The organism is Methylophilus flavus (genome assembly GCF_042678905.1).
In the GTDB taxonomy this organism is placed as follows: domain Bacteria; phylum Pseudomonadota; class Gammaproteobacteria; order Burkholderiales; family Methylophilaceae; genus Methylophilus; species Methylophilus flavus.
The window spans coordinates 1,037,760-1,146,641 of the sequence record NZ_JBHTLN010000001.1 but is presented as its reverse complement, the minus strand read 5'-3'; the positions used below and the strand labels follow the sequence as shown (position 1 = coordinate 1,146,641).

General features: G+C 50.1%; 125 protein-coding genes and 2 tRNA genes (1 of these 127 cut by a window edge). 71 read left to right on the top strand and 56 right to left on the bottom strand.

The annotated features are described in order from the left end of the window. Positions 1-133: 133 nt before the first annotated feature. From ACFQ2T_RS05575 to ACFQ2T_RS05560, 4 genes are all read left to right on the top strand, one after another. Entirely contained in the window at positions 134-3,568 is a 3,435-nt protein-coding gene (locus ACFQ2T_RS05575; RefSeq protein ID WP_379031637.1) for an ATP-binding protein, read from the top strand. Then, positions 3,565-4,497 (top strand): response regulator, encoded by a 933-nt coding sequence (locus ACFQ2T_RS05570; protein WP_379031634.1) that lies wholly within the window; start codon positions 3,565-3,567, stop codon positions 4,495-4,497. The genes ACFQ2T_RS05575 and ACFQ2T_RS05570 overlap by 4 nt, the downstream gene beginning before the upstream one ends. Positions 4,498-4,658: 161 nt before the next feature. Further along, on the top strand, positions 4,659-5,450 hold the full coding sequence (locus tag ACFQ2T_RS05565) for an SDR family NAD(P)-dependent oxidoreductase (RefSeq protein WP_379031631.1): 792 nt from the start codon (positions 4,659-4,661) through the stop codon (positions 5,448-5,450). A gap of 204 nt (positions 5,451-5,654) precedes the next feature. Beyond that, on the top strand, positions 5,655-7,073 hold the full coding sequence (locus tag ACFQ2T_RS05560) for an MFS transporter (RefSeq protein WP_379031628.1): 1,419 nt from the start codon (positions 5,655-5,657) through the stop codon (positions 7,071-7,073). Positions 7,074-7,098: 25 nt separating this feature from the next. On the opposite strand, the gene ACFQ2T_RS05555 is transcribed toward ACFQ2T_RS05560, so the two are convergent. The 4 genes from ACFQ2T_RS05555 to ACFQ2T_RS05540 form a co-directional block, all read right to left on the bottom strand. Beyond that, positions 7,099-7,566 carry a GNAT family N-acetyltransferase gene (locus ACFQ2T_RS05555; protein ID WP_379031625.1) on the bottom strand — a complete coding sequence of 156 codons (468 nt, stop codon included), beginning with the start codon at positions 7,564-7,566 and terminating at the stop codon, positions 7,099-7,101. 51 nt (positions 7,567-7,617) lie between these two features. Then, entirely contained in the window at positions 7,618-8,400 is a 783-nt protein-coding gene (locus ACFQ2T_RS05550; RefSeq protein WP_379031623.1) for a ferredoxin--NADP reductase, read from the bottom strand. Between the two features lie 63 nt (positions 8,401-8,463). After that, positions 8,464-9,393, bottom strand: a complete 930-nt coding sequence (locus tag ACFQ2T_RS05545) for an FAD-binding protein (protein ID WP_379031619.1) — start codon at positions 9,391-9,393, stop codon at positions 8,464-8,466. Next, positions 9,390-10,142: an electron transfer flavoprotein subunit beta/FixA family protein gene (locus ACFQ2T_RS05540; RefSeq protein WP_379031616.1), complete on the bottom strand. Its 753-nt coding sequence runs from the start codon at positions 10,140-10,142 to the stop codon at positions 9,390-9,392. The genes ACFQ2T_RS05545 and ACFQ2T_RS05540 overlap by 4 nt, the downstream gene beginning before the upstream one ends. A gap of 170 nt (positions 10,143-10,312) precedes the next feature. On the opposite strand from ACFQ2T_RS05540, the gene ACFQ2T_RS05535 reads away from it, so the two are divergent. Both ACFQ2T_RS05535 and ACFQ2T_RS05530 read left to right on the top strand, forming a co-directional pair. Continuing rightward, positions 10,313-11,251, top strand: a complete 939-nt coding sequence (locus tag ACFQ2T_RS05535) for a LysR family transcriptional regulator (RefSeq protein WP_379031614.1) — start codon at positions 10,313-10,315, stop codon at positions 11,249-11,251. 28 nt (positions 11,252-11,279) lie between these two features. Continuing rightward, a complete protein-coding gene (locus ACFQ2T_RS05530; RefSeq protein WP_379031611.1) occupies positions 11,280-12,926 on the top strand; it encodes an electron transfer flavoprotein-ubiquinone oxidoreductase in 1,647 nt (548 codons plus the stop codon). A 941-nt stretch (positions 12,927-13,867) separates the two neighbouring features. Here ACFQ2T_RS05530 and ftsX read toward each other — a convergent pair. Genes ftsX through ftsY form a run of 3 tightly spaced genes read right to left on the bottom strand, consistent with a single transcriptional unit; the run spans position 13,868 to position 16,476 of the window. After that, on the bottom strand, positions 13,868-14,758 hold the full coding sequence (gene ftsX / locus ACFQ2T_RS05525) for a permease-like cell division protein FtsX (protein ID WP_379031608.1): 891 nt from the start codon (positions 14,756-14,758) through the stop codon (positions 13,868-13,870). Next, positions 14,755-15,432: a cell division ATP-binding protein FtsE gene (ftsE, locus tag ACFQ2T_RS05520; RefSeq protein WP_055826274.1), complete on the bottom strand. Its 678-nt coding sequence runs from the start codon at positions 15,430-15,432 to the stop codon at positions 14,755-14,757. The genes ftsX and ftsE overlap by 4 nt, the downstream gene beginning before the upstream one ends. 60 nt (positions 15,433-15,492) lie before the next feature. Further along, entirely contained in the window at positions 15,493-16,476 is a 984-nt protein-coding gene (gene ftsY, locus ACFQ2T_RS05515; RefSeq protein WP_379031605.1) for a signal recognition particle-docking protein FtsY, read from the bottom strand. 199 nt (positions 16,477-16,675) lie between these two features. On the opposite strand from ftsY, the gene ACFQ2T_RS05510 reads away from it, so the two are divergent. Continuing rightward, positions 16,676-18,067: a M16 family metallopeptidase gene (locus ACFQ2T_RS05510; protein ID WP_379031602.1), complete on the top strand. Its 1,392-nt coding sequence runs from the start codon at positions 16,676-16,678 to the stop codon at positions 18,065-18,067. A gap of 66 nt (positions 18,068-18,133) precedes the next feature. Beyond that, a complete protein-coding gene (locus tag ACFQ2T_RS05505; RefSeq protein ID WP_379031599.1) occupies positions 18,134-19,444 on the top strand; it encodes a M16 family metallopeptidase in 1,311 nt (436 codons plus the stop codon). Between the two features lie 63 nt (positions 19,445-19,507). On the opposite strand, the gene ACFQ2T_RS05500 is transcribed toward ACFQ2T_RS05505, so the two are convergent. Beyond that, positions 19,508-19,711 carry a PLDc N-terminal domain-containing protein gene (locus ACFQ2T_RS05500; protein WP_379031596.1) on the bottom strand — a complete coding sequence of 68 codons (204 nt, stop codon included), beginning with the start codon at positions 19,709-19,711 and terminating at the stop codon, positions 19,508-19,510. A gap of 132 nt (positions 19,712-19,843) precedes the next feature. On the opposite strand from ACFQ2T_RS05500, the gene rsmD reads away from it, so the two are divergent. From rsmD to ACFQ2T_RS05475, 5 genes are read left to right on the top strand one after another with little or no spacing between them, the layout of a single operon-like run. After that, on the top strand, positions 19,844-20,404 hold the full coding sequence (gene rsmD / locus ACFQ2T_RS05495) for a 16S rRNA (guanine(966)-N(2))-methyltransferase RsmD (protein WP_379031593.1): 561 nt from the start codon (positions 19,844-19,846) through the stop codon (positions 20,402-20,404). A gap of 22 nt (positions 20,405-20,426) precedes the next feature. Next, positions 20,427-20,906 carry a pantetheine-phosphate adenylyltransferase gene (gene coaD / locus ACFQ2T_RS05490; RefSeq protein WP_379031590.1) on the top strand — a complete coding sequence of 160 codons (480 nt, stop codon included), beginning with the start codon at positions 20,427-20,429 and terminating at the stop codon, positions 20,904-20,906. 4 nt (positions 20,907-20,910) lie between these two features. Then, complete coding sequence (locus ACFQ2T_RS05485) at positions 20,911-21,159, top strand: YfhL family 4Fe-4S dicluster ferredoxin (RefSeq protein WP_379031587.1); 249 nt, start codon at positions 20,911-20,913, stop codon at positions 21,157-21,159. Positions 21,160-21,197: 38 nt separating this feature from the next. Beyond that, a complete protein-coding gene (gene gloA / locus ACFQ2T_RS05480) occupies positions 21,198-21,605 on the top strand; it encodes a lactoylglutathione lyase (protein WP_379031584.1) in 408 nt (135 codons plus the stop codon). After that, positions 21,598-21,858, top strand: a complete 261-nt coding sequence (locus tag ACFQ2T_RS05475) for a hypothetical protein (protein ID WP_379031581.1) — start codon at positions 21,598-21,600, stop codon at positions 21,856-21,858. Before gloA ends, ACFQ2T_RS05475 begins: the two co-directional genes overlap by 8 nt. 87 nt (positions 21,859-21,945) lie before the next feature. Here the strand turns inward: ACFQ2T_RS05475 and ACFQ2T_RS05470 are convergent, their stop codons facing one another. After that, positions 21,946-22,155, bottom strand: a complete 210-nt coding sequence (locus ACFQ2T_RS05470; protein WP_379031578.1) for a hypothetical protein — start codon at positions 22,153-22,155, stop codon at positions 21,946-21,948. A 259-nt stretch (positions 22,156-22,414) separates the two neighbouring features. Between ACFQ2T_RS05470 and ppc the strand changes: the two genes are divergently transcribed. Continuing rightward, entirely contained in the window at positions 22,415-25,204 is a 2,790-nt protein-coding gene (ppc, locus tag ACFQ2T_RS05465; RefSeq protein WP_379031575.1) for a phosphoenolpyruvate carboxylase, read from the top strand. Between the two features lie 84 nt (positions 25,205-25,288). On the opposite strand, the gene ACFQ2T_RS05460 is transcribed toward ppc, so the two are convergent. Further along, the gene (locus ACFQ2T_RS05460) at positions 25,289-25,492 is read right to left on the bottom strand and encodes a CsbD family protein (RefSeq protein WP_379031573.1); all 204 of its coding nucleotides are present in this window, start codon (positions 25,490-25,492) and stop codon (positions 25,289-25,291) included. A gap of 257 nt (positions 25,493-25,749) precedes the next feature. Here ACFQ2T_RS05460 and ACFQ2T_RS05455 point away from each other — a divergent pair, with 257 nt between their 5' ends. The 9 genes from ACFQ2T_RS05455 (at position 25,750) to kdsB (ending at position 35,126) form a co-directional block, all read left to right on the top strand. Then, entirely contained in the window at positions 25,750-27,057 is a 1,308-nt protein-coding gene (locus ACFQ2T_RS05455) for a lipoprotein-releasing ABC transporter permease subunit (RefSeq protein WP_379031571.1), read from the top strand. Beyond that, entirely contained in the window at positions 27,050-27,757 is a 708-nt protein-coding gene (locus ACFQ2T_RS05450; protein WP_379031569.1) for an ABC transporter ATP-binding protein, read from the top strand. The genes ACFQ2T_RS05455 and ACFQ2T_RS05450 overlap by 8 nt, the downstream gene beginning before the upstream one ends. Before the next feature lie 8 nt (positions 27,758-27,765). Beyond that, positions 27,766-30,171: a DNA internalization-related competence protein ComEC/Rec2 gene (locus ACFQ2T_RS05445; RefSeq protein ID WP_379031566.1), complete on the top strand. Its 2,406-nt coding sequence runs from the start codon at positions 27,766-27,768 to the stop codon at positions 30,169-30,171. 115 nt (positions 30,172-30,286) lie between these two features. Next, complete coding sequence (locus ACFQ2T_RS05440) at positions 30,287-30,892, top strand: MotA/TolQ/ExbB proton channel family protein (RefSeq protein WP_379031563.1); 606 nt, start codon at positions 30,287-30,289, stop codon at positions 30,890-30,892. Between the two features lie 15 nt (positions 30,893-30,907). After that, positions 30,908-31,336, top strand: a complete 429-nt coding sequence (locus ACFQ2T_RS05435; RefSeq protein ID WP_379031560.1) for an ExbD/TolR family protein — start codon at positions 30,908-30,910, stop codon at positions 31,334-31,336. Positions 31,337-31,422: 86 nt separating this feature from the next. Further along, positions 31,423-33,177: a lipid A export permease/ATP-binding protein MsbA gene (gene msbA, locus ACFQ2T_RS05430; protein WP_379031558.1), complete on the top strand. Its 1,755-nt coding sequence runs from the start codon at positions 31,423-31,425 to the stop codon at positions 33,175-33,177. Next, positions 33,177-34,190: a tetraacyldisaccharide 4'-kinase gene (lpxK, locus tag ACFQ2T_RS05425; protein ID WP_379031556.1), complete on the top strand. Its 1,014-nt coding sequence runs from the start codon at positions 33,177-33,179 to the stop codon at positions 34,188-34,190. The genes msbA and lpxK overlap by 1 nt, the downstream gene beginning before the upstream one ends. A gap of 1 nt (position 34,191) precedes the next feature. After that, the gene (locus tag ACFQ2T_RS05420) at positions 34,192-34,374 is read left to right on the top strand and encodes a Trm112 family protein (RefSeq protein WP_379031554.1); all 183 of its coding nucleotides are present in this window, start codon (positions 34,192-34,194) and stop codon (positions 34,372-34,374) included. 11 nt (positions 34,375-34,385) lie between these two features. After that, entirely contained in the window at positions 34,386-35,126 is a 741-nt protein-coding gene (kdsB, locus tag ACFQ2T_RS05415; protein ID WP_379031551.1) for a 3-deoxy-manno-octulosonate cytidylyltransferase, read from the top strand. Between the two features lie 92 nt (positions 35,127-35,218). On the opposite strand, the gene ACFQ2T_RS05410 is transcribed toward kdsB, so the two are convergent. The 8 genes from ACFQ2T_RS05410 to ACFQ2T_RS05375 form a co-directional block, all read right to left on the bottom strand. Beyond that, a complete protein-coding gene (locus tag ACFQ2T_RS05410; RefSeq protein WP_379031548.1) occupies positions 35,219-35,713 on the bottom strand; it encodes an FxDxF family PEP-CTERM protein in 495 nt (164 codons plus the stop codon). Between the two features lie 117 nt (positions 35,714-35,830). Further along, positions 35,831-36,175: a DMT family protein gene (locus ACFQ2T_RS05405; RefSeq protein WP_379031545.1), complete on the bottom strand. Its 345-nt coding sequence runs from the start codon at positions 36,173-36,175 to the stop codon at positions 35,831-35,833. Positions 36,176-36,247: 72 nt separating this feature from the next. Further along, a complete protein-coding gene (locus ACFQ2T_RS05400) occupies positions 36,248-36,586 on the bottom strand; it encodes a P-II family nitrogen regulator (RefSeq protein WP_325242023.1) in 339 nt (112 codons plus the stop codon). 86 nt (positions 36,587-36,672) lie between these two features. Next, complete coding sequence (locus ACFQ2T_RS05395; protein WP_379031542.1) at positions 36,673-38,274, bottom strand: NAD+ synthase; 1,602 nt, start codon at positions 38,272-38,274, stop codon at positions 36,673-36,675. A gap of 11 nt (positions 38,275-38,285) precedes the next feature. Continuing rightward, entirely contained in the window at positions 38,286-39,320 is a 1,035-nt protein-coding gene (locus ACFQ2T_RS05390; RefSeq protein WP_379031539.1) for an ankyrin repeat domain-containing protein, read from the bottom strand. Positions 39,321-39,336: 16 nt separating this feature from the next. After that, positions 39,337-40,218: a succinate--CoA ligase subunit alpha gene (gene sucD / locus ACFQ2T_RS05385; RefSeq protein WP_379031535.1), complete on the bottom strand. Its 882-nt coding sequence runs from the start codon at positions 40,216-40,218 to the stop codon at positions 39,337-39,339. 2 nt (positions 40,219-40,220) lie between these two features. Continuing rightward, positions 40,221-41,390 (bottom strand): ADP-forming succinate--CoA ligase subunit beta, encoded by a 1,170-nt coding sequence (sucC, locus tag ACFQ2T_RS05380; protein ID WP_379031532.1) that lies wholly within the window; start codon positions 41,388-41,390, stop codon positions 40,221-40,223. Positions 41,391-41,512: 122 nt separating this feature from the next. After that, positions 41,513-42,283 (bottom strand): elongation factor-1 alpha, encoded by a 771-nt coding sequence (locus ACFQ2T_RS05375; RefSeq protein ID WP_379031530.1) that lies wholly within the window; start codon positions 42,281-42,283, stop codon positions 41,513-41,515. A 190-nt stretch (positions 42,284-42,473) separates the two neighbouring features. On the opposite strand from ACFQ2T_RS05375, the gene serB reads away from it, so the two are divergent. The 3 genes from serB (at position 42,474) to infA (ending at position 44,150) form a co-directional block, all read left to right on the top strand. Next, a complete protein-coding gene (gene serB / locus ACFQ2T_RS05370) occupies positions 42,474-43,313 on the top strand; it encodes a phosphoserine phosphatase SerB (protein ID WP_379031527.1) in 840 nt (279 codons plus the stop codon). A gap of 313 nt (positions 43,314-43,626) precedes the next feature. Further along, positions 43,627-43,833 (top strand): cold-shock protein, encoded by a 207-nt coding sequence (locus ACFQ2T_RS05365; RefSeq protein ID WP_379031524.1) that lies wholly within the window; start codon positions 43,627-43,629, stop codon positions 43,831-43,833. 80 nt (positions 43,834-43,913) lie between these two features. Continuing rightward, positions 43,914-44,150, top strand: a complete 237-nt coding sequence (gene infA / locus ACFQ2T_RS05360; protein ID WP_091469625.1) for a translation initiation factor IF-1 — start codon at positions 43,914-43,916, stop codon at positions 44,148-44,150. Positions 44,151-44,157: 7 nt separating this feature from the next. On the opposite strand, the gene ACFQ2T_RS05355 is transcribed toward infA, so the two are convergent. Genes ACFQ2T_RS05355 through ACFQ2T_RS05345 form a run of 3 tightly spaced genes read right to left on the bottom strand, consistent with a single transcriptional unit; the run spans position 44,158 to position 47,034 of the window. Continuing rightward, the gene (locus ACFQ2T_RS05355) at positions 44,158-44,964 is read right to left on the bottom strand and encodes a ferritin-like domain-containing protein (protein ID WP_379031521.1); all 807 of its coding nucleotides are present in this window, start codon (positions 44,962-44,964) and stop codon (positions 44,158-44,160) included. Beyond that, a complete protein-coding gene (locus tag ACFQ2T_RS05350) occupies positions 44,915-46,360 on the bottom strand; it encodes a sensor histidine kinase (protein WP_379031519.1) in 1,446 nt (481 codons plus the stop codon). Before ACFQ2T_RS05350 ends, ACFQ2T_RS05355 begins: the two co-directional genes overlap by 50 nt. Continuing rightward, positions 46,357-47,034, bottom strand: coding sequence for a response regulator (locus ACFQ2T_RS05345; RefSeq protein ID WP_379031516.1), 678 nt, complete (start codon positions 47,032-47,034; stop codon positions 46,357-46,359). The genes ACFQ2T_RS05350 and ACFQ2T_RS05345 overlap by 4 nt, the downstream gene beginning before the upstream one ends. A gap of 177 nt (positions 47,035-47,211) precedes the next feature. On the opposite strand from ACFQ2T_RS05345, the gene ACFQ2T_RS05340 reads away from it, so the two are divergent. Further along, positions 47,212-47,397, top strand: a complete 186-nt coding sequence (locus ACFQ2T_RS05340; protein WP_379031514.1) for a hypothetical protein — start codon at positions 47,212-47,214, stop codon at positions 47,395-47,397. A gap of 127 nt (positions 47,398-47,524) precedes the next feature. On the opposite strand, the gene ACFQ2T_RS05335 is transcribed toward ACFQ2T_RS05340, so the two are convergent. The 13 genes from ACFQ2T_RS05335 to ACFQ2T_RS05275 form a co-directional block, all read right to left on the bottom strand. Next, positions 47,525-48,400 (bottom strand): SMP-30/gluconolactonase/LRE family protein, encoded by an 876-nt coding sequence (locus ACFQ2T_RS05335; protein ID WP_379031511.1) that lies wholly within the window; start codon positions 48,398-48,400, stop codon positions 47,525-47,527. Between the two features lie 8 nt (positions 48,401-48,408). Beyond that, positions 48,409-48,993 carry a hypothetical protein gene (locus ACFQ2T_RS05330; protein ID WP_379031508.1) on the bottom strand — a complete coding sequence of 195 codons (585 nt, stop codon included), beginning with the start codon at positions 48,991-48,993 and terminating at the stop codon, positions 48,409-48,411. Positions 48,994-49,080: 87 nt separating this feature from the next. Further along, a complete protein-coding gene (locus tag ACFQ2T_RS05325; protein WP_379031506.1) occupies positions 49,081-50,238 on the bottom strand; it encodes a PQQ-dependent sugar dehydrogenase in 1,158 nt (385 codons plus the stop codon). 44 nt (positions 50,239-50,282) lie between these two features. Next, positions 50,283-51,572 (bottom strand): FCSD flavin-binding domain-containing protein, encoded by a 1,290-nt coding sequence (locus ACFQ2T_RS05320; protein ID WP_379031503.1) that lies wholly within the window; start codon positions 51,570-51,572, stop codon positions 50,283-50,285. Then, positions 51,572-51,928: a c-type cytochrome gene (locus tag ACFQ2T_RS05315; protein WP_379031502.1), complete on the bottom strand. Its 357-nt coding sequence runs from the start codon at positions 51,926-51,928 to the stop codon at positions 51,572-51,574. Before ACFQ2T_RS05315 ends, ACFQ2T_RS05320 begins: the two co-directional genes overlap by 1 nt. A gap of 211 nt (positions 51,929-52,139) precedes the next feature. Beyond that, complete coding sequence (locus ACFQ2T_RS05310) at positions 52,140-52,625, bottom strand: ankyrin repeat domain-containing protein (protein ID WP_379031500.1); 486 nt, start codon at positions 52,623-52,625, stop codon at positions 52,140-52,142. A gap of 86 nt (positions 52,626-52,711) precedes the next feature. Then, the gene (gene purL / locus ACFQ2T_RS05305; RefSeq protein ID WP_379031497.1) at positions 52,712-56,635 is read right to left on the bottom strand and encodes a phosphoribosylformylglycinamidine synthase; all 3,924 of its coding nucleotides are present in this window, start codon (positions 56,633-56,635) and stop codon (positions 52,712-52,714) included. Positions 56,636-56,776: 141 nt separating this feature from the next. Next, positions 56,777-58,567: a ferrous iron transport protein B gene (feoB, locus tag ACFQ2T_RS05300; protein ID WP_379031494.1), complete on the bottom strand. Its 1,791-nt coding sequence runs from the start codon at positions 58,565-58,567 to the stop codon at positions 56,777-56,779. Continuing rightward, entirely contained in the window at positions 58,564-58,836 is a 273-nt protein-coding gene (locus ACFQ2T_RS05295; RefSeq protein WP_379031491.1) for a FeoA family protein, read from the bottom strand. Before ACFQ2T_RS05295 ends, feoB begins: the two co-directional genes overlap by 4 nt. Positions 58,837-58,974: 138 nt before the next feature. Then, a complete protein-coding gene (locus tag ACFQ2T_RS05290) occupies positions 58,975-59,790 on the bottom strand; it encodes a peptidylprolyl isomerase (protein ID WP_379031488.1) in 816 nt (271 codons plus the stop codon). Between the two features lie 50 nt (positions 59,791-59,840). Next, positions 59,841-60,104 carry a BolA family protein gene (locus ACFQ2T_RS05285; RefSeq protein WP_379031486.1) on the bottom strand — a complete coding sequence of 88 codons (264 nt, stop codon included), beginning with the start codon at positions 60,102-60,104 and terminating at the stop codon, positions 59,841-59,843. A gap of 1 nt (position 60,105) precedes the next feature. Next, on the bottom strand, positions 60,106-60,405 hold the full coding sequence (locus tag ACFQ2T_RS05280) for a YciI family protein (protein ID WP_379031483.1): 300 nt from the start codon (positions 60,403-60,405) through the stop codon (positions 60,106-60,108). A 23-nt stretch (positions 60,406-60,428) separates the two neighbouring features. Further along, a complete protein-coding gene (locus tag ACFQ2T_RS05275) occupies positions 60,429-60,971 on the bottom strand; it encodes a septation protein A (RefSeq protein WP_379031480.1) in 543 nt (180 codons plus the stop codon). A 139-nt stretch (positions 60,972-61,110) separates the two neighbouring features. Between ACFQ2T_RS05275 and ACFQ2T_RS05270 the strand changes: the two genes are divergently transcribed. The 3 genes from ACFQ2T_RS05270 to ACFQ2T_RS05260 are packed head-to-tail and all read left to right on the top strand — an operon-like array spanning position 61,111 to position 63,271. After that, entirely contained in the window at positions 61,111-61,962 is an 852-nt protein-coding gene (locus ACFQ2T_RS05270) for a 3',5'-nucleoside bisphosphate phosphatase (protein ID WP_379031477.1), read from the top strand. Between the two features lie 2 nt (positions 61,963-61,964). Next, a complete protein-coding gene (locus ACFQ2T_RS05265) occupies positions 61,965-62,579 on the top strand; it encodes an L-threonylcarbamoyladenylate synthase (protein WP_379031474.1) in 615 nt (204 codons plus the stop codon). Between the two features lie 53 nt (positions 62,580-62,632). Further along, entirely contained in the window at positions 62,633-63,271 is a 639-nt protein-coding gene (locus ACFQ2T_RS05260) for a site-2 protease family protein (protein WP_379031471.1), read from the top strand. Between the two features lie 47 nt (positions 63,272-63,318). Here ACFQ2T_RS05260 and ACFQ2T_RS05255 read toward each other — a convergent pair whose 3' ends face one another. Continuing rightward, entirely contained in the window at positions 63,319-67,011 is a 3,693-nt protein-coding gene (locus ACFQ2T_RS05255; protein ID WP_379031468.1) for a DUF748 domain-containing protein, read from the bottom strand. 159 nt (positions 67,012-67,170) lie between these two features. Between ACFQ2T_RS05255 and ACFQ2T_RS05250 the strand changes: the two genes are divergently transcribed. Both ACFQ2T_RS05250 and ACFQ2T_RS05245 read left to right on the top strand, forming a co-directional pair. Next, a complete protein-coding gene (locus ACFQ2T_RS05250; protein ID WP_379031465.1) occupies positions 67,171-68,031 on the top strand; it encodes an HlyC/CorC family transporter in 861 nt (286 codons plus the stop codon). Positions 68,032-68,103: 72 nt separating this feature from the next. Next, positions 68,104-68,520 carry a hypothetical protein gene (locus tag ACFQ2T_RS05245; protein ID WP_379031462.1) on the top strand — a complete coding sequence of 139 codons (417 nt, stop codon included), beginning with the start codon at positions 68,104-68,106 and terminating at the stop codon, positions 68,518-68,520. Between the two features lie 79 nt (positions 68,521-68,599). On the opposite strand, the gene mscL is transcribed toward ACFQ2T_RS05245, so the two are convergent. Continuing rightward, positions 68,600-69,013, bottom strand: coding sequence for a large conductance mechanosensitive channel protein MscL (mscL, locus tag ACFQ2T_RS05240; protein WP_379031460.1), 414 nt, complete (start codon positions 69,011-69,013; stop codon positions 68,600-68,602). A 156-nt stretch (positions 69,014-69,169) separates the two neighbouring features. Between mscL and panC the strand changes: the two genes are divergently transcribed. The 6 genes from panC to ACFQ2T_RS05210 all read left to right on the top strand — a co-directional run bounded on the left by panC (position 69,170) and on the right by ACFQ2T_RS05210 (position 74,243). Continuing rightward, entirely contained in the window at positions 69,170-70,024 is an 855-nt protein-coding gene (gene panC, locus ACFQ2T_RS05235) for a pantoate--beta-alanine ligase (RefSeq protein ID WP_379031457.1), read from the top strand. A gap of 103 nt (positions 70,025-70,127) precedes the next feature. Further along, a complete protein-coding gene (gene panD, locus ACFQ2T_RS05230) occupies positions 70,128-70,508 on the top strand; it encodes an aspartate 1-decarboxylase (protein WP_379031454.1) in 381 nt (126 codons plus the stop codon). Positions 70,509-70,526: 18 nt separating this feature from the next. Next, complete coding sequence (gene rsfS / locus ACFQ2T_RS05225; RefSeq protein ID WP_379031451.1) at positions 70,527-70,898, top strand: ribosome silencing factor; 372 nt, start codon at positions 70,527-70,529, stop codon at positions 70,896-70,898. A gap of 144 nt (positions 70,899-71,042) precedes the next feature. Next, on the top strand, positions 71,043-71,510 hold the full coding sequence (rlmH, locus tag ACFQ2T_RS05220; RefSeq protein WP_379031449.1) for a 23S rRNA (pseudouridine(1915)-N(3))-methyltransferase RlmH: 468 nt from the start codon (positions 71,043-71,045) through the stop codon (positions 71,508-71,510). A gap of 2 nt (positions 71,511-71,512) precedes the next feature. After that, entirely contained in the window at positions 71,513-72,949 is a 1,437-nt protein-coding gene (locus tag ACFQ2T_RS05215) for a cryptochrome/photolyase family protein (RefSeq protein WP_379031446.1), read from the top strand. 220 nt (positions 72,950-73,169) lie between these two features. Further along, the gene (locus ACFQ2T_RS05210) at positions 73,170-74,243 is read left to right on the top strand and encodes an MlaA family lipoprotein (RefSeq protein WP_379031443.1); all 1,074 of its coding nucleotides are present in this window, start codon (positions 73,170-73,172) and stop codon (positions 74,241-74,243) included. A 104-nt stretch (positions 74,244-74,347) separates the two neighbouring features. Here the strand turns inward: ACFQ2T_RS05210 and pmbA are convergent, their stop codons facing one another. Beyond that, on the bottom strand, positions 74,348-75,670 hold the full coding sequence (gene pmbA / locus ACFQ2T_RS05205) for a metalloprotease PmbA (protein WP_379031440.1): 1,323 nt from the start codon (positions 75,668-75,670) through the stop codon (positions 74,348-74,350). Positions 75,671-75,744: 74 nt separating this feature from the next. Here pmbA and yjgA point away from each other — a divergent pair, with 74 nt between their 5' ends. Together yjgA and ACFQ2T_RS05195 are read left to right on the top strand one after the other, a co-directional pair. Continuing rightward, positions 75,745-76,275, top strand: coding sequence for a ribosome biogenesis factor YjgA (yjgA, locus tag ACFQ2T_RS05200; protein ID WP_379031437.1), 531 nt, complete (start codon positions 75,745-75,747; stop codon positions 76,273-76,275). Between the two features lie 181 nt (positions 76,276-76,456). Beyond that, positions 76,457-76,693 carry a sulfurtransferase TusA family protein gene (locus tag ACFQ2T_RS05195; protein WP_379031434.1) on the top strand — a complete coding sequence of 79 codons (237 nt, stop codon included), beginning with the start codon at positions 76,457-76,459 and terminating at the stop codon, positions 76,691-76,693. Between the two features lie 97 nt (positions 76,694-76,790). Here the strand turns inward: ACFQ2T_RS05195 and ACFQ2T_RS05190 are convergent, their stop codons facing one another. Then, on the bottom strand, positions 76,791-78,785 hold the full coding sequence (locus ACFQ2T_RS05190; protein WP_379031431.1) for a site-specific recombinase: 1,995 nt from the start codon (positions 78,783-78,785) through the stop codon (positions 76,791-76,793). 55 nt (positions 78,786-78,840) lie between these two features. Then, a complete protein-coding gene (locus tag ACFQ2T_RS05185; RefSeq protein WP_379031428.1) occupies positions 78,841-79,641 on the bottom strand; it encodes a PDZ domain-containing protein in 801 nt (266 codons plus the stop codon). 167 nt (positions 79,642-79,808) lie between these two features. Here ACFQ2T_RS05185 and mog point away from each other — a divergent pair, with 167 nt between their 5' ends. Genes mog through ACFQ2T_RS05160 form a run of 5 tightly spaced genes read left to right on the top strand, consistent with a single transcriptional unit; the run spans position 79,809 to position 82,741 of the window. Then, positions 79,809-80,426 (top strand): molybdopterin adenylyltransferase, encoded by a 618-nt coding sequence (gene mog, locus ACFQ2T_RS05180; protein WP_379031426.1) that lies wholly within the window; start codon positions 79,809-79,811, stop codon positions 80,424-80,426. A gap of 7 nt (positions 80,427-80,433) precedes the next feature. After that, positions 80,434-80,790, top strand: a complete 357-nt coding sequence (locus ACFQ2T_RS05175) for a VanZ family protein (RefSeq protein ID WP_379031424.1) — start codon at positions 80,434-80,436, stop codon at positions 80,788-80,790. Beyond that, the gene (gene thiL, locus ACFQ2T_RS05170) at positions 80,783-81,745 is read left to right on the top strand and encodes a thiamine-phosphate kinase (protein ID WP_379031421.1); all 963 of its coding nucleotides are present in this window, start codon (positions 80,783-80,785) and stop codon (positions 81,743-81,745) included. The genes ACFQ2T_RS05175 and thiL overlap by 8 nt, the downstream gene beginning before the upstream one ends. Continuing rightward, entirely contained in the window at positions 81,738-82,226 is a 489-nt protein-coding gene (locus ACFQ2T_RS05165; protein ID WP_379031418.1) for a phosphatidylglycerophosphatase A family protein, read from the top strand. The genes thiL and ACFQ2T_RS05165 overlap by 8 nt, the downstream gene beginning before the upstream one ends. A gap of 5 nt (positions 82,227-82,231) precedes the next feature. Further along, the gene (locus tag ACFQ2T_RS05160) at positions 82,232-82,741 is read left to right on the top strand and encodes a CinA family protein (protein WP_379031416.1); all 510 of its coding nucleotides are present in this window, start codon (positions 82,232-82,234) and stop codon (positions 82,739-82,741) included. A gap of 14 nt (positions 82,742-82,755) precedes the next feature. On the opposite strand, the gene ACFQ2T_RS05155 is transcribed toward ACFQ2T_RS05160, so the two are convergent. Next, positions 82,756-83,109, bottom strand: coding sequence for a hypothetical protein (locus ACFQ2T_RS05155; RefSeq protein WP_379031413.1), 354 nt, complete (start codon positions 83,107-83,109; stop codon positions 82,756-82,758). 201 nt (positions 83,110-83,310) lie between these two features. Here ACFQ2T_RS05155 and recA point away from each other — a divergent pair, with 201 nt between their 5' ends. The 6 genes from recA to ACFQ2T_RS05125 all read left to right on the top strand — a co-directional run bounded on the left by recA (position 83,311) and on the right by ACFQ2T_RS05125 (position 89,192). Beyond that, entirely contained in the window at positions 83,311-84,339 is a 1,029-nt protein-coding gene (gene recA, locus ACFQ2T_RS05150) for a recombinase RecA (protein WP_379031410.1), read from the top strand. A gap of 5 nt (positions 84,340-84,344) precedes the next feature. Beyond that, positions 84,345-84,818 carry a recombination regulator RecX gene (gene recX, locus ACFQ2T_RS05145; RefSeq protein WP_379031407.1) on the top strand — a complete coding sequence of 158 codons (474 nt, stop codon included), beginning with the start codon at positions 84,345-84,347 and terminating at the stop codon, positions 84,816-84,818. Beyond that, entirely contained in the window at positions 84,793-87,444 is a 2,652-nt protein-coding gene (gene alaS, locus ACFQ2T_RS05140; RefSeq protein WP_379031404.1) for an alanine--tRNA ligase, read from the top strand. The genes recX and alaS overlap by 26 nt, the downstream gene beginning before the upstream one ends. A 25-nt stretch (positions 87,445-87,469) precedes the next feature. Continuing rightward, the gene (locus ACFQ2T_RS05135) at positions 87,470-88,699 is read left to right on the top strand and encodes an aspartate kinase (protein WP_379031401.1); all 1,230 of its coding nucleotides are present in this window, start codon (positions 87,470-87,472) and stop codon (positions 88,697-88,699) included. Between the two features lie 264 nt (positions 88,700-88,963). After that, positions 88,964-89,057 (top strand) — tRNA-Ser (locus ACFQ2T_RS05130). 58 nt (positions 89,058-89,115) lie between these two features. Beyond that, positions 89,116-89,192: transfer RNA gene (locus ACFQ2T_RS05125), tRNA-Arg, on the top strand. Between the two features lie 89 nt (positions 89,193-89,281). Here the strand turns inward: ACFQ2T_RS05125 and ACFQ2T_RS05120 are convergent. From ACFQ2T_RS05120 to ACFQ2T_RS05060, 13 genes are all read right to left on the bottom strand, one after another. Next, complete coding sequence (locus tag ACFQ2T_RS05120) at positions 89,282-90,334, bottom strand: tyrosine-type recombinase/integrase (protein ID WP_379031398.1); 1,053 nt, start codon at positions 90,332-90,334, stop codon at positions 89,282-89,284. Beyond that, positions 90,327-90,554, bottom strand: coding sequence for a DUF4224 domain-containing protein (locus ACFQ2T_RS05115; RefSeq protein WP_379031395.1), 228 nt, complete (start codon positions 90,552-90,554; stop codon positions 90,327-90,329). Before ACFQ2T_RS05115 ends, ACFQ2T_RS05120 begins: the two co-directional genes overlap by 8 nt. Beyond that, a complete protein-coding gene (locus ACFQ2T_RS05110) occupies positions 90,551-91,000 on the bottom strand; it encodes a hypothetical protein (protein ID WP_379031392.1) in 450 nt (149 codons plus the stop codon). Before ACFQ2T_RS05110 ends, ACFQ2T_RS05115 begins: the two co-directional genes overlap by 4 nt. Before the next feature lie 453 nt (positions 91,001-91,453). Continuing rightward, positions 91,454-92,149, bottom strand: coding sequence for a hypothetical protein (locus ACFQ2T_RS05105; protein ID WP_379031389.1), 696 nt, complete (start codon positions 92,147-92,149; stop codon positions 91,454-91,456). Positions 92,150-92,179: 30 nt separating this feature from the next. Continuing rightward, on the bottom strand, positions 92,180-92,461 hold the full coding sequence (locus tag ACFQ2T_RS05100; RefSeq protein ID WP_379031386.1) for a hypothetical protein: 282 nt from the start codon (positions 92,459-92,461) through the stop codon (positions 92,180-92,182). 27 nt (positions 92,462-92,488) lie between these two features. Next, entirely contained in the window at positions 92,489-92,707 is a 219-nt protein-coding gene (locus tag ACFQ2T_RS05095) for a hypothetical protein (RefSeq protein ID WP_379031383.1), read from the bottom strand. Between the two features lie 422 nt (positions 92,708-93,129). Beyond that, on the bottom strand, positions 93,130-93,705 hold the full coding sequence (locus ACFQ2T_RS05090) for a hypothetical protein (RefSeq protein ID WP_379031381.1): 576 nt from the start codon (positions 93,703-93,705) through the stop codon (positions 93,130-93,132). Positions 93,706-93,758: 53 nt separating this feature from the next. After that, the gene (locus ACFQ2T_RS05085) at positions 93,759-94,382 is read right to left on the bottom strand and encodes a lambda exonuclease family protein (RefSeq protein WP_379031378.1); all 624 of its coding nucleotides are present in this window, start codon (positions 94,380-94,382) and stop codon (positions 93,759-93,761) included. Further along, on the bottom strand, positions 94,375-95,334 hold the full coding sequence (locus ACFQ2T_RS05080; RefSeq protein ID WP_379031375.1) for a recombinase RecT: 960 nt from the start codon (positions 95,332-95,334) through the stop codon (positions 94,375-94,377). The genes ACFQ2T_RS05085 and ACFQ2T_RS05080 overlap by 8 nt, the downstream gene beginning before the upstream one ends. A 33-nt stretch (positions 95,335-95,367) precedes the next feature. Further along, the gene (locus ACFQ2T_RS05075) at positions 95,368-95,778 is read right to left on the bottom strand and encodes a hypothetical protein (RefSeq protein WP_379031372.1); all 411 of its coding nucleotides are present in this window, start codon (positions 95,776-95,778) and stop codon (positions 95,368-95,370) included. Between the two features lie 36 nt (positions 95,779-95,814). Further along, positions 95,815-96,033 carry a hypothetical protein gene (locus tag ACFQ2T_RS05070; protein WP_379031369.1) on the bottom strand — a complete coding sequence of 73 codons (219 nt, stop codon included), beginning with the start codon at positions 96,031-96,033 and terminating at the stop codon, positions 95,815-95,817. After that, positions 96,030-96,305 carry a hypothetical protein gene (locus tag ACFQ2T_RS05065; RefSeq protein WP_379031366.1) on the bottom strand — a complete coding sequence of 92 codons (276 nt, stop codon included), beginning with the start codon at positions 96,303-96,305 and terminating at the stop codon, positions 96,030-96,032. The genes ACFQ2T_RS05070 and ACFQ2T_RS05065 overlap by 4 nt, the downstream gene beginning before the upstream one ends. A 2-nt stretch (positions 96,306-96,307) precedes the next feature. Beyond that, positions 96,308-96,502, bottom strand: coding sequence for a hypothetical protein (locus ACFQ2T_RS05060; RefSeq protein ID WP_379031363.1), 195 nt, complete (start codon positions 96,500-96,502; stop codon positions 96,308-96,310). A gap of 656 nt (positions 96,503-97,158) precedes the next feature. On the opposite strand from ACFQ2T_RS05060, the gene ACFQ2T_RS05055 reads away from it, so the two are divergent. After that, positions 97,159-97,362, top strand: a complete 204-nt coding sequence (locus ACFQ2T_RS05055; protein ID WP_379031360.1) for a hypothetical protein — start codon at positions 97,159-97,161, stop codon at positions 97,360-97,362. A gap of 30 nt (positions 97,363-97,392) precedes the next feature. Here ACFQ2T_RS05055 and ACFQ2T_RS05050 read toward each other — a convergent pair whose 3' ends face one another. The 3 genes from ACFQ2T_RS05050 to ACFQ2T_RS05040 all read right to left on the bottom strand — a co-directional run bounded on the left by ACFQ2T_RS05050 (position 97,393) and on the right by ACFQ2T_RS05040 (position 99,317). Continuing rightward, positions 97,393-97,755 (bottom strand): CopG family antitoxin, encoded by a 363-nt coding sequence (locus ACFQ2T_RS05050; RefSeq protein WP_379031357.1) that lies wholly within the window; start codon positions 97,753-97,755, stop codon positions 97,393-97,395. A gap of 764 nt (positions 97,756-98,519) precedes the next feature. Continuing rightward, a complete protein-coding gene (locus ACFQ2T_RS05045) occupies positions 98,520-98,816 on the bottom strand; it encodes a hypothetical protein (RefSeq protein WP_379031355.1) in 297 nt (98 codons plus the stop codon). 15 nt (positions 98,817-98,831) lie between these two features. Beyond that, on the bottom strand, positions 98,832-99,317 hold the full coding sequence (locus ACFQ2T_RS05040) for a hypothetical protein (protein ID WP_379031352.1): 486 nt from the start codon (positions 99,315-99,317) through the stop codon (positions 98,832-98,834). Positions 99,318-99,403: 86 nt separating this feature from the next. On the opposite strand from ACFQ2T_RS05040, the gene ACFQ2T_RS05035 reads away from it, so the two are divergent. From ACFQ2T_RS05035 to ACFQ2T_RS04945, 19 genes are all read left to right on the top strand, one after another. After that, positions 99,404-99,631, top strand: coding sequence for a YdaS family helix-turn-helix protein (locus tag ACFQ2T_RS05035; protein WP_379031349.1), 228 nt, complete (start codon positions 99,404-99,406; stop codon positions 99,629-99,631). Between the two features lie 78 nt (positions 99,632-99,709). Further along, on the top strand, positions 99,710-100,078 hold the full coding sequence (locus ACFQ2T_RS05030; protein ID WP_379031347.1) for a hypothetical protein: 369 nt from the start codon (positions 99,710-99,712) through the stop codon (positions 100,076-100,078). Then, entirely contained in the window at positions 100,075-100,311 is a 237-nt protein-coding gene (locus ACFQ2T_RS05025; protein WP_379031345.1) for a helix-turn-helix domain-containing protein, read from the top strand. The genes ACFQ2T_RS05030 and ACFQ2T_RS05025 overlap by 4 nt, the downstream gene beginning before the upstream one ends. Before the next feature lie 3 nt (positions 100,312-100,314). Beyond that, positions 100,315-101,133: a YdaU family protein gene (locus tag ACFQ2T_RS05020; protein WP_379031342.1), complete on the top strand. Its 819-nt coding sequence runs from the start codon at positions 100,315-100,317 to the stop codon at positions 101,131-101,133. After that, positions 101,126-101,812, top strand: coding sequence for a hypothetical protein (locus tag ACFQ2T_RS05015; RefSeq protein ID WP_379031339.1), 687 nt, complete (start codon positions 101,126-101,128; stop codon positions 101,810-101,812). The genes ACFQ2T_RS05020 and ACFQ2T_RS05015 overlap by 8 nt, the downstream gene beginning before the upstream one ends. Next, the gene (locus ACFQ2T_RS05010; protein ID WP_379031336.1) at positions 101,809-102,006 is read left to right on the top strand and encodes a hypothetical protein; all 198 of its coding nucleotides are present in this window, start codon (positions 101,809-101,811) and stop codon (positions 102,004-102,006) included. The genes ACFQ2T_RS05015 and ACFQ2T_RS05010 overlap by 4 nt, the downstream gene beginning before the upstream one ends. After that, the gene (locus ACFQ2T_RS05005) at positions 102,003-102,482 is read left to right on the top strand and encodes a hypothetical protein (protein ID WP_379031334.1); all 480 of its coding nucleotides are present in this window, start codon (positions 102,003-102,005) and stop codon (positions 102,480-102,482) included. The genes ACFQ2T_RS05010 and ACFQ2T_RS05005 overlap by 4 nt, the downstream gene beginning before the upstream one ends. 196 nt (positions 102,483-102,678) lie before the next feature. Further along, complete coding sequence (locus ACFQ2T_RS05000) at positions 102,679-103,170, top strand: DUF1367 family protein (protein WP_379031331.1); 492 nt, start codon at positions 102,679-102,681, stop codon at positions 103,168-103,170. Next, on the top strand, positions 103,167-103,859 hold the full coding sequence (locus ACFQ2T_RS04995; RefSeq protein ID WP_379031329.1) for a DNA methyltransferase: 693 nt from the start codon (positions 103,167-103,169) through the stop codon (positions 103,857-103,859). The genes ACFQ2T_RS05000 and ACFQ2T_RS04995 overlap by 4 nt, the downstream gene beginning before the upstream one ends. Next, positions 103,856-104,146, top strand: coding sequence for a Ref family recombination enhancement nuclease (locus ACFQ2T_RS04990; protein ID WP_379031326.1), 291 nt, complete (start codon positions 103,856-103,858; stop codon positions 104,144-104,146). Before ACFQ2T_RS04995 ends, ACFQ2T_RS04990 begins: the two co-directional genes overlap by 4 nt. Continuing rightward, positions 104,146-104,466, top strand: a complete 321-nt coding sequence (locus ACFQ2T_RS04985; RefSeq protein WP_379031323.1) for a DUF7693 family protein — start codon at positions 104,146-104,148, stop codon at positions 104,464-104,466. Before ACFQ2T_RS04990 ends, ACFQ2T_RS04985 begins: the two co-directional genes overlap by 1 nt. Positions 104,467-104,570: 104 nt before the next feature. Further along, positions 104,571-104,804: a hypothetical protein gene (locus ACFQ2T_RS04980; RefSeq protein ID WP_379031320.1), complete on the top strand. Its 234-nt coding sequence runs from the start codon at positions 104,571-104,573 to the stop codon at positions 104,802-104,804. A gap of 11 nt (positions 104,805-104,815) precedes the next feature. Further along, positions 104,816-105,091 (top strand): hypothetical protein, encoded by a 276-nt coding sequence (locus ACFQ2T_RS04975; RefSeq protein ID WP_379031318.1) that lies wholly within the window; start codon positions 104,816-104,818, stop codon positions 105,089-105,091. Positions 105,092-105,311: 220 nt separating this feature from the next. Then, complete coding sequence (locus ACFQ2T_RS04970) at positions 105,312-105,656, top strand: hypothetical protein (protein WP_379031316.1); 345 nt, start codon at positions 105,312-105,314, stop codon at positions 105,654-105,656. Beyond that, positions 105,640-105,933 carry a hypothetical protein gene (locus tag ACFQ2T_RS04965; protein WP_379031313.1) on the top strand — a complete coding sequence of 98 codons (294 nt, stop codon included), beginning with the start codon at positions 105,640-105,642 and terminating at the stop codon, positions 105,931-105,933. Before ACFQ2T_RS04970 ends, ACFQ2T_RS04965 begins: the two co-directional genes overlap by 17 nt. Continuing rightward, on the top strand, positions 105,930-106,487 hold the full coding sequence (locus ACFQ2T_RS04960; protein ID WP_379031311.1) for a terminase small subunit-like protein: 558 nt from the start codon (positions 105,930-105,932) through the stop codon (positions 106,485-106,487). Before ACFQ2T_RS04965 ends, ACFQ2T_RS04960 begins: the two co-directional genes overlap by 4 nt. Further along, complete coding sequence (locus tag ACFQ2T_RS04955; protein ID WP_379031308.1) at positions 106,484-107,938, top strand: hypothetical protein; 1,455 nt, start codon at positions 106,484-106,486, stop codon at positions 107,936-107,938. The genes ACFQ2T_RS04960 and ACFQ2T_RS04955 overlap by 4 nt, the downstream gene beginning before the upstream one ends. Positions 107,939-108,017: 79 nt before the next feature. Continuing rightward, positions 108,018-108,332 carry a hypothetical protein gene (locus ACFQ2T_RS04950; protein ID WP_379031305.1) on the top strand — a complete coding sequence of 105 codons (315 nt, stop codon included), beginning with the start codon at positions 108,018-108,020 and terminating at the stop codon, positions 108,330-108,332. Positions 108,333-108,334: 2 nt separating this feature from the next. Further along, on the top strand, positions 108,335-108,882 hold the 5' end (the start) of the coding sequence (locus ACFQ2T_RS04945) for a hypothetical protein (RefSeq protein ID WP_379031302.1). The gene runs 1,474 nt beyond the window's last position; the window shows 548 of its 2,022 coding nt (coding positions 1-548); it begins with the start codon at positions 108,335-108,337; its stop codon lies beyond the right edge, outside the window.

The window sequence follows — 108,882 nt, the reverse complement described above, 5'->3', positions numbered from 1 at the left end:
TTCATCGCTACGTCAATTAACGTAATGATTGATTTACCTGCAGACCTTAATATAGCGTGGGGAAAGTTTTTTGGTCTGCGGAGCATTGCCGCAGGCTTGTTATTAAAGCCTGTCATCATTAAAGGGTTATTGATTGTCTACGCCGTCTCCCGGATTAGCTAGCGAAATTACTGCCGAACCGATACAGCGTATCGTCAAGATTCGTCGCGACTATAACAATTGGGTGGCGAACGAGACGATAGAGGATTATGCGCTGCGCTACACGCCGCGTGCGTTCCGTAAGTGGTCAATTTTACGGGTATCCAATACGGCGCTGGGGGCCATCTCTTTCCTGGTCCTGGAAGCGATTGGCGGTACCATCACCATTAATTACGGTTTTCCCAATGCGCTGTGGGCTATCCTGGCTGTGGGCGCGATTATCTTCCTGACTGGTCTGCCTATCAGCTATTACGCCGCCAAATACGGGCTGGATATGGATTTGCTGACGCGTGGGGCCGGGTTTGGTTATATCGGCTCGACCATCTCTTCGTTTATTTACGCCTCGTTCACCTTTATCCTGTTTTCGCTGGAAGCGGCGATCATGGGTTATGCGCTGGAATTGTATTTCCATTTACCGCTATACCTGGGTTACCTGGTCAGCGCGCTGATTGTCATTCCCCTGGTCACCCATGGCGTGACTTTGATCAGCCGCATCCAGATGATCACGCAGCCAATCTGGATCGCGCTGATGTTCCTGCCGTTTTTTGCGATTCTGCGTGCGGATCCCGATGTGTTGCACAGGCTGAGTGATTTTGCCGGGACATCCGCCAATGGTGGGCATTTCAACTGGTTGATGTTCGGCGCGGCGACCGCTGTCGGGGTGGCGCTGATTCCGCAGGTTGGCGAGCAAGTCGACTTTTTGCGCTTTATGCCAGCGCGAACGAAAGAAAATTACTGGCGCTGGAATATCGGCGTATTAATGGCAGGCCCCGGCTGGGTCATTCTGGGTATGCTCAAAATGCTGGCAGGGGCTTTGTTAGCCTACCTGGTATTTACCCGGGATATGCCGATCAGCTCTGCGGTCAACCCTACGCACATGTACTTGGTTGGTTTTGAGCATGTGTTCAGCAACCACGAAATCGCCCTTGCCATCACGGCTTTATTTGTCTGTGTCTCGCAAATCAAGGTCAATATGACCAATGCCTATGCCGGCTCGCTGGCATGGTCTAATTTCTTTGCCCGGCTTACGCATAGCCATCCCGGGCGTATTGTGTGGGTCGCTTTTAATGTGATGATTGCCATCGTGCTGATGGAGCTGAATGTATTTCAGGCGCTGGAAGAGATCCTGGGTTTATATGCCAATATCGCCATTGCCTGGATCGCTGCTGTGGTCGCTGACCTGGTGATTAACAAGCCGCTTGGGTTAAGCCCGAAAGGCATTGAATTCCGGCGCGCTTATCTATACGACATCAACCCGGTGGGTGTGGGCGCCATGTTTATTGCCTCTGCGATTTCGATTGCGGCTTATACCGGTGTCATGGGTGTAGTGGCGCAATCCTTCTCTACCTTTATTTCATTATTCACAGCGATGCTGTTATCGCCGCTGATTGCCTGGTATACCAAAGGCAAATATTACCTCGCCAGGCAACGCCCGGTCTATCTGCAACCCTCAGCGACCAAGCAATGCGTGATCTGCGAGCGAGATTACGAAGTCAGCGATATGGCGCATTGCCCGGCTTATGGCGGTGCGATTTGTTCGCTTTGCTGCTGCCTGGACGCAAGGTGCCATGATGCCTGTAAACCGCAGGCACGGTTAAGTGCGCAGTGGGAAGCGGTCAATAGGAAAATCCTGCCAGAGCGCTTCTGGCCGCATCTCAACGGCGGCGTGGCGCACTTCCTGTTGCTGATGGTGATCGCCATGCTGTTATTTGGCGCGACCATCAGCTTGATCTACCTGCATGACTCCTTGACCATAGGGCAGCAATATCCTGAACTGATGGCACGCTTTCGCTCTGGCTATCTCAAGGTGTTTGTCGCACTGCTGTTTCTTGGCGGCATTGTGGCTTGGTGGCTGGTACTCACCTCGGCCAGCCGTCGCGTGGCGCAGGAAGAGTCCAACCGGCAGACCGGGTTATTGCTGGAAGAGATTGAATCACACAAGAAAACTGATAGCCAGCTGCAAAAAGCGCGCCGGCTGGCAGAAGAGGCGAACCAGGCCAAGAGTCGTTATATCACCGGCATCAGCCATGAGTTGCGTACGCCACTCAACAGCATTTTGGGCTATGCCCAGTTGTTGACCAATGATGACAGTATCCCTGACCATCGCAAGCAGGCGATCAAAACCATCAGCCGCGGTGGTGAGCATTTGCTGTCGCTGATTGAAAGCACCCTGGATATTGCCCGTATTGAAAGCGGCAAGATGGCGTTTGATGTCAAGCCATTGCACTTCCCTGAATTCATTACCCACATTGTCAGCATGTTTGAGATCCAGGCGCAAAACAAAGGCCTGACCTTCAATTTTGAACAGGTCGGCACTTTGCCCGAGTATGTGCGGGCTGACCATAAACGCCTGATGCAGATTCTGGTGAATATTCTTGGCAATGCAGTGAAATTTACTACCAAGGGCAGTGTGACTTTCCGCATCAGCTATGCGCGCGAGATTGCGCAAATCGAGATCCAGGATACCGGCCCCGGCATCGCGCCAAATGAGGTTGAGAAAATCTTTGAGCCCTTTGAGCGCGGCAGTGCGGCGAATGTGGTCGGCATAGGCGGGACCGGCTTGGGTTTGACCATCAGCAAGCTGCTAACGCAACTGATGGGTGGCGAAATTCATTTCGACAGCGTGGTTGGTTATGGCACGCGTTTTGATATCCGTCTGTTTTTACCGCAAATCCGCGAGACTGCGCATTTGTCCAAGCAGGCAGTCCGGCAACGTACCGGCTATGAAGGTGCGCCCCGCACTATTCTGGTGGTGGATAATGAAGAGGTAGATAGAGAGTTGTTGCGGGATACCTTGCAGCCGCTTGGCTTTATTATCCACGAAGCGGCCAATGGCCAGGCTTGCGTAAATCAGTACAAAGCGGTGAAGGCTGATTTGATACTGATGGATCTGGCGATGCCGGTGATGGATGGCTGGGAAGCCGCTTATATTATCCGCGAGGTGCATCACTCGCAGATTCCGATCGCGATTGTGTCTGCCAATGCCTATGACCGCAGCCTGGATAACCAGGCCAAAATACCGGCACAGGATTTCTTTGTTAAACCGGTGAATCTGGACGAAGTGCTGGATTGGGTAGGGCACCGCCTGGGCCTGGTCTGGCAATATGTGGACAGCAAAGAAGAGACCCAGTTACTGCTGTCAGAATCTGAGGCAATACCAGTTGCAAAAGACTCTCCCGCTATTCCTGCAGAATTAATGGAAAACCTGATGCAGTATGCCAAGGTAGGCTATGTCAAAGGTGCGCGCGAAATACTCACGACCTTGGCGCGGGAATATTCACATCATCAAACATTGATTAACGCACTGCAAGCGGCCATGGAACGCTTTGATTTTGCTACACTGCAACGCTTGATTGAGGATGCAAAATGACCCACCCAAACTACACCGTGTTGATTGTGGATGATGTGCCGGAAAACCTGGCTTATCTGCATGATGCCCTGGATGAGTCGGGCTATCAGGTCTGTGTCGCCAATTCAGGTGAAATGGCCTTGCAGGTCGCACACCTGATGCAGCCGCATGTGATCCTGATGGATGCGATGATGCCCGGTCTGGATGGATTTGCCACCTGCAGGCGCATCAAGGCCACCGCCGAAACCCAGCATATCCCGGTTATTTTCATGACCGGCCTGACGGAAATTGAACACGTCACCATGGCGTTTGATGCCGGTGGCGTCGATTATGTCACTAAGCCTGTGCGTCCCGCCGAAGTGCTGGCCCGTGTGAAAGCGCATGTGCAGAATGCCACCAAGATGCATCAGGCCACTTCTGCCCTGGATGCCTTTGGCCAGGCCACCATTGCCATTTTACCTGCCGACAAACGGCTGGTCTGGCAAACGCCTTTAGCCAAGCAATACCTGGAACAATATTTTGCCGAATGGGTAGCCAAAGAAGCTTACAGCGCAGTGCAGACCCTGCCACCCATGATTTACCAGTGGCTGGAAAACTGTGTACAGCAATTCACCGCCAAACAAACCATGCAGACTTTGAACGTGAATCAAGGTAGTGCACGGCTCAGCCTCACGGTAGCCAACACCAGTGAAGAGCAATGGGTGATTGTGTTGCGCGAACACTCGGACGAATTGCAGATTGAGTCACTGGGTAAAGTATTCCAGCTCACCAAGCGTGAGTCGGAAGTGTTGTACTGGACGGTCAAAGGCAAAACAAATAAGGATGTTGGTGAGATCCTGGGTACCAGCCCGCGTACCATCAATAAACATCTGGAACACGTGTTCCAGAAACTGGGTGTTGAAACCAGGACAGCGGCTGCTTCGTTAGTGACTTCTAAAATCAAGTTTTAGTAACGCCTGAGCGTCTGATGCTATCAGCCCATTAGCGATAAGCCCTCGGAGCTACCCGCACTCCTGGACATTCCCAGTGACGCAGCCAGCTTGCAGTTTGCTTCTGCTACACTTGCGCTTTGTATTACCAATCAACCACTGTATTCAATAGAGAGGCTTGTATGGATTTGCAACTGACGGGCAAAAAAGCACTGGTATCCGGATCCACAGCTGGTATCGGGCTGGCAATTGCTACCTTGTTAGCAAAAGAAGGTGCCGAAGTGGTCATCAATGGGCGCTCCGAAAGTTCGGTAAAGCAAGCGATTCAGGATATTCAGCGCGCGACTGGTAAAACTGTTGCAGGTTTTGCCGGAGATTTGACACAGGCTGATGTCGCTGAAAAACTGGCGGCAACTCATCCTGAGGTTGATGTGCTGGTGAATAATCTTGGTATTTTTGAACCCAAAGAATTTGAAGATATTCCTGACGCTGACTGGCAGCGTTTTTTTGATGTGAATGTATTAAGTGGTGTTCGTCTTGCCAGGCTTTATCTGGCCGGTATGAAGCAAAAAGACTGGGGGCGTATCGTGTTTATTTCCAGTGAAAGCGGCGTGCAGATTCCGCCGGAAATGATTCATTACGGCATGACAAAATCTGCGCAGATTGCGGTCGCGCGTGGTCTGGCCGAATCTTTGGCGGGGACGCAGATTACCGTCAACAGCATATTGCCCGGACCTACACGTTCTCGTGGCGTCGGTGATTTTGTTGAGGCGCTGGCGCAGGCCGAAAACAAATCACAAGCCGCATTCGAACAGGAGTTCTTTGAGCATGTCAGGCCCACCTCGCTGATCAAGCGGTTCGCCACTACAGAAGAGGTCGCCAATCTGGTGGCCTATATTGCCAGCCCCCTATCCTCTGCAACCACAGGTGCTGCTTTACGCGTAGATGGCGGTGTCATCAAGAGCGCGTTTTAGCAGGGTAAGGTTATATACCAAGCTGTAGTGCCAGGACGCAACCCTTTAATCGTCATTCAGCTCTAGTGTTTTAACGATAACTGTCTGGTGCAGGATAAGCCTATTTCATTTCACGGTGAACCGGTTCCGGTAAATGTAAGTCACAATGCTGTATGGCTATGCTGTATGGGTATTTATGCTGAATAAGAAGAACAGGCGAAATCTGTGAGATTGTTTAGAAAAGTGCATTCCTATGATGCCTTAACGCAGCACTATGGCGAGCAGTATAAATGGATGGTGTTATGCATTATCGGCCTGGGGACGATAGCAGGGGTGTTATGCACCTCCAGTTTTAATGTAGCGGTGCCAGCGTTAACCAGGACTTTCCATTTAGGCCAGGACCATGTGCAATGGGCGATGACAGCTTTCCTGGCGGCGATGACCATTGCCATGTTGCCTGCGGCCTGGCTGCTTGAGCGCTTTGGCCTGCGGCGTGTATTTATGGCGGCGCTATGGCTGCTGATTGCTGCCAGTGTGGCCGGATTTTATGCGCAGACATTTGTGCACGTGGTGGTCGCGCGACTGGTGCAGGGGATTGCCGCCGGGGTATTGCAACCCTTAGGCATCATGGCGCTGATGCGCTTATTTCCACCTAATATCCAGGGCCGCGCATCAGGCATACTGATTGTCGGTATTGCCTTTACGCCAGCCATCGCGCCTTCCATCAGCGGCTGGATGCTGGACGAGTTTGGCTGGCAGGCCATTTTCCTGTTAGGCGTACCTTTTGCATTCTTGGCGCTGATCGCCGCGCGCATCTGGTTACCGGCACCACGCAAAAGGGAAGTGCAGCCATTTGACTGGTCAGGCCTTGGCTGGCTATCCGCTGCATCCATAGGGTTGATCGAGTTTGTCTCCAGTTTGCACCATAGCGGATTGATCGCATTCTGGACTTTGGGTTATGCCACATTGCTGGTCGTCTCGATGACCTGTTATATCCGCCATGCGCGTAGTTTGCCGCACGCCATTATCCAGTTACACCTGTTTTCCAAACCAACATTCAGCCGCGGTACTTTCGTCGCGTTTGCCTATGGCTTTGGTTTATTTGCCTCTACCTATCTGATCCCGGTATTTTTACAAACAGCCTTGTCTTTCAGTGCCACTGACGCCGGATTGTTGCTGCTCCCTTCCGGCATCGCTCTGGTGCTGACGATCCCGTTTGCCGGGCAAATGGCGGATAAATTGTCGCCCAGGCGAATCACGCTGGCGGGCTTGTCCATATTTGGCGCCTCGTTTCTGGTGTTCGTCTTCGCGGCCGATACGGTGCAATACTGGGAAATTGTCGCCGCCACTGTGGTGGGGCGTATCGGCCTCGGTATGATCCTGCCCGCGCTTAACCTTGCTACCTTGCACGAGATGGAGCCGCAACATCTGGGGCAGTCTTCGGTGGTGGTCAGTTATGCCAGGCAGTTAGGCGGCGTGGTTGGCGTGACCATGATGGCGGTGTTTCTCGAATGGCGGCAGGAAATGTGTGGCGCAACTGCTGCCGGTACTTTCCAGGCCTATGCGCAGGGCTTTTTGTTACTGTCCGTCGTATTTGTGCTGGCGATTGTGGTCGCCATCGGCATGAAGGATGCCCGGCGCTAATCCGCACGACGCCAACTCAAAAGTTCTAAAGTATCAATCGCCACGCCTGCATGCCGGACTGCTGAAAGCCCTGCTGTTGATAGATTTGTTTGGCAGCACTATTGTCGTGATCAGTGAGCAAGGTGATTCTGAGTATCTGGTATGTGCGGGCGAATTCCACGGCATATGCCAGCAATTGTGAGCCTATGCCCTGGCCACGATGCGTCGGATTCACGACCATATCTTCCAGCAAGGCAACACGGCCACCCAGGGCGGTGGAAATGGTGAATAGCAAACTCACCATGGCGATCACTTCCCCCTGATGCCTTGCCACCAGGATACGGCCGGTGTCCGGTTGCTCAAGGATGACAGCCAGGCCTCGTTGCTGGGCGGCGGTGTCAGGGGTGAATTCGTGTTCTTGTGAAAACAGCAGCGTAAGCAGGGCGCTTAACGCAAGCAGGTCTGATGGTTGCGCTGGCTCAAAAGAAATCGCAGTGTCAGATATCCTGGTCATGTTGATATCTGCACACTGCGATCATATTGCTGCGTTTTTTTGCTTTAGGGCTTATTTTTCTACGAAAGCCTTTTCAATCACGTAGTCACCAAGTTCGCCGATACGTGGAGAAACTTTGAAGCCACGTGTATCCAGCATGTGGGCGGTATCCTTAAGCATGGCCGGGCTACCGCAGATCATGGCGCGGTCAGTTTCAGGATTCAACGGTGGCAGGCCGATGTCTTCAAACAGTTTGCCGCTTTCTACCAAATCAGTCAGGCGACCCTGGTTTCTGAACGGCTCGCGAGTCACTGTCGGGTAGTAAATCAGCTTGTTTTTCACTTCTTCGCCAAAGAATTCATTATTCGGTAATTCCTGGCTGATAAAGTCGGCATAAGCAAGTTCATTCACATAACGCACACCGTGAATCAGGACTACTTTCTCAAAGCGGTCATATACTTCGATATCCTGGATCAGGCTCATGAAAGGTGCCAGGCCAGTACCGGTAGAGAAGAAGTACAGGTTTTTACCAGGTTTCAAATCGTGGGTAACCAGTGTACCGGTCGGCTTGCGGCTCACTAAAAGCGGGTCGCCCACTTTCAGGTGTTGCAAACGTGAAGTCAGCGGACCGTTAGGTACCTTGATGCTGAAAAACTCCAGGTGTTCTTCATAGTTTGGACTGGCGATACTGTAAGCGCGTGTCAGTGGCAGGCCATCTACTTCCATACCAATCATCACAAACTGGCCGTTTTCAAAACGCAGACCCGGGTCGCGAGTGGCCTTAAAACTAAACAGGGTGTCGTTCCAGTGGTGAACGCTCAGGATCGTTTCGGTGGAATATTTTTTATTACTCATGTTTGATTTTTACTCGCGACTAGGCAAAGGATTTGAATTTAAAGGATTTATTTTAAGCGCTTATTATAACGCAGCTGTCAGTTCCGGCACTGCTTCAAACAAGTCTGCCACTAATCCATAGTCAGCAATCTTGAAAATCTGTGCTTCCGGATCCTGGTTAATCGCGACCACCACCTTGCTGTCTTTCATGCCGTAGGCATGCTGGATTGCGCCGGAAATACCGACGGCGATATACAGTTCGGGGGCAACCACCACACCGGTCTGGCCAACTTGCAAATCGTTGGGCGCATAACCGGCATCAACCGCCGCGCGGCTGGCACCAATGGCGGCATGCAGTTTGTCCGCCAGTGGCGCGATCACTTGCGCGAAAGCATCTGCACTGCCCAGGGCGCGGCCACCAGAAACCACCACTTTGGCAGCAGTCAGGGCAGGACGCTCGGATTTGTTGAATGCTTCTGATACCCAGCGGCTGCCTTGCGGGGCTGCTGGTGTTGCAATCGCTTTAATTTCTGCTGTGGCGCCAGAGGTTGCAGTGGCAAATTTGCTGCCACGCACGGTTAAAACCTGTGTCGCATCCTGGTTGTGCACCGTTGCCAGTACGTTACCGGCATAAATACCACGGACGTAAGTGTTGCGATCCAGAATCTCCAGCACGTCGGACAGCATATTCACATCCAGCAAGGCGGCAACGCGAGGCAGCACGTTTTTGCTGAAGGCGCTGTGTGCAGCCAGCACCACGCTGTAATCGGCGGCCAGCGGCACGATGATATCAGCCAGGTGTTCTGCGGTTGGGTGCTGCAAGGCAGCATCACTTGCGACCAATACGCTATTTACCCCCTGTAAGGCGGCAATTTGTGCGGCCAGTGCCTCTGGCTGGGCGCCGGCGATCAGCACATCCACCGGCTGTTGCCAGTGCTGCGCCGCAGTGACGGCACGCGCGAGCTGTTCATTCAAATGCTGGCCGTCATGTTCGGCAATAATCAGTGTTCTCATCCCAGGATCCCCTCGTGCGTACGCAATTTGCTCAGTAATTCATTCACATCTTTCACCATCACCCCGGCAGGGCGGGCAGGTGGTGTGGCAACTTTGAGTTGCTGCACATTGTGGCTGAGGGAGACGTTCAGGGAGTCCAATGGCACGTTTTCCAGCGGTTTCTTTCTTGCCATCATCAAGTTTGGTAATTTGACATAACGCGGTTCGTTCAGGCGCAAGTCTGCAGTAATCACGGCTGGCAGGCTGACAGCTAGCGTTTGCGTGCCGCCATCAATTTCGCGGATTACCGTCGCCTGATTGCCTTCTATCGTGATTTGCGAAGCGTAAGTGGCTTGCGGTAATTTCAGCAAGGCCGCCAGCATCTGGCCGGTTTGACCGGCATCATCATCAATGGCCTGTTTGCCCAGTAAAATCAGGTTTGGCTGTTCGCGCTCTACCACCGCTTTCAATACTTTAGCCACACCCAGTGAATGCAAGGTTTCCTGTGTCTCAATCAGCATGGCGCGGTCTGCACCCATGGCCAGCGCGTGACGCAGGATATCCTGGTTTGCTGCGCCACCGATGGTGACGGCAATGATCTCGCTGACGATGCCTTTTTCTTTCAGGCGAATGGCTTCTTCAATCGCGTTTTCATCAAAAGGGTTGATACCCATTTTGACGCCATCAATATCGACATTAGAACCGTCTGCCTTGACGCGTACCTGGATGTTATAATCAACGACCCGTTTGATCGCTACTAATGCTTTCATAAAACCAGTGCTTTCATAAAAAAACGTTGCTTTCTATAGATGTTCTAGCTCGTAACCGAGCATTTTAAGCTAGCTTGTAATATTTATTAAATTGATTATTATAATAATATATATCTATTTTATAGATTGATGTTGATGCGGCTCAAATCCTGCATAATCCTTTTACTTCAATGAAATACACCATCAGGCAATTAGAGATATTCGTCGCTATCAGTCGCGCTGGTAGTGTCTCGCGTGCCTGTGAGCAACTGGCCTTATCTCAATCCGCCGCCAGCACAGCCTTGATTGAGCTGGAAAAGCAATTTGAAATCCAGTTATTTGACCGTGTCGGCAAAAGTTTACGCATTAACGAAACAGGGCAACAGCTACTGCCTAAGGCGGTGGAGTTACTGGACCGTGCCCGCGAAATTGAGCGCATGCTGCATGGCCAGCAAGGCTATGGACATTTGAAAATCGGCGCTACGCTGACGGTCGGTAACTATCTGGTCACCTTACTCGTGGCCAAATTCCTGCAACAATATCCGCAAAGCCATATCCAGCTGCAGGTGCAAAATACGCGCACCATCGTTGAGCAAATTGCGAATCATACACTGGATTTGGGTATGATAGAGGGCGAGTGTAACCACCCGGATATTGCGGTGGCGCCATGGATTGCCGATGAACTGGTCATTTTTGCCGCACCTTCGCATCCGCTGGCGCAATTAGCGCAGGCAGGTAAAACCATCTACAAGTCTGACTTGCTGTTGCAACCGTGGATAGTGCGTGAAAAAGGCTCCGGCACGCGCGAAACGTTTGACCGCGCGTTTAGCCAGGATTACTCCAGGCTAAACATCACGCTGGAACTGGAGCATACCGAGGCGATCAAGCGTGCCGTGGAGTCGGGTCTTGGCATAGGATGTATTTCCAGGCTGGCGTTGAAGGATGCGTTCCGGCGCGGCAGCCTGGTGCCGATCGAAAACCATAGTTTGCAGTTTCACAGAAATTTTTACTTTTTATGGCACCGGCAAAAATACCAGACCGGCGGTATCCGCCAGTTTCTTGCGTTTTGCCAGGCGTTCACCCAAGGGGCGACGCGTAGCGATTTAATTGATATCCCGGCGATTGCCTGATGGCGGGAAACTGAATGTTGGAGGAAGCATGGAAAGAGATGTAATGGAATATGATGTGCTGATTGTCGGGGCTGGCCCGGCAGGACTATCAGCCGCCATCCGTCTCAAGCAATTGGCACAGACGGAAGGTCAGGAACTGAGCGTATGTATTCTGGAAAAAGGTGCTGAGGTCGGCAGTCATATCTTCTCGGGCGCTGTGTTAGACCCCAAAGCTTTGCAGGAGCTGTTGCCTGACTGGCAAGCCCTGGGCGCCCCATTGAATACGCCGGTGGCTAAAGACACCTTTGTGGTGTTGGGTCAGGAAAAAGACTGGACATTGCCCGAGTGGACTTTGCCGCCGCTGATGCGCAACCACGGCAATTATATTGTCAGCCTGGGTGAAGTTTGCCGCTGGCTGGCTACGCAAGCGGAGGAGTTGGGTGTGGAAATCTATACCGGCTTTTCAGCACAAACGCCAAGTTATGATGACGCCGGCCGCATGGTAGGCGTGATTACCGGCGATATGGGGTTAGATAAACAAGGTAATCCCACGGGAAATTACACGCCGGGGATTGAAATCCGCGCCAAATATACCCTGGTGGCCGAAGGCACACGTGGCTCTCTGACCAAACAGCTGGAAGCAAGATACGGCCTGCGTGCCGCGTCCAGTCCGGCCAAATACGGCTTGGGCTTCAAGGAAATCTGGCGGGTCAAACCGGAATTGCACCAAAAAGGCCTGATTGAGCATACTTTAGGTTGGCCGCTGGATGCCAATACCGGTGGTGGTGGCTTTATCTATCATCATGGGGAGAACCAGGTCTCAGTCGGCTATGTAGTGCACCTGGATTACAGCAATCCGTATCTATCCTTATTTGATATTTTCCAGACCTATAAAACCCACCCAAAACTGAAAGCACTGTTGGAAGGTGGGCAACGCATCAGTTACGGCGCGCGTGCTATTTCAGAAGGTGGCATACAGTCGCTACCTGAACTTGCATTCCCGGGTGGCGCATTGCTGGGTTGCAGCGCGGGCCTGGTGAATGTGCCTAAAATCAAGGGTAGCCACTATGCAATGAAATCCGGCATGCTGGCGGCAGAATCTGTGTTCAATGCCATTCAGCAGGGCGCTCCGGAAATATTGACCAGTTATCCGCAAAAACTGCGTGCATCGTGGGTCTGGCAGGATTTAACTGCTGTGCGCAATGTGAAACCCTATTTGTCCCGCTGGGGCACTTGGGTTGGCACCATGCTGGGTGGTGCGGAAATGTGGTTATCAGATTTTGGCATTACCTTACCCTGGACTTTGAAACATACCACTGCGGATCATTCCACCCTGGATGAAGCTGCACAAAGCCGCCAGCCGGAGTATGCCAAGCCGGATGGGGTGTTGACTTTTGATAAGCTCAGTTCAGTCAGCCTCTGCAATATCGGGCATGATGATCAGCAGCCGTGCCATTTGAAACTGACAGTGCAGGATATTCCCGAGCGGGTTAATTTGCCGAAATATGCCGGGCCGGAACAGCGGTATTGCCCGGCGGGGGTGTATGAGTTTATTGAGCAGGAAGGGGCACAAGTGTTGCAGATCAATGCGCAGAATTGCATTCATTGCAAGACGTGCGATATCAAGGACCCGACGCAGAATATTACCTGGGTACCGCCGGAGGGGGGGAGTGGGCCTAATTATGTTTCTCAGTGATAGGTTACCTGCCAAACGATTGACTGACTCAAAAGCCAGCGCACTTGCAAAGATCGTCATTCCGGCGGAGGCCGGAATCCAGGCAAGGTGAATATTTAGCTTGGTTGCAATAGAGAAAAAACGCGGTACTAGCTTGTAGGTTTAATTAGGTACTTCTTCTGGTGCTTGACCGTTTTTTTTCGCCCGTCGGCGAGTTACTTTTCTTTGCTTGCCCAAAGAATAAGTAACCAAAAGAAAGGGCACCCTAGCTTCCGCTTTTATCCTGCGTTGCTCATCAGCGTGGGCGGCCAACGAAACTCGCCCTAACAAGCCACACACTTCGTGGCTTGTAGCGGAACTCGAACAAACGCTGGCCGAAGGCTCCCCCGCTGCCTGCGCTACTCGGCGCGTCAGATAGGGGCCCGTTTAAAACCACCACGATGAAACAATCGCTAGACGCAAAGAGCTGCGGGCGCTAGGTGAGTTTTTGAATTTGAAGATCAAATTCAAAAGTGGTTGAGCGGGATGCAATGCGAGGATTCTTAAATTCCGTAAAAGCGTGTGGTTTTCTCGAGCCCCTATCTGACGCGCCGAGTAGCGGAGTCAAAATAAGGAGGAAGGGAGCGACTGTTTGAATCCCGCGTTGGCCTGCGTAGTGTGCAGGCCGCTAGGATGAGTTTCGCGAACGCTTATTTTGATGAGCAACGGAGGAAACAAGCGGAGGCTAGGGTGCCCTTTACTTTGGTGACTTTGCTTTGGGCAAGCAAAGGAAAGACACTCGCCTAGAGGCGAAAAAGAACGGTGGATTATCCGAAGAAATACTTTTTCAAACCAAATAAACCAAACCACACCCAAGCAAGTGCGGCATTCGCTCTTCGAGTGCAACCAAGCTAAGCATTAACTGGGATGACGGTAGCGCGTGCACTATCTTTTGCATAATCTAATCATCGTAGAATGGTAGCTTACCGCTTCTGCGTCAACGCAATAAACGCCGCGATCCAGCCGATCAACGTTGAAGCCAATAAAATCAACCCGCCAATATTCACCAGATGAAACACCAGCTGGAAGTTACTCTGGTAATTATTAGCCAGCAATTGCACTGGCTGTTTCAGATTCCAGACAATCGCAAACAACAAGCCAACCGCAATCAAGCCACCACCCACGCCATACACACTCCCCATATATAAAAACGGGCGGCGGATAAAGCTATGTGTCGCGCCAATCAGACGGCTCACTTCAATTTCTGCTTCATGTGTCAGCACCTGCATGCGTACCGTGTTGCTGATGACTGTGATCATGGCGATGCCCAGCAGGCTGGCAAAGATCAGCGCAATGCGTTTACCAAGCACCAGCATGGAGTTCAGGCGCTCCATCCACACGCTATCTATCACCAGTTCTTCCACTTCTTCACGCGCTTGCAAAGTATCCTGCACCGATTTGGCTGTGATTGGATTTGTGTCGGCCAAGGTGATAAACAAAGCATCAGGTAGTGGGTTCTGCGGCAAATCGGCAAGCAGGTCTTTTTGCAGGAACTGTTCACCCAACTGCTTTATCGCCTCTTCTTTGGGGACAAAGCGTACTTCTTTTACCTGGGGCAATTCCTGCACGTCATTGATCAGGCGCTGTATGACATTGCCGTTCAACGCAGGCTTGAGGAATGCACTCATCTGCGCATCCTGCTTGATGGAGCGTGATGCATCTTGCAGGTTATCCAGACCAACGAATAGCAGGCCAGGTAGTGTGACTGTGATGCCAATGACCATGGAAATCGTAAGTGTGTTCAGCCAATGAGATTTCAGTCTCTGCATGACCAGTTGAATGGCAAGGGTGTGTTGATTCAGCCAATTTTTCATAGCATGCCTACCTGTGCTGGCATCGCCGTGATTGTTTGCTGGTCTATATGCAAGGTCCTGTAGGCGATGGTACTCACTTGCGCCACATCGTGCATGGCGATGACAACGGTGACGCCAACATCATTAAACGCTTTGAGCAGTTGCATGATTTCCAGGGAGGCGACTCTGTCCAATCCGCCGGTAGGTTCATCGGCAATCACAATCGAGGGGCGGCTCACTACCGCACGTGCAATGGCCAGCCGCTGTTGTTCGCCACCGGACAAGGTGATCGGCATGGCTTTTTCTTTGTTCAGCAGGCCTACTTTGTCCAAGGCTGCGCGCACGCGACGGGCGGCCTCTTCGCCGGTAATGCCCTGGATGCTGAGTGGCAGGGCGACATTCTCAAAGCTGTTACGGTCATACAATAGCTTGTGATCCTGGAACACCAGGCCGAAACGGCGGCGCAGGTAGGGGATGGCATTCTGGTGCAGCTGGCTGATATCCTGCTCATTGATCAGGATATGGCCGCCGGAGGGCGCTTCTATGCCTGCCATCAGTTTGAGCAGGGTACTTTTGCCGGCGCCGGACTGGCCGGTGATCAGCACAAAGTCACCTTTTTCGATATTGAAACTGACCTGGCGGAACAGGTGCGCGCTATTCGGGTAGCGCATGCTGACGTTGTTAAATGCAATCATGTTTGAATCATCTGGTTTTAACAGCCTGGTTTAACAATGGATAGTCAAATACTGCCACGTCTAATCAATCAGGGCATCAATAAAGTCATTGGCGTCGAATGGACGCAAGTCATCAATACTTTCACCGACACCGATAAAACGTACAGGGATGCTATGTGCAGATTGCTGGCTCAAATGTGCAATCGCTGCGATCACGCCGCCTTTGGCAGTGCCATCCAGCTTGGTTAATGCCAGGCCAGTAACGCCAAGTGCATCGTTAAAGGCTTTCAGCTGGTTAACTGCGTTCTGGCCGGTATTGGCATCCAGCATCAGCAGGATCTCATGCGGTGCGCCTGGCAATGCCTTGTCAATCACGCGCTGGACTTTCTTGATCTCATCCATCAGGTGCAATTGTGTCGGCAGGCGACCTGCGGTATCGGCAATCACGACATCGATTTTTTTGGCAATAGCGGAATTGACCGCATCATAAATCACTGCGGCGGGGTCACCACTTTCCGAGGCAATCACTTGCACGTCGTTGCGTTCACCCCATACCTGCAATTGCTCGCGCGCGGCGGCACGGAAGGTGTCACCGGCGGCAATCAATACGCTATGCCCTTCGCCCTGCAGGTATTTTGCCAGCTTGCCTATGGTGGTGGTTTTGCCTGCGCCATTCACTCCTACCATCATCATCACATACGGCTGGTGGCCGCTGACATCCAGCCGCGCTTGTAATGGAGAGAGCAGCTCAGAAAGCGTTTCTTTCAGCGCCTGTTTCAGTGCAATGGTGTCTTGTAAATCTTGCCGTTTGACGCGGGCACGTAGCTGTTCAAGCAAGTGCTGCGTGGCGTTGATGCCCACATCAGAGGTGAGCAGAATGGTTTCCAGCTCCTCGTAAATATCTTCGTCTATCTTGCCGCCGCCAAACAGGGCGCTAAGTTGTCCACCCAGTTGCTGGCGGGTTTTAGCCAGGCCGTTCTTAAGGCGCTGGGTCCAGCTCAGGCTGGTGGTTTCTTCGGGGGCAGGGGATGAAGACTCGGTTTTTTTGGCAAATGGATTGAACATGGCGGCTTAAAACTCGGTAATATGCCTATTTTAAGCCGAATCGACATTTACCGCCACGACCATGGCTTCGCCATGTGTATCAAAAGCGAGGCAGTGTATTTTAGAACCCAGATTCTACAACCATACTCAGGCGAACTAAGTAGATAAACCATCGGTCACACCGTCTGCTTTTACAACCTGTTTCTATAGTGATTCCACCATGAAAAAAAGTTTTTCCAATCGCAGCAGACCGTTATTGGTATTGGCTGCGCTGCTCACTGTCTGCACTTCCCAAGCTGCCGACATTGTGCAAACCACCCTGAAAAATGGCCTCAAGGTGATTGTGCAGGAAGATCACCGTGCGCCCGTCGTTGTCTCGCAGGTATGGTACCGTGCTGGCTCCCTGGATGAGGTCAATGGCAAAACAGGGGTTGCGCATGTGCTGGAACACATGATGTTCAAGGGCACCAAGAAAGTCCCGGCTGGGCAGTTTTCGCGCCAGGTGGCAGCCGCAGGCGGTAAGGAGAATGCGTTTACCAGCAAGGATTACACCTGTTATTTCCAGCAACTTGAAAAATCCAAACTGCCGTTATCGTTCAAGCTGGAAGCGGATCGCATGGCCAATCTGCAGATTACCGATGCCGAATTTGCCAAGGAAATTGAAGTAGTCAAGGAAGAGCGTCGCTGGCGCACGGAAGACAAACCACAGTCCCGCGTCAGTGAGCAGTTCGATTCCTCAGTTTTTCGCGCCCACCCTTATGGCCGCCCGGTGGTTGGTTTTATGAATGACCTGGATAATATGACCGCCGCAGACGCGCGCGAGTGGTATAACACTTGGTATACGCCTAACAATGTCACCGTCGTCGTTGTTGGTGATGTGCAGGCTCAAGCCGTATTCAAGCTGGCCGAGCAGACATTCGGCAAGCTGGCAGCCAAACCCTTACCTGCGCGTAAACCGCAAGTCGAACCAGTCCAGCTGGGCGAGCGGCGTGCGATTGTCAAAGCGCCTGCCAAGTTACCTTACTTTACGATGGGCTTTCATGCACCCTCCATGAAAAACGGGACTGCTTACAGCGAGCAGGATTGGGAGCCCTATGCACTGGAAGTGCTATCCAGTGTGTTGAGTGGTAATGGCTCCTCGCGACTGAGCCAGAAACTGGTGCGTGAGCAGGCGATTGCACTGGATATCGACAGTGGCTATGACGGCACTAACCGCGGCCAGGCTTCTACCTTTGAAATCGCGGCTTCGCCCAGCGAAGGCGTGGCACTGGAGGCTTTGCAAAAAGCGATCTGGGAAGTGGTGGACGAGGTGAAAAACAAAGGCGTGACTGGTGCCGAGTTGCATAGAGTCAAAGCAGCGGTGATTGCTGCCGATGTGTATAAGCGCGATTCCATGTTTTACCAGGCGATGCAGATCGGCCAGCTGGAAACCATGGGCTACCCATTGAGCCTGCTGGAAAAAAATGCTGCTAGGGTAGAGGCGGTGACTTCTGAACAGGTGCAGGCAGTGGCAAAAAAATACCTGGTCCCAGACCAGTTGACTTTGGTCACGCTGGATCCGCAGCCTATGGACCCGAACGCCAAACCGGCTGGACGTCCGCACCAGCACTAGACCTCATCCATATTTAATTCCCGTGGCGCTAGCTTATCTGGTCGCACGGGTCATGTAGGAAACAGAATGAACGCTTTTAAAGTTTTGAAAATCACCCTGTTAGCGTTGCTGATGCAAGGCCACGCCATCCATGCGCTGGCCGGGTTAAAGATCCAGCACTGGACCACCAGCCATGGCAGTGAAGTCTATTTTGTTGAAAACCATGCTTTGCCTATGATGGATGTCAGCGTGAATTTTCCCGCAGGCAGCGCGCATGATTCTGCCGAGACTTCCGGGGTCGCAGGCGTCACCCATCACCTGATGGCACTGGTTGCTGGCGGACTGGATGAAGAGTCACTGACCAACCGTTTTGCCGATATCGGCGCCGTGCTGGGCGGCAATTTCGATGCGGACCGTGCCGGGTTCAAATTACGCACTCTGACCAGTGAGCAGGACAGTGCTCTGGAAGCTTACAGCTTTGTATTGCACAAACCTGATTTCCCCGAGTCCGTGTTAAAACGCGAGCAGGCGCGGATTGTGGCTGGCTTGCAGGAGGCGGAAACCGAGCCCGACAGCATTGCGCAAAAGGCCTTCATGCATTCGGTATATGGCATGCACCCTTACAGCCTGGATCACAGCGGCGAGATCGACACCGTGCAATCCTTAACCGTGGCACATTTATCCCAGTTCTACCAAACGCACTACACGGCCAAATCGGCTGTCATTGCCTTGATGGGTGATTTGACACAGAGCCAGGCCATGCAGATTGCAGAGCGCCTGAGTTCAGGCTTGCCGCAAGGGCCGGCGGTGGCAGCGGTATCGCCAGTGTCTGCCTTGAAAACTGCCAGTGTAAAAAAATTATCACATCCTGCCTTGCAAGCGCATATTTTGCTCGGTCAGCCGGGTAACAAACGCGGTGACCCTGATTTTTTCCCTTTATACGTCGGTAACTATATTCTTGGCGGTGGCGGCTTCGTCTCCCGCCTGACCGAAGAAGTGCGTGAGAAACGCGGGCTGGCTTACAGCGTATACAGTTACTTTTTGCCTATGGCTGAGCTAGGCCCGTTCCAGATTGGCCTGCAAACCAAAAAAGAACAGGCTGAAGACGCGTTGAAACTGGTCAACGAGACGGTGTTGAAATTCGTGGAAAAAGGTGTGACGGAATCTGAGCTCAAGGCAGCTAAAGATAACCTCATTGGCGGCTTCCCGTTACGAATCGACAGTAATAGCAAAATACTCGAATACCTGAATATCATTGGCTTCTACAAACTGCCACTGGACTACCTGGACAGTTTTAACGATCACGTTGCACAAGTGACGGTTCAGCAGGTGAATGATGCGTTTAAACGCCGTATCCATCCTGAGACTTTTGCCACCGTCATTGTAGGGGCGGAATAAGCTGGAAAAACAAAAGCCGACGAACTGTCGGCTTTTGGTCGTATGCATTTGCCCAGAGGCCTTTTACAACACTGCACCCTTACGTTTTCTCCGTGCCAGGAAGTAATATAAAACCGCACCCAGCAGGTTCAGAAAGAAAATCACCAGCAACCAGACCAATTTATCGTCTTTTTGATCAGCCAGGCAATCCACCAGCATCCATAACCAGAATACTGTCAGCGCTAATCCAACCAGGCTGCCTAGCAGACCAAACCCAAATAACTCCATTTGATATTTCCTTTATTGATTTTTATGGATGATAGCACGAACCGTTTTACAGCAAGGCAATGCAAATCTCTGCATCGGCCTGAACGCCTTTATAATAGAGCCTTTTCGTTGCTAATCGATTGAATCACCTTCATGAATCAAGTGCGTATCAATGCCGGTGTATGGCGCAGCCGGGTACTCAAATTCCCGGATGCCGATGGCCTTCGCCCCACGCCGGACCGCGTGCGCCAAACCGTGTTCAATTGGCTGGGACAGGAGCTGACTGGTAAAACCTGCCTGGACCTGTTTGCCGGCACCGGTGCGCTCGGGTTTGAAGCCTTGTCACGCAATGCCAGCCGGGTCACCATGCTGGAGCTTGCCAGGGGCCCGCTTCAGGCCTTGCTGCAAAACCAGGCATTACTGCAAGCCAGCAAAGCCGATATCCGCCAGGCCGATGCACTCAAGTTTTTGGCGCAAAACACGCAGCGTTACGATGTGGTTTTTTGTGATCCACCCTATCATAAACAATGGCTGCATAAGTTGTTGCCACTACTGTCCGGACATTTGTCCGCAGAAGGCTGGTTATATGTTGAAGCCGAATATGCGTTAAAATCCGATGCGGACTGGCAAGTGGTCAAGTCTGGCAAGGCAGGTCAGGTGTTTTACCATCTGCTGCAAGCCGCCAGCGCACCAGCACCAACGGCGCACCCTTAAAAGATTTCGGGATAATCAGGGCATGAGTAAAACCAGAATTGCAGTCTATCCGGGCACGTTTGACCCGATCACTAGGGGGCATGAAGATATCGTGCGCCGTGCGGCAAACCTGTTTGACCAGGTCATTGTGGCGGTGGCCGGCAGTACCAGCAAGCAGACCCTGTTCAGCCTGCAGGAGCGTGTAGACCTGGCGCAGTCGGTATTTGCCGGGGAAAATATCAAGGTGGTTGGGTTTGATGGCCTGTTGATGCAATTCGTCCAGGCACAGGGCGCGCAGATGGTGATCCGCGGACTGCGCGCTGCCAGCGATTTTGAATACGAATTCCAGTTGGCAGGCATGAACCGCAAGTTGTACCCAAAACTGGAAACCCTGTTTATGACACCAGCAGAAGAATACATGTTTATTTCCTCCAGCTTGGTGCGCGAAGTAGCGCGCCTGGGCGGCGATGTAAACCAGTTCGTATCGCCCGGCGTTGAAACCGCCATCAAACAAAAGTTATAGTTCAATGTCCCTGTTTATTACCGACGAATGTATCAACTGCGATGTGTGCGAGCCTGTGTGCCCGAATGAGGCTATTTTTCAGGGCGAAGAGATTTATGAAATCAATCCTGACCTGTGCACTGAGTGCGTAGGTCATTTTGACAAACCGCAGTGCCAGCAGGTATGCCCTATCAGTTGTATTCCGCTGGACCCGGATCGAGTGGAAACTCAGGAGCAGTTGATGGACAAATACCTGCGCATTACCAGGGCGTAGGATTAGCTTGTAATCAGTTAAATAACAGAGGGGTAATAATGCGAATTTTACATACCATGTTGCGCGTTGGTGATTTACAGCGCTCTATCGATTTTTATACCGGCGTGCTGGGCATGAAGCTGATCCGCACCCAGGATTACCCGGATGGCGAATTCACGCTGGCGTTTGTCGGTTATGGCAACGAATACAACAATACGGTGCTGGAATTAACCTATAACTATGGTAAAGCCAGTTACGATATGGGCGCAGCCTATGGCCATCTGGCGATTGAAGTGGATGATGCCTACCAGGCCTGTGAGCTGGTAAAAAGCAAGGGTGGCAAAGTCATACGTGAAGCCGGGCCGATGAAACATGGCACCATCGTGATCGCGTTTATCGAAGACCCGGACGGTTATAAAATCGAATTCATCCAGAAAGGCACCATCGAGTATCCGGAGCATGTCTAACCAGGCGCATTTGCTGGAAGCCGTCATACTGGCACAAGCCGGTGACTGGGATGCTGCGCACAATATTGCGCAGGATTACAGTGACCATGCGGCAAACTGGATACACGCGGTGCTGCATAAAGTCGAGGGTGATGTGTGGAATAGTAAATACTGGTATGGCAGAACCGGCGGCCGCCAGTATGAGGATTATGCGGCTGATATCCCGCGGGAGCTGGAAGCCATCAGGCAGTTGCTCGCATCTGGTGTTGCTTAGTTAGCTGATTGGCAGGTCAATATGGCCGTGGTTGCCCAGAACTGGTTCTCTGCATTACCCGGAGTCGAATCGCCGGAGTCCAAATCGTTAGTTATCTGCCTCAGCAGAATGCCGGTGGGTGATAAAAATCCCCCACAGTGATTGTAAAAACAAGCCTATCACTGTGCCGGTAAAGAACAGCATCACGACGGCAATCACGCACATGAACACTAAAAAGGCATCCTGATGCCATAGGCCTTGCGTGCCTATGGATTGCCAGGCTTGTAACAGCTGTTGTATCAGTCGATTTTCATCCATCTGTTTACCACTTACATGATCGGGGCATCGCGTGCCATCTCTGAATATGACTCATTTTTTGCATAATAGATGCATGATGCTCTTTCACGCCCGGCCTCTCGCCTGATTTCAACAGGGCCAAATCGGTGCATGTTCACATTGAGTGCACAACTACTTCACGCGATGACTTTTGCAAGCACATGATTTATATGTGAAAAATCAGAATATAAAGGTGGCCTGCTTGTTGCTAGTGTATCACTGAGCTAGGGGAGAAGACACCATGATAAAAAAACAAGTGGTTAGCGAGGTGGTTTCGGCCGAGACGCGGCTGTCTGACAATATTCAACTATTGGGCAGTTTACTGGACCAGGCGATTCAAGAGGTGGAAGGGCAGGCGGCGTTTGAGCAGATTGCTGCCATCCGCCAGGCGGCAACCAAATTCCATCAAACACACGACCAGAGCGCCTCGTTACAGTTAGAGCAATTGCTGGCAGCATTGACGCCAGCGCAAACCGTGTGCGTGGTCCGTGCCTTGAGTTATTACAAGCACCTGGTCAATCTGGCTGAGGATCTCTATGGACAGCAACAGGCCAATAGCCACGAGCCTGCGCCGGTCGCCGGGATGCTGTCTTATTCCCTCACCCAGTTGCGCGAGGATGGTGTGTCTGCAGGAACCATCCAACAGTTTTTTGACGATGCGCTGGTGTCACCGGTGCTCACGGCGCATCCGACAGAAGTGCAACGCAAAAGCGTGCTGGATATTGAGCGCAACATTCTCGAGTTATTGGCTGCGCGTGCGCATATGCATGCTGAACGCCAGCTGACACGTAATACCTTGATGCTGCAAGGGGCTGTTTCCGCATTGTGGCAAACGCGCATGCTGCGTTTCTCCAAGCTGACGGTGGTCAACGAAATTGAAAATGCACTCACCTATTACGACAGCACTTTTTTGCATGTGATTCCCGAGTTGTTACAGGACCTGGAACGTGACCTGTTGGCATTGATGCCTGCTGGCAGTGATTACCACTTGCCAGCCTTTTTACGCATGGGTAGCTGGATAGGAGGCGACCGGGATGGTAATCCGTTTGTGGATGGCACCACCTTGCGTGAAGCTGTGCGTTTACAGGCGGTAACAGTGTTCCGCTTTTACCTGGATGAACTGGCCGAGCTCAAGCGCGAGCTGGGGGTCTCCACCCGCCTGATAAAAGTAGATGAAGCCGTGATGGCACTTGCCAAAGCCTCGCGTGACCAGTCTGCACATCGTATGGATGAGCCGTATCGATTGGCGCTTAATGGCGTACATGACCGGTTGCTGGTAACTGCCGAGAGCCTGTTAGCGGGGGCGGGCTGGGCCATCGCAAAGGAGGTGGATGCAATCCCGTATGACAGTCCTGAAGCGCTATTGCAGCCTTTAAAGGCCATCGCCGACTCTTTGCGTAAGCATCATGGCCAAGCCTTGGTTTACCCGCGCCTGGGCAAACTGATGAAAGCGATTGAATCTTTTGGTTTTCACCTGGCGACTGTGGATATCCGCCAGTCTTCAGATGTGCATGAAGCCGTGATCACCGAGCTACTGCAAAAAGCGGGCTATGAATTTGATTATGCTGAATTTAATGAAGACGAAAAAATAGGTATTTTGCTGGAAGAACTCAAACAGCCGCGCTTGCTGTTCTCGCCTTTCCAGCAATATTCCGAGCTGGTGCACAAAGAGATAGGTGTGCTGGAAGCTGTGCGTGAGATGCGCGAGCGCTTTGGCTGTCATGCCGTGCGCCAATATATTATCTCCCATACCGAAACATTGTCCGACCTGCTGGAAGTCGCATTGCTGCAACGTGAAGCCGGATTGCTACGTGGTGTCTGGGGTTCGGCCAATATCCAGCTGGATTTAAATATTGTGCCTCTGTTCGAAACCATTGCCGACTTGCGCGATGCGCCCATGATCATGGGTAAATGGCTGAGTTTGCTGGGCATACGCCATGTGATCCGCAACCAGGGCAGCGAGCAGGAAGTCATGCTTGGCTATTCGGACAGCAATAAGGATGGCGGTTTCCTGACCTCTAACTGGGAGTTATATAAAGCCGAAATTTCGCTGGTGGAATTGTTCAAACAAGCCAAAGTAAAATTGCGCCTGTTCCACGGCCGTGGCGGTACGGTCGGTCGTGGTGGTGGCCCGACTTACCAGGCGATCATGGCGCAACCGCAAGGCACGGTGGACGGGCAAATCCGCCTCACCGAGCAAGGCGAGATCATCGCCAACAAATACGCTGACCCGGTGGTCGGGCGCCAGCACCTGGAAACCCTGATTGCGGCTACACTGGATGCCACCTTATTCCCCTCTGATCAGTTGGAATCTACCAGACGGCGTACCTTTGAAAGCGTAATGGAAACGCTCTCGGCCACTGCCATGACCAGCTACCGCAGCCTGGTCTACGAAACGCCTGGCTTTGCCGAATACTTTTTTAACACGACCCCGATTGAAGAGATTGCCGGGCTGAATCTGGGCAGCCGTCCCGCTTCCCGCAAGTCCACACGGCGAATTGAAGATTTACGTGCCATCCCCTGGGGGTTCTCGTGGGGGCAATGCCGCTTGCTGCTGCCGGGCTGGTATGGGCTGGGAAGTGCCATTCATCAATACTTGCATCAACCGGGCAGCGTGAAGGAAACACGCTTGGGATTGCTCCAGGAAATGCTGGTTGGCTGGCCGATATTCAAGACGCTGATTAATAACGTCGATATGGTGTTGGCCAAAACTGACCTGATCGTTGCCAGGCATTACGCACATTTGCTGCCAGACCGCAGTTTGCGCGAGGAGATTTTCAGTCGCATCGAACAGGAACACCGGATCACCACTGAGGTCGTTAATCTGCTGTTAGGCAGTACGCAGCGGCTAGCCAGCCAGCCGGTATTGGCGAAATCTATCCGTGAACGCTTGCCTTATCTTGACCCGCTCAATCACTTGCAGGTTGAGATGATACAACGCTACCGAAATGGCGAGACTGATGAAAAACTCAAACTGGCGATTCCGCTGACGATTAACGGGATTGCTGCCGGATTAAGGAATACCGGCTAGTTTTGAATTCTTGTGTTTTAAGGTGATTTTACATAATAAAAAAGGACAAGCCAGGCTTGTCCTTTTTTGGGTATAAACATCACATTAATGATGGTTATCTTTTTCCCAGGTGTTGATTTGCTTTTCAGCTTCGTCTTTGCTGATGCCATAACGTTCCTGGATTTTACCTACGACCTGGTCGCGTTTGCCTTCAATCACGTCAAGGTCATCGTTGGTCAGTTTGCCCCATTGCTCCTGTACTTTACCTTTAAGTTGTTTCCAGTTGCCCTCGAAAATATCTTTATTCATGATTAAATCTCCTTAGTTTTAGAATCGTATCTCGGTCATCGACCTGTGAGCTATAGTATCCAGAACACGTTGCTATAGGAGTCGGACGATTTTGTATTTATGCGTAAGAGTTGGCTGACAATGCATTTTGTACTTCTGAAACCCAGTACTGATAGAAACCGTTGCCTCGTTAATGGCTGATGATGGCGAGCGGGATTTCTGGTTAATCACCTGTGGGCGCTCATCAAATTACGCTTTAAACCTGTTAACATGCGAGCATGAATAAAGCCTCTTTTTCTGCGTTCAAACACGCGCTGGCCCAACGGCTACCTTATGAATTGTGGATAGGCTGGCGTTATACGCGGGCCAAACGTAACAATCATTTTATTTCGTTCATTTCCCTGACCAGTATGGTGGGTATCGCTTTAGGGGTGATGGCCCTGATCGTCGTCTTGTCTGTCATGAACGGTTTTCAGGACGAGTTGCGTAAACGCATTCTGGGCGTGGCGTCGCATATCGAAGTGCGCAGTTTTGATGCGGGCTTGTCAGACTGGCAACATGTACAAAGCCAGATTCAATCCCTGCCACCGAAAACCTTCTCCAGCCCGGTGCAGGGCATGGCGCCGTATGTGATGGCACAAGGCATGCTGACGCGTGACCAGGCTGTGCAAGGCGTGTTGATACGCGGCGTGCTGCCGAGCGCTGAAGGCGCGGTGTCTGATTTGTCCACGCAAATGAAGATCGGCAAATTACAGGATTTGCAATCCGGAAAATTCAATATCGTGCTCGGCGGTGACCTGGCGCAGGCGCTGGGTGTGCGCATAGGCGAAAAGGTGGTGCTGATGGCGCCGCAGGGCCAGGTAACGCCGGCGGGGCTGGTGCCACGTATCAAGCAGTTTACAGTGACTGGTATTTTCCAGGTGGGTATGTATGAATATGATGCCGGGCTGGCGCTGATCCACCTGGATGATGCAGCCAAGCTGTATCGTATGGGCGACCAGGTGTCCGGCTTGCGCCTGAAACTGGCCGATTTGTTTGCTGCCGACCGTGTCAGCCGCGAACTCATGCAGGCGCTAGGCCCCAACTATTACATTACCGACTGGACCCAGCAGCATGCCAATTTCTTCAAGGCGATCCAGCTCGAAAAGCGCGTGATGTTTATTATCCTGGCGCTGATTGTGGCAGTGGCTGCGTTTAATATTGTCTCTACGCTGGTGATGGCGGTAACCGACAAGCGTGCCGACATAGCCATTTTGCGCACCATGGGGGCAACACCTCAGGCAATTCGACGTATGTTTGTGGTGCAGGGCGCGATGATAGGGGTGATAGGCACGGTTTCTGGCGCACTGCTAGGCGTGCTATTGGCACTGAATATAGAAACCGTAGTGCCTTGGATAGAGCATACTTTTAACGTACAGTTTTTATCCAAAGACGTGTACTACATTAGTGATCTGCCTTCCAAACTGATGTGGTCGGATGTGACGACCATTATCGGCTTGTCCATTTTCCTGAGCCTGGTGGCGACGCTTTATCCAAGCGGTCGTGCTTCCAAAATGAATCCGGCGGAGGCCTTGCGCTATGAGTAATCTGATTTTGCAGTGCCAGGGATTGGCGAAAACCTATCAGGGTCTGGATACCTCGGTGTTGACCGGAGTGGATTTGACCCTGGCGGCAGGTGAACATATCGCCATTGTCGGCGCTTCTGGTAGCGGTAAAAGTACGTTGCTGCATTTGCTGGGCGGGCTGGATGCGCCTACGCAAGGCGAAGTGCAATGGTTGGGTAAGCCGCTGGCAACGCTTTCAGAAGTCGAAAAAAGCGCCATGCGTAACCAGTACCTGGGCTTTGTCTACCAGTTTCATCACTTGCTGCCGGAATTCAGCGCGCTGGAAAATGTGGCCATGCCTTTATTTATCCGCCGCATTCCACGTGCGCAAGCACTGGCTCAAGCGGAATACTATTTAACGCTGGTGGGCCTTGCCCATCGCTTAGAACATACACCTGGTGAATTATCCGGTGGCGAACGGCAGCGTGCGGCACTGGCACGTGCCTTGGTGACAGAACCCCGTTGTGTGCTGGCCGATGAACCGACCGGCAACCTGGACCGGCAAACGGCAGAGCACGTGTTTGATCTGTTATTGAAGATCCAGGTTGAGCGGGGCACTGCGCTGGTGGTGGTGACGCATGATCTGTCACTGGCCGCGCGCATGCACAAGCAATATCGCCTGCAAGACGGCATATTGCAAACGATAGAAAAAATTCCTGAGCAAGCCCTTATCACGGTGTAAATAAATCCATGCTGCCGGGCGCCACAGTCGGGTTGTTGTTTGGTGTATGGCTGTTTCAGCAACAACCGCGTCTGTGGTCACTGGGCGTGTGGTTGTGCTGGCTGCTGGTGTTAGCCCTTGCTGGATTACTGGCCTGCCGCAGAAAATCTCCAGGTTCGCGGTTCCATCCCTGTTCGCCTGTCTTCCGTAAGCTCTTTGTCATCGTACTCATTGCGGCCCTCGGCTTTGCCTGGGCACAACTGCGCGCCTGGCATCGCCTGCAATCGCAATTACCCTCAAGCTGTGAGCAGCAGGTCATTACCGTAGAAGGCGTGATTGTCGGCGTGCCTGAACGTGATGCACGTGGCCAGCATGTGGATTTTGCCATTGAGCGCAGTTTCAAGGCCGATTGCCCGCTACCAACACGTGTACGGTTGCATCTTTATCAGCAATCCTATCGTGGCGCCTCGCCAACAGCATCACCCGCCTTACCGTTGTTAAAAGCGGGTGAACGATGGCAATGGCGTGTCCGCCTCAAGAGACCGCATGCGACCAGAAACCCGCACGGATTTGATTATGCCGCCTGGTCCCTGGCTAACAAGATCGGCGCCGGCGGGTCTATTGTGGCAAAAGCGCCTATGCGCAGGTTGCAACCGCTGGTCTGGCAGCCCTCTGCTTTGGTCGCATACTGGCGTGCCAGCGTGGGTAATCGCATACAAAACGTCCTCGGTGACACACCACAAAGTGCAGTGCTGAGGGCGCTGGTGATTGGTGATGACAGCAAGATCGCCAGGTCAGACTGGCAATTGTTTGTGGATACCGGCGTGAATCATCTGGTCAGTATTTCCGGTTTGCATATCACCATGCTGGCTTCTCTGGGCTATTTGTTCGTAGGCTGGTTGTGGCGGTTACGCCCGGACTGGGCGTTGCGTATCCCTTCCAGATTGGCCGCAGGCACCGGAGGCGCATTGGTTGCGATTGCCTATGCTGCCTTGGCCGGATTTTCTATCCCCACCCAGCGTACCTTATTCATGTTGCTGACCATGATGGCGATGCTGAGCTTAAAGCAGCGCGTCCCTTTTTCCTGGGTATTGAGTGCAGCGGTCTGGGTTGTACTGGTGCTGGATCCCTGGGCGGTCACTGCACCAGGTTTTTGGCTATCCTTCGGCGCGGTGGCGATACTGGCTTTTGCTCTGGGCGGACGTTTGCGCCCTGCGCGCTGGTGGCATAATGCACTGCAGACACAATGGGTGATTACCTTGGCATTCGTGCCGGTGCTGATGTTCCTGTTTAACCAGCTGTCATTGATTTCACCGCTGGCTAATGGCCTGGCTATCCCTGTCGTCAGTTTGGCGGTGGTGCCACTGGCCATCGCAGGGGCCATCCTGCCATTTGATTTTTTGTTGCATTTTTCCGCCACGTTGTGGGAATGGTGTGCGCAAGGCTTGTACTGGTTACGGCAGTGGCCGGGCGCGGTCTGGTACTTACCTACGCCTTCTTTGTGGGCATGGTGCCTGGCGATGACAGGTATGCTGGTCTGGTTGCTGCCTAGAGGTTGGCCATTACGCTGGGCCGGGCTGGTACTGTGGTTGCCACTATTACTGCCTACGCAACCATTGTTGCACCCAGGCCAGATGCGCGTCACTGTGCTGGATGTGGGGCAGGGTCTCAGTGTGCTGGTGCAGACCGCGCACCACAACATGCTGTATGACGCCGGGCCCGCTTACAACGAAGAAAGCGATGCCGGGCAGCGTATCGTGCTGCCTTATCTGCGTCATCTGGGGGTGCGTCAGCTGGATGCCGCGGTGATTTCGCATGATGACATTGATCACTCCGGCGGCATGGCTTCGGTACTGGCAGGTGTTCCGGCCAATAAATTGCTGAGTTCATTGACGCCGGATGCTGATTTTTTCAGGCAAATGCAGGCGATGCCACACGTGTCGGCTTTGCCGCAGCAACCTTGCCATCAGGGGCAGCAATGGCAATGGGATCAAGTGACTTTCCGTGTGCTGTCTCCGGCAAAAGAGGCGGCAGCAGACCTGAAGGACAATAACAAGAGCTGTGTGATCAAAGTGACGTCGGCCCACGGCAGCTTACTGTTGACCGGAGATATCGAGAAAGAGGCTGAGCGCTGGTTGCTAGAGGCCGTTCCGGATCAGTTAGCCACGACGGTGATGACCATGCCGCATCATGGCAGTAAAACCTCTTCCACCCCCGCCTTGGTCAATGCCACGCAACCAGCCATTGCGATTGCCACGGTGGGTTACCTGAATCGCTTCGGTCATCCCAAGGCCGAGGTGATCGCACGCTATGAGGCGCATGAGACGCAAATACTCCGATCAGACAACGATGGTGCAGTGCTGATGGATTTCCTCTCAGGCGAGAAGCCAATAGTGAGGCGCTGGCGGCAGGTCGAACCGCGTTATTGGGAATAGGCTCGGTAATTGTCATGGTTGGCAATTGTAACGGTGGCGATACCGGACAAAACTTGCCCTTAGGGCTGGTTAACGCTAAAGTAGCGGAAGTTTAAAAACAACTGGAGTGTTTGCTGTGTGGGAAATCATTTTAGCGGCCGGATGGCCAATCTGGCCTCTGGTTATCGCTTCAGTCATTGCGCTGGCGATTATTGTGGAGCGTTCCTGGGCCTTGCGCGCATCGGTTGTCACCCCTGAGCAATTACTGCCTGAAGTGCAAAACTGGCTCAAGCAAGGCGGCGTCACGCGCGAAACCCTGAGTCGTCTGGAAGCACACTCCCTGTTAGGTAAAGTATTTGCAAGTGCATTAGCAAATGCCAACCATTCACGTGAAATTACCAAAGAGGCAATTGAAGAAACAGGCCGTGCGGTCGCTCACAAGCTGGAACAATACCTGCCAACCCTGGGTACTATCGCCACTGTCGCCCCGTTGCTCGGTTTGCTGGGTACGGTGATCGGTATGGTGGAACTGTTTGGTTCGTTTACCAACAGCGGCCACGATGTGGCCCAGTTCGCCCGCGGTATTTCAGTGGCACTGTACAACACGGCTGCGGGTATTGTGGTCGCTGTGCCAGCCATGATTGCCTATCGCTACTTCCGCAGTAAAGTGGACGGTTTCCTGGTGGATATGGAACAGCAAGCCATCAAGCTGGTTGAAATTATCCACGGCGATCGCAACTAAGGTTTAAGGCAAACTATGAATTTCAAGCGTGGTGTTCGCGATGAAGAGTTGGAAATCAACTTTATTCCACTGATCGATGTGCTGCTGGTGATTATTATTTTCCTGATCGTCAGTGCCACTTTCTCACGTACCAGCGAATTGCAGATTAATTTACCGACAGCGGATGCCAGCTCACCGCAGGAAAAACCGTTGACGATTACGGTTGAGGTGGATGCCAGTGGCCGTTACCTGGTAAACGGTAAAGAAGCAAATGGTGCGGTAGTCGCAGATTTGTCGAGTGCATTAACGCAAGCAGCCGCCAGCGGCCCGGCCGGTAAAGAGCCAACCATCATTATCAACGCGGATGCAAAAGCGACGCATCAGTCTGTGATTAATATTATGGAAGCCTCACGCATGGCTAATTACACCCATATCACCTTTGCAACACAGGTAAACTCGCATTAATGTGTGAGTTGCAGCTTGCTGTGATTGCCTGCAAACAAGCCCGTCAACTTTGGCGGGCTATTTGTTTATAGTATCCGAGAGTTTGCATGTCCCGTAGACAGAAATCTGAGCAGAATAAAATCATTAATCCCGGCCAGTTATACCGCCGGTTGATTGCTTACGCCTGGCAATTTAAATTCCATTTTTTGGTTTCCATGGTGGCAACGGCTATATTGTCCACCAGTAACACCGCATTTCTGGCATTGATTAAAAAAATCACTGACGATGGGTTTGTGAAAGAGTCCGCGCAGGAGATGCTGTTACTGCCGCTGATGCTGTTTGGCCTGATGGCTGTCCGCGCTCTGGCCGGGTTCTTTTCATCATACAGCTTGCGTATTGTCGCGCGTCGGGTAGTGGAGATATTGCGCAACCAGGTATTTTCCAAACTGTTGATGTTGCCGGTAAGTTTTTTCGATGCCAATTCCAACGGATTGTTAGTCTCAAAACTCACTTATGACATCGAGCGCCTCTCCAACGTAGTGACCCGTTCGGCGTTGAATGTGTTACGTGATGTGCTGACTGTCATCGGTCTGGTCGCTTACATGCTTTACCTGGACTGGAAGCTGACGCTGGTGTTTGCTGCGGTAGCGCCATTGATGGGCATGTATCTGGCTCGCTCAACGCCAAAGCTGCGTGCTAACGCTAAAAAGGTACAAGAAGCGGTGGGTGAAATCACCAAAACGGCTGAAGAAGCGATTTCAGCCCAGCGTATCGTCAAGATTTTTGGTGCGCAAACATTCGAGAATGAACGGTTCGCCAGTGTGGTGGCGAAAAATCGTACGCTGGAATTACGCACTGCCAGAATCTCGGGTTTGAATAGCTTTGTGATTGAAATTCTCTCCGCAGTAGCGTTGGGCCTGGTTGTGTATTACGCGTTGGGTCAGTTTACCGTCGGTGAATTTGCTGCTTTCGTTGGCGCCTTACTGATGCTGATTGCGCCTATTAAACATATCACTGCTGCCAATGAAGATGTACAGGTAGGGCTGGCGGCGGCGCAAAGCGTTTTCGAGCTGATGGACCTGGATAACGAGCGTGAAAGTGGCGATTACCGTGTTGCGCATGCGCGTGGAGAGCTCAGCTTTAAGGGCGTGACCGTGCGTTACCCGCAGGCGAAGAAAAGTGCTTTAAACCAGCTCAGTTTTGATGTGCGCGCCGGTGAGAAAGTAGCGCTGGTCGGTCGCTCCGGCAGTGGTAAAACGACATTGGTCAACCTGCTGCCGCGCTTTTACGAAGTGCAGGAGGGTACGGTATCGCTTGATGGCGTTGATGTGCGCGATTACCAGTTGAATAGCCTGCGAGCACAGTTTTCCCTGGTGAGCCAGGATATCGTTTTGTTTAACGACACCATCTTCAATAACATAGCCTATGGTGCGTTGCGCAACGCCAGCGAAGAAGAAGTGATTGCCGCTGCCAAAGCCGCAAACGCCTGGGAGTTTATCGAGCACATGCCGCTAGGCTTGCAAAGTGAAATAGGTGACAGAGGTGTGCGCTTGTCCGGCGGGCAGCGGCAACGCATTGCGATTGCGCGCGCGATATTGAAAAATGCGCCTATATTATTGCTGGATGAAGCAACGTCCGCGCTGGATAGTGAGTCTGAGTTGCATGTGCAAAATGCGCTGGATAGACTGATGCAAAACCGGACCACCATTGTGATTGCGCACCGGTTGAGCACTGTTGAGAATGCTGACCGTATTTTAGTGATGGACCATGGCAAAATCATCGAGACTGGTTCACACAAAGAATTATTGGCGCTGAATGGCTATTACAACAAGCTGTATCACAAAGAGTTTCAAGACGACTGATGTGGCGTGGATGGTTCGAACAGCAATGGCAATATAAAGGGTGGGCGCAATGCATGCTTTTGCCATTAGCGTGGCTGTTTGCAGGCCTGGCAGCGTTGCGCCGAACGCTATATCGATGCGGACTCTTCTCCAGCACCAGATTACCGGTGCCGGTGATTGTGGTGGGCAATATATCGGTAGGAGGCGTGGGTAAAACGCCACTGGTGATTTATCTAGCCAATGCCTTGCGTGCGGCAGGTTATGCGCCCGGTATTTTAAGTCGCGGCTATGGCGGCCAGCATACCGGTGAAGTCACTCCAGGCAGTAACCCTGCCGGATATGGCGATGAACCGGTGCTGATTGCGCAGCATACAGCTTGTCCGGTATGGGTGCATCCATTGCGCGCCGAGAGTGGTCATGCATTGTTGCTGGCGCATCCTGAAACCGATGTATTGATCTGTGATGATGGCTTGCAGCATTATGCTTTGCAGCGGACTATTGAGATTGCAGTGGTCAACCGCACGCATGGTTTGGGCAATGGTCGTTTGCTGCCAGCAGGGCCGTTGCGCGAGTGCTTAAGCCGTTTGCATGAAGCTGACCTGGTGGTTGAAAGCGGTCAGTTGCCTGACAGAAACTCAGCTCGGCCAACTTTTAAACAATCTTTGCAGGTAGGAGAGTGGACCTCGGTGTCTGATTTTTCTGCCCGTATCTCCATTCAATCCTTGCAAGAACGGCCTTTGGTGGCCATCGCTGGTATCGGCCATCCGCAACGGTTCTTCCAGTCTGTCCAGGCGATGGGGCTCGCCTGTGAAACCAAAGTATTTGCCGATCATCATGCTTACACGCAAGCTGATTTTATAGATTTGTCAGGTAAAACCATACTGATGACAGAGAAAGATGCCGTAAAATGTCGGCATCTGGATTTAAGTGATGCCTGGTTTTTACCGGTAATTGCCGAGTTGAAGCCTGTCGGGCATCTGCAAACATTAACAGACTGCGTGATCAGTCTGTTAAAACAACGCGAAGGAAAATGAAATGAATCCCAAGTTGCTGGAAATCCTGGTCTGTCCGGTCACCAAAGGGCCGCTGGTGTATGACAAACAAAAACAGGAACTGATTTCTAAATCAGCCCGCCTGGCGTATCCGGTGCGCGATGGTATTCCGGTGATGCTGGAAGACGAAGCGCGCCGTTTGGAAGAGCACGAGTACACCGAGTAGGGTAAGCGCACATGTTTAAAGTTGTGATTCCTGCCCGTTTTGCCAGCAGCCGCTTGCCAGGCAAACCATTGCTGGATATCGCCGGTAAACCTATGATCATTCAGGTGGCGATCCAGGCCAGTAAAAGCCAGGCTGACGAAGTAGTGATTGCTACAGACCATGCGCCGATTTTACAAGTCGTTGAGAAACATGGTTATGCGTCAGTCATGACACGTGAGGATCACCCTTCAGGCACAGACCGGATTGCTGAAGTGGTGCAAACCATGGGTTGGGCAGATGAGACCATTGTCGTCAATGTGCAGGGCGACGAGCCGCTGATAGACCCCTTACTGATTAATGAAGTAGCGCTGGCACTGGGTAAAGATACCCAGGCAGTCATGGCGACTGCCTGTCATCCTGTTCACGATATTGCCGCATTTGAAAATCCCAATGTTGTTAAAGTGGTGTTGAATGCTAAAGGGCAAGCACTGTATTTCAGCCGTGCGCCTATCCCTTATCCGCGTGATGCTGCATACCGGGACAGTCTGAATGCGCATCGCCATATCGGGATTTATGCCTACCGGGTCGGTTTTCTCAAGCAATATGCCAGCTTGCCCGCTACCAGCCTTGAGCAAATTGAGAGTCTGGAGCAACTGCGTGTGCTGTACCACGGTTATCAGATTGCAGTGACAGTGACTGATAAAGCGCCAGCCAGTGGTGTGGATACGCCAGCTGATTTAGAAGCCGTACGCGAGATTTTCTTCCGGAAATAAGGATGGTAGTTTGATTCCATCTTTTTATTAGCCGGAGAAATAAAAAAGCCTCATTGATTGAGGCTTTTTTATTTGCAGCTAACGCTAAGAGGTTAGCGGTTTTTCTGGCGACGCAATGCAATCGTACCCATCAAACCTAAACCAACCAGCATCATGCCGTAAGTTTCTGGTTCCGGTACTGGGATGGTCACAGGTGAAATTGTATAGTTACCAGTGTAGTTGCCACCCAAGATCAGGTTAAATTTCAATGTGTAAGTGCCAGCAGCCAGATTAGAAAAGCTGAAGGTATATCTTGTCAGATCAAAATCATGCAAAGGGAAGATGATAGGGGAGTATGTGAATGTATCATCCGCATCGCTAACTAATGTCAGGCCATTGTACAGACCAGAGTTTGTCTCGTTCAGAAGTCTCAGGCTTGGATCCAAAACGCCTGATAGGTCGAAGTTACCAGCTGTGTACGAAATAGTCACTTTACTGGTTTTTGCTTCGCTGGATCCAAGTGGATCATGACCACTGAAAGTTGCTGTCGTTGCAAAAACAGAGGTGCTGGCTAACATTAAAGCTGCGGCAAGTAATTTTTTCATCATATGTATTCCCTGATTAACGTGGTTTATTGGAGTTGTTAATGTGGCAATCATAGCGATGCGGACTATTCAAAGATATAGCCCGTTAGGGTCAGTAGGTAGTGTCGCACACTGCGAAAGTCAGGTGCGGAAAATAAAATACACTGCGCCCAGGATGCAGAATCCCGCCCACAAATAATCCCATTTAAGAGGCTGTTGCATATAGAAAATGGCAAATGGGACAAAGATCACCAGCGTGATCACTTCCTGCAGGATCTTGAGTTGTGCCAGGTTGAACTGCGTGAAGCCTATGCGGTTGGCCGGTACCTGGAACAGGTATTCAATCAGGGCGATGCCCCAGCTGATTAGAGCAGCGATGATCCAGGGTTTGCTGCTGAGGTTTTTGAGGTGGCCATACCAGGCAAACAGCATAAACAGGTTGGAGATGCTGAGTAACACAATGGTTTTAAGGAGGGTAAAACTCATTGATCTTCCTGGTTAGGTAGAAAATGGCAACTCCAGTTAAAAGCTGCCAGATTAGGGATAATGTCCGGCTATTTAAATAGCCGCTTCGCCCGTTTCACCGGTTCTGATACGGATGACTTGTTCAACGGAAGTCACAAAAATCTTGCCATCGCCAATCTTGCCGGTATGTGCCGCCTTGATAATCGCTTCAATCGCGTTATCCAGCATGTTTTCAGCGAGTACCACTTCTACTTTGATTTTAGGCAGAAAATCCACCACGTATTCCGCGCCACGATAAAGCTCGGTATGGCCTTTCTGGCGACCAAAGCCTTTGACTTCTGTCACGGTGAGTCCGTTGACACCAATCGCTGACAAGGCCTCGCGTACTTCATCGAGTTTGAATGGTTTAATGACGGCTTCAAGTTTTTTCATATGTGCTCCGTGGTTAACTTTTAAAACATTCTACGCAACCACTGCTTTTAATTCAAATGCCGCAGTGGCTAAATAATGCAAGGATTTCAAAATGAAAGGTGGCAGGTGATAGGGTAACGGCGGTCCTTACCAAAGCCGCGTTCGGTAATGCGTACGCCCACCGCCGCCTGCCGGCGTTTGTATTCGTTGCGGTCTATCAGGCGGGTCACCCGCTCAACATCTGCGCGGCTAAAGCCTTTTTCTATAATGGTTTCTATGCCGAGGTCTTTCTCAACATAGGCTTCCATAATGGCATCGAGTATTTCATAGGCGGGCAGGCTGTCCTGGTCGGTCTGGTCTGCGCGTAACTCTGCACTCGGCGGACGCGTGATAATTCTTTCCGGAATCACCGGGCTGAGGCTGTTACGGTAGTTTGCCAGCTTGTAGACCAGTGTTTTAGGCACATCTTTGATCAGCGCAAATCCGCCTGCCATATCACCGTACAAGGTGCTATAGCCCACGGCAGTCTCTGATTTATTGCCAGTAGTGATGACCAGGTGGCCGAATTTATTACTGATGGCCATCAGTAACATGCCACGGATGCGCGCTTGCAGGTTTTCTTCTGTGGTATCAAATGCCTTGCCGGTAAATTCTTCAGCCAGCGTGTCGCAAAAACCGTTAAACAAAGGCTTGATCGGCAATACACTGTATTCAACATCCAGCAATTTGGCCATGTCAGCAGCATCTTGAATGCTGATATCCGCCGTAAACTCTGAGGGCATCATCACCGCTTTCACGCGCTCTTTGCCCAGCGCATCAACGGCAATAGCCAGCGTCAGGGCCGAGTCTATGCCACCTGACAATCCCAATACCACGCTTGGAAACCGGTTTTTATTCACGTAATCTTTCAGGCCCAGCTGCAAGGCCTGATAGACAATCGCTTCTGATGAGTCGTGCTCGCGGATGGCTGTTGGCACAGGTTGATTCTGCGCCAGTGACATATAACCCAGGCAATCCTCAAACATGGGAAATTCCTGCATAAGCGCGCCCTGATTGTTCATGGCGAATGAGGCGCCATCAAACACCAGTTCATCCTGCCCGCCTATCATATTGGCATAAATAACCGGCAGGCCGGTTTCCCGGACGCGTTCACGCAAGACCTGGTAACGGGTCAGCTGCTTGTGTAGATGGTAGGGTGAAGCGTTGATGACCAGCAGCACTTGCGCGTTTGCCTGTAAGGCTTGTAAAGCTGGTCCGGGCTCCCAGATGTCCGCACAGATCAGGACGCCGTAACGTGTGCCTTGCCATTCGAACACCACCGGTAAGTCGCCTGCTTCAAAATAACGTTCTTCATCAAACACGTTGTAGTTGGGCAGGTGATGTTTATGGTATGTCGCCTGAATGCGACCCGAGTGTATCACCGAGGCGGCGTTATAACGTTTGCCCGCAATCTCATGCGGATGACCAATCACAACCGCCAGGTCAGCCGGAAGCTGCTGTTCCAGCCATTTTAACGCGCGCTGGTTTGCCGCGTAAAAGTCCTGCCTGAACAATAAATCTTCGGGGGGGTATCCGCACAGGGAGAGTTCCGGGGTCAATAACAGGCGGGCACCTTGAGCAAATGCCTGGTTTGCTAAATCCAGAATGCGTTCGGCATTTTTCTGCATGGCGCCGACCATGCTGTTCATTTGGGCAATGGCGAGTTTCATGCAGCAGCCATTCAGTATTTGCCACCCGCGGCTTTAATGAGGTCGACCATGGCCGGGTTTTGCGCCTTGAGTGCATAGACATAGGCAGTCAGGCCATACTGGTCACGTGTTTTGACATCAGCGCCGTGCTTGATGAGCAAATCCGCCATATCGGGAGAATTATTGCTGACAGCCAAATGCAGCAGCGGTGTGCCTTCGCTATCCTGATGGTCTATATCTGCTTTACGCTCGAGCAGGGCAGTGGCCACCTCTTTCTGGTCTTTTTTCACAGCCCAGGTCAAGGCTGTCCACTCGTGCTCATCCTCTTCATCCACTTTGGCACCATGTTCGAGTAAAGTGATCACAGCAGGCGTAAAGCCTTCCCTGGCGGCGATCATTAATGCGGTGGTGCCCAATTTGTCTTTCAGATTGGCGTCAGCGCCATTTTTGAGGATGGCTGTAATGGTAGGCACATTGCCACTTTTGGCCGCGTACATGAGCACCGTTTTGCCATCGCTGGCGCGTACATTAGGGTCAAAGCCTTTGGCGATGATCAGGCCGACCACTTCACTGTAACCGGAAGTCGCCGCCAGACCGAGCGCACTCCATCCGTCTGGATCGCGGATTTTAACGTCGGCGCCTTTCTCCAGCAGCGCTTTAACGGCATTAAGGTTATTTTTCTTGGCGGCAAACATCAGGGCAGTCCAGCCACCCTGGTCTTTGGCATTGATGTTGGCACCGCTGTCCAATAATGTACGTATGACTTCAGCCTGGTCCTTGCGGGCGGCATACATCAGGGGAGTGATTTTTTCCGAATCGGTCACGTTGGGGTTGGCACCGCTTTTAAGCAAGGCTTTTACCGTTGCGATATCGCCTTTGGAAGATGCAATCAGCAGATAGGAGATATCCGAACCGCTTTCGGCATTCGTGCTTTCAGTCGCCGCCGCTTCTTGGTTAGCCTTCTTTTTGTGTTTACTGGCGGCTTCTGCAGCCGTCAGTCCGAATAACAGGGCAGCGCTGCACAGCAGCAAGCCAGGCCAGTATCTTGTCCGGGGAATACGCTTCATGCAGTCTCCTGTTGATTTATTTTGCAGCACGCTGAATCGCTGCCAGTACCGCTTCACCCAGCCCGGCAGGCGAGTCAGCGACTACACAGCCTGCTGCTTCCAGTGCAGATATCTTGTCTTCCGCACGGCCTGAGCCGCCGGAGATAATGGCACCGGCGTGGCCCATGCGCTTGCCTTTAGGCGCAGTCAAACCGGCAATGTATGCTGCGACCGGTTTGGTGACGTGGTGTTTGATAAAGTCAGCCGCAGTTTCTTCATCGCTACCGCCAATTTCGCCAACCATAATAATCGCTTCGGTTTCGGGATCATTCTGGAATAGCGCCAGGCAATCGATAAAGTTCAGGCCTTTGATCGGGTCGCCACCTATGCCTACACAGGTGGTTTGACCTAATCCCAGCGCAGAGGTTTGATGAACGGCTTCATAAGTCAGTGTGCCTGAACGTGAAACCACACCAACTTTGCCACGTTTGTGGATACTGCCCGGCATAATGCCTATCTTGCACTCGTCCGGCGTGATGACGCCGGGGCAATTGGGTCCTATTAGTTTGGTGCCATTCGCAAGCAACGCGGCTTTCACGTTTAGCATATCCAGTACCGGTATACCTTCCGTGATACAGACGATCAGTTCTATACCTGCATCTGCCGCTTCCAGGATAGAGTCAGCGGCAAATGGCGGCGGTACATAAATCACGCTGGCATTGGCCTGGGTTTCCTTGACCGCTTCGCGCATGGTGTTGAACACCGGCAGATTCAAATGCTGCTGGCCGCCTTTACCAGGCGTGACACCGCCTACCATCCTGGTACCATAAGCCAACGCCTGTTCGGAGTGGAAAGTACCCTGTTTGCCGGTAAAGCCCTGGCACAATACTCTGGTATTTTTATTAACTAAAATCGCCATGACTACACACCTTCGCTTACTGCTTTGACTGCCTGTTTGGCGCCATCGGTCAGGCCATCTGCCGAGATAATATTGAGGCCGCTTTCGCGCAACATCTGTTTGCCCAGTTCGACATTAGTGCCTTCCAGGCGTACCACTACCGGGATGGTCATGCCGACTTCTTTCACAGCCGTGATAATACCGGTAGCAATAATGTCGCAACGCATGATGCCGCCAAAAATATTCACCAGGATGGCTTTGACATTCTGGTCGGCCAGGATGATCTTGAACGCCTTGGTCACGGTTTCCGCTGTCGCTCCACCGCCTACATCGAGAAAGTTGGCCGGCATGCCGCCATGCAGCTTGATCAGGTCCATAGTCGCCATCGCCAGTCCGGCACCGTTGACCATGCAGCCGATATTACCGTTGAGGGCGATGTAATTGAGGCCGCTATGATGCGCTTCCGCTTCCTTGGCGTCGTCCTGTGACCAGTCGCGGATTTCCGCAAAAGGTTTCTGGCGGTACAGTGCATTATCATCCACGGTCATCTTGCAATCGAGCGCGACCAGTTTTCCTTCTGTGGTGACGATCAGTGGATTGATTTCAAGTAAGGATAAGTCGTTATCCTTGAATAATTTGTACAGGCCCTTAGCCAGTTTAGTGAACGCAGCAATCTGGTCGCCACTCAAGCCCAGGCCAAATGCCAGGTTACGTGCCTGGTAATCTATCAAGCCATTTAATGGGTCGCAGATTTCCTGCAGAATCTGGTCAGGTTGCGTTGCCGCAATCTCCTCAATATCCATGCCACCAGCACTCGAAGCGACCATCACCACGCGTTCCAGGCTACGGTCTACCAGCATGGACAGGTACAGTTCACGCGCGATCGGCAAGGTTTGTTCCACCAGTACCTGGTGCACCGGCTGTCCATCAGGTGCATTTTGGTAAGTGACAAGGTGTTTACCCAGCAGTCCACCTGCCACCGTTTGAGCTTCCAGAGCCGATTTCACGACTTTTACGCCACCCGCTTTACCACGGCCACCGGCATGCACTTGCGCTTTCACCACCCAGGCTTCGCCACCAAGTTCTTTGGTCGCGGCTGCAGCGGCTTCTTCAGATTGGACAACCAGACCGGCGGGAGTGACTAAACCATACTTTTGCAGTAGTTGTTTAGCCTGATATTCGTGCAGATTCATGAAAATAAACTGTTTTTGTGATTAAGCTGTCATTTTGGCGCAAATGCCCATTCAAAGCTAGGCTGCAAACAAAAAAACCGCAGCTAAGTGCGGTTTTTTTATTAGGTAATCTGTGCCAGAGCTTACAGGTCTTGCGCCCAGGCATTGCCATAAACTTTGCCATTACGTGAGAGTATCACCATCTGGTACATACTGATCACCCACATATAAGTAGAAGCCAGGCTATAGCCCAGGCCGCCGATAATGGTTAGCCAGGCAAAATGCGGTGACCATTTGGTCAGCCACCAAGACATCACATCGGCGATCAAGAACGCAAACGGGAAGCCGATGGCAATCACTTTGGCCGTTTTCGGCACATTGACCGCAAAGCTGAAAATCAGGCCAATGAAAAAGAAGATGAAGCTGATGCCAAACAAGTGAATATGCGAGACCCTGGTCAGGCCACTGATGGTGGCGCCCTCGTTGACTTCAGCGCGGGCTTTCACCTCTTCATATTTGGTAAAGTCCGGGATGCCGGGAATATTGCTGTGGCACATGACACAGTGCTGGGCAAACACCTGTTTGTAATGTGATTCCCATTGGTCTTGCGGCGCGCCCAACTGTGCCCATTTGATAATGTCCTGGCGTACTTCCAGCGGTGCCTTGTCAGACATGGAACCATTCAACTTGCTCGCCAGTTTGGTGCCGCTACGGTCACCATAATAGCTATACACGATGTCATTGACGGATAAACCGAATTTACCGTCCGCCATGCCGTGTGTGAGCATGATTTGTAAACCGGCCATACACAGGCCCACGCCAATCACCAGCAGATACCCGACAAACAGTGCTTTCAGCGGTAATGGAAGATTAGGCAGGTTTAGCCATGGTAATGTTTGAGACTCTTGTTTCATTACGATCCCTAGGTAATCTGAGTTAAGTAATCTGAATGGTAAAGTTATTAAACACTAATTGTTTGAATTTTTGGCAAGCATACCATCGCCTGAGAAAATCCTAAAACAGAAATATTCCTTCACCATGACAAATCAAGCATTGCGGCTTCCACTGGTATAATCCAGCCTTTCAATTCCAGTAGGTTTTATCATGCGCTTAGTGGTTCAAGGGCCTGCCATCAGCATGGCTCATCTCACGCATATTCACGGCCTGGTCGGCGGCTATACACAGTTCGCGCAAATCGCTGAACATGCATATTATTTGCCAGTTGCCCAAGGCGATTACCTTGAAGTAAAAGCGTTTTGCGCCAGCCAGCAGATAGATTGTGCCGTGGTAGAAGATGCCCATAGACTGCAAAAGTTTGGCCTGTGTGTGATGGATATGGATTCCACCCTGATTTCAATCGAATGTATAGATGAAATCGCAGATATGATGAATATCAAACCGCAAGTCGCTGAAATCACCGAAGCCGCCATGCGGGGCGAGCTGGATTTTTCTGCCAGTTTGCGTAAAAGGGTGGCTTTACTTGAAGGTTTGCCAGAGACAGCCTTGCAGCAAGTGATTGCTGAGCGCTTGCGTTTTAATCCTGGCGTCGAGCATTGGATAGCAACCTGTCAACAACATGGCATCAAAACCATGGTAGTGTCAGGCGGCTTCACCGTGTTTGCCAATTATGTGAAACAAACACTGGGGCTGGATTATGCGGTTTCCAATACCCTTGAAATTGTGGATGGCAAACTGACCGGCCAAGTGCTGGGCGATATAGTGGATGCGCAGCGCAAAGCAGATGAATTGGTCAAGCTGCGAAATCAGTGGGGATTAACCGCCCAGCAAACGATTGCCATTGGTGATGGTGCCAATGACTTGAAAATGATGGCTGCGGCTGAAGTTGGCGTGGCTTACCATGCCAAGCCGGTAGTGCAGCAGCAAGCCAGGTATGCATTGAATATTGTCGGGCTGGATGGTGTGGTGAACCTGTTAACCCTGTAGTGAGTGTGCTGCCTTAATTTTAGGCAGGCAGCCTACTGTCTCACTCTTAAAGAGTAACCTTAAGTTCTTCCTCTACTGTTTAAATCTACGGACAGGGCTCATGCTGCTGGTTTAATGAATTAACGCATTGATTTATTTTTGCATTATTTATAATTAACGATTGCTATTGTTTTATTAAAAGTGCATAGTGTGCACACGCGAAGTTCAAGCATTGTTGTTTTCTCTGGTGTATCTTTCGGTTCTATCGTTAATCCCGCCATCTTGACTCTCGCCCTAAATTGGGGAAACCCTTTCATTATTTAAGGAAATTCAAATGGCAACAGGTGTAGTTAAGTGGTTTAACGATGCAAAAGGTTTTGGTTTTATTACTCCGGATGCAGGTGGCGATGACTTATTCGCGCATTTTTCAGCGATCGAATCTAGCGGTTTCAAAAGCCTTGCAGAGAATCAGCGCGTTTCTTATGAAGAAACGACAGGCCCTAAGGGTAAACAGGCATCTGCGATTCAAGTCATTGCTTAATTGCGTGCGGTTGGGTGATTGACACCCGCTTTAAAGCCCGTTTTGTACGGGCTTTTTTGTTTTTATTTTAAGGATATCGCATGGCTAAAGAAGAATTGATTGAAATGCAGGGCGCAGTGACTGAAATATTGCCGGATGCTCGTTATCGTGTCACCCTGGATAATGGCCATAGGCTAATTGCTTATACCGGCGGAAAAATGCGCAAGCATAAAATACGTATTTTGGCAGGCGATAAAATTACCATTGAAATGTCGCCATACGATATGGAAAAGGGCCGCATCACTTTCCGCCATCTGCCACCAAAGCGGCCTGTTTAAGCTGCTCTCACAATGTGTCTGCGTTTAAATAGGCGAGTTCTGCTTCGGTAAAACCTGCCAGTTTACGTGCTTCCATATTAAAGGGCGGTCGCAGTTTGGGCGCCTGATACTGCTGGCGCAAGGATTCAAACGTTTCCAGAAAATCCACGCCACGCTGACCACATAAAAATTGGAACCAGCGATTGCCGATCGCAACATGGCCAATTTCATCATGCAAGATAATATCCAGAATGGCCGCAGCAGCATGGTCACCGGCCTGTGCCAGTTTATTTTTGAGTGGCGGCGCAGCATCCAGCCCACGTGCCTCCAGAGTCCTCGGGACTAATGCCATACGCGCCAAAACGTCGGATTGCGTTTTTTCTACCATTTCCCACAGGCTGTTATGGCCATCAAAATCACCATAATCAAATCCCAGGCTTTGCAGATGTTGCCGCAGTAAGCTGAAGTGATAAGCCTCTTCTTTGGCGACCAGCAGCCAATCGTTGTAATAATCAGCTGGCATATCAGTAAAGCGCCACACAGCATCCAGTGCCAGGTTGATGGCATTAAATTCGATATGGGCGAGTGCATGAATCAGGGCGGCGCGGCCTTCGACAGTATTCATGGCGCGGCGCTTGAGCAGCTTGGGCGCGACCAGGGCAGGGCGTAAAGGCCTGCCAGGCACAGGTGCTTCAGCCACTAATTGCAGCGATGGATTTAATTGCAAATGACCAGCGCGATGGCTTTCCCACAGGGATTGCACTTGTGTGAATTTGAGTTGCGGGTCACTGATGATCAGTGTTTGCAGGGCGAGTGTTCTCAGGCAAAGCGTCATAACACTCGAATTTTACCGTGAATCGACTGCCGGTGTCGTGTGTCACCGGATGTTCCAGCCCGGCGCCGACATTAATCGTGGCATTATGGTGTTCAGCTACTTCGGCCACAATCGCCAGGCCCAGGCCGCAGCCATTGCCCTGGTTGGGATTCAGCCGGTAAAAACGTTCGAATATACGTGCGGTCTGCTCGGGTGGAATGCCCATGCCGCTATCCGCCACTTGCAGGAATAGGTAGCGTCCTGCCTGCCACAATCGGATCTGCATCAGGCCCTGTTCCAGCGTATACAGGATGGCATTTTCCAACAGGTTATTGAGCATTTCAGACAACATCAGGGCATCGCCCCAGACGTGATCCTGCTGTGTTTCAATCAGTACCTCCAGTTCAAGGCCCTTGTCGGTGGCGGGGCCTATCCAGCGCGCGCACTCTTCATAAATAATGCTGGTCAGTGACACGGTTTGAAATTTTAACTGCGTGGTCGCTGCGTCTGTCCTCGCCATACTCAATAGTCGCTGGATCAGGTGCGATAAGCGGGTAGTGCTGCGCAGTATAAAGTTAAGCGGTTCTTTCACCGTCTCTGGCGGGTCACTGCGTAGGGCCAGTTCTGCCTGTGTCTGCAATCCGGCAATCGGGGTACGCAGCTGATGCGAGGCATCAGCAATAAATTGCTGTTGTTGCTGTAATCCGGCAGTGACCCGCCCCAGCAATGCATTCATGGCCTGGATTAAAGGTTTCAGTTCCAAAGGTGGCGAGTTGGTATCCAGCGGGCTCAGGTCGCGGTAAGACCGTTCATGCAAGGCGTCTTTCAAATCCTGCATCGGCTTGAGTGCAAAGTAGATACCCAGCTCGATCACGATAGCTGCCAGTATCATCATCAGCACTTGCGGCAATAACATTTCCTCGACCATTTCGGCCACCATGGCATCACGTTTGGCCGTGGTCTCTGCCATGCTGATCAGGATGTTGCGCGCGTTCGGCTCGGTGCTGACCGGCAACGCAAAAGTCACCACCCGGATAGGCTCGCCCTTATAGACACTGTTGTAATAAAACTCCTGATTGCCCCCCATGGGCGTGGAAGGCAAGGGCAGGCGGGCTTCACCAAACACCAGTTTGCCATCCGGCCCGCTAATGCGGATATAGATGTGGTCACCCTCGTTATAGCTGAGCAGGTGGCTGGCGACTTCGGGGAGCTCGATCTTGACTTCATTATGCTCATCGACAATGACTTCGTCAGACAGCGCAAGTACAGTACGTAAGAGTGCCTGGTCGTAAGCCTGGGTAGCATAATGCAAAGCGCGTGAGTAAGAGATAGCGGCTGAAATGCCCAGGACTACCAGCATGGTCAGTAACAGCCACAACCGTAACTGGTTTTTAAGCGAGCGCGGCGGTGCCATCATAAGGTCGTATGTTCAGCTTCCAGCATATACCCCAGGCCGCGGACGGTACGGATACGCGCACCACTGGGTTCGATCTTTTTACGCAAGCGGTGGATGTAGACTTCAATCGCATTATCACCAAGGGACTCATCCCAGTTACAGAGTGATTCCATAATCTGTTCTTTGGCAATAATCTTGCCCATGCGCATCATCAGGGTTTCCAGCAGGTGCAATTCGCGGGCTGATAGCGTAATCGCGAGCTCGTTAATACTGGCCAGTTTGTTTGGTACATCCAGTTTTAAATTACCGCACTGCAAGGGTAAATTGTTGCCAAGTTTGCTGCGGCGTATCAATGCGCGCACCCTTGCTTCCAATTCTTCCAGATGAAAAGGTTTGGTCAGAAAGTCATCCGCGCCCAGGTCCAGCGCCTGCACGCGGGTAGCTACATCTTCGCGTGCGGTCAGGATCAGCACCGCCACCGGGTTGGATTGCTGGCGCAAGTGGGAGAGCACCTGCGTGCCATCCATGGTCGGTAAACCCAGGTCCAGAATCACCAGGTCGTAGACGCCATCCTGAATCGCGCGTATGGCCTGCTTGCCATCGGCGACGTGGTCCACCGCGTATTCAGCCTGCGTCAATACACGTACCAATCCGTTTGCAATCACCAGGTCATCTTCAACAATCAGTAAGCGCATCGTCTTTACCTATCCATATAAACGAATGCAGTGTACTCCAAATTTTCTGCCTTTTTTTGTTTGTAAGTTGAATGTAAGGCGAGGGGCGTATCGTGCAATTGTGACGACACGGGATACAAATCACCGTGCGGTATTGAAGTTGAATAAAGCATTAATGGAACGTATGAAGGAGCGATGATGAGGACGCGTTCAATCGTATTGCTGGGCTTGCTGGTTTCAATCGCTTGCACGGCGAGAACCACCTCTACTCCTCAGGAACAAGTCGAGATGAACAAGCATCTCAGGTCTGCCAAACACGCTGGTGCGCAGCCAGCGGTCAGCCCCCAAAAGGAGGCTGACAAAAAATCTGCGCAAAGCAAGTAACTGTGACGTTGCCAAAGTACACTGTATTCCCTGCGGTGCTACTGTGACAATTTGCGGTTTCGTGTGTATCCTCTCACTTCAACCACGCGCAAGCGTGGTTCTTTTTTGCCTGTTGCTGACGCGACCCCTATTTCAAGCGGATCACATCCAGCACACCTGCTTTCATATCTGGCACCAACAGGTGATGGTCATCCTGGCTCAAGGCAATATCTGCCGCTGACTGATAACCGTCTTTAAGCAACACAGCCTTGCTGTTTTCTACACGGTAAACCTTGCCGTTTTTCCAGTCGCTGACATAAATAGTGCCATTCGCCTGTCTGACGATACCATCAGCGCCGCCAAAGCCGCTGGCGACTTCCTGCAGGCGTTTGCCAGCCACTTCATAGTTGTAAAGTACGCCGGAGGTAAAATCCACGATCAGCAGGTGTTCGCCTTTGGCATCGGCGAGCAAACCGTTTGGTGCCAGTACACGTGGGTCGGCTTTACCATCAATCACCAGAGTGAGTTTACGTTGCGGGGTGATTTTATAAATGGCGCCACCTTTGCCTGTACCCATGATATCGCCACTGTCACTCACGTAAAGATTGCCGTTGGCATCTGCGGTCAGGTCGTTCAGGAATTGCGGCACTTGAGGAAACTCAGTCGCGGCGATATACACCTCGGCTTTGGATGGTGCTTGATTGAGCGGCACACGCCAGATCCTGCTTTTATCAGCGACAAACAAATCAGTGCCGATGATCGTCAGCCCTTTCGGGTCATCCAGGCCTTGTACCAATATGCTGGATTTGCCATGATCAATCACGCGGATCTGGCCATCGCCATCTTTGCCAAACTCATTAATTTCTGAAACATAGAGTTTGCCATCTGCCGCCTGGATCACCGACTCTGGCGTCAACAGGCCATTGACCGGTTCCAGTCCGTGCGCCTGGCTCTGGCTGCTTAAAGTGAACAGTGCGGCAGTGAATATACTGGAAATAAGTTGTTTACGATGGCCCGACAGCATAATGGCTCCTAGAAGAATATTTTTGGTTGGGTGATGGTATTAATACTGGTGCATAAAGCTTCAAACGTTTGCACCGGAGCTTGCGCAACCGATTGCTGGAACACCGGGTTTTTCTGTAATTCTTGAATTACCTGGTCAAATGCTTGCTGGTAAGATTTGCTGGCAAAGTTCTCAACGTTATAAGTGATCCAGCCACGTGACTGGCCTGACCCTTTTACCGTGATAAGTGGCTTTCCTAATGCGCTATCTGCCGTAGCTTGGGTAAATACTCTGGCAGTAATCTCGGTATGAAACACCCCCATCTGCGGGTTATAGAACAGATTGGGCTCAATCACCACCAGCGCCTGTCCTTTCGCTTCTGACTCACAGCTGGAGGTGCTGTAATGCTGTTTCTCAAAGCTGGACAAGCCTGCCTTTTCAGCGGCCTCACCGCGGTTGTGCCAGTAGTTCGCATAAGGATGCAATAAACGTACCGGATGCTGATAGAACGTGTCCGGTACCTGAATCACGAGTGAAGGCGGGTTGGCAGCATGCGCTGCGCCGAGCCAACTGAGGCACAGCAGGCTGCCCACCGACATTAAAATACGTTTCATGAATTGCTCCTGTAATACCGGCCTTAAATGGCCGGTCTGTTCAATTTTGCCAGGCTTCATCTGGGAGTAGCGCGTACAGGCAGTTGTTTATTCACTGCGTACACGGTAAATCCAGCCTGTAAGATCATCGCTGATATATAGCCAGCCATCAGCCCCAATGATCACATCCACTGGCCTGCCCCATGCCCGGTTTCCTTGCAACCAGCCTTTAATAAATAGGACGCTATTGACAGGCTGATGGTTCCTGAATTCTACACGCTGCAAGGCATATCCGCTTGCCTGCTGTCGATTCCAGGAACCGTGCAGGGCGACAATCGCATCCTGCCGCATGGATTCCGGCAAACGGCTGTGCTGTAAAAACGTCAATCCTATCGGCGTGCTATGTGCTGGCAGGGTCAGGGCTGGCGCCTGCACTTGTTTGCAGATATCAGTCTCGCCCGTAAAGTTGGGATCCTGGAACATTTGTGCAGGGTGGTTAATATCTGCCCAGCAATACGGCCAGCCATACTGTTTGCCAGGTGTGATCAGGTTGAAATGTTCAGGCGGCAAATCATCATTCGCGGCGCCGTTTTTGCTGCTGCTACGGTTGTCTGCGCCATTATTGGTGGCAAATAATTCACCAGTGTCAGGGTGCCAGGCAAAGCCCTGGGTGTTGCGCAAACCAGTCGCCCAGATTGCGCCTTGTGCATGGCGGCCCATGGTAAGCAAAGCACCAGCAGGTCGGCCATCGGCGCTAAAGCGTAGCAAAGTAGCGCGTAAGGGGTCGCTCTCAACGCATACATTACAGCTGGAGCTTACATTGACATAGATAAAGCCATCCGGCGACACTTTCACTGTTTTGAAACTATGCCCACCGTCGGGTAAGTTGCGGATAAATGGCTGCGGTAAACCCCAGCGATCGCCCTGTTTTGGTAGTTTGACTATGCCGTTCTGCTCGGCGATCAGTAGATCCTCATTCAAGAGCGCAATCCCATGCGGTGCATTCAGCCCTTGCGCAATCAACTCAACTTCAGCCTGTTGATTAAGCCGTATCACCCTGCCCTGGTCGGGCAGGGTGACCAGCAGGCGGCCTTGTCTATCCAAAGCCAGCATACGCGGCGAGCCCCATTTGCTCAGATCACTAAAACGCTCGATCTTAAGCCCGGCAGGTAGCTTCAACCTGGACAGAGCCTGATTCACTGGTGGCGTTTCTGCTATTGCATCTGTGCACACCAGGACATTACAAATCGCTATGATGCCACTCAACAAGTATTTGCCTAAGTGACGGCCAAGAAGTGAGTGCAGTGTCATTAAGTCAGCGTATCCGCCCAGATATTCTGCGCCCATGCTTGCGCGTAATCGCCTTCCTGTACGCTGGCTTTGGTCGATACGCCGCCGCCTTCAGCTGTCGCCATGGTTTTTTTGACCGGATCGTAGCGGTAAACATTGGCTACATGCATGGCCTGCCGGTCATCGACAAAGCTGTAGCAGGTGTTGGCAAATACCGGTAAAGGGTTGGGTGGCCTGCCGGATTGCACGGCAATGATAGCGGCTGCACAAATTTTTGCCTGAGAAGTCGCCATATGGGCAGATTTGGGCAAGCCTGCGGAGATGCTGTCACCAATGACATGCACATGGGAGTCCAAGGTAGAGGCATAGGTGACAAAGTCCACTTCGCACCAGTGCTGATCCACATTGGCCAGGCCCGCCGCCTGCGCTACCTTGCCGGCCAGTTGCGGCGGAATCACATTCAGCACTGAAGCCTGCACGGTTTCAAAATCCGTTTTGATGGTTTTGCTGGCAATATCCAGCTGCAGGATTTCACTATTGTTGTGATAGTCGATGATGCCCTGGTAGTCACCTTGAAAGCTCTGTAAAAACAAGCCTTTTTTAGAGGTGATATCTGCATTGGAATCGAGGATAATCACTTTGCTACGTGGTTTGTGTTGCTTGAAGTAATGCGCCACCTGGCAGGCGCGCTCGTAAGGACCAGGCGGGCAGCGATAGGGTGCTTTCGGGATTGTCATCACAAACACGCCGCCATCCGGCATGCCTTCAAGTTGCTGGCGCAATTGCAGTGTTTGCTTGCCTGCTTTCCAGGCGTGTGGAATATCGGCGACCGGGGACGCCATGCCAGGAATACGGCTGTAATCGAAATCCACCCCGGGGGCCAGGATCAAACGATCATAGTGCAGCTTGCCGCGCGCGAGTGTCACCTGTTTGTTTGCAAGATCAATGGCGGTGACGGAGTCCTGTATCCACTGTAAATCATGCTGCTTGCGCGACAGCGCATAAGAAAAACTCAGGTCATCCAATGTCCGGCTACCGCCCAGCACCAGGTTGCTTTGCGGGCAGGAAATGAACTGTGGGTTAGGCTCAATGATGGTGACCTTGATATTGCCTGCGCTCCATTCCCGCAGATATTTGGCGGCAGTCAATCCGGCAAATCCGGCACCGACAATCACGATATGCCCAAGAGGCGGGCGGCTGGCGCGGGCAAATGCCGGCATGCCATAGAACGCCAGGCCACCATAAATCACCGAGCGCACAAACTGCCTGCGTGATTGCATGTGATGTGCCGAAGGGAGTGTGCTGGTCATTATTGTGCTCCCTTGAAAGACTGTTGTGGTGCGACTAACGGCGTACCTCTGGGCTGGGCTGCAAAATAAGCGGCAAGGGCTATGATCTCTTCATCGGTCAGGCCTTTCGCGTGCTGGTGCATAACGGTGGCAGGAATAGCCCCACTTCTGAAACCCTGCATGCGCTGTATGAAATAATCATTATTCAGGGCTGCCAGGGTTGGTGTGCCACCCAGGCTATTCCCCTGCGGACCATGGCAGGCGGCACAAGAGGCTGCCAATGTGGTGGTGGCTTGTGAAAAGCTTTCTTCGGCTAATAGTGGCAGTGACCACTGACAACACAAGATCAATACAAGATTGATGCGTAAACGATTCATCGTTCCCCCCAAGGTAACGGCCGCATTATTGCGATTCATCCATATTATTCTAGCGTTAAGCCGCAGTGTGCGTGACTCTGGTTACATTGACAAGCACTGTGATGCAAGCTCCTCTGCAACGTCACATTTTTATCGATAGCGCATTTTTGATTAAAAAAAACGGCCATGTAGCACATGACCGTTTTTATCAATCGTTATCTAACACGGATGATCAGAAACATTTTTCTTCTTTGCAACCGTCGTCTTTAGTACCCAGCTGCGTCAACAATTCCACCATTTTCGGGTTGTTTTCTTCCCTGAAATAACGGATCAAGGACACATCGCCCTTCAGTTTTTTGTTCACATCCACACCTTGTGCAGCGAGATATTTCATCAATTGCGTGTCGCCAATAAACGCCGCCATATGGAAGGCAGTATTATTGCTAGCCGGGTGCACATAATCTTTATCCGCACCTTTGGAAATCAGGTACTTCACGACATCCATGCGGCCTTTGGAGGCAGCCATTTGCAGGGGCTCCCAGGCAAAGAATTTCTGGTTAACCAAAGCAGGGTCTGCTTCAACGAATTTCTTAACTACTTTGAGATTGCCGCCGGTTAAAGCCTCAGTGAATTCCATATAGTCTTCGTCTGTCAGTGCAAATGCCTGTAGTGAAAATGACAGTGCGACCAAGGCCAGTAAACATTTAATTGATTTCATAATTTCTCCAAACACCTGATTTTCATTTTTTAAAATTAACTACTTTGCTGTATTACTTTTGCTTTATTACGTAAGCCAAAACTTACTTAAGCAACAAACTTGCGTGCATTACGGAACATACGCATCCATGGACCATCTTCCTGCCAATCGTCCGGATGCCATGAATACTGTACAGTCCTGAATACGCGCTCCGGATGCGGCATCATAATGCTAAAACGCCCGTCCGGTGTGGTAAATCCGGTTAATCCCTGGGCAGAACCATTGGGGTTAAACGGATAGGCTTCCGTTGGCGTTGACGCATGGTCAACAAACCGCACGGTGGCCAGTTGTTGTTTTAGCACATTTGAGACAGCGTTGGCATCAGGAAATTCCGTAAATCCTTCACCATGGGCGACGGCGATAGGCATACGGCTGCCTGCCATGCCGTTAAAGAAGATAGAAGGCGAGTTTAATACCTCTACCAGAGACACGCGCGCTTCGAACTGCTCAGACTTGTTGCGCACAAAATGTGGCCACTGCTCGGCACCGGGGATGATGCTGTGCAGGTTGCTCATCATCTGGCAACCGTTACAGACGCCCAGCGCGAACGTGTCGGTACGGTTAAAGAAACTGCTGAACTCGTCACGTGCGCGGCTGTTGAACAGGATGGACTTCGCCCAGCCTTCACCGGCGCCCAGTACATCGCCATAGGAGAAGCCACCACAAGCGACCAGTCCGGCAAAGTCTTTCAGCGACACACGGCCACTAATGACATCGCTCATATGCACATCGACACTGTTAAAACCGGCACGGTCAAACGCGGCAGCCATTTCGGTCTGGCCATTCACACCTTGCTCGCGCAAAATCGCCATATTCGGGCGTTTGCCAGTATTGATGTAAGGTGCAGCGATATTGTCTTTCAGGTCAAACGTCAAGTGCGCATGCAGGCCGATATCCTCGGTATTCAGGATGCGATCATATTCCTGCTGCGCGCAAACCGGGTTGTCACGCAGGCTTTGCATACGGAATGTGGTTTCTGACCACATGCGATGCAATTCTATGCGTGAAGCCTGGTAGCGGGTTTCGCCATGGGTAATCACAATTTCGTGACCGTTGTTCACCTGGCCTATACGATGCACGCAAGCACCCAGTGACTGTTGCAGGCTATCCGCAACGGCTGCTGCCTCGGTGGCACGCACTTGTACCACCGCACCTAGTTCTTCATTGAATAATACGCTGGAGCTGTCGCCCGGCAGGCTGCTCAAATCTATGCTAAAACCGCAGTGACCGGCAAAAGCCATTTCGGCCAAGGTGGCAAACAGGCCGCCATCAGAGCGGTCATGGTAAGCCAGTAGTTTGCTGTCGCTATTCAATTGCTGAATGGCTGTGAAGAATGCTTTCAATTGTGAAGGCTGATTCACATCCGGCACGGTGTCGCCCAATTGGTTATACACTTGTGCCAAGGAAGAGCCACCCATGCGGTTCTGGCCATTGCCCAAATCAATTAAAATCAACTCAGTGTCGCCAAGGTCGGTACGCAACTGGGGTGTCAGTGTTTTACGCACGTCCAGCGTATTGGCAAACGCTGAAATCACCAGTGAGATCGGCGATGTCACGGCTTTATTCTGGCCGTCATCATTCCACACTGTCTTCATACTCATGGAGTCTTTACCGACAGGAATGCTGATACCCAGTGCCGGACAGATTTCCATACCGACGGTTTTCACCGTTTCGTACAAGGCGGCATCTTCACCCGGGTGACCCGCAGGGGCCATCCAGTTGGCGGAGAGTTTCAAATTGCCAATCTCGCTAATCGAAGCGGCGGCGATATTGGTGATCGCTTCACCAATCGCCATACGACCGGAGGCAGGCGCATCAAGCAAAGCCAGTGGCGCTTTTTCACCAATGGCAAATGCTTCACCGGTATTGGTTTCATATCCGGCACAAGTCACGGCCACGTTGCTGACTGGCACTTGCCATGGGCCCACCATCTGGTCACGGGCAATCAGGCCAGTCACCGTACGGTCACCAATGGTAATCAGGAAAGTTTTGTCAGCGACACCTGGTAAGCGCAGTACGCGGGCAACAGCGTCTTGTAGATCAATCTTGCTGGTATCAAAGGCAGTCAGTGATTTTTTCACTGATTTCACATCGCGCAGCATTTTTGGTGGTTTGCCCAGCAGTACGGATAAATCCATATCCACCGGTTTGTTTGAGAAATGGCTGTCTTCTACTGCCAGGTGACGCTCCTCGGTAGCGATACCGACGACTGCAAAGGGGCAACGCTCACGCGCGCAGATTTCTTCAAACAGTGGTAATTGGTCCTGGGTCACGGCCAGCACATAACGTTCCTGTGCTTCATTACTCCACAATTCGCGTGGCGCCATGCCAGGCTCTTCATTATGCACATCGCGCAGCTGGAAAATGGCGCCGACTTTGGCATCATTGACCAGTTCCGGGAAAGCATTGGAAATACCGCCAGCACCGACATCATGTATGCTCAGAATGGGGTTTTTATCTGCCATCTGCCAGCAACGGTCAATCACTTCCTGGGCGCGGCGTTGCAATTCAGGGTTGCCACGTTGCACCGAGTCAAAATCGAGGTTTTCAGTGTTGGCGCCAGTATCCATACTGGACGCGGCACCACCACCCAGGCCGATCAACATGGCAGGGCCGCCAAGCTGGATTAAAGCTGCACCGGCAGGAATAGCGTTTTTATGGCTATGGCTGCCGGAGATATTACCGACACCACCGGCCAGCATGATAGGTTTGTGATAGCCACGCACCTCGGCCTGACCATTGGCATCCGTAGTCTCCAGCTCGAAGGTACGGAAATAACCGGCAATGTTCGGGCGGCCAAATTCATTGTTGTAGGCTGCACCGCCTAACGGGCCATCTATCATGATCTGCAACGGGCTGGCGATACGGCCTGGTTTGCCGTAGTTCGATTGCTTATAGTAATTTTCCCAGGGCTGCTCAAAGCCAGGCAGGTTGAGGTTGGAAACCGAGAATCCAGCCAGGCCTGCTTTGGGTTTAGAGCCAATACCGGTGGCACCTTCATCACGAATCTCGCCGCCGGCACCAGTCGCTGCACCGGCAAACGGTGAAATCGCCGTCGGGTGGTTATGTGTTTCTACCTTCATCAGGTAGTGCATGTCGTCTTCGACAAACTGGTAGCTCTGGTCGGCAGTAGGGTAAAAACGTTTGGTTTTCTGGCCTTGTACAATCGAGCTATTATCCGAGTAAGCGACCACGGTAGTGCCGGGATTCAGCTTGTGCGTGTTGCGTATCATGTTGAACAGCGACAGTTCCTGCTGAACGCCGTCTATCACCCAGTCGGCATTGAATATCTTGTGGCGACAGTGCTCGGAGTTGGCCTGGGCAAACATCATCAGTTCGACATCGGTCGGGTTGCGGCCCATTTTGCGATAGTTTTCCAGCAGATAATCTACTTCGTCAGGGGACAGTGCCAGGCCCATGTCATTATTGGCTGCTTCCAGTGCGGCTTTGTCACCAGCCAGGATATCAATGGTAGACAGTGGTTTCGGGTCTGCATGGTGATACAGTTTTTCGGCATCTGCCACACTGTAAACCACGGTTTCAGTCATACGGTCCTGTATGGCGGCACGCAAAGCCTGTTTTTCCGCGTCAGTCAGCGGCTGGCCATTCTGTGTGGTGACATAGTAGGCAATGCCGCGTTCCAGGCGCAATAACAGCACGCCACAGTTATGTGCAATGTCCGTCGCCCGTGATGCCCATGGTGAAATCGTGCCTATACGAGGGATCACCAGTAACAACTCACCATTGGCTGACTCAGTCTCGGTTTTCGGGCCATAAGTCAAAATCTGTTGCAGGGTTTTTTGCTCCGCAGCGCTTAATGCGGTGTCGCTAAACGCAAAATGCACAAATTCCGTATAGATATGCGCAATGTTAGGGGCGCTGACTTTCAGGGTGCTGTAGAGTTTATCGAGACGGAACTGGGAGAGGGCGGCACTGCCGCGCAGGCTTAAAAATTGCGCTTGACTGGACATGAGGCGATTGGATTTTTCAGTGAAAATACAAGCCGGTATTTTAGCAGAAAGCGCGCAGTCCCGCAGTTACAAAGTAACCGTTAAATAAAAAACAGCAACCCTGAGGCTGCTGTTCCATGATGACACGATTGTTTGGCGGGTTCAGTATCCGAGTGCGCGCGCCGTTTGGTAAAAGATAAAGCTGATCGCCCAGGCCAATCCCAGTGACCAGATCAGCGATAGCCACATAAAGGCGCGGCTTTTACTTTCTGATCGCAGTGTGGCAATGGTGGAAAGGCACGGTGTATAAATCAGCGTAAACAGCATAAAGCTCATACCTTGCACCCAGTCGATATTGGCAGCGATCTGGTGGCTGAGGGCGTCACCTTGCAAGCCATAAATCACAGCCAGCGAGCCGACGACAATCTCTTTGGCGACAAATCCAAATATCAGCGCAATCGCAAGGTGGTTATCAATGCCTATGGGGTCCAGTACCGGTGCGAAGAAACGGCCTATGCTGCCAGCCCAGGTATCAGCGCTGGCGGGTACGGCAGTAGTAGGCAGATGCGTCAGTAACCACACCATTAACACGCCGATCACAATGAATTTTGTGGCACGGAACAGGAAGTGCTTGACCTCTTGCCAGCCACGCAGCCAGATCTGGTTGGGGGTAGGGAAGCGATAGGGCGGTAATTCCAGCACAAACGGTTCACTGCTTGCGAATTTTTGCTTGAACAGCACCGCGGTCAGGAAAATAGTGAAGAAACTGACCATATACAGTGAAAACAGCGCGAACGCAGCCTGCGAAGGCGGGAACAGGATGGCAATCATAAACAGGAATACCTGCAGACGCGCGGAACACAATGATAGCGGAATCGTCAGCATGGTCAGCAAGCGCATCGGACGGCTACGCATGACACGGGTACCCATCAACGCCGGTACGTTACAGCCGAACCCCATTAGCACCATGACAAAACCGCGCCCATCCAGGCCCATTTTTGCCATCAGCGTATCCATGAGAAAAGCGGCCCGCGACAGGTAGCCGCTATCTTCAACCATACTCATGACCAGAAAGAACAGCACAATGATAGGTACGAAAGCAGCGACAGTACTGAGACCGGTGTACAGGCCATCCAGCAACAGTCCGTTTAACCATGTCGGTAATCCGGCCAGTGCAGGGTCCAGTAATTCACTGCGTACAGTGTCAAAAAGCCAGGCAGTGGCTTCCTGTAATGGCGCGCCTATGGTGAAAATAAACTGGAACAGTAAAAAGATCGCCAGAAAAAACAAGGGTAGACCTAACCATGGGTGTAGCAGCACGCGGTCAATGCGATCAGTGGTTGATGTATTCAACTGCAAAGGCATTTGCACCGAGCGGTCTATGATGCGTTGCATCTCCTCTTCGACGGCTTTATCGGCTTGCAGCTTGCTGGCAATCAGTTTTGGGGCGACAGGTTGGGCATTCTTATCAATGACGCTCGCAGCTAATTGCAATGCCTGCGGGCAGCCACTGCCGTATTTGGCGCTGATGGTGAGTACCGGCATGCCCAACTGCTGGCTCATGGCCTGCGTGTCTATGGTAATGCCTGCGCGCTTGGCCTCATCTTCCATATTCAGCAGTAAAACGGTCGGTAAGCCCAGGGAGCGGATCTGCAAGGCCAGCGACAGTTGCCTGTCGATCTGCGCGCTATTGAGGATGATCAGCGCCAGGTCCACCGGATGATGGCTCAGGAAATGGCGCACCACTTCCTCGTCATCCGAAAAACCGTGCAGGTCATACAGGCCGGGTAGATCCACCAGTTCTGCTATATGACCGCCAAGCAGTATTTTTGCGCTCAGCAGATCTACCGTCATGCCAGGCCAGTTACCTACGCGGGCAGAGGCGCCACTCAAACGATTGAACAGCGTAGATTTACCCGTATTGGGCATGCCAAGTAAAGCAACACGTTTCATGCGGAAGTAGATTCTGGGTCAGTGAGTGGAGTAAGCAAATAAATCGCCTGCGCATCCTGCAGGCGAATCACCACATCTGTAGAACCTATGCGGATATGCAAAGGGCCATTGAATGCCGCCTGGCGAACGACTTGTACCTGCTTGCCAGCGCGGAACCCCAGTGCATTCAGGCGTTGTACCAGGGCCTGTTCTGCCTGTATGCCATCTATGATTGCGGACTGGCCGGGTTTAAGTGCATTGAGTTGCATGGATGGGGAGAAAGGCTGCAAATGAGAACAATTCTTGATTTTATCGCAGAATCGCAAGCGAGGAAAACTTAAAATGGTAAATCAGGGAATTGAAGGCGCTGAATGCTAAAAAGCCAGCAGTTGCTGGCTTTTTAATTGATTTACTATTACTGACGAGAATTAAGGAGTCTTTTTCTCAACGCCAGTCACTTCAATTTTAGCTTTGTCTTTCAGGCTCAGCATGTATTTTTCCAGCTTGCGTTGCTGAATCGTACGCTCGATGCCATCTTTTACTTTGTCGTAAGGTGGTACTTGCAATGCACGCGTGTCTACCAGTTTGATAATGTGCCAGCCGAATTGTGACTGCACTGGCTCAGGTGTTGTTTCACCTTTTTTCAGGCTTAACAAAGCGTCAGCAAATGGTTTAACCATGCCAGCTGGAGAGAACCAGCCCAGGTCGCCACCTTTGTCTTTAGAGCCTGGATCCAGTGATTTTTCCTTGGCGATCTTGGCAAAGTCAGTGCCTTTTTTCAGGTCAGCAACAATGGCCTTAGCTTCAACATCGGTTTTTACCAGAATGTGACGCGCGTTGTATTCTTTGTCGCCCAGTTCTTTTTTATACTGCTCGTAGCCTTCTTTTTTCTCTGCTTCAGTCACCGGGTTTTTTCTGATGAAGTCAGCCAGGAAAGCATTGACCAGTAATTTGCGACGAGCCAATTCTTCACTGGCCACAAAGTCAGGCTGCTTATCGATACCGGCCTTTTGTGCTTCCTGGTAAGCCAGTTCAGAACCCACCAGTTCATTCACTACAGCGGCCTTCATGCCATCGTTGGCTTTCTGACCGGTACGGGCTTCAGCATCTCTCAGGATGAACTCAACCCAGGTTTTCTTGATCGGTTTACCGTTAACGGTCGCAATCGCATCAGCATCAGCTGCATAAGCATGTGGCAACGCACTGAAGCATGCAATCGCCAACATCATTTTCAAAAATTTCATGCAATATCCTTAAAAAACGAAATGGTGCAATATTAAAAAATAGAATTGTTTCAATCAGATGACTCATCAGAAGATATTGCGTTGATACTGAGCGCGTGTATGCGATGAGGCATCAAGTCATGCAAGCATTGGTACACCATGCGATGGCGCATTATCTGTGATTTCCCTGAAAATAGCGAGCTTTTTACCGTGATGGTGAAATGCCCGCCGCCGGTATTTCCTGCATGTCCTTTATGCATAGCACTATCGTCTTGAATGTCGAGTTGCTCAGGGTTTAGGGCTTGCAGGCGCTGCGTAATTTCCGTTTGCAGCATTTTATGGCAACGTCTTGCGGAAAGGGTTCACAGAAACTTTGCCATAAACGCCTGCATGTACGAACGGGTCATCATTCGCCCACTCGGTAGCGGCTTGTAATGAATCAAATTCTGCCACAATCAGGCTGCCGCTGTAACCGGCTTCGCCCGGGTCTACATTGTCGATGGCTGGTAAAGGCCCGGCAAGTATCAAACGGCCTTCTGTTTGCAATTGTTGCAGGCGCTCCAGGTGCGCAGGACGGTGCTGCAAGCGCAATGGCAGGCTGTTGGCAGTATCCTGTGCGTAAATCATATATAACATTAAGGTTATTCCGTTAGTTGATATCAGGCTGGAGGCGTGTGCTCTATCCAGTAATCTTTAAGCACAAACACCTGACTGATGATAAACACGAACATCAGGCTGGTAGTGCCGAATAGTTTGAAGTTGACCCAGTTTTCTTCAGTGTAGTGAAAAGCCACATACAGGTTCAAACTGCCGAGCCCGATCAAAAAGATGACCCAACACAGGTTTAATTTATCCCATACGCTGGCTGGCGGTTCTATGATTTTGCCTAACATGCGTGCGATCAGGTTATTCTGGAACACATAGCGGCTGAATAAAAGTGCCAGTGCGCCTATCCAGTAGATCACGGTCGGTTTCCACATAATATAGGTTTTGTCGTGCAGTAATAAGGTGATGCCTCCCAATATAGTGATCACGGCGCCATTGATCATCAGCATCTTGTCAATTTTGCCGCGTTTGAGCCAGACAACCAGCATGAGGACCAATGTGCTGATGATGGCAACAGAGGTTGCAACAAAAATGCCGGCTTTTTTGTAGGCAATAAAGAAGAGAATAACGGGCAATAAATCGATAATGACTTGCATGAGGGGATCAGTGACTGAATTCCTGCTATCTGTGAGGGCACTATTTTGCTATGATTTCTGTCGAAATGTAAAGTTCGTTTCCTGATTGCCCGGGCAAGCGACTTTCATCCACTCACCGAATTGCCATTATCCATCCACCATGACTGTCCCTATAGACCTGCATTGCCACTCTACCATGTCAGATGGTTTGCTCACGCCAGAAGAGCTGGTGGCCCACGCTGCCAGCAAAGGCGTGCGTGTACTGGCATTGACGGATCATGATGAAGTCAGCGGCCTGGCACGGGCGCGGGCAGCGGCTGAACAGCATGGCATTCATTTTATTGATGGCGTGGAAATCTCAGTGACCTGGAAAAATCGTACCTTACATATTGTAGGCCTGCGGGTTAACCCGCAGCATCCACCGCTACTCGAAGCATTTGCTAAAGTACGCGAGGGACGTGATTCCCGCGCCAGGCAGATCGCAGAAGGTCTCGCCAAGGCCGGGATTGCCGATGCTTACGAAGGTGCCAGGGTGTTTTCAGGCAATAGCGTGATGACCCGCAGCCATTTTGGCCAGTTCCTGATCAAGCAGGGACATGCCAAAAACATGAAGGCAGTATTCAAGAAATACATGGTCAAAGGCAAGCCTGGCTATGTGAATTATGAATGGATGAGCCTGGAAGAAGCATTAACCCTGATCAAAGACAGTGGCGGCGTGGCGGTTCTTGCGCACCCGGGGCGATATGACCTGGGCTTCGTCAACATGCATTTATTATTGAATACATTCCGCGATCAGGGCGGTGTGGCCATCGAAGTTGTCACAGGCAGTCATCAGCCGCCACAGTACACACAATTTGCCAAGCTGGCGCACCAGTTCGACCTCAAAGCTTCACAAGGTTCTGATTATCATGGACCAGGTTTGTCCCATATGGAAATGGGACGACTACCTGATTTGCCCCTTGGGTGCGTGCCGGTATGGCAGGATTGGCCGGAAGCGGGCCATTTACAGTAGCCATGGCACAATACTTTATTATTCACGCGGAGAATCCGCAGGCGAGATTGATACAACAGGCTGCCCAGCTCATTCAGCAGGGCGGTGTGGTCGCTTGCCCCACTGATTCCAGTTATGCCCTGGTATGTTCCATGGAGTATAAGGATGCCCAAACGCGTATCCGGCGACTGCGCGGCGTAGATGATGAACATCCATTCACGCTGATTTGCCGTGACCTGGCCGAGATCGGCACCTATGCCAAAGTCAATAACAGCCAGTTCCGTTTATTGAAGGCACTCACACCCGGCGCTTATACTTTTTTACTTGAAGCCAGCCGCGAAGTGCCCAGGCGGCTGCAGCATCCCAAACGTAGTACCATCGGTTTGCGTGTGCCCAAACATATCGTGGTACAAGCTTTGCTAGAGGCTCTGGATATGCCGTTACTGAGCATGACGCTACAACTGCCCCATGACGAAATTCCCATGTCAGTTGGCTGGGAAATCCGCGAAACCCTGGAGCATCAGGTCGATGCAGTGATTGACAGCGATATCCTGCATGTAGGCGCCACCACGGTACTGGATTTGACGCAGGATCCGCCCGAGCTTGTGCGTGCCGGAGTTGCTCCCTGGCCTGTATAAGTACCAGAATTTGTTAATTAAGGCCAGAAGTTGAAAGTGAAACTAGACAGCACATGGAATTAACCGCCATACAAAAAATCGCCGCCTATGCCTTACCTATCCTGTTTGCGATTACGGTGCATGAAGCCGCGCATGGCTATGCGGCCAAGTATTTCGGCGATTTAACTGCCGAGCGCTTGGGGCGCATTACCCTAAATCCATTCAAGCATATTGATCCCATAGGGACTATATTACTGCCTGCCTTAAGTGTGCTGTTAGGCGGAGTATTGTTTGGTTGGGCCAAGCCGGTGCCGGTCAATTTCGCTAACTTGCGTCGTCCCAAGAAAGACATGTTGTGGGTGGCGTTGGCCGGGCCAGCCTCTAATTTTGTGATGGCGATAGGCTGGGGCCTGATACTGGCACGGATTGAATTGTTTGCGCCATCCGCCCAGGATTTTCTCGCACAGATGAGTATTGCCGGTATACAGATCAACTTGGTGCTGATGGTGCTGAATTTATTGCCATTACCACCACTGGACGGTGGCAGGATAGCCGTCAGCCTGTTGCCGATGAAAGCCGCAATCGCCTTTTCGCGTATTGAACGTTACGGCATGCTGATCTTGATCGCGCTGCTATTCACCGGCATATTAAGTATGATTCTTTCTCCGGCATTACGATTTTTCCAGCAGTTGCTGACGGTGCTGGTGATGTGATTCGGTATGGTCACTACAGTGACCATACTATTGAAATGCATATCGGATTATCGCTTCATCACATCTAAAGTCAGCTTGCTAGGCACCTGGTCGCGGTCACCTTTGACAGGTGTAGCGGTTGCCGATGCTACTCTTTCCTGACTCACTCCCGCCTCGCTCAATACTTTCTGAATAGCATCTGCACGCGCCTTTGCCAGTGCTTGCAGATCGGTTTCAGACACCTGAATGCTGACGGTCAGGGCCTCCTGCGCCTGTGCATAAAAACCGGCAGGGGCTTTTTCCAGTTTGCCTGCCAAACGCTTGAGCAAGCCTTTGTTAGTTAACCGGTCATGCAGCACCTGAATGGCTGATTGCACTTTGGGGTTGTTGAGGTCTATCGGCCCCGCTGGTTGATTCGCATCCAGGCGTACGCCCATTTCTTCGGCCACTTGCTTGCGCAGGGTCGTTTCCTGGATGGCACGCGTATCGATAGCGCTGTCGTAGCCGGGGGTAATACCGAGTTTTAATTGCTGGCGTTTACCTAGCGCAGCGCTGACGGCGTGCAGTTTTTCCAGTTCTGGTGGTGAAATGATGGATTTTCCCGGATCAAACACGATGGCTTCCAGTTTTTCACTACTGCCAAACAGCTTGCCTAGCGCGCTGAACGGGGAGGTCACTATTTTAGTCAGCACATTGGTGAAGGCTTTCCACAAAATACTGCCATAACTGAATTTCGGGTCATCCAGACTGCCACTGATGGGTAAATCCAGGTCAATCACGCCATCACTGTCTTCCAGGATAGCAATGGCAAGATCCAGCGGCAGATTAGGAGCATCTTTACTATCTACTTTTTCACCCAGAGTCAGCTTTTTAATGACGAATTTATTCTCGCCAGCCAGTTGCCGCTGTTTGATTTTGTATTCCAGATTTACCGATAACTTACCTGACTCAATTTTGCGGCCAGCAAATTTTCCCGAGTAAGGCGTCAGTCGATTCATTTCCAGATTAGTGAATGCCAGTTTGATATCGGTGAATGCTGTCGCTTTGAACGGCTGTAATGAGCCGTAGATGCGCGCAGCACCATAATCATCGACTTTGCCATCCAGCTCTACCTGTGCTGTCGCCGTTGGGTTGGTGGAAATGCCATTAATCACGCCACCTAAGGAGTGAATGTTAGTGCCAAAAGGTTGTGGCAGTGACAGGTCAGCAAACTCCAGTTCAGCGCCATTGATACGCACGGTATCAATCGAGACAGGAAAGTCTGCTGTATTACTTTTAGCACTGGTGTCTGCGACAGTATTGGATGAAAGTGGTGCTGATGGTTCTGTATTGGTCTGCTTGGTCATTTCTTGCTTAGGAGCAGATGCCGGATTGCGCATCACTTTCGAAATATTCAGACTGCGGTCCGGATAAATAATGAATTTAGTTTGCGGCTTATTGAGTGTCAGTGTACTGATCTGCAAGCGGTTGGGCGCCAATGAAAGTGCCAGGCCATCGCCTTGTAGTTTTTCCCAACGCAAAAAGGGTTGCTGGCTGGCTTCCTCGAGTAATGACCAGTGGCTGACACTAAATCCGCCATCAAATGTTGTCGTGCCGCTGGCAGTTTGCTGGAATTTTCCCTGCATGCTGGCACTGCCATCTTGCAGGTTGAGCACTGCGACTTGCTGGATATAAGGCGCAAAAGGTTTGAGTGAAAGGTCGGTCAGCGATAATTGCAAATCCGTTTTAAAAGGTGCCGGAGATAACTTGCCCTGGGCATTAAACTGTCCGCCCTGTTTCAGTGTGAAGGCCGCTTTGATAGATAACGAACGCGCCATCTGCTGGCTCAGGTCGGCCACTTCTATCCTGCCATCCGTCACATCCAGAATCACCGGCGAGGATGTAGTCTGGTCTTCAACATGAATATCTGCATGTTGCAAGGCGAAACGTTTTAAGCCAACTGCCCAAGCTGATTTTTTTGCCGGGGCAGACTTAACTGGCACTGAGGTAACCGGTTGCGTTTGGGGCTCTGTGATGTTTTTCTGTGTAGCGGAAGCCAGTAATGATTGCCAGTTCAATTGTTGATCAGCCTGGCGGATGACACTGGTTTTCAGGCCGTTCAGTTGCAGTGCACCCAGGCTGATTTTTTGTTCTGCCAATGCCAGGCTACTATCGGTCAGTGTCAGGCTGGCTAGTTGAGCGACTGATTTCCTATCCGATTGCACGCTGATCTGATTAGCTTCGGCTTTCAGCTGTTTGATCTGTAAGTCGGACTGCTGATTTATTGTCTGTTGGCTCAGTGCCAGCTGCAGATTAAAGTCAGACACAGTTGCTTCCAGTGGTTTGGCAAATTGCTGGTCAAGATAGGCGAGTTGCCAGTGTGCAAGCGCAACGTTCGCAATTGCAACATGAAAAGGCGTTTCCTGTTTTTCCGTAGCAGGTGTTGTTTCTTGATTTTCGGCTGCTTTCTCGACGCTCTGCGTGCTCGCCCCCGAGGCAAATGCCTGTTGCCAGTCCAGGCTGCCATCGGCGTGATGTGTCGCCGTCAGTTTGCCATCTGCCAGCAAGAGTTTGCCGATATCGGCCCGCCGTTCGGCCAGGTTCAGGCTCACTTGCTCTATCGATAAAGCAGGCAAGTGGAAAAGATTTTTTTGCTGGTGCTGTAACTGTAATTGATTGAAATGCAGGTCCAGGTTTTCAAAACTGAGCTGCGCATGGTCGCTGTGATTGAATGCCAGGGCAGGTAATGTAGCGCTGGCTGATGCCAGTGAGAATGTAGCTTGTGGTTTTTCTAATTGCAGTTGATCCAGCTTGACAGTAATCGCTTGCGTCGTAACGTTGGTATCCTGCTGCTGCTCCAGCAACAAATGCTTGATGAATAAGGTGATTTGATTCAATGCCAGGCGGTCGCCTTGCAACAGTTTCCCTGCCAGTGCGTTGACCGATAGTTTGGCATCCGCAAGCAATAATCTGGGATGCTGGTTCGGCAGTGAGAAATCATATTTAAGCTGGCTGGAAAAAGTACCTGCATCGGGCTGAAACGGGAGCGATTGCGTGTTGACCCATTGCGCCACTTTGGCGATTTGCAGGCCTTCTATCGCCAGCGTGCCTTGTGACGCCAGCGGATTAACGCCGAAGTTACCTTTCCATTTTAACGTGCCGCCCTGGTAAGGTAGTTTGGCGGCAATCAGGTAGTCGCCGCGGTCCTCAGGTAGTGTCGAGAAACCATCCAGTTCAAAATCCAGCGGTTTCAAAGAAGCTTGCAACGGCGTTGTATGATGATCATCCAGGTATTCGATATCGCCCTGACGGATATCGATATTTTCAACAATCACGCGTGGTAAATCTTTATCTGGCGGGGACGGATCTTCATTCAGCTTGGCAATCAGGTCTGCCCAGTTAAGGCGTCCCTGTTTGGAAATGTGAATATTGATACGCGGCGATGCTACTGTCACCTGCCGCAATTTCCAGGCCCAGCTGAACAGGCCGCTAAATTCCATATCGACGACCAGCTTGTCAAACGAGGCCAATGGCGCGCCACTTTTCTCAGTCAGTGAAAAATGGTCTATGGTAGTCGTCAGCCGGAAAGGGTCGAAAGTGACTTTTTCAACGCTGGCTTTACTTGCCAATTGCGTTTCGGCCACCCAGGGCAGCAGCCATTTTGCCAGGGGGTTGACTGCCAGCCAGGCAAACAGGAGATAGAAAACAATCAATCCGGCAATAATTTTGGCAATCAGCGATTTGCGCAGCGCAGTGAAGGCGGGAGTCAGGCGATTTAACATAGGCAGATAATTTAGCAGATTTGTGCCAAAAAGTGCCAATCGCTCACTGAAATGACGCACAGAGCGCTGATTCCGGCTTTGCTTAAGGTGACATATTCATGGTTTTTAATGTATGCTTAAATCATCTCTTTACACAGGATGCTGTTTTCAGCAGTACGTATGGCTTCTGAGCCGGAAAAGTTATCCCATAAACCCTCTTTATTAGAACGATTAAGTCATTTTCTTCTGCGCGAGCCAGAAGATCGCGAGCAGCTGGTTGAGTTGCTGCATGGGGCTTATGAAAACCACTTGATGGATGGTGACTCCCTCGCCATGATCGAGGGTGTCCTGCAGGTCAGTGAAATGCAAGTCCGCGATGTCATGATTCCGCGCTCGCAAATGGATGTGATTGACATCACGCAACCGGCAGAAACCTTTCTGCCGTTCGTTATCGAAACCGCCCACTCCCGTTTTCCCGTGATTGAAGATGACAAAAATGATGTCATCGGCATCCTGCTGGCCAAGGATTTGTTGCGCTATTATGCTGACCAGTCTTTCGAGTTGCGCGACATGCTGCGCCCGGCGGTATTTATCCCTGAATCCAAACGTTTGAATGTGCTTCTGAAAGAGTTTCGCAGTAACCGTAACCATATCGCCATCGTGGTCGATGAGTACGGCGGCGTGGCGGGCATGGTCACCATTGAAGATGTGCTTGAGCAGATCGTCGGTGATATCGAAGATGAGTACGATGATGACGAAAACGAAGGCAATATTATCCAGCAGGAGGCTGCCACCTATCGTGTCAAAGCCCTGACTGAAATCGGCGAGCTCAATGAAGCCATCGGTACCGAATTCAGTGATGAAGAGTTTTCAACAGTGGGTGGCCTGGTGGTAAACCATTTCGGCCATTTGCCAAAACGGGGCGAGCAAATTCGCATTGATAACCTGAGTGTGACTGTTGTGCATGCTGATAGCCGCCGCGTGCACGTGTTGCTGGTAGAGCAATTGCCGGAAGAGCCTTACCCGATAGAATCTGTGTAATATTCGTCGTGCGGCATTGGCGTGAACCAATGGTTGTTTTGATTGCCTGACTATCTGAAAAGGAGCGTTAAGATGAGAACACAATCCTGGGTTTACATGCTGGCGACGTTGGCGCTGGTATCTTTAAGTCAGCCTGCCTGGGCTGGCCCGACCACTGAGAAGCTCGCCGCCGAGAAAGTCCCCCTGGACGAGCAGGGCTTTGTGAATGCGGTCAGCAAGCTCAAGCGTTCGGAAATCATTGCCTTGCTGGGCGAACCGGCACGGGCTGAAGATGTGAAATTAAAAGACAGTGGCCGCGTGGTGGCTTCAATCTGGCATTACCACAACATCAACAAGGACGAGCAGGGTGCTTTTTACCCGACCACCGAACTGGATATTATTGATGACCAGGTGAGTGTGATCGTATTTCTCAATAATGATGGTTCAGATAATTCCCAGGGCCAGACTTACGAGGTGCAGCCGTATGAAGGGCAGCCTTCTGTTCAGTAAGGCTTAAACCCTTTAGGTATGACGCGGATAAAACAAAGGGCGCCTGAGGCGCCCTTTGTTTTAAGAAAAGAATAAGGATTTATTTTTTCAGGTTGTCTCGGATTTCACGCAACAACAGGATATCTTCCGGCGTGGCGGCAGGCGGTGGAGGTGGCGCGGCTTCCTTCAGGCTATTCATGAATTTGACCATCTGGAAAATGATAAACGCCAGGATGATGAAATTCAGCACAATCGTAATAAAGTTACCGTAGGCCAGCACCGCTCCCAGCTTCTTCGCTTCCACTAATGCCAGGTCAGCTGATTGGCCGTTCAGAGGCACATACATATTGCTGAAATCAAAGCCGCCGAAGATTTTGCCTATGATCGGCATAATGATATCGTTGACTAATGAATCTACAATTTTGCCAAATGCGCCGCCAATGATCACACCGACTGCCAGATCCATGACGTTGCCTTTAAGCGCAAACTGTTTGAATTCGGATGCCACACTCATAGCTTAATACTCCCTCAATTATTATTTGTAGCAGGATTGCATAAACGACTATAGGCGTTGATTTGACCGCTTGTCAATGCACTGCTGCCATCCATTAAAAATGGGCTGTGTTATATTGCTGCGATATTTAGCGCCCAGAGAGTCAAAAAACCACCCATGCAGTTGTTTCATACTTTGCGCGAATTGCGCGCGTTTCTTGATTGTCAGGCTGGCAAGCGTATCGGTTTTGTGCCCACCATGGGTAATTTGCATGCGGGACATTGTGAACTGGTCCGCCAGGCCAAGAGCCGGGTAGACATCGTGGTGGTGAGCATTTTTGTGAACCCCTTGCAATTCAGCGCCAATGAAGATTTTGGCAGCTACCCGCGTACATTGCAGGCAGATTGCGATCAGTTGCGTGCAGTGGGTGCAGATATTGTCTTTGCGCCGGCGGTAGAGGCGCTGTATCCTGACTTTAATGGCCAGGATTTGCAGCAACAGGTCATTGTACAGCCGCCGCCACTCGCGGATATTCTGTGCGGTGCCAGCCGCCCCGGGCATTTTGCCGGCGTGGCGACGGTGGTGACCAAGCTGTTTCATATGGTGCAACCTGATCTTGCAGTGTTTGGTAAAAAAGATTACCAGCAACTGATGGTGATCCGGGCACTGGTGCGGCAGCTCAACTTTGGCATTGAGATCGTTGGGGTAGATACCAAACGCGAGCTCTCCGGGCTGGCCATGAGTTCCCGTAACGGTTATCTGTCCCCAGAACAAAAAACACAGGCCGCCCAGCTGTATGCGCAATTACAACAGCTGCGAACAGCGCTGGAAAGTGGCAGGCGGGATTACGAGTTGCTATGCCAGGAAGCTGCTTCGGCACTCAAACAGCTGGGCTGGCAGGTGGATTATGTAGAGATTCGTGCGCAACAGGATCTGAGTCTGCCTGGACCAGATCAAACTGAACTAGTGGTGCTGGCCGCGGCCAAACTGGGTAATACGCGTTTGATTGATAATTGCGAAGTAAACCTCTAGGAAAATAGTCACGTTTTTATGAAAATTATTTTGCGCTAAGCTATTGATAACTTTATAATTACGACCTTTTCCGCGCTGGCGGGAAATCAACTGAAGGGATGCAATGCAAAGAACCATGTTGAAATCAAAGCTGCATCGGGTGCGTGTCACGCACAGCGAGCTGCACTACGAGGGTAGCTGCGCCATCGATGAAGCCTTGCTGGAAGCTGCCAGTATTCGCGAATATGAGCAGATCCAGATTTACAACATCAACAATGGCGAGCGGTTTACCACCTACGCGATTCGCGCCGAGCGTCACTCCGGTGTGATTTCTGTCAATGGTGCCGCTGCGCACAAGGCAGATCCGGATGACCTGATCATTATCGCCTGTTATTCACAGTACACTGAGGCTGAGTTAGCCAACTATCACCCACAACTGGTCTATGTCGATACGCATAACCGTATCGTCGAACAAAAAGACCATATCCCGGCGCAAGCTGCCTGAACCCCATTGAGTGTGCATATGCAACCTATAGATAAAACCATCTCCCTTGAGGAGATGAAACTGGCCGTCGTCGACGCGCTGGAAGATATTAAAGCCTTTGATATTACCGTCATGGATGTGCATAAGCTGACGACGCTTACCAGCTACATGATTGTGGCGAGTGGTAATTCCACCCGTCAATGCAAGGCGATTGCCGACAATGTGCGCGAGAAGCTGAAAGAAAAAGGCGTTGACGCACGTGGTATCGAAGGTGAAAAGGACGGTGAATGGGTACTGGTTGACCTGGACGAGATTGTCATCCATGTCATGGTGCCCGCTACCCGTGCTTACTACAACCTTGAGCAATTATGGAGCGAGTCGCAATCTCGACGCGCAGCTTCAGCCGCTTAATCAATACATCTGCATTATGTGCGCTCAGAGCAGGGTGCAAATGGCACTCAACCCTAAAACCGGCGTGGCATGCAAGCTTCGTAACGGTTTGAACTGGGCCGGCGCGCAGCTTTTCCACTGTTTTACTCTAGTCGCAATCACTTCATGAAGCTGAATATCATCTCGGTGGGACATAAAATGCCTGACTGGGTTGAGTCCGCCTGTGCAGAATATTTAAAACGCATGCCGCGCGAGCTGGAAACCCGCATCATCGAGATCAAGCCTGACAAGCGTGCGGCAGGCAAAAATAGCGAAGTCGTGCAAGAGGCCGAAGCCAAACGTATCCTGGAGGTCGCTGGTAAAGATTACCTGGTGGCGCTCGATGAACGTGGCCAGGCTGTGACGACCCTGCAACTGGCGGATAAATTGAAAAGCTGGCAGGAGATGGGCCGTGATGTGTCGCTGGTGATTGGCGGGGCGGATGGCTTGCATGCGCAATTGAAGACGCAAGCGCAATGGTTATTCAGCCTTTCCAAATTGACCATGCCGCACGGCATGGTGAGAGTGATGCTGGCCGAGCAACTCTATCGCGCGCATACGGTCCTAAGTGGTCATCCTTATCACCGGGAATAATCATGTCTAAAGCTTTGGTCTGGTTGCGTCGCGATTTACGCATGGAGGATCATGCTGCCTTGTATCATGCTTTAAAGCGGCACGAACAAGTCTATGTTGCGTTTGTGTTTGATACGGATATCCTGGATTCCCTGTCTGACAAGCATGACAGGCGTGTCGAGTTTATCTGGGAAAGTGTCTCTGAGCTCAAAGACTCACTAAGGAAATCAGGCGGTGATCTTCTGGTGCGCTATGGCAAAGCGCTGGAGGAAATCCCTCAGCTGGCGCAACAACTTGAAGTGGCTGCTGTGTACGCCAATCGCGATTACGAACCGTTAGCGATTGCGCGTGATGAGCAGGTGGCGCAGGCTTTATTGGCCGCTGACCAGACCCTGCATCTATTCAAGGACCAGGTGCTGTTTGAACAGGATGAAGTCCTGACCCAGACCGGCAAGCCTTATGGGGTGTTTACCCCTTATAAAAGGGCACACCTCGCCAAGCTGAATCCGTTTTACCTCAAGGCCTATCCAGTGCAGAAGTATTTGTCTTCTCTGGCGAAAATTTCCAAAGAGCCTATGCTCTCGCTGGAAAGTCTTGGCTTCTCTCGTACCAATTTAAAAACCATGCGCTTGCCGACCGGCATCGCAGGTGCACAGCAACTATTTAACGACTTCCTGCAGCGGATAGAAGATTATGACGAGGCACGCAACTATCCGGCTATCAAAGGTGTCTCTTATTTGTCGGTGCATTTGCGCTTTGGCACAATCTCGATCCGTCAGCTGGCCCATGCGGCCTGGCAATTGTCTCTGGCTGGCAATGCAGGTGCAGCTACCTGGTTGAGCGAGTTAATCTGGCGTGATTTTTATTTTCAGGTTTGTTATCACCGGCCGGATTTGCAGTTGGCAGGGCGTGCTTACCGGCTGGAATATGACAGGTTGCAGTTCCCCAATAACCGCGACTGGTTTGCGGCCTGGTGCGAGGGGCGTACGGGTTTCCCGATAGTGGATGCGGCCATGCGACAGCTGAACCAGACCGGGTATATGCATAACCGCTTACGCATGGTAGTGGCCAGTTTTCTGGTGAAGGATTTACTGATTGACTGGCGTTGGGGAGAGCAATATTTTGCCGAAAAATTAATTGATTTTGATTTTGCTGCCAATAATGGTGGCTGGCAATGGGCTGCTTCAACCGGGTGTGATGCGCAACCTTATTTCAGGATTTTTAATCCGCAGTCACAGTCGGAAAAGTTTGATGCGCATGGCAAGTTTATCCGCAAATATGTGCCCGAGTTAGCAGCGCTGAGTGACAATGTGATTCATGCACCGTGGGCAGGCACAGTGAGCAAAAAAGACCAGCTTGTCAGCATGCCCGAGGTGGACTACCCGATGCCTGTTGTAAATCATGCTGTACAGCGGCAAGAGGCGCTGGGAATATACAAAAATAATGTGAAGCAAAAATGACATTTGATGTAGAATAAACTCGTTTTACGCAGCGTTTGGTAAGGTAGTAGTAAGGTTTTCGTTGTAGGTCGCGAGAGCGGTGTTGCCCTTCAATTTTTGAAATCGGCGCCGTAAAAGTGATTGCAGGCTATGTGTAGGATAGATAAGCTTCTTACATGCCATGACTAAATTTTATAAAGGCATTGATACCGATTCGCTTCATCTAAATATAATGAAAAATATGAAAAAACTAAAATCCGTTTTATTGATTGCCGTACTCTGTGGACTTTCCGGGTGTGCAACCACCAACAAAGATCCTCTGGAAGGCGTCAACCGGGGGATATACAAATTCAACGATGTGGTTGATCAATATGCCATGAAGCCGGTTGCCAAGGCTTATAAAGCTGTTGCACCCACACCAGTGCGTACTGGCATCAGTAATTTCTTCAATAACCTGGGTACCTTGACCACGGTAGTGAATGACTTGCTGCAACTGAAATTCGCACAGGCATTTACTGATGCAGGGCGTTTTGTCATCAACACCACTTTCGGTATTGCCGGGTTTATTGATGTGGCCAGCAAAGACAATTTCCCTAAGCACCAGGAAGATTTTGGCCAGACCTTGGGCCACTGGGGTGTGGGTTCAGGCCCGTACCTGGTATTGCCTATCTTGGGACCAAGCACCGTGCGTGACGCGGGTGGCCTGGCATTTGATACCGTGACTTCTGACCCTATCACTTACCTGCACAACACCGGCCAGATCCGCGCCCACAACCAGGTGCGTTTAGTGCAGTTTTTGGACAAACGTACACAGTTGCTGGATGCTAAAGACCTGGTGGATGATGCGTCTATTGATCCTTATGCGTTTATGCGTGATGCTTACCTGCAACGCCGAGCCAGCCTGGTGCAGGATGGCATTGTGCCGCAAGAACTGTTGCAGGATGAGTTTGAGCCAGAAGATGATGAAACACCGGCAAAAGGGACATCATTGGAGCAATCAGTGCCTGCTGACTCGGTTGTATTGCAGTCAGATGCGCCGATTGAAGAAAATGTAAGCGCTGTCAGTGTCAATGCTGAGGCCCAGCAACCTGCAGTTGAAGAAGCCGCAGTGACCACTGAACAAACTGTGCCTGATGTGGCAGCTGATTTAAACGATACGCCAGCGGCGACAGAGTCACAAGAGGCATTGCCACCGCTTGTTGATCAAGTCAGTCAGCAACCTGCAGAAGAGCCTGTGGTGATGGAAGAAAATGCAGCCAATGTGGTCGCCGGTATTGACGAGACGTTGCTGACATTGGAAGCACCTGCAAAATAACAGTGTTTACAGGTGGTACTCAATAAGTCACAGGCAGTAAAACAGTTTAATAAAAAAGGCTTTGCATTCATTGCAAAGCCTTTTTTATTTGCATGGCTGCCTGTTTAGTCTGCAGAGGCAATCGTCATGCGATCAATCAGTATCGAGCCAGTCAGTTTGGAGCTATTCGGGATAGTATCGTTGCCAATCGCTATGATGCCTTTCAGCATCTCCAGCATATTACTGGCAATGGTAATCTCTTCAACCGGATTGATAATCACGCCTTTTTCTACCCAGTAACCTGCGGCACCGCGTGAATAATCGCCGGTAATCATATTCATGCCATGACCAAGCAGCTCGGTCACCAGCAAGCCGGTATCCATTGTTTGCAGCAGTTGCTCTAATGACTGTCCGGTGGTGCGCACAAGGATGTTATGCGCACCACCAGCATTCCCTGTCGATTGCATGCCCAGTTTCCGTGCCGAATAACTACCCAACAAGTAGCCTTGCAAGACGCCATTTTCGACCAGGATACGCTTCTGGCATGCCACCCCTTCATTATCAAACGGGCTACTGCCTGCACCCTTGAGGATGAAAGGATCTTCCTCAATATGTAACAACGGGCTGGCAATCGTCTGCCCCAGGCTATCCAGCAAGAATGAGGATTTACGGTATAAATTGCCACCGGAAATAGCGCTGATCAGCGTACCAATCAGGCCGCTGGCCAGCGGCGCCTCAAACAACACCGGGTATTGGCCGGTTTTGATCGGGCGCGCGTCCAGCCTTTTGACCGTGCGTGCGCCTGCGATCTGGCCGACTTGTTCCGGCGATGCCAGATCTTGCGCATCACGGGCACTGCTGTACCAGTAATCACGCTGCATCTGGTTGTTGGATTCCGCAATCACTGAACAGCTGATACTGTGACGTGAGCTCGGATAACCGCCAGTAAAGCCATGGCTATTGGCATAGGCAAATGCGCCGCTCTGGCTGTAAATGCTGGCGCCTTCGGTATTGTTTATGCGTGCGTCAACCGCCAGTGCTGCCGCCTCGCAGCGCGTTGCCAGCGCAAGCGCCTGCTCGACATCAATATCCCAGGGATGGTGCAGTGACAGGTCAGGAAACGTTGTTGCCATGCGCTCGGCATCTGCCAGGCCGCAAAAAGTATCTTCTGCGGTATATTTGGCAATATTGCAGGCAGCCTCTACGGTATCTTTAAGTGCCTGCTGGCTAAGGTCAGAGGTGCTGGCGTAACCTTTTCTTTGTCCGAAATAAACGGTGACCGAGCAGCCTTTGTCGCGGTTATATTCGATATTTTCAGTCTCGCCCTGACGCACCGAGACATTCTGGCCGGTGCCGAAACTCACTTCGGCTTCTGCGCTGCTAGCGCCTGCCTGACTGGCCAATTGAATAATGTCTTGCGAGATTTGTTTGAGTTGATCCAGTTGCATGCTATGGGCGCTTGTTTTTTGCTTGGCAGTTAAAGCTGGTATCATACCGTGATTTAGCACAGATTGCTTTTACCATGACAGCAGAACCCCTTGATGCATCTCTTCCCCCCAGTAAAACCAAATTAAAAGCAGAGGCTGATGCCGCGCAGGAAATTGGTCGTCAATTGCTGGAGTTGCCGAAAGACAGATTAAAAAAATTACAGCTGGATGAAGCCTTGAATGACGCAATTGTCGAGGCTAAACGACTCACTGCCAACGGCGCCATCCGCCGCCAGTTGCAGTACATAGGCCGATTGATGCGCGACATTGACTTGGCGCCTATCGTGGAGCAGTTGCGGAAATGGGAAGGAAAGCATATCGAGGAGAATGCCCGCTTTCATCAGATGGAACGCTGGCGCACCCGTTTGATAGAAGACGCAAAGGCGTTTGAGTTGTTTCTTGTGGAGTATCCACGTACTGATGTGCAACGGATGCGTACATTGATTCGTAATGCGCAAAAAGAACAGGCGGCTAACAAACCACCTAAAAGTAGCCGTGAATTATTCAAGATGATACGGGATCTGGCTGAAGGTACTGTAAAAGCGCCGGATGAACACGCAGAATAGCGAAGGCTGGGCAGTTAACGTTTAATGTCTATTCATTCCAGGCAGCTTGCTTGTTGTTCAATACAAGCTTGTACGCTGCACTAGGCCATTGAGTCATGGTTAATACTGTCGCAACCAAATATCAGCACAATTTAAAATAGCACCGGGCAATTGCCACAGTGCTGTCCATCTAGGGGTAGTCGTGAAGCAGAATGTTGATTTAGAACTGGATTTAACAGGGTTGGAAAGCCCTGAACCTATGTTAAAAACCAAGGAAGCCATAGACGAATTGGCAACGGGCCAGGTGATTCTGGTGAAAACGACCGCACTGGGTAGTGAGCAAAATATCCGTAACCTGATTACCAATCACCCGGTTACGTTACTGTCCTTTAAAAAAGAAGACGGGATATTTCATTTTTTAATAGAAAAAACTTCCTGATAAAAACTATCAGGCCTGCACAGGCCATAAAGAAATTCCTATTTGAATATGAAAGCTTGAATCACCGAGTTGCCCGCTAGCGCCATGGTTTTAGTCTTTAATGTTTATCAACTAATCGCTGAATCTCATTCTTGTTAGGTGGCAATACGAATTTCCACGGTTGACGATAAAGCAAAGTCAGTAATTCCAGCGCAAAAGCCTTCCAGTGACGGTAGCGTACCTGCCGTGATTTCATGGCAACAAAAATGGCTAAGCCAAAGCTGGTCAGCAGGTTGATGGTAGCCACCACAAAAATGCCGAGTAAGGCCGTACCAAGTATGTAATAACTGATCTGGAAATCCAGTGCAGAGAATGCATAACCCGAGAATGCCGCTACAAAAGTGACATGGCGGATATCCAATGGTAATCCAAGCATCACGCCCAGCCCGGAGGCAAAGCCAAGCAGGCAGCCAAAATAGAAGTTACCGGCCAGGGCGCCAAGGTTATGGCGTATATATTCTGAGATACGCAGCAGGCGCTCTTTACCCAGCAGGCGTTGTAAAAGGGGTAGGTGGGCAATGCGTTCAGGAATGCGGTTATAAGCCGCCAGATTGTCGTGATAGCCTGCAATCAGGCCTGACAGGAACAGGCAAACCCCCGCCACCGCAGCATAAAGCGCGCTGAGGCTGATCAAAGGGTTGTTGGAGTCAAGCAGGATATTGGCTTTGGCCTCACCAATGAAATGGTGGCCACTGTATTGCACCACCAGCCAGTCGATCAGCATGGCCATAGGAATCACCACAATGACATTGCCTAAAATGGCGATGGTCTGGCTGCTGGTGGTCTGCGCGACAATGTTGACCAGGCTGTGGATGTTTTTGCTATCGTGCCCGTCATCATCAATCGTCGATGCAATTGTAGCCGCCGTCATTGCGGGCTGTTTGGTGGCAACGGTAAAGTGCAGCAGGTGGATCAGGACAAAGCCTAGCCCATAATTCAGGCTGAAGAAAATGGCTTCAGCCAGGGGCGCAAAGTGATAGCTGGCGATGATGATCTTAAACATGGCCATAAACGCGATAATCACTCCGGCGCCCATGGCCGAGCCCATCAGTTTGTAATATTCCTGCCTGTGCTGGGCAATGTAGTGTTCGCCGGTGTGGCTGGCATTTTCAGTCACGCGTAAAGCCAGCAATTCTGTATTCTGCCGCCAGTAATCGGACAGGTTATTCTTCTTGCATTCCGCATACACCAGTTGTTTGAACAGCCGCGCAATCGCATCACTGACATCATGTTTTAGCAACAGGCCATGCAGGATATCGACCAGTAATTGCATGCGGTGGATTTGCTGCAGCATTCTTTGCATCAGGGCCGTCAGTGAAATACTGGTGCCGGTTTTGGCATTGGCTTTGCGGATGTCGTTGGTCAATTGCTCACAACGTTTGAGCACTTCATAAAGGTGCTGAATATCGTTGGCATTGATGACCGTGAGCGTGAGGAATTTCTGTATCTCGATATTCTGCGTGATAAACGGAGAGGCATTATTCTCCAGGTCTTCATGCTGCAAAATCAGCTCAGGGTCGAGGCCGGAGGCAGACAGGCGATAGGAGAGCACTTGCAGCGCATCCTTCAATTCCTGGGTGCAACTTTCCTGTTGCGCCTGATTGCCTTCTCCCAGCGCCAGGGTGTGCATAAAGTCGCGCCATACCGTATTCGGCACGCCGGTCACCCAATAGGCATCACTGTTGCGGTAAAAAATCTGCCCGAATATATCTTTCAGGTATTTAGGATCGGGCACTTCAGGCAGCAGCTTGTGAGAAAACCGTCGGTAGATTTCGGTGAAAAATCCCAGGTCAGACTGGATGCCGTGCTCTGAATAAAGCGAAATGACACTTTTCTCATCCAGCAGGCGCAGGATACTATTGCGTAATGCCAGGGCAAACTGCGGCTGTTGCTGTAACAAAAAGCAAAGCGCCTGTATGGACTTGCTGGCGCTTTCGGTATCTGTCGCATGCTGCGGGCGGATATCCTCAAATAATGCGCGTAAAAACGCAATGTCGTCGAGATGGCCAGAGGCGACACGGGCCGCCTGATGGTCGAATGTCACTTGAAACATGTAAAGCACTTTCTGTTTTTGGATAAAGATGACAATAGGCTGGTAAAGCCTGCTGTTAGAGAGTCACTTGTAATGAAATGGGTTCAGTTTTCCGTTCGATATTTAAGGTAACGGTATTTCCTTTGAACCGTTTGACCAGGCCGGATAAGGTTGCTGCATCATTTACCTTTTCTTGGTTGATGCTTAGCAACTGGTCTCCGCGCAACAATCCACCTTTTTCAGCCGCTGAGCCATGAATCACGGCAATGACACGAACGCCTTCACTTGGCGTTGCAGCCTCAGGTTCGTCACCACCCTGTGAAGATGGGCGAGACACCAGTTTGATCACATGTACGCCTAATACAGGTGGCGGCAGCTTGGCCCAGAAACTCGCGTAATAGCGATATTTCCCAGGCTGGGCAGCCATATCTTTTTCAGTCAGTGATTGTCCTTTTTTAATGGCTTCCTTGATCACTTCCATTTTTGAGGAAGGCGAAGTATTGCCCGCTTTTTTAACGTAGACCAGAATCTTATCCGCCTGAATAGCACGGCCATGCTCAAGCGCTTGCTCCGGCGCAACTTCTCCCGATTCAAAGTTACTGAAACCCATGAGATCATGGCCACTTTCCAGCATGGTGATATTGTCATCATCACGGCGGTTACCGCTCAGTAACTCGGGTTCCGGCCTGGCTTGCAGTGAATGCAAATTACCCTGATTCTGCGCCTGGTAATTTTTGGCATACAGATTGTCATCAGCAAACGCAGCTGGTGAAGTCATGAATAATGCCATTATTACCGGCAGGAGCAGGCTGGGAAACCAATTGGCTGACACGCTGGTTTTAAAGCTGAAATGCGCTGTGTTGCATAAAACTTTCATCTGACTTCTCCATAATCAATGACACTTTTTAGTCTGACGCATGTGTCGGCTAATGTTATGATGTGCTGGTACATTAACACAGACCAACTGGATTCCGAGCAATTCAATCCTGAGCATTCAATCCAGTCCCATGCTATATCAACCTCAAACTTAACAGACCAAAAGTTATGCAAGTACAATTCACGCGCATCGGGCTGGTATCCATCAGTGATCGCGCATCACAGGGCGTTTATGAAGACAAGGGCATACCCGCATTGTCTTCCTGGCTCGAAAAAACCCTGCTATCTCCCTTTGAAACTGTCACACGCCTGATTGCCGATGAGCAGGCGACTATTTCGGAGACGCTTGCGCAATTAGTCGATCACGAGCATTGCCATCTGATCCTCACCACCGGCGGCACCGGCCCTTCACTCAGGGATGTCACGCCTGAAGCCACGCTGGCGATTGCCGATCGCGAGATGCCGGGCTTTGGCGAACAGATGCGGCAGATCAGCCTGCGCTTTGTGCCGACTGCCATTTTGTCGCGTCAGGTGGCGGTGATACGCAAACAATGCCTGATTATCAATCTGCCAGGCCAGCCTAAATCTATACAGGAAACCCTGGAAGGATTGAAAGATGCTGACGGCAATGTGCTGGTGCCCGGCATTTTTGCCGCCGTGCCTTATTGCCTGGATTTACTGGCAACCGATGGTCAACCAATGCCTTACCTGGAAACCGCGGAAACTATCGTCAAATCATTCAGGCCAAAATCTGCCCAACGTCCGGCTTCCACCGTTAAAGAATAAACGAACCATGAATTACAAAAGCATTGCCACGCTGATTTTTATCGCATGTTTCACCCTGCTTACCTATTTGTTATTGATGGAAATGCCGCCGAGTAATGATGGCTCAGTCTATAAAGATAAAATACAGCACATCATTGCTTTTGGTGGCGTGACATTCTGGGGCATGATGGCTTTCCCTGCGCACAGGCTGGCTATCGCTATTGGCTTAACAGTTTTTGGGGCCTTGATGGAAGTGTTGCAAGGGGTGATGACGACTACACGACAACCAAGTATTTATGACTGGTGCGCCGACCTGGTCGGCATCGTATTGGCTTGGATGGTGGTCATTCTGTTACAGCATTGGTGGAAAAAACGGCATGGCTGAATTTGATCTCATCGCGCAATATTTCACGCGTCCCGGGCTACCAGGTTTGAACCCGGCAGATCTGGGAGTGGGCGATGATGCAGCATTGATCAGTGTTTCTCCCGGACATCAACTGGCCATCTCCGCCGATATGTCCGTCTCCGGCACGCATTTTTTTTCCGAGGCTGATCCTTACGCAATCGGCTGGAAGGCCATGGCAGTCAATGTCAGCGATATGGCTGCGATGGGGGCAAAGCCTAAATGGGCCACATTATCGATTGCGTTGCCTGAGATCAATGGTGAATGGCTGAGCGCGTTCAGCCAGGGCTTATTCGCTTGCGCCGATACCTTTGGTGTGTCCCTGATTGGTGGCGATACCACACGCGGACCATTGAATATCGCCATTAATATTTTTGGCGAAGTGCCGGTGGGTAAAGCCATCAGGCGTGACGGCGCACAAGCTGGTGATGATATCTGGGTGAGCGGCACATTGGGGAAAGCGGCTTTATGGCTGCAGCACCGTTTGGGTAAGCTGGACTTGGATTTGGTTGATGTAACTAATTTCGCTGTTGCCATGCATCAACCGCAACCGCGGGCGGCACTGGGTCTGGCCTTACAGGAAATTGTGCATGCGGCGCTCGATATTTCCGATGGCCTGCTGGCAGATTTAAGCCATATACTCAAGGCCTCCGGCAAAGGTGCTCAGCTCGATTGGGCAGCGCTGCCTAAACCGGAGCTGCTTCATTCCTCATTGCCTCTGACAGACATACAGCAAGCGGTGCTGGCGGGAGGAGATGATTATGAACTCTGTTTCACAGCTTCGCCCCGGCGGCGCGATGAAGTGCTGGCTTTGGCAAACACACTTGAGCTTCCTTTAAGCCGGATCGGCACGATCACCGAAGCTCCTGGACTGAGAGTGCTCAATGGCGAAACTGCCATTGAATTGTCGCAGAAAGGCTATCTGCATTTTGACTAATCATCATTCACGTATTGACCCTGATGTGACGCTGCTTTTCTCGCATCCCTTGCATTTCCTTAGCCTGGGACTAGGTACAGGCTTGTTCCCAAAAGCTCCCGGTACTGCCGGTACTTTGCTGGGCTTTCCACTTTTCTGGGCAATCATTTACTTGCCTCTGGTGCAGCAGTGGCTGGCATTAATACTGCTATTCGTGTTGGGTATCTGGTGTTGTGCATTCACCGGTCGCGCGCTTGGGGTCAGCGATCATGGCGCCATCGTCTGGGATGAAATTGTTGCCATGGCAGCGATATTGGTGACCGTGCCCATGACCTGGATCTGGTGGGTGGCCGCATTTGTATTATTCCGCCTGTTCGATATCTGGAAACCATTCCCTATCAGTTGGGCAGATAAGCATATCGGCGGTGGCTTCGGTGTCATGCTTGATGATGGATTGGCGGCAGCGATGGCAATCCTGGTGTTGCAACTTATGCAAAGGTGACTGTGATGCAAGCCCTTGAAGAACTCAGCGCAGATTTAGGCTATGCTTTACAGGCCAAAGGCTGGCAGTTGGCATTGGCTGAATCTTGTACTGGGGGTATGGTTGCAGAGGCAGTCACCGCCGTTGCGGGCAGTTCTGCCTGGTTTGACCGTGGTTTTGTGACCTACAGCAACGAAGCTAAGGTAGACATGTTAGGTGTGCCAACCGAGTTGATTCAGGTGCATGGTGCGGTCAGTGAGCAAGTCGCGAAGGCAATGGCGATTGGCGCATTACAACATAGTCGCGCACAGATAAGTTCTTCTGTGACCGGCATTGCGGGGCCAACCGGTGGGTCATTACAAAAGCCGGTAGGGACAGTATGTTTCGGTTGGGCTATACGTGGATTACCTGAGAAATCAACGAAACTGATTGTCGAAACGCGTCATTTTGATGGCAATAGGGCTTATATCCGTCAACAAGCCGCCAGCTATGTGCTGACAGGCTTGCTAAATTTGATTGAAACAGCTGGGGATTGAGCTGTCGATTTCAATTAATGATGATGGTGGTGGCCGTGATCATGACCACCTCTGCCCCAGCCGCCACCGCGCGGGCCTCGGGGGCCGCGATCATAACCGCGATAGCCGTTACCATAACCAAACTGGATAAACCCAGGCGCTGGTGGCGCATAAGCGTAGCCTGGAGCGGTGTAGTAGGTACTCTGCGGATGACGGTATATCACCACTGGTGGTGGTGCGTAATAAACGGGTGGTGGCGCATAGTATACGGGCGGCGGTGCATACGGGTTGCCTATCACAACGTTAGCTGACCAGTTACTGTCTGCCTGCGCGGACAATGCCGCCATGCCGCTTAACGCAAATCCTAAAATGTATTTAACGATCTTCATAAAGGCTCCTCTCACGGACAACGATTAATGCTTTATTGCTATTAAACGTGTATGCCTTACTACGGTTGACATTTCATAGCACTAATCGTTCGAATGCCATATCACTGATGGTCGATTTATGAAATAATTAGCAGTTATTTATCTGATTATATAGCGTTTAAATGAAAAGCGCATTTTCCCCTACATATAGAAGGCAACACCATGGATGACAACAAAAGCAAAGCACTCGCCGCCGCACTTTCCCAGATTGAAAAGCAGTTTGGCAAAGGCTCTATCATGCGTATGGGCGATGCTGATATCGGTGAAGATTTACAGGTGGTATCCACCGGCTCATTAGGCCTGGATATCGCGCTTGGTGTAGGTGGTTTGCCACGTGGGCGGATTGTTGAAATCTATGGTCCTGAGTCTTCAGGTAAAACCACATTAACCTTGTCAGTGATCGCTCAAATGCAGAAACTGGGTGGTGTGGCCGCATTTATTGATGCCGAGCATGCGCTGGACCCGCAATACGCAGCCAAGCTGGGCGTGAATGTGCCAGACCTATTGATTTCCCAGCCGGACACTGGTGAGCAGGCACTGGAAATTGCAGATATGCTGGTGCGTTCCGGTTCCGTGGATATTGTGGTGGTCGACTCGGTTGCTGCGTTGACACCCCGTGCTGAAATTGAAGGTGAGATGGGCGACAGCCATATGGGCCTGCAAGCACGTTTGATGTCGCAGGCCTTGCGTAAACTGACGGGTAACATCAAGCGTACCAACACGCTGGTGATCTTTATCAACCAGATCCGTATGAAAATCGGTGTCATGTTCGGTAATCCGGAAACCACTACTGGTGGTAATGCATTGAAGTTTTACGCTTCTGTACGTCTGGATATACGCCGTACCGGCGCGATCAAAAAGGGTGATGAGGTCACTGGTTCAGAGACACGCGTCAAGGTGATCAAAAACAAAGTAGCGCCCCCATTCAAACAGGCTGAATTCGACATCATGTACGGCGAAGGCATCTCGCGTTTGGGCGAAGTGATTGAGTTAGGCTCCAATGCCAAATTGGTTGAGAAATCAGGTGCGTGGTACAGCTACAAGGGCGAGAAAATCGGCCAGGGTAAAGAAAACGCCAAGGAATTCCTGCGCGAAAACCCGGCCATTGCTGCTGAAATTGAAGCGCAGATCCGGGCTAACTCCAATATCCTGGCGGATGGTATGACCGCAGCCAGAACTGAGGATGATTAAATCATTTGCGTCAGCAGCCTGAAAAGTCACTGCGCCAGCGCGCCCTAGAGTATTTAAGCAAACGAGAATACGCCGCAGCTGAGCTGGCCCAGAAACTGAAAGCTTATGCCAGCGAAACAGATGATATCCCGGCACTGATTGCTGATTTCAGAACGCGAGGCTGGCTAAGCGATGCCCGTTACGCCGAACAGATGGTACATGCCCGCCAGGCCAAGTTCGGTGCTGCCAGGGTAGCCAATGAACTGAGGGAAAAAGGCATTGATGATCATCTGGTGGCCGAAGCAGTAGCGACATTACAGGTCAATGAAGTGGAGCGCGCCAGCGAAGTCTGGCGCAAAAAGTTTAAAGCGTCCCCGACCACGCGTGAAGAATGGGCTAAACAGGCCCGTTTTTTACAGAGTCGGGGGTTTACGTTTGATGTAATCAAGAAAATTTTGAATAGACACGCAGAAGATGACAGTCCAGAAGACTACAGTTAGTTACGGAAGTAAACCTTCCAGCAAACAGATCCGCCAGGCATTCCTGGATTTTTTTGCTTCTAAAGGCCATCAGGTGGTGGCTTCCAGCTCGCTGGTGCCACATGGTGACCCCACCTTGCTGTTCACCAATGCGGGTATGAACCAGTTCAAGGATGTGTTCCTCGGCTTTGATAAACGCGCTTACACCCGCGCCGCTTCTTCGCAAAAATGTGTACGCGCAGGCGGCAAGCATAATGATCTGGAAAATGTAGGCTATACCGCGCGTCACCATACGTTTTTTGAGATGCTGGGTAACTTCAGTTTTGGCGATTATTTCAAGCGCGATGCGATTACATTCGCCTGGGAGCTGCTGACTCAAGTATATGCCTTGCCTAAAGAGCGCCTGATGGTGACTGTTTATGCTGAGGATGACGAAGCCTACGATATCTGGAACAAGGAAATCGGTGTCCCGGCCGACAAGATTGTCCGCATAGGCGACAACAAAGGTGCACGGTATGCCTCAGATAACTTCTGGATGATGGGCGATACCGGCCCTTGCGGTCCCTGTACCGAGATTTTCTATGATCATGGTGACCATATCCCAGGCGGCCCTCCAGGCAGCCCGGATGAGGATGGCGACCGCTTTATCGAAATCTGGAACAACGTGTTCATGCAGTTCAACCGCGATGAAGCGGGTGTGATGCATCCGTTGCCTAAACCTTCTGTCGATACAGGTATGGGATTGGAGCGTATTTCTGCCGTTCTACAAGGCGTACACGCCAACTACGAAATTGATTTGTTCCAGGCGCTGATTAAAGCCGCAGCACGTGAAACCAATACTTCTGACCTGGATAGCCCCAGCCTGAAAGTACTGGCTGACCATATCCGTGCCTGTTCTTTCCTGATCGCTGATGGCGTCATTGCCGGGAACGAAGGCCGCGGCTATGTGCTGCGCCGTATCATCCGCCGTGCGATCCGTCACGGCTACAAGCTTGGCTGTCGTGCTGCATTTTTCCATAAACTGGTTGCCGATTTGGTACTGGAAATGGGTGAGGCTTATCCTGAGTTGGTGAGCAACCAGGCGCGTATTGTGCAAGTTCTGAAGCAGGAAGAAGACCGTTTCTTCGAAACCATTGAAAACGGCATGCAGATTCTGGAAACAGAATTGGCGACCAAGCCAGCGGTATTCAATGGTGACCTGGCATTTAAACTGCATGACACTTTCGGTTTCCCGCTGGATTTAACTGCGGATATTTGCCGTGAACGCGGCGTGACAGTCGATACCGCTGGTTTTGATGCGGCCATGGCACGCCAGAAAGAGCAGGCGCGCGCTGCCGGTAAATTCAAAATGGCGCTTAACCTTGAATATGCAGGCCAGGTCACCAGTTTTCATGGCTACGAAAAACTGGAAACACCGGCCAAAGTATTAGCTTTGTATAAAGACGGCATTCCGGTTAAATCATTGAATGAAGGTGACGTCGGCGTAGTTGTGCTGGATGACACGCCTTTCTATGCTGAATCCGGTGGCCAGATTGGTGATAGCGGTGAGCTGAAGTCTGCCAATGGTATTTTTGAAGTGGAAGATACCCAGAAAATCCAGGCAGCGGTATTCGGCCACCACGGCGTGTTGAAAACCGGTACTTTGTCTGTTGGCGACGCTTTGACCGCCAAGGTAAACCTGCAAGCGCGGCACGCCACCATGCGTAACCACTCAGCTACCCACTTGATGCATAAAGCCTTGCGGGAAGTGCTTGGTGAACATGTGCAGCAAAAAGGCAGCCTGGTCGATACTGAAAAAACCCGTTTTGACTTTGTGCACAATGCGCCGGTGACCGATGCACAAATCGCAAAAGTAGAAGCGTTGGTCAATGCCGAGATTTTGACCAATACCGACACGCTGGCGAAATTGATGGATATTGAAGCCGCCCAGCAAACCGGTGCCATGATGCTGTTTGGTGAAAAGTATGGCGATGAAGTGCGCGTGCTGGATATCGGGACTTCAAGAGAGTTATGCGGCGGTACGCATGTGAGCCGCACCGGTGATATAGGTTTGTTCAAAATCACATCTGAAAGCGGTGTCGCTGCAGGCGTACGCCGTATTGAGGCGACCACCGGTGAAGGTGCACTCAAACTGGTACAAGCACAGCAAGTGCTGATTAATAAAGTGGCTGGTGAACTCAAAGCACCTGCACACGAATTACCGGCCAAAATTTCCCAAGTGCTGGATAACGTCAGGTCCCTGGAAAAAGAACTGGCGCGCCTGAAATCGAAATTGGCCAGCGCGCAAGGTGATGACCTGGTGAACCAGGTGCAGAATGTCGATGGTGTTAACTTATTGGCAGCGACTCTGGAAGGTGCTGATGCCAACGCTCTGCGTGAAACCATGGATAAACTGAAAGATAAGCTCAAATCGGCCGTGATTGTGCTGGCAAGTGTTTCTGACGGCAAAGTCAGTTTGGCTGCAGGTGTGACTGCGGATTTAATTGGCAAGCTTAAGGCTGGTGAGCTGGTGAATCATGTTGCCGGCCAGGTAGGTGGTAAGGGTGGCGGTAAGCCGGATATGGCAATGGCGGGTGGTACAGACGCCAGTAAGTTGCCACAGGCATTAAGCAGTGTGCCTGAGTGGGTAAAACAAAAATTACATTAATTTATTTGATAATTAGAGCTTAATAATGGCATTAATAGTACAAAAGTATGGCGGTACTTCAGTCGCAAATCCTGAGCGTATCCGCAATGTGGCCAGGCGCGTCGCGCGCTACAAAGCCATGGGTCACCAGGTCGTAGTGGTGGTGTCGGCCATGTCCGGTGAAACCAACCGCTTGATTGCACTGGCAAAAGAAATCATGCCGGATCCTGATCCGCGCGAACTGGATGTGATGCTGTCTACCGGCGAGCAGGTGACGATAGGCATGACGGCGCTGGCATTGTCGGAACTGGGCATTAAAGCTAAAAGCTATACCGGTTCACAGGTGAGAATCCTGACTGATGATGCGCATACCAAAGCCCGTATTCTGGATATTGATCAACATAACCTGAAAAAAGACCTTGATGATGGCTATGTCTGTGTCGTCGCCGGTTTCCAGGGTGTAGATGCTAATGGCAATATCACGACCCTTGGTCGCGGTGGTTCTGATACCACCGGCGTCGCCTTGGCTGCGGCCCTGGGTGCGGACGAATGTCAGATTTATACCGATGTCGATGGCGTATACACCACCGACCCACGTGTGGTGCCAGAAGCGCGCCGCCTGGAAAAGATTACCTTTGAAGAAATGCTGGAGCTGGCATCTCAAGGTTCCAAAGTATTGCAGATTCGTTCAGTGGAATTTGCCGGCAAATATAAAGTGAAACTGCGTGTGCTTTCCAGCTTTGAGGAAGAGGGCGATGGCACATTGATTACGTTTGAAGAAAATGAGGAAAACATGGAAGATCCAATCATCTCCGGCATTGCATTTAACCGCGATGAGGCAAAAGTGACTGTGGCAGGCGTGCCTGACAAACCTGGTATTGCTTACCAGATTTTAGGTCCCGTGGCTGATGCCAATATTGATGTGGACATGATTATCCAGAACGTTGGCGCGGATGGCACTACCGACTTTACGTTTACCGTACACAAAAACGAAATGAATAAAGCGCTGAGTATTTTGCGCGACAAAGTGCAGGGTCATATCCAGGCACGTGAAATCAGTGGCGACGACAAAATTGCCAAGGTCTCTGTTGTGGGTGTTGGTATGCGTTCACATGTGGGCATCGCCAGCCAGATGTTCCGCACCCTTGCGGAAGAGGGCATTAATATCCAGATGATTTCAACCAGTGAAATCAAGATTGCCGTGGTGATTGAAGAGAAATATATGGAACTGGCAGTGCGTGTATTGCACAAAGCATTTGCACTGGACGATGCTTGATCTGACCAGAAACATCCTTAAAGGAAATCCGGACTAAGTGTCTGCGCGAGCGAATTGCTGCGTTGCCCGGTACTCAAAACCTCGCTGTAAACCACGTACTATCTCGGTTTTTGCGTGTTGCGCGCCTTGCTCTTCATCCCGCTCAACACATATTCCGTGTTTCCTTAATTTTGCGTTGATTTACGAAGGGTTTTCGAGTACTATGGCGCCCTTCGATGCAGTAGCAATACTGTGTTGAGCAGTAATGTAGTACTCGTTTAAAACGGTGAGCTGGCCGAGTGGTCGAAGGCACTTCCCTGCTAAGGAAGCATATGGGCTTAAACCTGTATCGAGGGTTCGAATCCCTCGCTCACCGCCAAAAAAATTAAACTTGTGTTATAATGCTGTCCTTGTTGCAACAGCGTTGTAACACCTTGGCGCCCGTAGCTCAGTTGGATAGAGTATTTGGCTACGAACCAAAGGGTCGGGCGTTCGAATCGCTCCGGGCGCGCCAAATTTAGTAATAGAAACAGCCGGTTAGGTCTTATGACTTAATCGGCTTTTTTCTTGTTTGGGTGATAAAAAGCCATTTGGGTGATAGATTCACTGTAATGGGTTCACTAAAACGGCTTTTCTGCGATATGTTTTCTGCGTTGTGCGTGGGTCTGCATGCGATAAAAGCATCATTGCATGTTCAAGCGATTTTGCATCACTGCCAACTTTTGCACGCAAGTCATGCTCGGTAAATGGCTCTTTCAAATCAGTTTCCTTTAACAATCTGGCCATGTACCTTTGCCACATACTTTTAAATCCTGCCTGGGTGCCTTTTTCCTCATTCACATAGCCTTTGCCTTTCGCGTTGCAAAACAGGAAGGATGATAGGCAGGGACGTGCGGATACTGCCTGTTCCCATGCTGATTTAAGTGCCGGTGTCCATGCATATATGGTGCGAATGCCAGCTTTCTTTGCAGTTTTATGCCGCATGATGTGAATGCCATCATCCTGCTTGTGTATAGGTATCTGCAGGCGCAATAAATCGCCCTGGCTCATGCCGGTGAGCAGCTTTAATTTCACATAGGCCTGAATCATCAATACGCTGCCTTTCTTGCGCTTGGAATCAAGACTAAAGAACTCAATCACTTCCCAATCCTCAACGTAACGGCTGCGGGATGCCTCACCTTCAAGCCGTACTTCGCCTTTAAATGGGTGCGCAGCAATCAAACCCCATTCCACGGCTTTTGTGTAGGCGTGGGATAGGATCTCGACTTCGCGATGTGCAGAAACCTTAGCTTTGCGGGCTTGGACATATTGATAAACGCGCTGCGGGTGAAATGGAAGCAATGGAGTTTCTGAGAATGTGGCGCGTAACCGCTTAATGAACGCATGGTTACCGTTTTGCGTGGCTTTGGCCTTAGTCGGCACTACTTCCAACACATAGCGATCTAGAAGCTCCCCGACAGTGGTTATTTTGTCTTTAACATCGACCATCTCAGCATATTTTGCGTACGCTTCTGGCAATGAGTTGCCAAGTTTATATTTCTTCTTGCCTTCCCAGGCAGATTCCATGCCTTTGGGCACGTAGTAATAATAGGCGCCATGGTGAGCAGTCCATCTCTCCGGCAGGCCTTTATTTTCTTTCCTGCGTGGTTTAGGCACGTGCAGCTTCCCAGTTCACCTTGTCATCGTTCTGCGCTTTGCGTTTATTAGCTGGCACGCCTGACATCACAGCTTCGTAATGGTCACGGCTGACGGCCACTGTACCATCGCGCCGGATTTTGTGTTCAATACCCATGTGGCACAACTCTTTAACCTGGGCATCGCTGCGGACGTGCCCGGTCAATTCTTTTAGCTCTTTCGGTGATAGGCAGATTGTCATGATGTGATTTCACCTTCCTTTTGCTTCAATGCGTAAAGCTTGCATATATGTGGCCATTTTTCGTTGGTCCATTTAATACTGCCGCAATCATTATCAGCAACCTCTACCAGCTCAACATCACCAGGCTTGAGCGCTAGGGCTGTGCGAGCAACTTCTTTAACTGGGCCGCTGGCGCCAATGCTTCTAAATGGCGGGGCATCATCTGCGCAGTCATCAGCAATATTCTGCAACGCCTCATCCTTCGCCGCTATAACCGCCCTACATTCTGCTAGCTGTTTTTCGAGGGAGGTGATGGTGTCATCTTGAAGTTTTGTTGCAGCAGAATACGCCCTGTCTATTGCCTCTCCCAAATCAAAGTCTGTGGATAATCCAGTTGATCCATAATCACATGCAGCGTCAAGAAGATAATGCATTTCATCTTCGAACTCTTTCTTATGTTCGCTCATTTGTTTGTCCTTATCCCCCACGTTGTTTGATACTCTGCAATAAATTCATCGGTGTGGCTCGTTCTCCATCCGCAGCGGACACATTGGAACTGACCATTTTTATATGGGCAGCGACCAAAGCAACTTACCCGCCCGCAATAAGGCGCATAATTCTCCTCAGAAAGGAGCTTTGTCTGTACGAAAGAACGTTCAGCCACAGGGTCAAGGTTATGCTGTGATGCTAGTTGGGTGAGGGTCATGATTTATCCTCATCTATGCTCTGAGCTACATCAATTATTGATTTTATTGTCTCTTTATCTTTGTCAGGCAGTCGCTTTTCTGCTGCACGTAATGTGTTAATTATGTAAGGCCATAGGCGCAATTTCTGCCTATCCCTTGATGATTTATGCGTTCCAATAATATATCCAAGGGACAAAGATTGAACTGCAATAAAGAATGCCAACCAGTAACTGATCATGTTAGGCTTTCACGGTGTGCTTGGCGTTGCGCACATGCAGGACAGCCATCATGATGAAAGTGCAAAGGTTCTTCATCAGGGCATACAATAGAGCCACATGTTAAGCATTCACCGTCTGGGCAATGGTCTAGCAACTTATCGACCATAGCCTCTAATTTCTCACACTTGGTTTTCCACTCACTAATATCAGTGGTAGGCTGTAGGGTGGTTTTCTTTAATTCCTCATTAGCGCCAACATAAGTTTTATTCACTTCGCAAACATCGCAAATATAAATGTCTGGTAACTCCAAGTGAGTGATAGCTGGATTGTTTCTATTACTCCCACATTTAAAGCACGATGATTTAATTTTTCTACCCATCGCATACTTGGTGAAAAAGTCCAGCAACTTAGGATAATCATGCAACATCCTTTGTTCAGCCTCACTCTTTGGCATTGCGTGAGCGAATAGGGGAGTATCAATTGGCAAATCTAAATCGGCGTTGCAAATGGCTACTTTAAATTCAATCGTTCCATTTAGATTCCCGGCATAATGAGCGACCGGCTCTCCTTGCTTGCAATGTTCTACCGCTTGCTGGTAGCCAATCCACATTGATTCAATGTTATCGTCGTCGTATTCTCCGTTATCAAGCACAGAAAAATTCATCGCAAAGTATTTATCTTTAGCCCACTTCTCAAACGCTTCTCTAGTCATATTATTTCCCCTCAGTTCGTTTGTCGTAGATCATTTCACAGCATTACTTCTTCTTGGGAATGGCGAGTAATCACATTTAATAACAGGCTCACCCATAAATGTAGGCGCATTTATAGATTGAAACTCTTTGCATATATGCCTGAATTTATATTCCTGCTGCTCAATCCCTTGCATTAACTTCGCAGCCAATGTGCAAACAGCCGTTAACTCAGGCGAACCGCCAAGTGGTTCAATAGCTTGTATTAGTTCGTGAGCCTGTTTATACAATTCACAGTTAGCCATTGTCACTGGGTTATCTTCATCAAACATCATTCCTCTTCCTTCCAAAATACCAAATCATCAAAGTGGGCTGTGCTCGCCATTTTTATCTGCACATGCAGCTATAAACTGGTCTGCAATTTTGAAAGCCTTGTTTATATTCTTCGCAGTAAGCTCGTCGTTATTAAGCCCTGTGCGGGTCAATGACTTTTCACCTGCAAGCTTTGATATTTCACGCCATCTTTCGCTATTGCTTAAAATTGCACAAAGTATCGTCAATGCCACTTCGTTTCTATTCATTTTCATCTCCGAAATTTTCATCACAAGCACGTTCAACCTCATAATACAGACACCTCTCTATCCACTCCCTAGACTTACCAGCAGCTTTGTAATCAATCACTAGCTGGTCTATTAGGAGGGATAGGTCTAGGTCAGAGATCATTTGCTACTCACAATCGCACCGACTAAATAAATGTGCGCAAGTATCGTTAGAAATTGCCTATTAGTAGTTGAATCACTCCCAATGCTGCAAACGACAAGAACTACACCACAAGTCCAAAGAAATGCTGTTTTCATTTACTCTCTCCATTAGTTTGGCATTGCGTTATTCAGTGATACCACACGGCGGGAACCTAGTACCCTGTGACACGGAGCAAGTAGTCACCCTTGCATCTCCCAGGTTCCCTTCGTGTGGTGGCTGGCACTTAGGCCAGCTTGTGGGGTTATTTGGTTGTCACACTCACTTTTAGTGCTTTAGAAATATCGGATAATTTAACCTTAACTGTTTCCTGTATTCCTGTTGCAATAGAACTATTGGCAATTGATAAAGCCTCTTTCATAGCTGTTTCGATGCTGTAGTGAAGATGATTGTTAACTAGGTGAGTAAGCCTTGTTTGGGTGCCATTGAATGAATAGCTACCTGATTGAGACTTGGTTTTACCTTGGTAATCAACCATTTCATTCATGTACTCTTGAGCTTGATCTGTGAGATATTCAATAAAGGTTTTACCTGTGCCCACCTTCTCGCCCCATTGATTAGTCTTAGTTAATGTCATGGTTTCAATGTAATTAGCAACATTTGGCAATACATGTTTTTCAGCAAGTTTATTAATTGTTTCTTGAACCTTTGCCTCAACATGCTTTTTAATCGCATTCTGAAATTTACTTTCAATCGGCCATTCAGAATCGTTCTCGTCGTCGTATGCCATACTGCTGAGAAGTGTTTGGCATATACGATCAATAACACGCTCTTGCAATTCTTCTTGTGTAAAGCCTAGTGCTGCTACATCTATATTCATTTCATTCTCCTAAAGTTATCTGTTAACTGGCATAGTGGTTAGCCAGTAGGGGGTTAGGCGGCCTTTTTCAGTATGTTGGCCAGACGTACCTGCACTAATGCTTCAGCTTCAATTACTGCTGATTCCAACTGCTTGATATAGTCGTCATCGCGTTCAATGCTGATAATCAACAATTGATGTGATGCAGGCATGCGGGGGTCAAAGCTGACAAAATCCCACCATTGGCGGCCAGTCACCCACATGCAGCCTTGCACCTGGGGCTTGTATTCTTCTGGAAGTCCATCAGTGAATCTTTCTAAGTGGACGCGGGAAGCCTTAGGGCATTTCATTTCAAGGCCGCCATCGTCATCAATCAGGCCATCTGGTGAGCAGCCGACAAAATCAAACTTTGGATGAACGAGAAAGCCAGTTTCAACGACAGACATTCCGGTTTCAAGTTCGTATGCTTCCCTGGCGGCGGGCTCGACATCGGTCCCCCATTGAAGTGCGAATCCCTGCGGGCCATCTATTGGCTCACCGGTAATGCGTTCAACCACGATATCCATGATCAGGTCGTGATATGCCTTGAGAGGCTCGCCGGTGCGTTTGTTTCTCGCCATGACATCAACGAAACGGCTGCCAGTAAATTTACCAAGGCGGTCTTTGAACCATTGCTCAGTCCGTTGTAAGTCATCCATTGGCGGCCAACTTTTCAGCTTCAATGACATCTTGATCAGACTTGCGCGCCATTTCCAGCAGGCGGTCGATATCCGGGGCTATCAAGTCCTGCTGGCTCTTATTGAGTAAAGCTATTTTGTCGTTTAAGGATTGTTCGCCTTCTTTGGTTGCGATATCCTCAAGGCGCTCGATTAATTTAGTTCTGGCCATCTGCTTGCGTTCTTCCATGGCCTTGTTTGCCACTTCTGCACCGCCAGAGCGTGATTGATGCGCAAACTCGATACCTTCATCCAGTTCAACATTCAAGTGCTGGATAGCCATGTTCAAGCGTTCGTTTTTAGGCCACATCTTGGAAGCGCGCTTGATGACGGTCTTTTTACTCATTTCACCTTCGTCTGTTACCCATGGGCAAGACTTCTTCTTGCTAATCCATGCTTTCCAAGCACTTGACCGGTCACGGATGTCATGAATATCTTTAATACTCATTGCATCGCATAGAAATTCCCCTGTTGGAGTCTTAACTACTACATAGGCACCAATAACCTCGCCACGGTCTTTTGCAAACGGATTGAATTTATGATCAGGCATGCTGCCGGGCTCGCCCATCTGAAAGCGGTCTTGTTCGTAAACCAGTTCAGACTTAGCCCAAACAATGGAACCTGATTGAGTCGCCAGATCCACCAAGCCGATATAGCTAATATCCAGGCACACTTTGTTATCGCGTGGTACCAGATATGCCTGCTTGCGCGCTGGATTAAGACTTACTCCGATGGCTGCCACGTTAGTCACTGCATTGATAACGCTTTGCTGATTACTCATTGCAATACCAAGCAGGTAGTCATTGCCCTCTAACTGCTGCACCGCAAATCCGGCCTCAACTTCAAAATTTAATGACTGGTTGGTAAGGCGTGTCTGAAACGTATCTTTCAGCGCGTAAATCTCATTCTTGATTGTTGCTAAATTCGTTGACATAAAAACCTTTCCGCCGAGACTATGCCGGCTTAGTTAAAACATTCTGTGAACTGTCAAATTTCCAGTTCTGGTGATAATTCCTGTTTTATGCAAAACAGGCGCTGACAATGGCTTATCTAGGCCTAATTTCTTTTCAGCAATTTGCGTGTTGCACTTACGCGCCAGCTGATATGCGTAATTCATGTTTATTCCAAGCTTTTCAACAAGCTCCGATGGCGTAACCCGTTTGCCATCTTTCACGCGCATCTTGATAAATGCTGATGCGACAAAATCTGCGCGCGCTGACTTCGGGAAATGTCTGTGCCGATAATCGCGTACGGTGGTATAACCAACCTCAATTCCTTGAGCCGCTAATAGCCTTGTGATCTGCTTATTGCCAAGGTTGATATTTGCGCCGATGCAGCCAATAATTAACTTCTTCTTTTCATCGCTGAAAGTGGCCATGATTAATATTCCAAAGAAAGCGCCAACACTTGAGGCTTAGGGCTGTTGTAGTCGATCACTACAAACACGCTGGTTAAAACTATGATTGCTGCAATTAACTGTTTCATTGCCTAATCCTCCGAAATAAAATGCCGCTGCCAAAATAACCAACACGATGCTTGCGCCAGCACATACACCTTCAGCGAACCACAGGAAATCGCGCTTATTGGTTGGCAGGTAGCCGAGTTGGTTTTCAATGTTTGTTTCGCTAGTCATGCCACATCCCTCAATTCATCAAAGTTGGTTACGAAAGGTGTGCGAGTCCTTAAGCTTTCACCTGCTGCACGTTTATGCATTGCTTCGTTGATTGCATTGCCGAGTGATAGAGCCAAAGAAGGCAGGGAGGCTGTATTTCCAGTTTGAGCGGCCTGACATAGAGCCTTAAGCATTCCCTCTGCAGTTTCTTCATCCATAAATTCCAACAATGTTTCGGAGTATGGAAATGCATCGTCTTGCAGATCATCCAAGCATTCTTCAACGGTACGCATGATCAGGCTGCTTCCGGACCCAGATCACCATCATCATTCGCATGGTGTGGATGAACGAAAGTCTTCAAACTCTCAGGCTTATGCACAAAGCGGCGATTCTCAGCGTGAAGTTTCTGCGCTGTAGGCCAGTCAACTAACACAACGTTACCGTCTCTACCGTAGGCTAGTGTTTGTATGTCTTGTGGTTGGTTAAACATTTCAGCATCCTTTATTAAGGCACCTCACATCACATTTGCTGGCGTACTAACAAGGCCCTGGCCTATGCTTTCCAATCGCTGACATTCCGGTTTGTGATGTTTGGTGCGATGGATGAAGTATGCACCGAACGGTGTATAGTGTCAAGCACTAAATGGTGTATGTTTGGTGTATAATGAACATGCTGACTTTTGATAGGCGAAAAAAAACCGCCGATTGGCGGTGTGGTAGGTGAGACAGATAGCGCCCAACATTCAGGTAACAAAAAGGCTTGCCGGTGGAGACCGGGCCTTTAGTTGCCTGGCTTAACCAACGCTATCCGCATTATCCCTGCAAAGGGACCATTTAAAGGTGACTCTTTATTTGATATGCAACCCTCTGGGATGCATTTTTGCGTTTGTCTCGGTGGATCTCCCATTTGGTTAAGCAATCATGTCAGTCACTACATGATGCCGGAAGGGGGATTCAAAAATTGGCCTAACATAGACCAACCCTTTCTTCCCGTTAGTGGGAAGGGTTATTCTAGCCTAGATGAAGTCAGCATTCCACAAATGAAAAAACAGCCAGAGCAGGCGGTTGGATAGGGTGCTAGAATACAAAAGCCATCACATCTTATTTAGGGGTTATTGTGGGATTACTATCAGTAGTTAGATCGGATATGAGACCAACGACAGTAACGGTCTATAAAGTAGCAATTTATGATGGCGTTCACGATGATGTCATCATATCTAAAAGATATGCGACAGAAGATGGCGCAAAGCGGATGAATGGTAGGCTAATTGCAAATACAGCCGTTGTTGTCAGTGTTAAAGATTTGGAACAAGGAGAGCAGTGGACGGCAAAAGGTTACCTTCCACCTTGACAATAAAAAACCCGCCGGAGCGGGTTTTAGTTATGCAGTCTTTCGTTGTTTTTCCACATAAGTTTGCTCAGGTTTAGGGAGCTTCTTTTGAGGTTTCAAATTTCTTTGAGATTCAACAAAACCAGAAACAATATTCTTCATTTCTGCTTTGGCAAATCTCTTTAAGGCATCACGCATTAATGGCTGATACCCAACATCATGGAATTCAGCTAAAACCTTGAATTCTTCAATTAGACTCTTTTCGAGCCTTATCGAGATTGATTGTAAGCACAGCGCTTCATCAATCTGTTCTGTGATTTCTGCACTAGCAACACGTACATAGTCATCCTCATTGCCCAGCGCATCCGTATCCCAAGCTTCTTCTGTTCCCAGAATCTTGTCAGTTGCACTCATATTACTCTCCATTCTAAGTTGTTTAACCGCTTACTACTATTTGAAACAGTGGCTCTCATACAGTTCAATATAGGCTGGCTTGGCATCGTAAGCACTTTTAATATATACATTCCCGTGATTGAATACAAAAGCAATCTTTAACATTCGATTGCGGTTCGTTGGAGATACGAACCATTTTGTAGCGGGATCAGTTTTATGTTCTTCTCTTGTATCTTCTAGGTAATGTCCATACCTATTTTCAAAGCATTGTTCGATTTCACGGCGACAAACGTTGTGCTTATCAGTAAGCTTTTTTAAGATTTCAGGAGAAATAACCAAGTTATGCATCTCGCTACTGTATATACAAACATACTATAGGTCAATAAGTATATGCTCTAGAGCAATATTTGCATGTATATACAATAACGGAAGATTATGACAATTTCTTGAATTTACAAATAGGCTTTTGTCCGGAAATTATGTAGGACAAACACTGTTTCTGCTTTAATGAATTAATTACTTTGTGCAATCAATTGCACAGACTATTCGCCGCGCATGATCCAGCGATAGATTCCGATTGATACAAATGTAATCAACCAAGCAAGAATAGGTAAACAAATTGTTTGTATAACAAGCTTCTCCGTTGTTGAGCCTTCGATTGCGCAATTAGTAAAAGCATAAATTATCCATATAAAAGTTAGCACGATCCCCAGCCGGTGCCACTTCTTCAGCTTGCGCATGCTTACCTTACATTCTGCCGAATGATGTTGTTCGCTATATTGTCTTTAGCACTTGTACGCATTGCCGTGGACTGTTGTTGATCCGGATTGCGTTTGAAATGGCTGCCAAACCACTGTATTGGCGCCCAATTCTTTTGCCTGGGTGAATGCTTGCTGCCGTGCCTTTGCCAAAGCCGATTCAACTAAAACACCATAAAACATCGAGGTTCCGTGAATATCGCCTTTGAATTCGCAGCTGGACACAGCTGATTCAGGAGCGACACGCATTCCTTCTGGAATCTTTGTTGTGGTTGTCGCACAACCTTGCATCGCAAATATCAAAACTAATAAGGTATATCTCATATTAAATTGGGGTGCCTAAATTTTTTTAGCAGGGAGTTTCGTGCCATTTGAATGATTGTTAGGATTGGCCGCCAAGTCTTTGGGATGCTCTAAGCTATAAAGCTTGTTTACCATCATGTCGATGATATTCTGACTGGTACCAGATAGTCTTGAATAATGCTTAATCAAATTCTCCTCCATGGAGTTGATTTTCACGCCAGCAACCATCATCCCTGGTTTAACCAGTTCTGATCTGTGAGGCTCTCGTTTTATTGCCTCTTTATTTTCGCCTTGTTTGCTTAATCCATCAAAAAAATATGGGTACACATTGGTGTATCCATTCTTTATTGCAAATTCCTCCATTGATCTAGCGACCTTTGCGCCAAATGATTTTCGATTAGAAATCATGTCTTTAATTTGCCTATCCGGCTTGCCAAACATCCTGGCCACGTCGGCTAAAGAAACATCATCCGTAACAAGCCCGGCCAATATTTGACGTCGTTTTTCTGCTAAGTCATCCATGAATGCATTTAACCATTTTTAGAGTTTTGCTTATATGCACCAAATAGTGCTTGCAAACATACACTGAACGGTGTATATTTTTATTCATGAAACATGACCTAAATCAATTTCTAAAGTCACTAGGAAGCAAGCCAGAAAAAGAAGACTTTGCTTCACGGTGCAATACGACTTTTAAACATCTTTTAAATATCGCATATGGGTATAAGCCAGCTGGCGAATCCCTCTGCATAAATATTGAGAGAGAAACCTCCGGCAAAGTCAGATGCGAATCACTTCGGTCCGATGTTGATTGGTCTGTATTGAGAAATTCATAAATCACGGTAGACAGCTTAACCGCTGTCTATTTTTTCGGCTAATTTCAATTGTCACGCATTGTCACGGAGTGTCACAAAATGAGTAGGGATCTATATCCAGTGCAGGTTGCACAAGCAGAAGCGCTAGTTATGACTGATAAGAAAATCGTCAAACAATTGGCTAATGGTGCAATGGCTGTCTCTACGACATGCGTGCTATCTGGTTACTCAAAAGAGACATTGGCGGAGAAGATAAAAAAGCCGCGTGAGGTATTAAGCCGTGCTGCAAATGGCCGTGGCGGCCTGGATTTGGATGTTCTGATTAACCTGATGAATGAATCTGGTTCAGTGCTTATTTTGCAATACATGGCTCACAAACTTGGCTATGAGATTCAGCCATTAAACGATATCGACAAACGCAAAGCAGAACTTCTCGCTGAACTTCAATCATTGGAGAACGCCGCATGATTAAACCAAACACCCAGGCAGGAAGACTGCTTGCTCATCTTGAAAGTGGCAAGTCGATTGATCGGCTGAGTGCGCTTGTTGATTTAGGCATTTTCGAATTAGCCAGCCGCATAGGTGAAATTCGTGATGCCGGTTATTTGCTGAATAAAGTGCCTAAGAAAATCAGCAACCGCTTTGGCGAGTCATGCCGGGTTATTGAGTATTCGCTGATTGAGTTTAAGGCGGCTGCATAAGTCATGCACTTCTATCAGAAGAACATTCCAGACTTCAACAACGCAACACGACATTTAACACGTGTTGAACGCTCGTTGTTTTCTGATGCAATTGAGCTGTATTACGACACTGAAAAACCTCTTACAAAGGATTTTGATCGCCTCTCAAGATTGCTATTGGCGCATACAGATGATGAAAAAGCAGCATTGCGCGATGTTCTTACTGAGTTTTTTTTATTAACCGATGAAGGTTATTTCAATAAACGTTGCAATGAAGAAATCCTTAAATATCAATCATTTATGTTGAGCAAAAGTAAAGCTGGTAAGGCAAGTGCTGAACAAAGGGCTAACAAGAAATCAACAGGTGTTGAACAGGTGTTGAACACAACGACAACTAACTATAACCCAATACCTAATACCCAATACCCAACAACTAATACCCAAGACCCAAGACCCAATGGCTCTTCGATTGAACCAGATAAGGGTATTGAACCATTGTTAGCCGATTCGCAAAGCAAATCGTCACAGAAAAATGGCACGCGCCTTCCTGATGACTGGGTTTTGCCGAAAGCATGGGGAACCTGGGCACTTGAGAACTCAAGCCTTTCTGAAAGCCAAATCCGGCTAGAGGCTGAGAAGTTCAAAGATCACTGGCTGGCTAATGCAAATCAGCGCAATGGCAAGAAATCTGATTGGCTGGCCGCATGGCGTAACTGGGTTCGAAGCGCAAAGCCAGGTATGCAGACCAAAACGCAACAGGTGAAGGCGAACAACGAGCGGGCGGTTGATGAATTTGTTGGTGGCGGTAGCAATGTGATTGAAGGCGAGGTAGTGAATGATTGAACAGGACAAAAAAGAATTTGGTGAGTTTATGAAAGCCACGCTTGGCATTTACGACAAAGAGATCACCAAGGAAACGTTGATTATCTGGTGGAACGCATTGTCTGCATACAGCTTGGCGATTGTCCGCGAGGCATTAAACCGCCATGTGAAAGACAAGGCAAACGGACGTTTCGCACCAAAGCCAGCAGATGTGATTGCCATGATAGACCGTATCTCACCAGATGGCCGCCCGGGCGCTGATGAAGCTTGGGCGATCTATCCGCGCAGTGAAGCCGATAGCGCTGTGCTGAATGATGAAATCTCTTATGCCGCCCAGGTCGCACAGCCTTTGCTGGATGAAGGAGACACCATTGCTGCGCGTATGGCATTCAAAGACGCTTACAACCGCATAGTTGAGCAAAACAAAGCCAATGGCATTAAGCCGAAATGGTTTCCAAGTCTTGGCCATAACCCTGATGGCAGGAAAGCCGCGCTTGATGACGCGGTGAATAAAAACCGTATCAGTCTGGATTATGCCCAATCGCTTCTGCCAGCGCCAAAAGATGGCGGATTCGTTGCTGGTCTGCTGGGTGGCATGAAACTGCTGACCAAATCCGACGAAGTGCTGACCGATGAGCAGAAGGAAAAGAATCGCCAGCACATTGCCAAGATTAAAAATATGTTGAGGAAAGCCGCATGAACATCCTGCAGAAAACCCGCAATTTCATTTACTTCATGCGCAATGACATTCCTTTGCGCGCCGCCTTGCTTGCATTCAAAGGCCGCTTAACCGATGGCGATAAGTGCTTTCTTATTCTGGCTGCCTGCTTAATCGGCATTGCAATTACCGTTTACTTTGCGCCGGTGATTGATGGGTGTGGGGTGGCGAAATGAATCGGCTAGACATTCTCAAAGCTTCATTGGTTAATAAACAGGCTCAGTTTGATGCAAAGCTGCAGGCGCATATGGATTGCGTAAAGCAAGCGAAAGGACAGCCATTAAACGATAAGCGCAATGGCCAGGCAACGTTAAGCAAGTGGGATCGGCAAAACGACGCGTTAAGGACTCTGAATGACTCCATTGAAAAAACGAAAGCCGCTATTGAAAAAGAAGAATCAAAAACTGCCCTTATTGAGCTTACAGAAATTCCTGAGCAGATTAAGGCGCTTATTGATGCAGGAACCATTACTCAATGGCGCAAGCATCCAACATATTTCTTTGTAAATGGCGTGGATAAGGCCCGAATTGTACTGATGAAAAACGGTGGAATTGCGCACAAGTTTTTATCAAGCATTCCATCACAAGAGCAGTATGCGATTTTCCGGGATGTTTTTAATGGGCTTCGTAAAGAGTTAGCGCAAGCCGCATGACCTGCGGCTGCACCAACACTGAGCCGCACTACAGCGCCAAATACGACTTCAGCTGTATTAGCTGTTATGCAAGATGGGTAATAGATTGCTACATCGGCCCGCGTATGAGGCTGGAGGCAATCGAAACAAACAACCGCCATGACGTTGATTTATTGAAGGCTGAAGTTATGCGGCAATTTGAGAAGAGGAAGAAGAGATGAGCGAAATACATTTGGTTAAGTTACCTGACGGCAAACTCAAAGGTATGAGTGACCGCGACCAAGTAGCCTATAACCGCTTCCGTTCACGTCTTGCCAATGCAGAGCCAGGCGAGGTGATAGAGATTGAAGCGAAATTGCCGCGCAACTCAAAATACCATCGCAAGTTTTTTGCATTGCTGAATCTTGGCTTTGACCACTGGGAGCCTGGCCGCAAGCATAAGCAATATCGCGGCATGCCAGTCGCAAAGAACTTCGACCACTTCCGCAAAGAGGTGACTATTCTGGCCGGATTTTACGAGCAGACATTCGACCTTGACGGAAACATGAAACTTGAAGCCCAGAGCATCAGCTTTGCCAAGATGGAAAACGATGAATTTGAAATGGTTTACAGCGCCGTCATGAATGTACTGCTAGATAAGGTATTCAGCAATTACAAGGGCAGGGCGGATGTCGATTCGATTATTGAGCAGATTATGAGGTTCGCATGATTCAGCCGGTTCAAATAGGGTTAGCCACTTTGCACAACATGCCGTGCAAAGATTTCATGCGCACGGTACCAGATAACTATTTTGATTTAGCCATCGTTGACCCGCCTTATTTTGAAGGTCCGAATAAATCAGGCTATTACGGCAAAGGCTATTCAAATCTTGGTGTGCCGCGTGGAAAGCACTATGACAGCTTGGAATCATGGGAGGTACCGGACGCCGAGTACTTCAATGAATTGAAGCGCATTTCAAAAAACCAAATAATTTGGGGTGCCAACCACTTTGCAGACGAATTGAAATCATCTAGCCCAGCTTGGTTGGTATGGGATAAGGACAACGGAGAAAGCAGCTTCGCGGATGTTGAGCTGGCTTACACGTCATTCAAGACTGCAGCACGGATATTCCGCTATCGCTGGCATGGGATGATTCAAGGGTACCAGGGCAATAAGCGTTTGAATCAAACGCGCATTCACCCAACACAGAAGCCGATCCAGCTTTATGAGTACTGCCTTGCTAATTATGCCAAAGCTGGCCAGAAAATATTCGATTCTCATTTGGGAAGCGGTAGCCATGCTATTGCCTGCAATAACTTTGGTTTTGAACTTGTTGCATGTGAAAAAGATAAAAGCATGTTCGAAAAATCCTGTGAATGGATTGCACAAGAATTGAAGCAGGAAAGGCTATTCGCATGACCAAAGCCGAAAAGAATCACCTTAATCGCGTTGCCGGGCTAGGTTGCATAGTCTGTTTGAATTTAGGTTATCCAAACTGTCCCGCGGAAATTCATCATTTGAGATATGGCGTCGGCGCCGGGCAGAGAAGTAACCACTACAACGTGATTCCACTTTGCCCAGACCATCACAGAAATGGCGGCCATGGTGTTGCATTCCACGCTGGCAAACTTGCCTTCGAAGCTAAATTCGGCACAGAGCGTGAACTATGGTTTCAGGTTAATGGGTTATTGAAGGAGGCAGCATAGTGAATCCAGCTATTAGCATGAAAGAAGCGGCTGACATTTTGCGAAAAGCTATCTCGGGGGAATTGCCCCTTGTTTCGGTAGCCGGCAAAGGCAAGTGGCAAGAGGGATATTGCGGAAACTTTGAGTTCACTATCGGTGATTGGACATTTATATTTTTCAATGACTGTGATGAGCTTGACTATGTTGACAAGGTTACCGCTCCGGATGGAAGAATCGCAGAATTTGATGATTGGTGCACCGATGAGCTTATTGGATGCCCATTCAATGATTTGACAGATGCTGAAATGGCAAAGCTTGAAGATATGGTCTACGTGTCATGAAAGTCATCTACCCATACCCGCCAAACGTACTAAGCCCAAATGCTAGGGCTCACTGGTCAGAGATTGCCAAGCGAAAAAAGCAGGTTCGCCAAGACGCTCACTACATGACGAGGGTTAATCAGGTGAAGGTAGCCACCGATAAGCCGGTGATGCTTTCCATCGTATTCAGGCCAGCAACAAAGGCACGCTATGACCTGGACAATGCTTTCGCACGCTGCAAGGCCTTGATCGACGGCATAGCGGATGCAATCGGAATAGACGACACCCATTTTACATATCAACTTGCCCGAGGTGAGCCATTCAAAGGCGGGGCAGTTGAAATTACATTTAGTCAGTAGCAGGGAGATATATGACCACTGATGCGCAAATTGAATACGAGCAAAAGCAACTGATATGGAATCAGATGCTTCCTACTTGGCAGCCGGTCGCCGCAATAGCTCTGAGGGCTGAATTGCCTGTGAGAACTGCTTTGAAGCACTTGGTCGACTTTTACAACAGGGGCCAGGTAAAGATGAGCTATTCCCGCATAGACGGCCACAACAAGGTGCACATGTTCAAGAAGATTGAAGTGCAGAAGATACTGGGCGTTTATACGGTGATTGAATCTATGGTTGAGGAGGTTTGATATGAGTAGACGATTTGGAAGAAATCAGAAGCGCCGAATGCGTGAAGCCTTAGAAGCCAAAGAAGCGGAGATTTTCTAAAAACAATCCCACATTGAGCAATTAAAATCAGCCAGGGATTCCAATCAGAAAAAGGCTGATGCGTTAGAAAGCATTATTGAAGGTATCAAAGATGGGTTGGGGGAATATTCAATTTTGCTAAAACCTGTCATGAGGATGGCATTGAACTATCACTTAAATGAAATAAAACTAGCTCCAGTTATGGCACCAATCACAGCCGTAGGGCCGGCAACAATAGTGCCTTCACTTAATGAAATGAAGTTGCACACTGCTTCAATTTTAAAATTTCATGTAGGTAAAGAAAATGAATTGCGCCGCCAACACTTTTTTGTTTCATATAAAGGTAAAGATGTTGTTGGATATGCAATCGACAGCAGGGAATTGGAGCATGATTCACCGGCGCATATTAAAAATTTGATTAGGAATCATATTGTTGATGCAATGACAGAGGAATTTATGCGGCAACTTGACGTGCAGCGAAGGGGTGATGATGAACGCATCAGATAAAGAACTGTTACTACTTGCGGCAAAGGCGGCTCGGTATGCCATTGTCGGTGAAGTTGATGCCATGGTTGCGCAGCCTGGCGAGAGTAAAGCAGGGGGGGTTGTTATTCGCAATGACCGGGGCGGCGATTCATTATGGAATCCACTATCTGATGATGGGGATGCGCTGAGGTTGGCTGTCAATTTAGGATTTACCTACGGGATCATAAATCAAGGAGATGTGGAAGCAACCCGACGTGCCATCGTCCGCGCCGCGGCTGAATTAGAGAGGGGATTATGACTGTGACTAAGAAAGCTAGAGGCATTCCATCTAAGTTCACGGATGAACTATTCCAAACAGTCTGCGAAAGAATAGCTGACGGTGAGCCATTAAGGCAGATTTGCCGTAGTGAAGGCATGCCAACTTACAAGACTATTTATAATTGGATTGATGAGGATAACAAGCTATTGCAAAGTAATGATGAGGAGGTTAGGAGTGCATCAAAGCACTTATCTACACGCTTCGCGCGCGCCCGTGAAGATGGACACGATGCTATTGCTGAAGAAACCATGCAGATCGCTGACGATGGCACGAATGACTGGATGGAAAATAAGTCCAAAGAGGGTGAAATCGTAGGCTGGAAATTAAACGGTGAGCATGTACAGAGGTCAAAGTTGCGGATTGAAACTCGCTTGAAACTGCTGGCAAAGTGGAATCCTAAGAAATACGGCGATAAAGTTGAATTGTCCGGCCCTGGTGAACAGGGTGAGCATATATTTAAAAATACCAGTGCAGCACCGCAATTGCCAAAAGAAGAGTGGCTCAAAGCGCACGGAATTGATCTGCCTAAATGATTGTAGTCGATGACCACAACTTAAAGTGGGCTGAGAAAGCTGTACGCAAACTTTGGGAGCCGCAAAGAGGGCCGCAATCGTCGGCAATTCTGGCCGCATGGTGTGATGAGCTATTCTTTGGTGGTGCTCGCGGCGGTGGTAAGTCCGACTTCCTGCTTGGCGATTACCTGCAAGGCGTCGGTGTCGGTTATCGTGGATTATGGCGCGGCATTATCTTCCGTAAAACATACCTTGAACTGGAAGAGTTGCAGATCAGGGCTTCTGAGATATTCCCTGCATACGGCGGCGTGTACAAGGTTCAATCCTCTGCTGAGTTCCCGTTCTCAAATTGCTGGTACTTTCCGGGCGGTGAAACGCTCAAGATGCGCTACCTTAAAAGCGATAAGGACGCTGAAAACTACCAAGGCCATCAATATGCATGGATTGGCTTTGATGAGTTAACCAATCACGCAACACCTACGGCTTATGACAAGCTGAAAGCATGCTTGCGTATTCAGGGGGTGCCAAAGCGCATTCGTTCATCTGGCAACCCGGGCGGCAAAGGTCATCTATGGGTTAAACAGAGATTTATTGATTGCGCGCCACCTTATACGCCATACCTGGACAAAACTACTGGATTGATGCGTGTTTTCATACCATCGAAGCTAAAAGACAATCAATACCTGCGAGACGACAAGCAATATATCGCGCTGATTAAAGCATCCGGTAGCGCAGAACTTGTTAAAGCCTGGCTTGAAGGGGATTGGAATGTTGTTGCCGGAGCATTCTTTGACTGCTGGAATAGCAATATCATCATTCCCCCGTTTGCAATACCTCGCACCTGGACACGGTTTAGATCATTCGACTGGGGCTCTGCGCGGCCATTTAGCAATGGATGGTGGGCAATCAGTGATGGCGGCCTGCATATTCCAAAGGGTGCGATTGTTCGTTACCGTGAATGGTACGGAATGAAAGAGGGCGAGTATAACGTTGGCTTGAAGTTATCTGCCGAAGAAGTAGGTAATGGCATCGTAAAGCGCGAGAAGGGTGAGGATATATCTTATGGCGTAGCAGATCCGTCATGTTGGAAAGTTGATGGCGGCCCAAGTGTGGCTGAGCGAATGGTCAAGGTAGGCGCTAAATTTCGCAAAGCTGACAACTCACGCATAAATGGCTGGGATCAGATGCGGCAGCGCATGGTTGGCATTGATGATCAGCCTATGATTTATTGCTTCAATACCTGTATCGACTCGATCAGGACAATTCCACTGCTGCAGCACGATGAGAATAAACCCGAAGATTTGGACAGCGACATGGAGGATCACCCAGCAGATGATTGGCGCTATGCCTGCATGAGTCGACCTATGTTGAAAACCAGCAAAGAACGCAAGAAAGAGCCAGAGCCAGGCACTATCGGCTGGGTTTACAGCCGCACCACGGAGCAAAAAGAAAAGTCAAAATATCGGTCTTAGCTATATCGCATGGAATAGAGACCGCTCAGTTAATCTGCCAATACACGTTTTTCCTTAAACGCTCTATTGGAGATTAATCATGAAACAGAAACAAACCGCGATTCTGAGTTCTGCTGTAAACGGCGCGACTATCAACACTCAAGAAGCAGGCTTTCTGCCTGGCATGCAGGTTGTGGTTGACTTATATGCACCGGTTGGCGCATTCAGTGGCACTGTCAAAAGTCAAACATCGGTTGATGGCTCTACATGGGTTGATGCCGGCACACCATGGGTGACAACTGCAGGTGGCTTGAATTCACAAGTAATAACCCTGGCTCAATTCTTCCGCATCGTTACTACCGCTTACGCATCAGGCTCTGTACAAGGTCGCATCCTCTCTGACATCGGCGGTTAATAATGCTCGAGGAGGTAAATGATCATAAGGGGCCGGTTAGCCCTGAAAAAAAGCATGAGCAAGACCATTGCGCCCGGCTGCTTAAACGCATCAAAGCCTTTGATAAGCAACTCAAAGACCGGGCGAATGGTTGGAAAGAAGCGCGCAAATATGCAAATGGCGATCCAGAAGAGGATGGCGAGAAGGGCCTTGTCCGCGTCAATCTGGTTGGCTCTATGCTGGAGGCTATTCAACCTTCTATCTATGCGCGCGCACCTGAGATTGCGGTAGAAGTCGATGAGCGGCTAGACACTACCGGCTATCCGACAATCAAGAAGTTTGCCAAGACACTTGAAAATGCCTTAAATATCTTCCTGGTTAAGGATGCCAAGCTGAAAACGCGTGGTAAAGCTGCTGTACGCGGTGCGCTAACGTCTACTGTCGGCTTCGTAAAGCTCATTTACCAGGTTGATTATCGTGACGACCCGATTATTCGCAATCGCATCAACGATACGCAGGACAATATTGAACGCATAAACCTGCTATTGGAAGAAACAGATCCGGATGGCCA

What these genes read in the sequence shown, in the direction of transcription:
- ACFQ2T_RS05115 (WP_379031395.1), bottom strand. Translation starts at nt 90,554, where the DNA reads ATGACAATCTGCCTATCACCGAAAGAGCTAAAAGAATTGACCGGGCAC.
- ACFQ2T_RS05090 (WP_379031381.1), bottom strand. Translation starts at nt 93,705, where the DNA reads ATGAATATAGATGTAGCAGCACTAGGCTTTACACAAGAAGAATTGCAA.
- purL (WP_379031497.1), bottom strand. Translation starts at nt 56,635, where the DNA reads ATGTCCAGTCAAGCGCAATTTTTAAGCCTGCGCGGCAGTGCCGCCCTC.
- ACFQ2T_RS05000 (WP_379031331.1), top strand. Translation starts at nt 102,679, where the DNA reads ATGAGCGAAATACATTTGGTTAAGTTACCTGACGGCAAACTCAAAGGT.
- ACFQ2T_RS04955 (WP_379031308.1), top strand. Translation starts at nt 106,484, where the DNA reads ATGATTGTAGTCGATGACCACAACTTAAAGTGGGCTGAGAAAGCTGTA.
- ACFQ2T_RS05405 (WP_379031545.1), bottom strand. Translation starts at nt 36,175, where the DNA reads ATGAGTTTTACCCTCCTTAAAACCATTGTGTTACTCAGCATCTCCAAC.
- ACFQ2T_RS05075 (WP_379031372.1), bottom strand. Translation starts at nt 95,778, where the DNA reads ATGGCCACTTTCAGCGATGAAAAGAAGAAGTTAATTATTGGCTGCATC.
- ACFQ2T_RS05015 (WP_379031339.1), top strand. Translation starts at nt 101,126, where the DNA reads ATGATTGAACAGGACAAAAAAGAATTTGGTGAGTTTATGAAAGCCACG.
- ACFQ2T_RS05470 (WP_379031578.1), bottom strand. Translation starts at nt 22,155, where the DNA reads ATGGATGAAAATCGACTGATACAACAGCTGTTACAAGCCTGGCAATCC.
- ACFQ2T_RS05050 (WP_379031357.1), bottom strand. Translation starts at nt 97,755, where the DNA reads ATGAGTGCAACTGACAAGATTCTGGGAACAGAAGAAGCTTGGGATACG.
- ACFQ2T_RS05070 (WP_379031369.1), bottom strand. Translation starts at nt 96,033, where the DNA reads ATGACTAGCGAAACAAACATTGAAAACCAACTCGGCTACCTGCCAACC.
- ACFQ2T_RS05315 (WP_379031502.1), bottom strand. Translation starts at nt 51,928, where the DNA reads ATGAATCGTTTACGCATCAATCTTGTATTGATCTTGTGTTGTCAGTGG.
- ACFQ2T_RS05375 (WP_379031530.1), bottom strand. Translation starts at nt 42,283, where the DNA reads ATGAAACAAGAGTCTCAAACATTACCATGGCTAAACCTGCCTAATCTT.
- ACFQ2T_RS05040 (WP_379031352.1), bottom strand. Translation starts at nt 99,317, where the DNA reads ATGGATGACTTAGCAGAAAAACGACGTCAAATATTGGCCGGGCTTGTT.
- ACFQ2T_RS05260 (WP_379031471.1), top strand. Translation starts at nt 62,633, where the DNA reads ATGGAATTAACCGCCATACAAAAAATCGCCGCCTATGCCTTACCTATC.
- panC (WP_379031457.1), top strand. Translation starts at nt 69,170, where the DNA reads ATGCAGTTGTTTCATACTTTGCGCGAATTGCGCGCGTTTCTTGATTGT.
- panD (WP_379031454.1), top strand. Translation starts at nt 70,128, where the DNA reads ATGCAAAGAACCATGTTGAAATCAAAGCTGCATCGGGTGCGTGTCACG.
- ACFQ2T_RS05085 (WP_379031378.1), bottom strand. Translation starts at nt 94,382, where the DNA reads ATGGATGACTTACAACGGACTGAGCAATGGTTCAAAGACCGCCTTGGT.
- ACFQ2T_RS05455 (WP_379031571.1), top strand. Translation starts at nt 25,750, where the DNA reads ATGAATAAAGCCTCTTTTTCTGCGTTCAAACACGCGCTGGCCCAACGG.
- ACFQ2T_RS05270 (WP_379031477.1), top strand. Translation starts at nt 61,111, where the DNA reads ATGACTGTCCCTATAGACCTGCATTGCCACTCTACCATGTCAGATGGT.
- ACFQ2T_RS05185 (WP_379031428.1), bottom strand. Translation starts at nt 79,641, where the DNA reads ATGAAAGTTTTATGCAACACAGCGCATTTCAGCTTTAAAACCAGCGTG.
- ACFQ2T_RS05285 (WP_379031486.1), bottom strand. Translation starts at nt 60,104, where the DNA reads ATGCTGCAAACGGAAATTACGCAGCGCCTGCAAGCCCTAAACCCTGAG.
- ACFQ2T_RS05065 (WP_379031366.1), bottom strand. Translation starts at nt 96,305, where the DNA reads ATGCGTACCGTTGAAGAATGCTTGGATGATCTGCAAGACGATGCATTT.
- ACFQ2T_RS05160 (WP_379031416.1), top strand. Translation starts at nt 82,232, where the DNA reads ATGCAAGCCCTTGAAGAACTCAGCGCAGATTTAGGCTATGCTTTACAG.
- recA (WP_379031410.1), top strand. Translation starts at nt 83,311, where the DNA reads ATGGATGACAACAAAAGCAAAGCACTCGCCGCCGCACTTTCCCAGATT.
- ACFQ2T_RS05545 (WP_379031619.1), bottom strand. Translation starts at nt 9,393, where the DNA reads ATGAGAACACTGATTATTGCCGAACATGACGGCCAGCATTTGAATGAA.
- pmbA (WP_379031440.1), bottom strand. Translation starts at nt 75,670, where the DNA reads ATGCAACTGGATCAACTCAAACAAATCTCGCAAGACATTATTCAATTG.
- ACFQ2T_RS05420 (WP_379031554.1), top strand. Translation starts at nt 34,192, where the DNA reads ATGAATCCCAAGTTGCTGGAAATCCTGGTCTGTCCGGTCACCAAAGGG.
- ACFQ2T_RS05335 (WP_379031511.1), bottom strand. Translation starts at nt 48,400, where the DNA reads ATGCTGTCGGGCCATCGTAAACAACTTATTTCCAGTATATTCACTGCC.
- sucD (WP_379031535.1), bottom strand. Translation starts at nt 40,218, where the DNA reads ATGGCGATTTTAGTTAATAAAAATACCAGAGTATTGTGCCAGGGCTTT.
- ACFQ2T_RS04950 (WP_379031305.1), top strand. Translation starts at nt 108,018, where the DNA reads ATGAAACAGAAACAAACCGCGATTCTGAGTTCTGCTGTAAACGGCGCG.
- ppc (WP_379031575.1), top strand. Translation starts at nt 22,415, where the DNA reads ATGATAAAAAAACAAGTGGTTAGCGAGGTGGTTTCGGCCGAGACGCGG.
- lpxK (WP_379031556.1), top strand. Translation starts at nt 33,177, where the DNA reads ATGTGGCGTGGATGGTTCGAACAGCAATGGCAATATAAAGGGTGGGCG.
- ACFQ2T_RS05555 (WP_379031625.1), bottom strand. Translation starts at nt 7,566, where the DNA reads ATGACCAGGATATCTGACACTGCGATTTCTTTTGAGCCAGCGCAACCA.
- ACFQ2T_RS05570 (WP_379031634.1), top strand. Translation starts at nt 3,565, where the DNA reads ATGACCCACCCAAACTACACCGTGTTGATTGTGGATGATGTGCCGGAA.
- ACFQ2T_RS05060 (WP_379031363.1), bottom strand. Translation starts at nt 96,502, where the DNA reads ATGTTTAACCAACCACAAGACATACAAACACTAGCCTACGGTAGAGAC.
- coaD (WP_379031590.1), top strand. Translation starts at nt 20,427, where the DNA reads ATGAGTAAAACCAGAATTGCAGTCTATCCGGGCACGTTTGACCCGATC.
- mog (WP_379031426.1), top strand. Translation starts at nt 79,809, where the DNA reads ATGCAAGTACAATTCACGCGCATCGGGCTGGTATCCATCAGTGATCGC.
- ACFQ2T_RS04975 (WP_379031318.1), top strand. Translation starts at nt 104,816, where the DNA reads ATGACCACTGATGCGCAAATTGAATACGAGCAAAAGCAACTGATATGG.
- sucC (WP_379031532.1), bottom strand. Translation starts at nt 41,390, where the DNA reads ATGAATCTGCACGAATATCAGGCTAAACAACTACTGCAAAAGTATGGT.
- ACFQ2T_RS05330 (WP_379031508.1), bottom strand. Translation starts at nt 48,993, where the DNA reads ATGAAACGTATTTTAATGTCGGTGGGCAGCCTGCTGTGCCTCAGTTGG.
- ACFQ2T_RS05245 (WP_379031462.1), top strand. Translation starts at nt 68,104, where the DNA reads ATGAGAACACAATCCTGGGTTTACATGCTGGCGACGTTGGCGCTGGTA.
- ACFQ2T_RS05135 (WP_379031401.1), top strand. Translation starts at nt 87,470, where the DNA reads ATGGCATTAATAGTACAAAAGTATGGCGGTACTTCAGTCGCAAATCCT.
- ACFQ2T_RS05045 (WP_379031355.1), bottom strand. Translation starts at nt 98,816, where the DNA reads ATGAGATATACCTTATTAGTTTTGATATTTGCGATGCAAGGTTGTGCG.
- ACFQ2T_RS04960 (WP_379031311.1), top strand. Translation starts at nt 105,930, where the DNA reads ATGACTGTGACTAAGAAAGCTAGAGGCATTCCATCTAAGTTCACGGAT.
- ACFQ2T_RS05540 (WP_379031616.1), bottom strand. Translation starts at nt 10,142, where the DNA reads ATGAAAGCATTAGTAGCGATCAAACGGGTCGTTGATTATAACATCCAG.
- yjgA (WP_379031437.1), top strand. Translation starts at nt 75,745, where the DNA reads ATGACAGCAGAACCCCTTGATGCATCTCTTCCCCCCAGTAAAACCAAA.
- ACFQ2T_RS05310 (WP_379031500.1), bottom strand. Translation starts at nt 52,625, where the DNA reads ATGAAATCAATTAAATGTTTACTGGCCTTGGTCGCACTGTCATTTTCA.
- ftsX (WP_379031608.1), bottom strand. Translation starts at nt 14,758, where the DNA reads ATGAAAAATTGGCTGAATCAACACACCCTTGCCATTCAACTGGTCATG.
- ACFQ2T_RS05275 (WP_379031480.1), bottom strand. Translation starts at nt 60,971, where the DNA reads ATGCAAGTCATTATCGATTTATTGCCCGTTATTCTCTTCTTTATTGCC.
- ACFQ2T_RS05475 (WP_379031581.1), top strand. Translation starts at nt 21,598, where the DNA reads ATGTCTAACCAGGCGCATTTGCTGGAAGCCGTCATACTGGCACAAGCC.
- ACFQ2T_RS05095 (WP_379031383.1), bottom strand. Translation starts at nt 92,707, where the DNA reads ATGAATAGAAACGAAGTGGCATTGACGATACTTTGTGCAATTTTAAGC.
- ACFQ2T_RS05565 (WP_379031631.1), top strand. Translation starts at nt 4,659, where the DNA reads ATGGATTTGCAACTGACGGGCAAAAAAGCACTGGTATCCGGATCCACA.
- ACFQ2T_RS05460 (WP_379031573.1), bottom strand. Translation starts at nt 25,492, where the DNA reads ATGAATAAAGATATTTTCGAGGGCAACTGGAAACAACTTAAAGGTAAA.
- ftsE (WP_055826274.1), bottom strand. Translation starts at nt 15,432, where the DNA reads ATGATTGCATTTAACAACGTCAGCATGCGCTACCCGAATAGCGCGCAC.
- rsmD (WP_379031593.1), top strand. Translation starts at nt 19,844, where the DNA reads ATGAATCAAGTGCGTATCAATGCCGGTGTATGGCGCAGCCGGGTACTC.
- ACFQ2T_RS05110 (WP_379031392.1), bottom strand. Translation starts at nt 91,000, where the DNA reads ATGAGCGAACATAAGAAAGAGTTCGAAGATGAAATGCATTATCTTCTT.
- ACFQ2T_RS05345 (WP_379031516.1), bottom strand. Translation starts at nt 47,034, where the DNA reads ATGCGCTTACTGATTGTTGAAGATGACCTGGTGATTGCAAACGGATTG.
- ACFQ2T_RS04995 (WP_379031329.1), top strand. Translation starts at nt 103,167, where the DNA reads ATGATTCAGCCGGTTCAAATAGGGTTAGCCACTTTGCACAACATGCCG.
- rsfS (WP_379031451.1), top strand. Translation starts at nt 70,527, where the DNA reads ATGCAACCTATAGATAAAACCATCTCCCTTGAGGAGATGAAACTGGCC.
- ACFQ2T_RS05320 (WP_379031503.1), bottom strand. Translation starts at nt 51,572, where the DNA reads ATGACCAGCACACTCCCTTCGGCACATCACATGCAATCACGCAGGCAG.
- ACFQ2T_RS05500 (WP_379031596.1), bottom strand. Translation starts at nt 19,711, where the DNA reads ATGGAGTTATTTGGGTTTGGTCTGCTAGGCAGCCTGGTTGGATTAGCG.
- ACFQ2T_RS05340 (WP_379031514.1), top strand. Translation starts at nt 47,212, where the DNA reads ATGAGGACGCGTTCAATCGTATTGCTGGGCTTGCTGGTTTCAATCGCT.
- ACFQ2T_RS05175 (WP_379031424.1), top strand. Translation starts at nt 80,434, where the DNA reads ATGAATTACAAAAGCATTGCCACGCTGATTTTTATCGCATGTTTCACC.
- ACFQ2T_RS05250 (WP_379031465.1), top strand. Translation starts at nt 67,171, where the DNA reads ATGGCTTCTGAGCCGGAAAAGTTATCCCATAAACCCTCTTTATTAGAA.
- ACFQ2T_RS05055 (WP_379031360.1), top strand. Translation starts at nt 97,159, where the DNA reads ATGAGACCAACGACAGTAACGGTCTATAAAGTAGCAATTTATGATGGC.
- ACFQ2T_RS05190 (WP_379031431.1), bottom strand. Translation starts at nt 78,785, where the DNA reads ATGTTTCAAGTGACATTCGACCATCAGGCGGCCCGTGTCGCCTCTGGC.
- ACFQ2T_RS05030 (WP_379031347.1), top strand. Translation starts at nt 99,710, where the DNA reads ATGAGTAGGGATCTATATCCAGTGCAGGTTGCACAAGCAGAAGCGCTA.
- ACFQ2T_RS05255 (WP_379031468.1), bottom strand. Translation starts at nt 67,011, where the DNA reads ATGTTAAATCGCCTGACTCCCGCCTTCACTGCGCTGCGCAAATCGCTG.
- ACFQ2T_RS05280 (WP_379031483.1), bottom strand. Translation starts at nt 60,405, where the DNA reads ATGTTATATATGATTTACGCACAGGATACTGCCAACAGCCTGCCATTG.
- ACFQ2T_RS05395 (WP_379031542.1), bottom strand. Translation starts at nt 38,274, where the DNA reads ATGAAACTCGCCATTGCCCAAATGAACAGCATGGTCGGCGCCATGCAG.
- ACFQ2T_RS04965 (WP_379031313.1), top strand. Translation starts at nt 105,640, where the DNA reads ATGAACGCATCAGATAAAGAACTGTTACTACTTGCGGCAAAGGCGGCT.
- ACFQ2T_RS05535 (WP_379031614.1), top strand. Translation starts at nt 10,313, where the DNA reads ATGAAATACACCATCAGGCAATTAGAGATATTCGTCGCTATCAGTCGC.
- ACFQ2T_RS05010 (WP_379031336.1), top strand. Translation starts at nt 101,809, where the DNA reads ATGAACATCCTGCAGAAAACCCGCAATTTCATTTACTTCATGCGCAAT.
- thiL (WP_379031421.1), top strand. Translation starts at nt 80,783, where the DNA reads ATGGCTGAATTTGATCTCATCGCGCAATATTTCACGCGTCCCGGGCTA.
- ACFQ2T_RS05080 (WP_379031375.1), bottom strand. Translation starts at nt 95,334, where the DNA reads ATGTCAACGAATTTAGCAACAATCAAGAATGAGATTTACGCGCTGAAA.
- ACFQ2T_RS05155 (WP_379031413.1), bottom strand. Translation starts at nt 83,109, where the DNA reads ATGAAGATCGTTAAATACATTTTAGGATTTGCGTTAAGCGGCATGGCG.
- ACFQ2T_RS05510 (WP_379031602.1), top strand. Translation starts at nt 16,676, where the DNA reads ATGAAAAAAAGTTTTTCCAATCGCAGCAGACCGTTATTGGTATTGGCT.
- ACFQ2T_RS05355 (WP_379031521.1), bottom strand. Translation starts at nt 44,964, where the DNA reads ATGACGCTTTGCCTGAGAACACTCGCCCTGCAAACACTGATCATCAGT.
- ACFQ2T_RS04980 (WP_379031320.1), top strand. Translation starts at nt 104,571, where the DNA reads ATGACGAGGGTTAATCAGGTGAAGGTAGCCACCGATAAGCCGGTGATG.
- msbA (WP_379031558.1), top strand. Translation starts at nt 31,423, where the DNA reads ATGTCCCGTAGACAGAAATCTGAGCAGAATAAAATCATTAATCCCGGC.
- feoB (WP_379031494.1), bottom strand. Translation starts at nt 58,567, where the DNA reads ATGAAACGTGTTGCTTTACTTGGCATGCCCAATACGGGTAAATCTACG.
- ACFQ2T_RS05505 (WP_379031599.1), top strand. Translation starts at nt 18,134, where the DNA reads ATGAACGCTTTTAAAGTTTTGAAAATCACCCTGTTAGCGTTGCTGATG.
- serB (WP_379031527.1), top strand. Translation starts at nt 42,474, where the DNA reads ATGCGCTTAGTGGTTCAAGGGCCTGCCATCAGCATGGCTCATCTCACG.
- ACFQ2T_RS05435 (WP_379031560.1), top strand. Translation starts at nt 30,908, where the DNA reads ATGAATTTCAAGCGTGGTGTTCGCGATGAAGAGTTGGAAATCAACTTT.
- alaS (WP_379031404.1), top strand. Translation starts at nt 84,793, where the DNA reads ATGACAGTCCAGAAGACTACAGTTAGTTACGGAAGTAAACCTTCCAGC.
- infA (WP_091469625.1), top strand. Translation starts at nt 43,914, where the DNA reads ATGGCTAAAGAAGAATTGATTGAAATGCAGGGCGCAGTGACTGAAATA.
- gloA (WP_379031584.1), top strand. Translation starts at nt 21,198, where the DNA reads ATGCGAATTTTACATACCATGTTGCGCGTTGGTGATTTACAGCGCTCT.
- ACFQ2T_RS05350 (WP_379031519.1), bottom strand. Translation starts at nt 46,360, where the DNA reads ATGATGGCACCGCCGCGCTCGCTTAAAAACCAGTTACGGTTGTGGCTG.
- ACFQ2T_RS05445 (WP_379031566.1), top strand. Translation starts at nt 27,766, where the DNA reads ATGCTGCCGGGCGCCACAGTCGGGTTGTTGTTTGGTGTATGGCTGTTT.
- ACFQ2T_RS05365 (WP_379031524.1), top strand. Translation starts at nt 43,627, where the DNA reads ATGGCAACAGGTGTAGTTAAGTGGTTTAACGATGCAAAAGGTTTTGGT.
- ACFQ2T_RS05035 (WP_379031349.1), top strand. Translation starts at nt 99,404, where the DNA reads ATGAAACATGACCTAAATCAATTTCTAAAGTCACTAGGAAGCAAGCCA.
- ACFQ2T_RS05005 (WP_379031334.1), top strand. Translation starts at nt 102,003, where the DNA reads ATGAATCGGCTAGACATTCTCAAAGCTTCATTGGTTAATAAACAGGCT.
- ACFQ2T_RS05450 (WP_379031569.1), top strand. Translation starts at nt 27,050, where the DNA reads ATGAGTAATCTGATTTTGCAGTGCCAGGGATTGGCGAAAACCTATCAG.
- ACFQ2T_RS05400 (WP_325242023.1), bottom strand. Translation starts at nt 36,586, where the DNA reads ATGAAAAAACTTGAAGCCGTCATTAAACCATTCAAACTCGATGAAGTA.
- ACFQ2T_RS05265 (WP_379031474.1), top strand. Translation starts at nt 61,965, where the DNA reads ATGGCACAATACTTTATTATTCACGCGGAGAATCCGCAGGCGAGATTG.
- ACFQ2T_RS05290 (WP_379031488.1), bottom strand. Translation starts at nt 59,790, where the DNA reads ATGAAATTTTTGAAAATGATGTTGGCGATTGCATGCTTCAGTGCGTTG.
- ACFQ2T_RS05390 (WP_379031539.1), bottom strand. Translation starts at nt 39,320, where the DNA reads ATGAAGCGTATTCCCCGGACAAGATACTGGCCTGGCTTGCTGCTGTGC.
- kdsB (WP_379031551.1), top strand. Translation starts at nt 34,386, where the DNA reads ATGTTTAAAGTTGTGATTCCTGCCCGTTTTGCCAGCAGCCGCTTGCCA.
- ACFQ2T_RS05210 (WP_379031443.1), top strand. Translation starts at nt 73,170, where the DNA reads ATGAAAAAACTAAAATCCGTTTTATTGATTGCCGTACTCTGTGGACTT.
- ACFQ2T_RS05410 (WP_379031548.1), bottom strand. Translation starts at nt 35,713, where the DNA reads ATGATGAAAAAATTACTTGCCGCAGCTTTAATGTTAGCCAGCACCTCT.
- ftsY (WP_379031605.1), bottom strand. Translation starts at nt 16,476, where the DNA reads ATGTTCAATCCATTTGCCAAAAAAACCGAGTCTTCATCCCCTGCCCCC.
- ACFQ2T_RS05485 (WP_379031587.1), top strand. Translation starts at nt 20,911, where the DNA reads ATGTCCCTGTTTATTACCGACGAATGTATCAACTGCGATGTGTGCGAG.
- ACFQ2T_RS04990 (WP_379031326.1), top strand. Translation starts at nt 103,856, where the DNA reads ATGACCAAAGCCGAAAAGAATCACCTTAATCGCGTTGCCGGGCTAGGT.
- ACFQ2T_RS05100 (WP_379031386.1), bottom strand. Translation starts at nt 92,461, where the DNA reads ATGATGTTTGATGAAGATAACCCAGTGACAATGGCTAACTGTGAATTG.
- ACFQ2T_RS05105 (WP_379031389.1), bottom strand. Translation starts at nt 92,149, where the DNA reads ATGACTAGAGAAGCGTTTGAGAAGTGGGCTAAAGATAAATACTTTGCG.
- mscL (WP_379031460.1), bottom strand. Translation starts at nt 69,013, where the DNA reads ATGAGTGTGGCATCCGAATTCAAACAGTTTGCGCTTAAAGGCAACGTC.
- rlmH (WP_379031449.1), top strand. Translation starts at nt 71,043, where the DNA reads ATGAAGCTGAATATCATCTCGGTGGGACATAAAATGCCTGACTGGGTT.
- ACFQ2T_RS05215 (WP_379031446.1), top strand. Translation starts at nt 71,513, where the DNA reads ATGTCTAAAGCTTTGGTCTGGTTGCGTCGCGATTTACGCATGGAGGAT.
- ACFQ2T_RS05025 (WP_379031345.1), top strand. Translation starts at nt 100,075, where the DNA reads ATGATTAAACCAAACACCCAGGCAGGAAGACTGCTTGCTCATCTTGAA.
- ACFQ2T_RS05530 (WP_379031611.1), top strand. Translation starts at nt 11,280, where the DNA reads ATGGAAAGAGATGTAATGGAATATGATGTGCTGATTGTCGGGGCTGGC.
- ACFQ2T_RS05550 (WP_379031623.1), bottom strand. Translation starts at nt 8,400, where the DNA reads ATGAGTAATAAAAAATATTCCACCGAAACGATCCTGAGCGTTCACCAC.
- ACFQ2T_RS05020 (WP_379031342.1), top strand. Translation starts at nt 100,315, where the DNA reads ATGCACTTCTATCAGAAGAACATTCCAGACTTCAACAACGCAACACGA.